This is a genomic window from Glutamicibacter sp. MOO4 (assembly GCF_056934395.1).
On sequence record NZ_CM167800.1, the window covers coordinates 2,754,814 to 2,870,156 of the forward strand.

The window sequence follows — 115,343 nt, forward strand, 5'->3', positions numbered from 1 at the left end:
GATCTGGGTAGCCACAAGGAACCAAATCTTGAATCAGTCGTCACCGTAGACCCGGACCTGATCATCAACGGTCAGCGCTACGCCCAGTATGCAGATAAGTTCAAGGAGTTGGCCCCCGAGGCCACGATCGTTTCGCTAGACCCTCGCGATGGCGAGCCACTGGATGCTGAACTAGAACGCCAGGTCACCACACTGGGCGAGATTTTCGCCAAGCAGGACGAGGCCAAAAAGCTTGTTGACCAGTTCGAAGCAGCCCAAAAGCGCGTCGAGGCTGCCTACAACACCGATGACACCGTCATGGGCCTGGTCGCTTCGGGGGGCGAGCTTGGCTACTCAGCGCCGAAGACCGGACGCACCGTTGGCCCAATGTTTGATTTCCTCGGCCTGACCCCAGCGCTGGAACTTGAAGACTCCTCCACCGACCACGAAGGTGACGACGTCTCGGTTGAGGCCATCGCCAAGTCCAACCCAGACTGGATCATCGTCATGGACCGCGACGCCGCCGTTGCATCCGACGGCCCTGACTACCAGCCAGCCAAGAAGCTGCTGGAAGAATCCGAGGCACTGCAGAACGTGACTGCAGCCAAGGAAGGCCAGGTTCTGGTGATGCCAGCTGACACCTACACCAACGAGGGCATCCAGACCTATACCGAATTCCTCAACGGATTCGCTGATGCTCTCGAAGCCGCCAAGTAACATCCAGACACGTCTCAGCACCTTAGTGGCGAAGCCAGAATTCTGCTTCGCCACTAAAGCTGTTTTTCCACCACACTTCTTCACGGCGGCCACATGACAAGCACAATCACCTCGGGGCGAACCCCACCAAGGGTCTTCACCGGCAAACTAACACTGGGCATCCTCGGTGTTTTACTGCTCCTAGCCTTCTCGCTCTTTACCGGCGTGTACGACATTTTTGGCCAAGACGACGGCGCACAGATGTTCGCCATCACACGCATCCCGCGCACCATCGCCTTAGTTTTGGCTGGAGCCGCGATGGCCATGAGCGGCTTGGTCATGCAGCTACTGACCCAAAACCGGTTTGTTGAACCCACCACCACGGGCACCACCGAATGGGCCGGCCTTGGATTACTCACGATGCTGGTGCTGTTTCCGACCGCAAACCTGCTGGCAAAAATGGGTGTGGCTATCGCCTTCGCCTTTGCCGGAACGATGATCTTTTTCCTCTTCCTCCAACGCGTCTCACTCAAGGCTTCGCTGACGGTGCCAATTGTGGGCATCATGCTCGGTTCGGTTGTCGGGGCGTTCTCAACATTCCTGGCGCTAAGCACCGACAAATTGCAGTCTTTGGGCATCTGGCTGGCCGGTTCATTCACCTCGGTAATCCGCGGCCAATACGAAGTGCTGTGGATCGTTGCTTTCGTGGCCGTAGCGATCTACATCGTGGCCGACCGCTTCACCGTTGCAGGCCTGGGCGAAGAGATCGCAACCAACGTGGGCTTAAACTACCGCCACGTGATGCTCCTTGGTACTGCACTGATCGCAGTAGCAACTGGCGTGGTCACCGTAGTGATTGGCAACCTGCCGTTCTTGGGACTGATCGTGCCAAACATTATCTCCATGGTGCGCGGCGATGACCTGCGCAGCAATTTGCCATGGGTCTGCCTGCTGGGCATCGCGATCACCACCGTGTGTGACCTCATCGGCCGCACCATCATCATGCCCTTCGAAGTTCCGGTGTCCCTGATCCTCGGGGTACTCGGTGCGATCGTATTCATCTTCCTTCTGTTGAGGCAGCGCAAAGTTGGCTAATCTCATTTCTTCCCCTGCACGTGCTGCTCATCATACTGGCCGCTCATCGGGCCCACTACCGACCGTCAAGGTGCGCAAACGCTACTGGCTGACCCTGTGGATCCTTGCTGGGCTGGCAGTATTTTTTGCCGTTGGACTCTTGGCTTGGGATAACCCGATGCCGCTGGAATCCACCGGGTTCTGGGTGATCGCGAAGCTTCGCGCCAGCAACATCTTGACCATGGTGATCGTTGCCCTGTGCCAGTCCATTGCCACCGTCGCTTTCCAAACGGTGACCAACAACCGCATCATCACCCCGTCCATCATGGGTTTTGAAGCCTTATACCGCGTGGTGCAAACCGGGGCGGTCTTTGCCTTGGGCGCCGCCGGAGTCACTTTCTTGACCGGGGTCAGCCAGTTCGTTGTGCAGGTCGCCATCATGGTTGGGCTCTCCGTAGCGTTGTACGGCTGGCTGCTCTCGGGCAAGCTCGGCAATATTCAGATCATGTTGCTCGTAGGCATCATCATCGGCACCGGCTTAGGTTCCATTTCTACCTTCATGCAGCGCCTGCTGACACCGAGCGAATTTGATGTACTCACCGCCCGCCTCTTTGGCTCCATGGCCAACGCGGATATGAGCTATATGCCGGTGGCCATCCCGCTGGTCATTATCGCCGGCGGTTACTTGGTGCTGGCTTCCAAGAAGATGAACATCCTGGCCCTAGGCAAAGAAACCACGATCAATCTAGGGATCAATCATCGCCGCGAGGTGATGAAAACATTGTTCTTTGTTTCCATCTTGATGGCTGTGACCACCGCGTTGGTGGGACCTTTGACCTTCCTTGGATTCCTCGTGGCAACGCTGGCTTATCAATTAGCTGACACCTACGACCACCGCTACATCTACCCCATGTCATTCCTCATCGGCTTTGTGGTTTTGGCCGGCGCCTACTTCATCATGAAAAACCTGTTCTACGCCCAAGGCGTGGTGGGCATCATCATCGAAGCCGTTGGCGGCATTACCTTCTTGATCTTCATCCTGCGAAAGGGACGGCTGTGATTACCCTCAAAGACGTCAGCAAAAAGTACAGCTCCACCGTAGCCATCGGCCCCGTGACGCTCAAGATTCCCACCGGAGGCCTGACTGCACTGGTGGGTCCCAACGGTGCAGGCAAGTCCACCATGCTCACCATGGTCGGACGTCTACTGGGCATTGATGAAGGAACTATCGAGGTCTCGGGCTACGACGTCACTAAAACCAATTCAAAGGATCTGGCCAAGATCGTGTCGATCCTGCGCCAAGAAAATCACTTTGTCACTCGACTGACTGTTCGACAGTTGGTGGGCTTCGGACGATTCCCACATTCCAAGGGCCGGCTGAATCAGGTGGACGAAGAAATCATTTCGCGGTCCATCGACTTCCTGGACCTTGGTGAGCTGGAAGGGCGCTACCTTGATGAGCTCTCCGGCGGCCAGCGTCAGCGCGCCTACGTTGCCATGGTTCTGGCCCAGGACACCGATACTGTTTTGCTTGATGAACCACTGAATAACTTGGACATGAAGCATTCGGTAGTCATGATGCAGCACCTCAAACGTGCTGCGGCAGAACTGAACCGCACCATCGTTATCGTGCTGCACGACATCAACTTCGCCGGGCACTACGCCGACTACATTTGCGCCATGAAACACGGCAAGGTCGTAGAGTTCGGCACCCCGGAGCAGATCATGCAAGATGAAATCCTCACCGAAGTTTTTGAAACCCCGGTGAACGTGATCCCTGGTCCCAACGGGCCGCTGGCGGTGTACTACTAAACGATGGGTGTGCGCGCCTAGCCCTTCAGCGACGCTCCACCGCAGATGGTCAGGACCTGACCGGTGATGGATTTGCCGTGCTCCCCGCCCAGAAACAGCACAAGTGCTGCAACATCGGCAGGGTCAACGAGTGCACCCAGCGGAGGGGTGACCGGTGGGACTCCAGCACGGCGTGGATCAACCATCATCGGGGTGTTGGTTGGCCCCGGTGCAACCACATTGCAGGTGATTCCGCGGGGTGCCAGCTCCATGGCCCAACTTCGCGATAGCCCCACGAGCGCAGATTTGGTGGCAGCATATTGGCTCTTTCCAGCCACCCCGCTCATGGTGCGACTGCCAATGAGGATAATGCGCGAGCCATCATCCATTTTTGGTCCCAGGGCATTAACCAGCACCATCGGCGCCTGCACATGAACGGCGTGCATGCCGGCTAGGTCCTCGGCTTTGAGCTCCCCCAGCGCTCCGGTAGCCATAAAACCAGCAGCGTGGACCAAAAGGTCTGGGGCTTCCAACTCCCCCGCTGCTTCTTCAACTTGGGCCAGATCTCCCAAGTCGGTACCACGCCAACTAAATCGATCATTGGTAATGCCCGGGGCCCGACGGCTAAGACCGGTGACTTCATAACCGGCATCGAGCAAGGCGACGGCAATAGCTTCACCAATGCCGGAGCTGACGCCGGTGACCAGTGCGCTAGGCATCGTCGCCTGCTTGCGTAGCACTCACCCATGATGGGTCGATGCGCACGTACTTAATGGCTTGACGGAAATAGGTGTAAGCCAGGTGCAATGATCCGTCCTGTCCTTCATGGATGGAAGGGTAGGAGAATTCTCGATTCAGTCCTTCACGAGAGTTATTGGAAAGGCAGTAGCCGTCGCCTACCTCAAGGTTTCGGCGTGCTGGCCAACTGCGACCATTATCTGAAGAGATCGCCACCGTCAGTGGTGCGCGCGGCGTGCCCCAGAAAGCTTTTCGCACCCCGGCCTCTTGGGTAGGCACCGGTTCAAAGACCACCGGTCCATCCACGCTGGAATCCAATCCCTCGTCATCGATTTCGTCGTAGAGCGACAAGCGACGTTCGGTCTGTTCATCGGCTTGCGAGTGGTTGTAGATCAATGCCAATCGTCCATCGTTCATGGCGACAAACTGAATTGAGGAATTGTTATTTGGCAATTCGGTAGCTTCTGGCACACTCCAAGTCAGTCCGCCGTCCGCGGAACGTGACGCGTAAATCCAATCAGCCCAGCGGCTGCGATACAGCGCCAGCAGGCTCCCGTCGGCGAGCGCCGCAACGTTCATGTGAACGGCGCCGGTGGATCCTTCAATAATCTGTTCGCTCCAGGTGACCCCGCCATCGGTGGAGACCATCAGTGCGGAGTCGTCAAAGTCCCCTACCCATTTTTGCCCCGGTACGGTGGCGCATCGGAAGACCGGGACAAAGAGTCGCCCGTCGACCTGTACCGGTGGTTGGCGGACAAAAACTCCGCCGTGCTCGGTTGCGGCAAACAAGGTCTCCGGTTCACCCCACGTGCGTCCGTGATCATTGGAGATGCGCCGACGTACCTCGGAGGTGTCCTGGTTGCCCGCGTGCTGAGCTGTATAAAGCAACCACAGCTGATCCTCGTGACGGTAAAGAATCGGGTTCTGTTCGGAGCGGGTCGAGTCAAAGGACAGCTGCTGTGCCGCAGACCAATTTTTTGCCCATTGCCCGTCGGGTTGGCGCGCCAGGGTGGAGAAGTAAATGCTGATATCCGCCACCCCTTCCTGGGTACCGCCGAACCAAACGCAGCCTAGATCCCCGTTGCCCAGGGTCATCACGTTAGCTGCGTGGGATTGCACGGTGGGCGCAGGCAGGTACGCGTAGGCCAGCGACTCATCCTCGTGGATCTGACCGTTGGGGGTAATGGTGGAAAATTCAGTCAACGACATTCTCTGTTTCCTTGCTATCTGGGGTTGGCTAGGAGCGGGCCTGCTGCAGGTGCGCCGCAGCCGTTGCTTCCAGATGGGTCAAATCCGAGGCCACGGTGGCGAAGGTGTATCCCTCGCCCAGGCGCTGCTGGGCCAATTCGCCGTTGGCGTTGTGGATACCCGCAGCGATGCCGGCTTTCTGCGCTGCAGCACTGACGCGGGTGAGGGCTGCTTCGAATTCATCCTTGATTGCAGGGTCCCCGGGGAATGCGGCACCGATAGCCAAAGCTAGGTCGCTAGGCCCAACGTAGAGTCCGTCCAAGCCTTCGACGGCCGCGATTTCTTCCACATTTTCCAGGCCGCCAGGGGTCTCGATCATGGCGAAGACCATGGTGGCGGCGTCGGCTTCTGCCGGTACCGGTCCCACTCGTAAGGCGGAGCGCATTGGTCCGTAGGAGCGAATACCGTGAGGTGGGTACTTGGCATATTTAACAGCGTTAGCAGCATCTTGCGCGTCGTTGACCAGTGGCACGATCACCGCGACAGCACCGGCGTCCAGTGCCTTACCGATGGCGGTAGCGTTATTGGCTTCTACTCGTACTACCCCGGCAGCCTGATGTGATGCGTCGATAGCCATCAGCCCGGTGAGCATACCGTTGTAGCCGAGGAGGCCATGCTGCGCGTCCAGGGCAACGTAGTCGTAGCCCAGGCGTGCGATTCGCTCGGTGGATACCGGAGAATCAAGCACTACCCAGTAACCGACAGCTGGTTCACGGTCTTGGATCTTACGAGCAAATTCGGTGGCAACAGTTGAAGTCATGATGTTTTTCTCTTTCTATTTAGCGGTTGTAGGCAGGCATCGGGCCGTGCAGCGACGCGGTGGCATCGGCTGCGGCCTCGGCCAGAGTCTGGTCCAAAGGGCCGTTGGCGATAGCGGCGATGTTTGATTCCAGCTGACTCGCTTTGGAACCGCCGAGCAACAGTGCATCAACGCCTTGGTGGTAGGCCAACCAGCGCAGAGAGAGTTCTATCAGGCTGATGCCCGCATCCTTAGCAAGCGTGTTCAAGGCTTCGATGCCCTTGAACAAATCCTCATCCCAATATCGTTCGGTGTACATACTGGCTAAACGGGAAGTGCCAAAGCGGCCATTCTCCGGTTGTTCCGCGAAGCTATGCAGCCCGGTGAGCAGGCCCCCACCGAGCGGATTGTAGACCATGCTCTGCACGCCCTTGGCTTGTGCGAAGGGCAGGTATTCGGTCTCGATGCGACGTGCCACCAAGTTGTATAGCTGCTGGGCTACCACCGGTTGCGGAGCACCGACGGCCTGGGCCACATGACTGGCCTCTGAGATCTGCCAGGCGGCAAAGTTTGAGACACCGAGTGAAAGGATTTTCCCTTCCTCATGCAGCTTCGCAACCTCGCTCAGGGTATCTTCTAGCGGGCAGGCGTAGTCCGGCTGGTGAAGATAGAACAAGTCCAGTCGGTCGGTCTTCAACCGCTGCAATGATGCCTCAACACTGCGTCGTAGTGCCGCCGGCGAGAGCGGCGAATCACTGCCAGCATCGGCATGCGGCATTCCAGCTTTGGACGCTAAGAACACCGAGTCCCGTTTGCCCACCAGCAGTGTCGCCAGCAATTCTTCGGTAGCGCCACCCACATAGGCATTGGCGGTATCGATGTGAGTGATTCCTGCGTCGAGGGCCACGTTCAGGATCTCGGAGCTGGCTTGAGCGTCCGCGGTATCCCCGAAGGTCATGGTTCCCAGAACCAGCTGGGCTGGCGTGTTCTTGAGCATTATCTTTGCTTCCTTGCTTGTTTCTTTGTCTTAGCTGGTCAGCCCGGCCAGGATGTGGCGTGGCTTCACACCCTCCATCTGGCTTGGATCCAAGGCTGCGCGGCGCAACTTTCGGGTGTACTGTTCGGCCGGTGAGGTCAACACCTGCTCGGTGGTACCCAACTCGACCAGTTTGCCGCGTTGCATGACCATTACCTGCTGGCTGATTTCTTGAACTACACCTAGATTGTGTGAAATAAAGACGTAGGAAATTCCGGTATCCGCCTGAATTTCGGCCAGTAGCTTGAGCACCTGAGCCTGCACCGATACGTCCAACGCACTGGTCGCCTCATCACAAACCAGAAGTTCTGGTTTGGAGGCCAGCGCCCGAGCGATACCGATGCGTTGCCGCTGTCCGCCGGAGAACTCATTGGCCCGCTTATCTAACGCCGTCTTAGGCAGACCGACTCTGTCCAACAACCGCAGAGCTTCATCACGCCGCTGCGCGGGGGTGCCCTCCTTGTGGATTCGCAGCGGTTCGGTGATGATCTGCTCAGCACTCTGGCTTGGATCAAGCGACCCATAAGGATCTTGGAAAACCATCTGGAACTTGCGCCGCAAGGGGCGCAACTGCTTTTCGTTCAAGGCCACCAGATCGGTTCCGTCAAGCAGGATCTGTCCCTTGGCTGGCTTGATCAAGCGCATGATGGACTTGGCGATAGTCGACTTACCGCAGCCCGATTCGCCAACCACAGCTAGGGTCGTGCCGCGCTGAAGGTCGAAGGAAACATCATCCACTGCGCGGAATATTCCGTTGCGGGTGTTGTATTCAACGCTCAGGTTTTTCACCGATAGGAATGGTGTCTGCTGGTTCATGATGCTCCCTCGGATGCCATCGGTGTTTCGTCCCATGCTCCCAGCCGAGGAACGGCCGCGAGCAGCTTGCGGGTGTAATCCTGCACTGGTGCATCAACGATTTGAGCGGCGGGGCCGGACTCAATGAATTTCCCTGATTTCATCACGTGGGTCTGATCAGAAACCAGTCGAGCAACACCAATATCATGGGTGATCATCAGAATCGAAATGCCACGTCGTTGCTGCAAATCCAGCAACAGGTCAAGGATTCCCGCCTGAACAGTGACGTCCAGGGCGCTAGTTGGTTCATCAGCGACCAAGAGCTCTGGTTCACTGGCCAACGCGATGGCGATAAGCACTCGTTGCAGCATGCCACCGGAAAGCTGGTGCGGGAACTTTTTTAATTGCTCTTCAACCAGCGGGATACGTACCTGCTCTAGGAGCTCAACAGCTTTGTTGTGCACCTCATTTTTGTTCTTGATTCGCCCAGCAACTTTGATCGCTTCACGTAGCTGTGAACCGATGGTGGCCACGGGGTTCAACGCGGTCATCGGGTCCTGCGGAATCAACGCGAGTCCGCGCCCACGGAACTTGGCGATCGCCTTGGTATTTGCCAGTACGTCTTCGCCCTTGATCCGCACTTGACCAGAAAGTGCAGCCAGGCCTTTGGGCAGCAATTGCAGAAGGCCCATCGCGGTGGTTGATTTACCGGAACCAGATTCTCCAATGATGGTGACGGTTTCGCCGTGACCGATACGGAAGCTGACGTCGCTGACCGCCTTGAAGATTCCGTTATCGGTCATGAGTTCAACGCTGAAGTTTGATACTTCGAGAATCGCTGTATTTTGTTCACTCATCACTTACTTTCCTTTCGGGAAGTCAGGCGCAGGTTACCGTCACGAAGTGCGTCACCTAGCAAGTTCACGCCAACCACAAGGACGACAATGAACAGACCTGGCAGGGTGACCATCCACCATGAAGTCGTGATGTAGTCCTGTCCATCAGAAATCAGTCGGCCCCAAGTGGAGAAGGGACGCTGCGGACCAGCACCAAGGAAGGACAGTGCGCTTTCGAGCAGAACTGCCTGTGCCAGCAAAAGCAGGATGACCAAACTGGCCTGCTTGAAAACATTGGGGATCACGTGTTTGGCAAGGATCTGCAGTTTAGGAAGACCCAAAGTTTTGGCGGCATCAACATATGGTTTTTCGCGTTCCACCAAAACCAGCGAACGGGTCAACCTGGCAACCTCGGGCCACTGCGCAATGGCGATAACGCCGGTGATCACGGGAATTGACGGTCCAAAGAGTGCCACAACCAGAAGCAACATCATCAATAGCGGCAGCGAGAGCTGAGCTTCAAGCACACGGGAGATGATCACGTCAGCCCACTTGCCGTAGAACCCTGCAATGGATCCAAGGATCACGCCGATGGCACCGGAAACCACCACCGCCAGGACACCAATGGTCAACGAGGTCTGGCCACCGAATAGCACTCGGGAGAGTAAGTCGCGTCCGAGCTGGTCAGTGCCAAACAGGTGCCCATCAACAAACGGTGCCAGTCGTCGCGCGCCCAGGTCCTGCATATTCGGATCTGCGATGGGCAACAGGTTGGCCAGCACAATCGGAATGAAGACCAACAGGGTCAGGATCGTTCCCAACCAGAGTTTGATTCGAGTTGCGCGGGTCCGGCGAGCGGCAGCCGACTTCTTTAGTAGCTGCTTGGTCACTGCCGAACAACGTACCGGATCCGGAGCTTGGGTGGGGTTTTGGATTGTTGTGCTCATACCGATGTTGCCTTTCCGAGGCGGACCCGAGGGTCCAGCAGTGGGTAGGCCAAGTCGATCAGCAGCTGAACAGCTACCGCCAGCAATGCGGTGATCAGCACGGTGGCCTGAATTAGGGGGTAATCGCGAGTTTCCAGTGCGCGCACAATCAGCGAACCCACACCGGGCCAGCCGAAGACCACTTCGACCACCACAACACCGTTGAGCATGGCCGCAAAGCGTGTGCCCAGCGCCGTGAACACGGGGATTCCGGCGTTGCCCAAGGCATAGCGCCAGGTGAGAACTCGTTCGCTCACACCGCGTGAGCGAGCGATGCTCAGATACGGTGCATTAAAGTTCGTAGCCATTTCTCGCTTGACCATGCGTGAGACTAACGCAATCTGCAAGATCGCCACTGTGATGGTGGGTAGGACCAGCCCTCCCCAGGTGGTGAAACCGGAGGCCGGGAACAGCGGGATGATGACCGAGAATCCGGTCAGCAACATGATGCCCGTCCAGAAGTCGGGCATGGACTGTCCGGCGATGGTCAGTACGTTCACGCCCAGTTCCGCGTCGGTGTCAGCACGGCGTGCCATCCACATGCCCAATGGGATTGCCACCAAGGCAGCCAGTAAGATCGAGCTGGTGGCCAGGGTCAGCGTGTAGGGAAGGCGGTCCATAACTACCTGTACCGCAGGAGCCTGGAATGAGTAGGACTGCCCCAAATGTCCGGTGAAGAGTTGGCCAATGAAGATCACGTACTGCTGCAATAACGGCTTATCAAGACCGAATTGCTCGCGTACAGCAGCGAGCTGTTCGTTGGTTGCCAGCGGGCCGGCAAAGGAAGCGGCCGGATCGCCCGGCGCCATGCGGATCAGCAGGAAAACTACCGAAACGGTCAAGAATACCGTGAGTAGTCCCTGTCCGATGCGCTTGGGAAGATAGGTCAGCACGGGTCAGCTCTCCAATCCCACACGGGCCAGCGGGTAGGCGTTGGCGGCGGATAGTTCCAGGTTTTGCACGCGATCGCGGCGGGCAAGAATTGATTTGGGGGTGAAAGCCCAGGCGCAGGGCCAGGTATCCCAGACTGCTTGCTGAGCAACTTTGAGGTACTCGGTGCGCTTGGCTTCGTCTACTTCCGAGGCTGCACGGGCAATCTTGCGTGCGACATCATTATTGACGTAACCCTGATAGGTATCGCGGGTCTTTTCCTTTTCCGCGGTTCCGGCATACATGCCTTGCAGCATAGTGATCGCCAAACCCGTGGGGCTGGAGAAACCATTACCCAGCAGATCCCAATCGCCCTCTTTGCCTTGACGCCATTGGAGGATGTTTCCGCCAGGCTCAAATTGCTGAAGTTCGGTTTTTACTCCGATATCACCAAACATTTGCACTAGGGCTTCCATGATGGCGGTATCTGAGGGGAACTCGCCGGTCTCCCAAATGATCTTGAGTTTCAGATCTTTGACGCCCAACTTGGTCAGTAGGGATTTGGCCTTGTCGGGGTCGTAAACGTAGTCCCCCGTCTTGGCGTATCCGGACAGGCTAGTGGGGGTGACTCCGCTGGCTTGTTCAACGGTGTCGATCAGCACATCGTGCACCAGCGCCTTGCCGTCAATGGCGAAAGACAATGCTTCGCGCACCTTAGGATCAGAGAGCGGATAAGATTTTGGCTTGCGGAAGTTGTAGAAAATCTGGTTCAGGCGAAGTGATGAGGCGCTTTCAATCGTGACGCCGGGAAGCCCCTGCAGCTGCTCCATGGAGTTAGGTGAAATCGAGTCGATGACATCAACTTCACCACTGCGCAGGGCAATGACTCGCGAGGATTCTTCTGGCAAGAACCGTACGTTGACTTGCCGCACCGGTGCCGGTTCGCCCCAGTACTTTTCATTGCGCACCAAGGTGTAGGTTCCAGCTCCGCGATCAAAAGACTTAACGGTGTAAGGACCGGTTCCAACGCCAGTCTGCAATTCTTCAGCTTTGTTATCTTCGCCGGGAGAGATCAAGATCAGTGCCATCAATGCATCCAAGATGGGAATCGGTCCCTTGGAGTCCAGGTGGAAATTCCGCTCATCCACCTCAGTGACCGTAGGGAATTCCGGGAAGAAGCTTGCGACAAAAGATCCCTGAACCTTGGCGTACATTTCAAGCGCGGTAGCCACATCTTTGGGCTTCACTGCTCGGCCGTCCGAGTAGACGATTCCCTTGCGCAGCTTTACAGTCCATCGCGTCGGTGAGGTCATCACCATCGATTCAGCCAACATCGGGATAGGCGCAATGTCTGGACCGATGGCGGTGAGGCCTTCACGAACTGAACGCTGGACCGTCACTGCCGCATCAAACTGGTTCAGCTTGTTATCCAGTGAAACCAAGGAACGGTTCAACGCCAAGGTCAATGTATCTTTGCCGGGCAGCCCTGTGGGTCCTGCGCAAGAGGTGGCGCTGGCGCCCACTGCTGCAAAAAGTCCGGCGGCTCCAGCCAGCCGCAATAGCTGGCGTCGCGACATCTCAGGTGCTGAGATTCGTGCGGTCATCTTCGACCTCCCAATCGACGTTCTGGAGCGCTTCACCCATAGTTATTAGGGCCATTCACTCACTGTGATGTGTGTCTCTGAAATACCTTGCCACGCTTGCGCGAAATGCGCAATAGGCATAGCGCATTTCGCGCAACTGTGTCATGATTACTCCAGAAGTACACGGATACCTGAAACGATTCCGACAATGAACCAAGGAGGTGACAAGCACCCAAATGACCAAGAACGAAAAAGAATTCCTGATTCTCGCCGACGATTTTTCCGGAGCCTGCGAAGTGTCCTTGCCTTGGAGCGAACGCGGGATCCCGACTCAGATTTCTCTGGACAACAGTGAGGAATCTACGCTCACGCACTGCCGCGCAAGAGTCGTGGACACCAATAGCCGCTATCTGGAACCAACCGTCGCTTATGAAAAGCTTGCTGCCATTTCCAAGGGGCAGACAGCCGATACCCTCATCTTCAAGAAGATCGATTCGCTATGGCGAGGCAACCTCAACGCAGAGCTCGCCGCTTTGGCTGCAAACGGCTACCAACTGGTGATAGCCGGCGCACTGCCTCATTTGAACCGTGCCGTTGTTGATGGAAAGCCACTGATCAACGCAGAACTCCTGGGGTCCACCGATGCATGGCAAGTCGAAGCGGGGCAGGCTCCAGAATCAGTCGCAGATCTCCTGAACGATTTGGACACCGTCAACCTAGCTCGGCCCACACTTGCTAGCACTGAGGCCGACTTTCAGCATCAGTTGACTGAGGCAATCCACGCAAAACAGACGATCATCGTTGATTGCAGCAGCGACGCGGACCTCTTATCGGTCGCCGAAACATGGCTGAACCTACGCGCAGCGGATCCCGAGCGCTTTGGGCGAAGCATTCTTGTTGGTACCGGAGCACTCAATGCGGCTTTGGCCAGCAAGTTCGGTGAACCTGCAGAAGGTTCCACCTCAGAAACTCCACGGAACGCTGAACAATCCGGTGGGCCCACGCGCCACATCCTTGGTGTCATTGGATCCGCTTCCGGACCATCTGGCGAGCAGCTTCGTCGTGCAACCCAAGCAGGGATTCGAAGTGTCGAGTCTATTCGGGAGCTAGGTAAGACCAGTCCTGGGCATCCGACGCTACTGCACGCCACACGTGCCGCTTCAAATCCGGCGGACGTACTGCAGACCCTGCGCGCGCAAGCAGGTGAATTCCTCGCTTCGAATCCAGATGCGGACCTATTCCTCACTGGTGGCGAAACCGCCCGAGCCATTCTGGACGATCTTGGCATTTCCAGCCTGACACCAAAGAAGCAGTTGGAGCCTGGAGTTGTCATTTGCCAAGCCTCAGACGGACGGCTCATCGGCACCAAACCCGGATCCTTCGGTAGTCCCGAAATACTCATCAATGCCCTAACCACCCTGCGCACAATGCGCAATACTTCTTCTCAGGAGCCTGAACTCATGAGCACTACTTCCCTAGATACTCGCCCAATCATCGCCGTCACCATGGGTGACGGATCAGGCGTCGGCCCCGAAGTGACCGTCGGCGCTCTGCTTGATGCCAATGCTTACAAGATCAGCCGCCCAGTAGTTATCGGCGACTGCTACCGCTTGGAACTTGGCGCCAAGGCGTTGGGTCTTACCGCGAATATTGTCGAAATCACTGCGGTCTCCGAAGCTCAATTCGTTCCCGGGCGAATCAACGTTATTGATCCCCACCTACTTTCCAAAGACCTTGCTTGGGGCGAAATTTCTGCCGAAGCAGGCAACGGCGCCTACCACTACATCCGCATCGCATGTGAGCTGGCCATGGCTGGTGATGTTCAAGGCATCTGCACCGCTCCACTAAATAAGGCTGCGCTGCACAAGGCCGGACACATCTACCCGGGCCACACCGAATTACTTGCGCACTTCATGGGCGTGGAAGAAGTCTCGATGATGCTTTCCACTCCCAAGGTCAAAGTCATTCACGTGACAACTCATATCGGCCTCATCGATGCGATCAGCAAGATTGAGCCAGGTCTGGTGGAGCGCACTGTCCGTCGTGGGCACGAAGCACTGGTGCGCGCAGGCAACCCCACCCCTAAAATCGGTGTCTGTGCGATCAACCCGCACGCTGGCGAAAACGGTCTGTTTGGTTACGGCGAAGAAGAAGAGAAGATCATCCCTGCGCTCGAAATCCTGCAAGCCGACGGGATTAACGCCATCGGCCCACTGCCCGCAGATACCGCATTCTTCTTGGCCGGACGAGGCGACTACGACCTCATCGTGGCCATGTACCACGACCAGGGCCATGGCCCGGTCAAGGTTCTTGGCATCGAAGCCGGCGTGAACATCACCGTCGGGTTGCCCGTGATCCGCACCTCCGTTGACCACGGCACTGCCTTCGACATTGCCGGCAAGGGCATCGTTGAGGTGGGAAGCATGATTGAAGCATTGCAGCAGTCAGTGAATCTGGCTTCGGTTCCGGTCAAGTAAGCGAGCAACACTAATGCCGATACACTCGGCGTAGTAGCTTCACCAAAGCAGAAAGAGAAAGGGTCCCATGTCAACCAGTGCCAAGGTACGCCAAGGGCAAATTCTCGAACTGGCCAATACCAGCGGGTTGGCCAGCGTCGAGGAACTCTCCGAACGATTTGGTGTTACCGCTTCGACAATTCGCCGCGATTTATCACGGCTTACTGGTGAAGGGAAAATTGCGCGCACCTACGGCGGCGCGATGCCTTTGACTGCGCCGGTGATTGAATCCACTTTCCGGCAACGGAACATGGAAAACGCTGCGGTAAAAGTTGCCATCGGCCGTAAGGCGCGGACCTTTGTAGCCGAAGGTCAAACGATCCTGCTCGATTCAGGATCAACTGTCGCTTCGCTAGCGCATGAACTGTGCGACGCTAACGAACTGACCGTGGCTACCACCTCACTAGTGGTGGTCGAAGAGCTGACCGAAGCCGAACACATACACGTGGAGTGCATCGGTGGCACACTAAGGCATCGAAGCGCTGCCTTTGTGGGCCCACTGGCCGAATACTGTCTGGAACGAATGAGCTTTGATTCCGTTTTCCTCGGGGCAGACGCAGTGACCCCCGATGCCATCTGCGAAGCCGACCTGGTGCAGACCCGGCTCAAGGAGAAGATGGCCTCACGGGCACAACAGGTCTTTGTCTTAGCCGATAGCTCCAAGCTCAACCAGCACCCATTTCACGCCTGGGCCAAATTGCCTGAGGGGTGGACGCTGATCACCGACAAACAAGCAACGGCAAATCAGCTCGCTCCGTTCAAGAAGGCCAAGGTCAACGTCGTCATCGCCGGTTAGTACCCAAGCATCCAGATAGACCCACCGCCGCTGGCGCCACGAAATTCGTGGCGCCAGCGACGTCTTTAATAGCGCTTTGCGCACTTCAATAGCAAGCGGTGACCACGTACACCGAGTCTTAGAGGACCTCGTCTCAACACCGTTTAAATTCTTTTCACAGATTTCGCGTCCAATCTGTAAGCAACACTTCAATCATTTTCATTTTTGGTTCAACCGCTGAAATCTTGTGACTCAGCAAGCCAATCTACCTCGATTATCGGCTCAGAATCCTCAGAATCCCTACCTCACATAAGCGCCATTCAAGCTAATTAAGCATTGCTACATCCCCTTGAATCTTATGTACGTAGACTTCAAATGTGATCCAGATTATGTTCGTTTAATAGCCGGATGACGCTTTTTCCGGACCGAGTGACCGGGAGCAAAGCGGGCACAACGAGACGTAGGAATGACGATGAACATACAAGCCGAATGGATGCGCGGAGGCACCAGCAAGTGCTGGGTCTTCGAATCCGATCATGTGGAGCAGACCGGGATCAGCCTTGATCTGTTGCTCCCAAAGATCTTCGGAAGCCCAGATTCACGACAGATCGACGGTGTCGGCGGAGCCACCTCCACCACCAGCAAAGCCATCATCCTTAGCCCTTCTACCGATGCAGACGTTGATGTTGAATACACCTTCGCTCAGGTCGGTATCGAAGAGGCCACCGTGGACTGGGGCAGCAACTGCGGTAACTGCTCTGCAGTGGTTGGACTTTATGCCATTGAGCAGGGATGGGTTACCCCCGAAGGCGACGTCACCCGAGTTATCACCCGCAATACCAACACCGGGCAGATCATCATTCAGCGGCTAGACACCCCCAACGGCGCCCTGCCAATCGTGCCCCAAGCTCAGATGCCTGGCGTCGCTACTCCCGGCTACAAAGTCGGACTTGGTTTCCGCGATCCAGCAGGCAAGACCACCGGCAGCCTGCTACCAACCGGCAACTCGACCGACACCTTAGATATTGAAGGCCGAAGCTGGAGGGTTTCCATGGTGGACGCTGGAGCACCCGTAGTGGTTGTCCGCGCAGAAGATTTGAGCCTAGATATCAATGACTACGAATCGTGGATGAGCGCCGTTGAACTACAGCTTCCCATCCTTGATAAGGTACGTCGCGAAGGTGCGGTACGCATGGGGCTGGCCACAATACCCGAGCAGGCCGCTCGTGCCATTCCAAAGCTAGCCATCGCTGCAGCCCCACAGGTAGAATCCGGCAGTGATATCAACGTCATGATGCTCTCCATGGGAAAGCCGCATCCCGCCTTAGCTATCACCGGAAGTATTGCACTGACCATCGGTGCCCGCACACCCGGCACGGTTTTGCACAGTATTACCGGGGATCCAACCGGCGCCACACTGAGGCTGCGAACTCCTGCGGGAATCATCGAAACCTGGAGTGAAGAGCGAGAAGGCTCATTGCTCGTCGGAGCAGATCGTACCGCCCGCTCTATCGCCAGTAGCACTATCCACCTCCCCGAGTCCCTCGGCAGCGTTGCCGGGACCGACCTAGCAAGCGCCAGTCGCTAAGGAGAGAGACCATGACTAAAACTGAGCTCGACGTTGCGCCAGTGACTGATCGCAATGACGTTGATTTTCACACCGTTGACCCACGCCGCCAAAAGCGTCGCACCCGTCGTAATATCCTGATTGTTGCCGCCGTAGCCGCCGTGGTTGTACTTATTGCACTACTGGTTGGCCCTTCAATGGCTAACTCCGCGGCGCCGGCCGACCCACAGAGCAGCCTAACTTTTGAACAGATCGTCCCACTGGTAGTCCTCGTGCTGATGTTCATCATCGCCACCAAGTGGCCGGTGAATATCGGCGTGATGGGTCTGGTTGCTTCCTTTGGCATCGGCTACTTCATGCTCGGCATGGATGACAAAGAAATCTTGGCGGATTTCCCAGCCAGCATTGTGCTGACCATTATCGGCGTCACCTACTTCTTCTCCATGGCTCAGCACAACGGGACCATTGATGTCATCGTGCAAAATTGTGTGCGCCTGGTCCGTGGCAAAACCATGCTGCTTCCATGGGTATTCTTCTTGGTTGCCGCCGCGCTAACTTCGTTGGGAACCTTCTCCCCGGCAGCCGTGGCGCTGCTGGCCCCAGCTGCGATTGGCTTCGCCTACGAATCGCGCATCCACCCGCTGCTCATGGGCGCCTTCATTATCAACGGTGCGCACGCAGGCGGATTCTCGCCACTGTCGGTTTCCGGTGTTCTGGTCCACGACATCGCCATGGAAAATGGTTTCCCGGTCTCTGCCAACGCACTATTTGTCGCCAGCTTTGCCATCAACCTGATTCTTTCGATTCTCACCGTGATCGTCTTCGCTGCGCTGGGTAAGTTGCGTTCCGGTGAAGGTGTGGCACATACGGATGTTGAAGAGTCACGCAGCACCCGTCCGCACGGACAGCAGATCTACACGCTGGTACTCATTGCTGTGATGCTCTTCTGCGCTTTGGTTTTGCGTCTACCGATCGGCTTTGTCGCACTGAGTGCAGGTCTGCTCTTGGCCTTGCTGAACATCAAGGATCAGCACAAGTTTGTCGCCGGGATTTCCTGGTCCACCGTTCTTTTGGTGGCCGGCATGATCACCTACGTCTCGCTGCTGACGCACATCGGTGTGATTGATACCTTGGCCCATATGGCTTTGGCTTTGGGTGCACCAATCCTCATCGCCTTGGTGCTGTGCTACGTCATCGGTATTGGTTCAGCCTTTGCCTCATCCACCGCACTGCTGGCCGCTTTCATCCCGCTGGCTGGACCACTGTTGTCGGTGAGCTCGTTGAGTGTTTCGGGCACCGTGGCTGCCATCGCCATCTCGGCCACCGTGGTTGATGTTTCCCCGTTCTCCACCGCTGGCGCGCTGGTAGTGGCCAACGTGAAGGAACAAGACCGTCAGCGCACCTACAAGCAGTTGATGATGTACGCAGGTGCTGTGGTCCTTATCGCTCCGGCATTGGCTTGGGCCCTGCTGGTACCAACCGGCATCATGTAGACCTAGACTTCAACAATTGAAAATGGCAGTGGACGGGATCCAACAGGATCCCGTCCACTGCCATTACGCTAAGTAGCTAAGCGTACTCAGACCGTCTGTAGCACCATGCTTAGCGGCGCTTGCCGGTGATGAAGCCCCAAACGATCAATACGATCAGGGAACCACCGATAGCTAGCAGCCAAGTCGAAAGCGACCAGAACTGGCTTACCCCGACACCAAAAATTGCGGAGCCGATCCAACCGCCGAGCAGTGCACCAACTACACCAAGAACCAACGTAGCGATCCAGCCGCCACCCTGGTTTCCTGGCTTGATGGCCTTTGCGATGGCGCCGGCAATGAGTCCAAGGATGATCCAACCAATAATGCCCATTTTTTGTTACTCCCCATGTGTTTTTGGCACGACAAACGTGCCGCTAGTGATTTACTACTTATTACCCGGAGACCGGCTCAGATGAGCACGGCTTTATCCGAATCCTGTTTTTCTGGTTTCTGGAAACTGAAGGAAACGTGCTTGTGTGCAAAGGGCACACCCAGCACCATTTCAAGGTCAGGGATGACCCGGCCGTTAACCAGCTCTATTCCTCGATTCGCCGGTGCATCGGCGCGCAAGGTGAATCGCGCATAGAGTACGGGCTGCGTGGCGCTGCCACCGATTTGAATATTCGCATCCACAATTTCTGGTTGCGTTTGAGCGGCGGATTCCACAGCCCTAGCTATTACCGAAGTTTCGATCTCGCTGACTCCCTCGTTGCGCGATTCATATCTAAATTCATGTGCCGCCGGGCGGCGTGGAATGGCGGTGATGATCACGGCCAGTGAAAGCACAATGCCCACGATCCCTACCGCCAATCCCAGTGGCAGTAAGTACTGCTGGTCTATCGGCAAACTGTTACCACGCTGCGCTTGACCAAGATCTTGACCGGCGGGAAAACCAAGCAATACTGCTGCCAGGCCCAAGCCGCCAAGGACCAGCAAGATAAGTCCGAGGATCGCCAGGATGATTCGCTGACGCACTACATGTGTTGTCCACATTCTTAGTTCCCTCCTCGCTGCTGGACCGAGACTTTGACCTTGGGCGCCTGTTGCAATGGCAGGCCATCGATCACACTTTGCGCCCGAGCTTGCACGTTCTGCCGAACGCGGTCTACCGAGTGCGCCGGAGTCTGAACACTGACGTGCACCCAGGCCGGCGTGGTCTGTACGCTGGCCCGAGTTACCGAGTCGGTTCGTTCAACCGCGGACCCCACCAAGGTGGCGATGCCCCGGCAAGACATTGCTTGTTCCGATTCGGCGTCCGGATTATCGGTGTCCAACAGGATGCTTTGGCGGCGTCCGGGGATCAGTGCACAAAGCAGCAGTACGAGGCCGAGCACCGCAAGAACGGCCATGACGCTAACTGCCAGGCTGTCATTGAGGCGAACACCGCGGAGCGTATTCAGATCCTGTTCGGCAGGGCCGGTCCATTGGCCACTAACCAATCGCAGGATGCAGGAAAGCGCGAGGAGAATGCTCACGGCCAACAAGGTGATGAACGTGATCATCAAGGCCAACGTGCGAGCACTGCGCACGTGCCAGAATCTTCTCATCGCAGTCTCCTGTTCCTTGTGTTTTGGTCCGGTGAAGACATCCAGCTCACTCGGATGTCAGTTTGTACATTCTGAACGCCCAGATACTTATAAAGATCCTCGGCGACCATGTCCCGCACGTCTTCGCAGGCTTGTTGAACATTGCTCGGATAGCTCAGCCCTAGGTCCAACTCGATGATGACCGCACTTCCGAGCACCTCAGCTTTGGCCTTGGGACGGCTGTCAAAATCTTTGTACTTGCCCAGCCCCAAGATCCCTCCGGCGGCCGAACCAACCACAGGCACCTTGTAGGCGGCCTGAGCGGCGATTTTTGAATAGACGGCCGTATTCACCGTGGTGCTTCCACGATTTGAGGACAGCTCTGTCATTTGATTCACCGCCGACGTTTATTGAACACTTGCGAAAGATCAACCCTGTCCTGCAAAAGCCATCCGACCGCGGCGCCGATGATGGCGAAGAATGCCACCACCACAAACTGGGTGAACGAACCGAAGGCAATCAACAGCCCGGCTAGAGCTCCAATGATCAAACCCCACTTGACGTGTAACATGTTCTGCTCCTTAAGTGCGGACTGTTATTTCAGGCCGTCGCGGGGCTCGGTGTCGTCGTCATCGTCTTCTGGAAGATGCACGTCGGTGACCTCGACGTTCACCTCGATAACCTCCAGGCCGGTGGCACGCTCAACCTGAGCGATGATGTTGGAACGGATCTCGTTGGAGACCTCAACGATTGAGAAGCCGTAGGAAACCACGATCGATACGTCAATGGCGGTCTGCTACTCACCCTTTTCAACACTCACTCCACCAGCGGCGTTGGCCTGTGCACCTGGGATGCGTTCTGCCAATGAGTTGAAGGTTCGACGTGCCGCATTGCCCATGGCGTAAACGCCAGAAACCTCGCGGGTGGCGATGCTGGCGATCTTCTGAACAACACGATCTTCAATGGTGGTCTTACCCAGTTCGGTGTGAAGTGGACCGCGCAGTTCTTCATTGTTCTGCGCTTCATGCGCGGCATTGGCTTTGGCCTGACGCTCCAGCTCTTCGCCGGTTGGCTTGATGATCGGGCCTTGAGAATCGCGTTGCACCATGATGGTCTCCTCATTCATTGAACGGATATTTTGTGCCTTACGCTCGTACAGACGAGAGCTACACAGAAATCATCACACGTTTTGCGCGTGATATAGATCACATTAGGAGGAGTGCTTGGAACCGACCCGACTGACTCTTCTTGTTGGTCGCTCTATGGAAGGCGATCCCGAGGCTTTCGGCGAGCTGGTCACCGGGATGACTCCCGGGCTACGCCAGTACTGCAAGACATTTTTTAGCAGCTGGCACGATGCCGAGGACGCAGAGCAGGACGCGTGGATTCGCGCTGGGCAGTCTCTGGACTCGCTGCGCGAACGAGCCGCGTTTAAGACCTGGCTCTACCGCTTGGCTCGAAATATTTGCCTGGATCGAATCCGCCAACGAGTCAACGATCAACAACCGCTGGATGGCGAAGTACTCGAACAAACCCCAGCCCCCGAACGAGAATTACCCGAAAATATTGCCGTACAACGTGGAGAAGTTGCCGATGCTTGGGAGATCATTAATTCGTTGCCCTCGGCACTACGCCAGACCTTCGTATTGGTGGCACTCCAGGACATGAGCTACAAGGAAGCCGCCTTGGTAACCAACGTTTCAGAATCAACTGTGCGAGGGCGACTTGCACGGGCACGCAATGCAATCAGTGAGGCGGTGTCATGACTACCCTTCCCTGCGGGCGCTCTACCGAAGACGTCCTACTAAACCTCGATGAGCCAGCCGATCTACACGAGCTGCAGTGCCGATGGTGCCATGCCGAGCGCCAGCGACTCAAAGACCAGAATGGGTTCATCACCCAGCTACTACAAAGCTCCATGCCCGAGCATCAATCCGAGGCTTTCTCGCAAGGCATCTTGGGCAAGATTGCAGGCTTTGTGCCGCGTCAACGCGTATGGGATGTGCAGGATTCTGCGACAGGTCAGCCACAACGAATGTCCTCGTTGGACTTGATCAAAGCGATCAGAGCGGTGTTTGCCAGTTCAACCACGGCTCAGTTGAATTTCACGGAATTCAAGGCCACCGACACTGCGATTCCGCATCTCGCATGGAAAGCTCAATGCCATGTGAGCATGTCGGAGGATAGCTCGGTTCAGGTGATCGAACAGCAGGTACTGGACTACGTTTCTCAAGCGATCAGTCCGCCGATTACCTGGAATGAGTTAGTCGTTGATCTGGTGATCGAGGATCTTCACGGTCACGCTATCGAGTCCATCACGCTGCGCGGAGAAAACTAGTCCGCGCGCACCACGGTGTTGTTCGGTTCTCGGGTGGGGTCATTAACAATGACCTCACCCTAAAGACGGGTGGTTCGCCGATTCAATAGGTAGATCAAATACACGCCACCAAACACGACGGTCACCACACCAACGGGCAGCTGTACCGGAGCAAAAAGACGCTGAGCAAGTAGATCACTACTGGCTAGCAGCAAGGCACCAACAAGGGCGGTGGGTAGTAATTGAAGTCCGTTAGCTCCGGCTAAACGCCGAGCAATCTGCGGGGCCACCAATGCCACAAAGGCAATGGGTCCTGCCAACGAGGTGACGGCGGCAACCAAAAGGACTGCCAGCACCACCAAGAATAATTTGGTGCGCTCCACCCGCATACCAAGGGCCCGGCACAGGTCATCCCCCAACTGCAGCATTTGTAACCGTGATGAACTGGCCAGCAAGGCGATGGAAACGAGCACCAGTAGGATGCTTGTGGGAATCACCGATTGCCAAGTCAGCCCGTTCAGGCTTCCTGCACCCCAGACCGCGGCGGCCATGGCCACGTCGAGTTCGGCCCGCAGCACCATGAAGTGATTAAACGAAGCCAGCACCGAGGAAATGCCGATGCCAACAAGGATGAGTCGAAAGCCAGCGGTTCCATTGCGCCAAGCCAGCGCATAAACCAGAACCGCAGTGAGCAAACCTCCCAGCAACGCTCCAATGCTGGTGGCCACAAAGCCACCACCAAGCACGGTTAATGCCACCAGCGCACCGGTGTAGGCGCCGGTGGAAAAGCCGATAATGTCCGGGGAACCCAGCGGGTTTCTGGTCAGCGACTGGAAAACCGCGCCAGAAAGTGCGAGCGCCGCGCCAAAGAGTAAAGCAGCCACGGCTCGTGGCATTCGCCATTGCCAGATCACCATGTTTTCAATGCCTTCTCCGCCGCCGAAGATCACCCGAAGAACCTGCCAAGGGCTCATCTGATACTCACCTCCGGAGATGGCAAGGACAGTGACCAGCAGGCAGAGCACCACCAAGATCAGTAGCGCACTAGGTGCGCGTAATTTGGAACGCAGGCTCACAGTGCCACCGCCTTTCGTCCGCGGGCGATCATGATCAGCAACGGTGCACCGAGGAACGCTGCGACCACACCGGCTTGCAACTCACCGGGCAGCAGAACACGTCCCAGCATGTCAGCGCAGAGCAAAAGCATCGGCGCTAACAACGCAGTGAAGGCGATAATCCATCCGGTATTTGCCCCGGCCAAGCGACGGGCAGCGTGCGGAGCCATCAAACCAATAAATCCGATAGCGCCTACCGCCGCCGTTGAGGCACCGGCCAGAATGGTAATTGCCAGCAAAACAAACACGCGAGTGCGTCCAACATTGGTCCCTAAAGACCGCGCGCTGTCTTCACCCAAGGCCAAAGAATCAAGGGATCTGGCAGAGCTGGCCGCGAGCACTAGTCCCACGACAAGGCAACCAGCCAGGGTGAGAATAATCGAAGGATCACGGCCCTGCAGCGAACCGATAGTCCACGCTCGCAGCTGATCAAAAGCTTGAGGCTTGACCAAGGATAGGGCCGTTCCGACACCAGTGAGCACCGCACCGATAGCTACGCCGGAGAGCACCAGTCGGACCGGATCGCTGGACCCAGGCCGAGGCATTCCCACCACATAAACTACGGCCGTGGTCAGCAGTGCTCCGATAAAGGCAAAAAATACGTATCCGCTGAAGCTTTGGATTCCCAAGAATCCGACGGAAATCACGATGGCCAGCGATGCTCCTGCGTTCACGCCCAGAATTCCGGGCTCGGCCAAAGGATTTCGTGTCAGACTTTGCGCCAGGACGCCAGAGACCCCGAGGCCCAATCCGGCCAACAAGGCCAGAACCGCGCGCGGTAATCGCGACTCAACCACAATGCTTCGTTCCACTGTGGGGTCGGAATCAAGCAGAGCGTGAATGACGCTTCCCAAAGGCAACGAACGAGATCCAATGGCCAACGACGCCACAACCAAGAGCAGCAATATCGCCGCGAGCGCACAGAGTAGGACCACTTGTCGACTCATGCTGTTGGTGCTGGGCACAGGGTTGGTGGGCCTGGTGAGATTAGCGCTAATGACCGGCGCCCTTCGTCAGATGTACTGCAGGGAACGAGATTACTTTACCGTGCGCAAGCAAAGTTGAGCGTCATAACCTTTGGGTAGGCTTAGTAAAATAAGGTATATTTGTGATGTGAATTTATCGAAGATGGGCACCGCATGGCGCCGCACCCTAATCTCAGCCACCGCCGTAGCGCTGGTTGGCCTGACCGCCGGCTGTGGCGCGTCCACCACTACCGACACCAACTCGGGCAATAAAGATGTTGCGATTGGCGGCGCACATTTCACCACCGCGGATGAGGAGACTGCAAAGTTCGGCTCCGACGCCGAAGCTGGCCAGTTCCCTCGCACCATCACCCACGCCAACGGCACCACCACCTTGGACTCAAAGCCAAAGCGCGTTGTGGTTCTTGATACCGGTGAACTCGATGAAGTGATCTCCCTGGGCATCACCCCGGTAGGCATTCCGTCCACCGAAGGTTCCAGCCCAATCCCGAGCTACCTTGCCGACAAGGTTAAGGACGCCAAGACCGTTGGCACCATCCAGGAACTCAACCTCGAATCCATCGCAGCATTAAAGCCAGACCTGATTCTAGGTTCGCAGCTGCGCGCGGATAAGCTCTACACTCAGCTCAACGAGATCGCACCAACCGTCTTCTCCATTCGTCCAGGTTTCCCTTGGAAGGAAAACTTCCTGCTAGCCGGTGAGGCACTGGGCGAAGAGACCCAGGCTGTGGACGTACTGAATAAGTACCAGGACAAGGCGTCCGCCCTAGGCAACGACGTCAAGGGTGATCCAGAGATCTCCTTGCTGCGCTTCATGCCAGAAAAGATTCGTCTCTACGCCAACAAGTCACTGATTGGTGTGATCCTCAAGGATGCTGGCCTGAAGCGTCCAGAGAACCAAAGTATCGAAGACCTAGCGGCTGAAATTTCTGCTGAAAATCTCACCGAAGCAGACTCGGATTGGATCTTCTACACTTCCTACGGAACCCCTGAAGCCACCGGCGAAAAGGCCGCGATTGTAGGTCCACTATGGAAGAAGCTCAAGGCTGTTCAGAACAATCAAGCTGTGCGCGTGAATGACGACGTTTGGTTCCTAGGCCTAGGCCCAACCGGCGCATCCCAGGTCCTTGATGATCTGCGCACCAACCTGGTGAAGTAACTATTCCTCACCCCGTCTCAACGCACTGCAACCGCGAAGCTTTTGCTCAGCCCGAGCATAGAAAGCTTGGGTAACGTAGTAACTACCTCATTGAAGGTGCGAGTGATGATCGTTGAAATCCCCGTCGGCTTAGCCGACGGGGATTTCACTTTAACGCCTTACCTTGTGTTCCAGGCCGAGATCTCTCTCAGCTTTCCAGCCAACTCACTTCGCCGGTCTGCAGATCATAAACTGCGCTAACCACGCGGGTCCGCTTCTCTTGCACTGCCTTGCGAATAATGGCCGAACGTTCCACCAGCTGCTGCGCAACGGCTATCGCATTAGCCTTGACCACCGTGTTCACTGCGTCAGCGCTTGATCCCGAAACATTTTCCTTGCGGGCCACTGGCGCAATTTGCTCCGCAAAGTCATCCATTTCTCCGGGCAGTTCAGGGTTATCGGCATTCTTTTCCATGGCTTGAAGAGTTCCGGTCACCGCGCCACAGGCCGTATGTCCGAGAATCACCAACAGGGGAACCGAGTAAGGTTCGGAGACGGCAAACTCCATGCTGCCCACCAAGGTGTCATCAAGGACTGCGCCTGCGGTTCTGGTGACAAAGAGGTCACCGATTCCTTGATCAAAAAGCAGCTCCGGGGTAACGCGCGAGTCGACGCACCCGTGGATCAGGGCGAAAGGGCTTTGATGCTCGGCCTGCTCGTCGCGCCGTTCTTCATCTTGGTTGGGGTGCTGAAGCTCGTTCGAAAGATAGCGCTGATTGCCAGCTTTCAGCGCCTTGAGTACCTCGTTCGGTGTCTTGGGTGCTTCAGCATGAGCGACAGGAGCGGTTTCGGTAGCCTCTGGTGTCGAGCAGGCACTCAGAGAGGCCAGTGCGATCAGTCCGGTGGCGCCAGCTAAGAGCTTTCGCCGGCTAGTTACATGGGCAGTGACGACGGTGTCAGTGGGTTGTGGCATAGTGCTTTCCGGTCGTAATTCGTGGGCACCTGAATGTCATTAACTCAGATTTCAATGTAAATACCATCATGAAGCCTACCGTTATGCATTTGATTCATAAACGATTTTCCAAATATTTCGCGCTTGTCAGAACCGCCTCAGAATCAGCCTCTTGAGCTAAAAGTGATTGACACCACACCGGTTCTCGGATTGGATAGACACTGTCAATCGATTGATTGGGAACACAAGGTGGTGTCCATGGAACTGGGTCAAATCCAGCAGGCTGCAGTCTCCTGTTTTGCGCAGCGCGGATTCGCCGCGACCGGTATCCGAGAACTCGGAACAGCCCTGAATCTGAACTCCGCCACCCTCTATCACTATGTCGGTGGCAAAGAAGAACTCCTCGTTGGCATCATCAAAAATTGCCTGACCTCCATGATCGAAGGAGCCGGGCAGACCATCGCCGACAGCACCGATCCAGTACGTCAGCTAGCCCTGCTCGTTGCCTTCCACGTAGGCTTCACCGCCACTAATCCAAAAACCTCCCGCGTCGCAGAACACGAAATGCGCGCGCTGTCCGCCGAGCACGCCAAAGGCATGCAGGCGCTCCGCGATGACTACGAGCAGCTCTTTGCATCCACCCTGGCTACCGGCACAACTCAAGGCCTGTTCAACACCGTGGACCTGGGCATCGCCCGACTAGCCATGATGGAAATGGGCACCGGGGCGTCCCACTGGTATCGCCGCGATGGACGGCTGTCATTGCCCGAAGTGCAACTAAATTTTGTCTCCCTCGCCATGCGAATGCTCGCCGTCACCGACGAATTCCCGTTGGCCATCAAAGAACTCCCTGCCCCGCTGGTTATTGCCAGCGAGCCCGAGCCCAAGGACTGAAAAGTGAAGACGCTTAGTTCCCAACCGGATCCCGCAGCATTTGCGAGCAATACTCAAACCAACGCCGCCCTGCTGGCGGACCTGCATCAACGCCTCGAACGCGCTGGGCGCGGTGGCTCGCAAAAGTCTCGGGAACGCCATGTAGCACGCGGCAAGCTACTGCCCCGCGAGCGTGTGGACCAACTACTCGATGACGGTTCACCGTTTTTGGAAATTGCTCCGCTGGCCGCCGAAGACATGTATGACGGTGCCTGCCCCGGCGCCGGAATGATCGCTGGCGTCGGTTTGGTTCACGGTCGACACGTGCTGATCATTGCCAATGACGCCACCGTCAAGGGTGGCACCTACTTCCCGATGACGGTAAAGAAGCACCTGCGCGCACAAGAGATCGCTTTAGAAAACCGACTGCCTTGCATCTACTTGGTGGACTCCGGCGGCGCATTTTTGCCGATGCAAGATGAGGTCTTCCCGGACCGCGATCACTTCGGCCGAATTTTTTACAACCAAGCGCAGCTTTCCGCCATGAAGATCCCACAGCTGGCCGCGGTCCTCGGATCCTGCACCGCCGGCGGCGCCTACGTTCCGGCGATGAGCGACGAGACGGTCATCGTACGCAACCAAGGCACCATCTTCCTTGGCGGTCCACCACTGGTGAAGGCTGCCATCGGTGAGATTGTCACCGCAGAGGAATTAGGTGGCGGAGACCTGCACGCCAAAACCTCCGGAGTGGTGGACCATCTGGCAGAAAACGATGAGCATGCGCTGATGATCATCCGCGACATCGTTTCCACCCTGCCACCCAACCCCACCCCGGCATGGAACATTGCCGAGCAGGTAACGGAACCACTCTATCCAGGCACCGAACTATCCGGCGTTGTTCCGGTAGACGTCAACGCACCCTATGACGTGCACGAAGTCATCGCCCGAATTGTGGACGGCAGTAAATTCCATGAGTTCAAAGCCGACTACGGCACCACCCTGGTCACCGGATTTGCGCATATCCACGGCCACCAAGTCGGGATCATTGCGAACAACGGGGTACTCTTCTCCGAATCGGCCATGAAGGGTGCCCACTTCATCGAGCTCTGCGACCAGCGCGGCATCCCGCTGATCTTCCTGCAGAATCTCGCCGGGTTTATGGTGGGCCGCGACTATGAGGCGGACGGCATCGCCAAGCATGGAGCCAAGATGGTCACCGCGGTAGCAACCGCCCGGGTCCCCAAGTTGACGGTCATCATCGGTGGATCCTTTGGGGCAGGCAACTATTCGATGTGTGGGCGTGCCTATTCACCACGCTTCTTGTGGATGTGGCCCAATGCGCGCATCTCCGTGATGGGCGGCAACCAAGCCTCCTCGGTGCTGGCCACAGTTAAGCGCGACGGGATCGAAGCCGGTGGTGGCTCCTGGAGCAGCGACGAAGAAGAGGACTTCAAAGCCCCCATCCGTGAGCAATACGAAACTCAAGGAAACCCGTACTACTCCACCGCGCGTTTGTGGGATGACGGAGTCATTGACCCAGCCGATACCCGCCGGGTGCTTGGCCTTGCCTTAGATGTTTGCGCCCGAACCGAATTACCAGAGACCAGCTTCGGTCTCTTCAGGATGTAGGCCCAGGAGATCACCATGAACAACAAACTTTTTGATACGGTCCTGGTCGCCAACCGCGGAGAAATCGCGGTGCGCATTATTCGCACCCTGCGAGCGCTGGGCATCCGTTCCGTTGCGGTCTACTCCGACGCTGATGCTCAAGCATTGCACGTTGCTCAGGCCGATACCGCGGTCCGTCTTGGCGGTGCTCCCGCTAATGAGAGCTACCTGAACATCGACGCGGTCATTGATGCCTGCAAGACCAGTGGGGCCCAAGCGGTGCACCCAGGTTATGGTTTCCTTTCCGAGAATGTGGAATTCGCCCGCGCCTTAGAAGCTGCCGGGATCACCCTCATTGGTCCACCGGTGGACTCCATCAACCTCATGGGTGACAAGATCCGTTCCAAAAACCACGTGCAGTCCCATCAGGTTCCGGTGGTTCCGGGCATTGCAGAACCGGGCTTGAGCGATGAACAGCTCCTGGCGGCGGCCTCCGATGTAGGTTTCCCGCTCTTGATCAAGCCTTCGGCCGGCGGCGGTGGCAAGGGTATGTTCGCTGTGGAATCCGTAGATCAGCTCCCCGAAGCTCTATCCAGCGCTCGGCGCACCGCGCTGAACGCCTTTGGCGATGACACCTTGTTCTTGGAACGCTTGGTGCGCAATCCCCGGCATATCGAGGTACAGATTCTGGCTGATTCGCACGGCAACACCGTGCACCTCGGCGAGCGCGAATGCTCGCTACAGCGCAGACATCAGAAGATCATCGAGGAAGCGCCTGCCCCGCTGTTCGAAAATCTGGAGCACGGCGCACAAATCCGTGAACGCATCGGAGCATCCGCCGTAGCTGCCGCGCAGTCGGTCGGATACGTGGGCGCTGGAACCGTGGAGTTCTTGGTCAGCGACGAAAATCCGGACGAGTTCTTCTTCATGGAAATGAATACCCGTTTGCAGGTGGAGCATCCGGTCACCGAAGAAGTGGTGCGGGTTAACGGAGAAAAACTGGATCTGGTGGATTGGCAGGTGCGCATCGCAGCCGGTCAAACACTGAACTTCACTCAGGAACAGGTATTGCTCGTTGGCCACGCAATCGAGGCACGCCTGTACGCAGAAGACCCATCGGCCGGTTTCCTGCCCTCGGTCGGAACCGTGCTGAAGGTTCGAGAACCGGTCAACGTGCGTGTAGATAGTTCCCTGCGCGAAGGGCTAGAAATCAGTGCCCACTATGATCCGATGCTGGCCAAGTTGATCGCTTGGGGTCAGGATCGAACCGAGGCGTTGACCAAGCTGGACCGCGCTCTGGCGGACACCGTTGTACTGGGCGTACTGACCAACAACGAATATTTGCGCCTGCTGTTGGCCGATGAACAGGTGGCCGCCGGACAGTTGGATACTAATCTCATTGCGCGCAAGATGGATCAGTTCACCTTCCGCACTATCGGTCCCAGCGAATTGGCGCTGGCTGCTCAGCTGGAATATCAGCAAGTACCTACACTGCGCACCCCGTGGGGCGCCCGCGATGGCTGGCGGGCCGGGGTGCACCGCCCGATCATCATGCACTTCGAAGTTGGTGATACTCACGTCCAAACGTCACTGCCGGTTGGAGCCGAGCCCACAAGCATCGAACATGCTTTTGCCCCCGATGGCACCCTGTGGCTCAGCGATCAGGGATGGAGCGCTGCCTTTCGCAAACTGTCACGTGAAGAAGTACTCGAACGCCAGTTGGCCAGCCTGGCCAAAGAATCGGGCACCTACTCCCCCGATGTACAGACTCCAATGCCGGGCACCGTCATCTCTGTGCAAGTCAGCGACGGTCAACAGGTAAGCGCTGGCCAGGTGCTGGCCATTGTGGAAGCGATGAAGATGGAGCACCAGCTGCTGGCTCCGGTTGACGGAATTGTTCACATCTCGGCGCTACAGGCAGGAGATCTGGTCAAGGCCAAACAGGTGATCGCCACCGTGGAACCAATCCTAGAAACTGAACAGGAGCACCGAGCATGAGCCAGCAACGATTTGAACAGCGCGGCCTGTATTTTGATGAACTGGTGCTGGGAGCCAGCTACGTTCACAAGCCCGGTCGCACCCTGAGCGAGGCGGATAACATCGCCTTCACCACCATGACCATGAACAATCAGGGCTTACATCTGGATGCCGCGTGGGCCGCCACCCAACCATTCGGCAGGCCGCTGATTAATTCACTGTTGACGCTGAGCACCATGATTGGTCAATCGGTGGCGCAGCTGACCGAAGGCACCATCATTGGCCAGCTGGGCATCAACGACGTGCGCTTCCCTCACCCGATGTTCCACGGCGATACCCTGTACACCGAAACCGAGATCACCGAATTGCGCCCCTCCAAATCTCGACCCGGCCAAGGCTTAGCCTCGATGACGCATACCGGACGCAACCAGCACGGCGAGATTGTCGCCACCGCCACCCGCACCTGTTTGATGTGGACCCAACAGGCGCACCAAGAATCGTTGAAGGCAGAGTCCGATGACTAGTTTCCAGATGGGTCCGGCTATTCTCTTCTGCCCTGCGGACCGGCCGGAGCGTTTTACCAAGGCCGCGGATCGGGCCGATGCGGTAATCATTGATTTAGAAGATGCTGTAGCCCATGAAAATAAGGACGCAGCCCGCACTGCACTGGTGGAAAGCAGCCTAGATCCGGCGCGCACCATTGTGCGAGTGAACCCCGTAGACACCGAACACTTCGCCCGCGACCTTGAAGCGGTACGGCGTACCAACTACACCACGCTCATGTTGCCCAAGGCGCAGTCGGCCGCGGAACCTGCCCAGCTAGCTGACTACGACGTGGTGGCGCTATGTGAAACCGCGGCCGGCATCGCCAACGTGGCGCAGATTGCGGCAGCCCCGAATGTGGTGGCCCTGATGTGGGGCGCCGAAGATCTGATTGCCTCGCTGGGCGGGACTTCTTCGCGTCATGATGATGGCAGCTATCGCCAGGTGGCCAGCTTTGCCCGTTCCCAGGTGCTCATCCATGCGGTAGCCAACGGAAAAGCTGCCATCGACTCGGTGTATCTGAACATCCCAGACACCGAAGGATTGTTCCTCGAATCCCAGGATGCCAAGGCCTCTGGCTTCTCGGCCAAAGCCTCCATCCATCCCAACCAGATGCAGATTATCCGTCAGGCCTACGCGCCAACGGCTGTCGAAGTGGCGTTGGCCGAACGAGTACTGGCCGAGGCCAAGACCCATCCGGGCGTTTTCTCCTTGGACGGGAAGATGGTGGATGAACCGTTACTGCGTCAGGCTCGGGCTACCCTTGCCAGCGCCGCGAAGCTGGGCTAAGAGTCGCAAGATTAGTCACGAACTAGGCCACAGGTGCGTGCCAGTGTGATGTTTTGTTTATGAACGATCAGCCCGACTCCGCAATAGCTCCGCCTTCCGCCCGGCGTCCCCGAGTACACCGGGCTTGGCTGGTAGCCATCGTCACCACTTTGGCCTTGGTTGCGGCAGCGGCTTTTCGGTCCACCACCGGCGCATTTTTTGAACCTCTTGAAGCAGAGTTCGGCTGGCAGCGTTCTCAACTATCCACAGCAGTAGCCATCAACCTGGTGGTTTACGGCTTGGCCGCACCTTTTGCTGCCACCTTGCTGGAACGCTATTCGATGCGCAAGGTGGCGATGGCAGCTTTGGCCTTGGTGGCCACCGGTGCCGGACTGTCCGTTTTTATCAGCCACTACTGGCAGTTGTGGTTGCTTTGGGGCGTGCTTGTCGGATTGGGAACCGGCGCCATGGCTCTGGTCTTCGGATCCGTAGTCGCCAACCGCTGGTTCAGCAAGCGACGAGGTCTGGTGATGGGGCTGTTCTCTGGCGCCAACGCTGCTGGCCAGCTGATCTTTTTACCTTCCATCGTTGCCATCATTGAAAACGGCTCCTGGCGGATTGCGGCCCTCGTGGTCACCGCCTTTGCCCTACTGATCATTCCGTTTTTACGTTGACCTTTTGCCAACTCCCCAGCCGAGGTCGGGGTACTGCCCTACGGCGCGACCGCACCTGCAGTTCCCGCTGCGAAGCCCGAAGGATCCATGGCCGCGGCGACCTTACGGGTGCTCTTCAGCTCTGCTCGATACCCGGCATTCTGGGTGCTGGCGATGACCTTCTGGATCTGCGGCTGGTCGACTAACGGCCTGGTTCAGACGCACTTCATTCCTGCTGCGCACGATCACGGAATGCCTGCCACCACGGCATCAGGATTGTTGGCACTCATCGGTGTCTTCGACATTCTCGCAACAGTATTTTCGGGCTGGCTCACCGACCGCATACGCCCATGGCTGCTGTTAGCTGTGTACTACCTACTGCGCAGAATGTCGCTACTGTTCTTGCACACCCTGATGGGCCCCACAGTTCAGCCGATAATGTGGATCTTCATCGTCTTCTATGGCCTGGACTGGGTAGCCACGGTTCCGCCTACGGTGGCCTTGTGCCGGCAGTACTTTGGCCCGGTTAAAGCAACTGTCGTTTTTGGTTGGGTGTTCGCTTTCCATATGGTCGGCGCAGGTGCCGGCTCCCTGACTGCAGGCCTATCCCGAGAGACCACCGGAAGTTATCTGGCCGCGTGGATTACCGCTGCAGTGTTGTGTTTTGCAGCTGCTGCCAGCTTGCTGTTGATGCCCCGCATGCGTCAGGCGGTCGAGTCGCCAGTGATTGAACCCGTCCCGTCATAGACGTGCCCTGGCTGTAAATGCTCATCTACCCGGTGCATCGGGAGCGATAGAAACACCCGCACTCGCGCAGGGCTGCATTCCTCGGTGTTTTAGAAAGGTGCAGCCGTACGCACGAGCTGCACTCCGAGGTCAACGGCTCCCCTCATCACGACTTCATTTCCCAGAGTAGAAGCAGTCAGTTGGACACAAGTCAGCGCCGGTTCCTGAGCTAGCTCGCGCTGGGCAATGGAAACTACTGGCCCCACGATTTCTGCCATCGCACCGGAAAGCACCACACGCTCCAACCCGACAAAGCCGGAAATAACAGCGCTGATCCGAGCCAATCGGGCACCGAGGGATTCCAGGATTTCCTGTGCCAGCTGGTCTTCGTTCGCGGCTGCCTGAAATACGTCTTCTGCACGCAAGGACTCTGCGTCCAAAGACGCCAAGCTACTACTGACGCCGGCGGCCAACGCTGATTTTGCTTGCTCCCTAGCCAAATATCCCAAACCGTGAGCATCACCGACCCCGGCAACTTGCGAAAGGAACCGCATTTCACCGGCCAACCCCTTAGCTCCACGGAGCAGGTGGTTGTCGACCACAACCCCAGCACCGATGCGCTCACCAATCATCAATGAGGCAAAAGAACCTTCAGTGCCATGTGCCAGTTCGGCAATCGCCGCTAGGTTCGCGTCGTTCTCAACCCTCAAGAGGTGCGTATATTTGCCGAGCGCGGATTTCCAATCAGGGTTCATATTTGCCCAAAAACCATTGTCGTCATCCGGCGACGTGCCGAAGGCATCAACTGGCGCGGGAACCCCGATCACCATCGCGGCAAGCTTGTCTACGTTGAATTCAGCTAACACGCCTGCGAGTAGCTTCTCGGTAACGTCAGCTCGATGCTGTCCCGAAGACAGTGGATCCACTTTTGCCTCAGCGCGAGTTTGCAGATTTCCTCGCACATCACTGAGAGTGAGGCTGATGCGGTGTTGGCCTGCATCGATTCCAGCAATCAGGCGATGAGTTCGGTTCAATTCATAACGTAGCGCCGGTCGGCCTTTGGAATAAGCTCCAACAGCCCGAGTGTCTTGGGCCTCGATAAGCCAACCAGATTCAACCAGGTCTTTTGCTTGGTTGAGCACTGTCGCACGAGTTAAACCGGTGAGCGAGATGAGCTCACTGGCGGTCACTGCTTCACAGTCCCAAGCAGCATCCAGAACGCGTTGGGTGTTGCGACGACGCATCGCAGTAACGCCTTCTAGGGACTCGGCGCTCGGTGCATCAATATTTCTCGGTGAACTCACATTCAAAGTATAGACGTGACTTTATTTAGATGCTAAATTTACTGAGAAAATAAAGTGACCCACTTCACTTCCCACTGGAGAAACCTATGAATCTTGGATCAAGTGCCTTGTCACGGCCGTTGCGACGACGGTCGTTCATTGCATCGGTAATGGCAACCGGAGCCATGGCCCTGGCCGGTTGCAGCCCCAGCGACCCCCGAGCCACAATTCGGTTCAACCAGTCCAAGCCGGAAGTGATCCCCTACTTTCGTGATCTGTTGGGGCAGTTCAATGCTTCCCAGAAAACTACTACCGCAACCCACGAGGTAACTGCAGGACTCTCTGCAGCATTCGCTCGCAACGATCCACCGGATTTGGGTTGCCTCAACTACAACTTTGAGATGGCAAGATTCCAAGGACGTGGAGCCCTCTCAGATCTCTCTGATTTGCCCCAGCAAAAGACGAATGCGCCATTCATCAAAGAGCTCCTGGCGCTCTATCCCGACTATCCCGGACGGACATCGGTCTTGCCCTACTCAATGATGGGCGCCGCCGTTCTATACAACAAAGACATTTTTGAGAAACATGATCTCGCCATCCCAACTCGCTATTCAGAACTATTAGAACTCTGCGGTGAGCTGACCGACCTAGGCGTTACGCCCATCTACTCCACGTTCAAAGACGCTTGGACCGCTTCTCAGGGATTAGCCGACTATTCCTTGGGCGGGGCTGTCGACATTAACCAGCACTTTGCTGCACTACGAGAAATCGGTTCGGATTTCACCCCTAATGCTGCCGTCACCTTTTCGAAGTCATTCACCGAGCCGCTACTGAAGATGCAAGAACTGGCCAAGTTCTCCAACAAAGACGCAGCCAATCGTGGCTACGGAGATGGCAACCTTGCATTTGCCAATGGCAAAGCAGCCATGTACCTGCAGGGGCCTTGGGCCCTGCCTGAAATCGCCAAAACCAATCCTGATGCCAATATCGGCGCCTTCCCTCTACCGATGACAGAAGACCCCAACGATCTGAAAATCAGGGTCAATCTCGACCTAGCGCTGTGGATCCCGGAACAGTCCGACCACAAAGCCGAAGCACGTGAACTCCTCGCGTTCCTCTGCCAACCCAAAATCCAAGATGCCTATAACGAATCAGCTCTCGGTTTTGGCGTACGTACCGATTCACCGCCGACCAAAGACCCTCGCCTGAAGCAGATGCAGCCGTACATCGATTCCGGGCGTCTCTATCAAGGAGTATCAACGGCGATTCCGCGAACTATTCCCTTCGAAAACTACATGCAGGGCCTGGTGACCGGCGGCAGCGTAGAGCAGACCCTAGCAACCCTCGACGCGGACTGGGCCCGACTAGCCCAACGCAGTTAGCCAGCTCAGGAGAACACCATGGCACTAACTACTCCCACTAAACCCAGCAACGACGCTAAGGTTGCGACTCCCACCCGACCGGTGAAACGGCGTCAATTCGAAGCCACCTACTTAGGCTTCCTCGTTCCAGCGTTGATCTGCTTCACCATCGCCATCACCCTGCCAGCAGCAATGGGCATCTACTTCAGCTTCACCGACTCGGTGGGATTTGGCGACTACAACCTCGTCGGACTGGCAAATTACGCCGCCTTGTTCACTGATCCAGCCATTATCGGCTCCTACAGCTTCACAATCGGGTTCGCTCTAGTCACCGTCATACTCACCAATGCGTTGGCCTTCTTCCTGGCAGTCGGGCTCACCGCACAAATCCGTGCCCGAGTCGCCCTGCGGACAATCTTTGTCATGCCCATGGTCATTTCCGGCATCGTCATTGCCTATGTTTTTAACTTCTTGTTTTCCAATACCTTGCCCGCCGTAGGTGAATACCTTGGCATTGGCTTCCTCAAGGAGTCGTTGCTGTCTAACCCGGACCTCGCCTGGCTATCCATCGTCATCGTTACTGCCTGGCAGGCCGTGCCATCGGCGATGCTCATCTACATAGCAGGTCTAATGGCTATCCCCTATGACTTGTACGAAGCCTCGTCTTTGGATGGTGCCAGTTCTTTCGGGCAGCTCAAGAATGTCACCCTTCCACTGATGACCGGATACATCGGTATCAACATCATTATCGGATTCAAGAATTTCTTGGGAGCCTACGACATTATTGTCGGCCTGACCAACGGTGGTCCCGGAGTGAAAACTAGGTCGATTGCCATGACAATTTTCACCGGTTTTGAACGCGGAGACTACGCCTACCAGATGGCCAATGCGACCGTCTTCTTCATCATTTCGCTGATTATCGCGCTGTTCCAACTGCGCCTGACCAACAAGGGACAAGCAAAATGAGCCTCACCTTGCAGCAACGACTCAACAAACGCTCGCGCACACGTATCGGACGAGAACGCATCAATTGGTGGGCCACCAGCATCTTGGGCATCTGTGCACTGGCCGTCGTGGTTCCACTGTTCGTCACCATCTCAATGGCGTTCAAATCCGCCAAGCAAGCCGTTGACGGGAAAGCCTTCTCGCTGCCAAAGCCTTTCTCAGTTGACGGGTTCACCGCAGCGTGGGACTTAGTAAACTTCCCGCGGGCCTTCACTATCTCGCTGGTGATTACCCTCGTAGCAGTGCTTGGTGCAGTACTTGTGGCGTCCATGGCCTCGTATGCAATCCACCGGAACTGGAATAAGCGCTTCTATCGCTTCAGCTTCTACTACCTATTGGGAGCAATGTTTCTGCCGTTCCCGGTCTTGGCCCTATCGCAGGTCAAGCTCACTGGCATCTTCGGTCTAGATAACCCGGCAGGTGTTGCGATTCTGCATGTCATGTTCGGACTGTCCTTCAACGTCTTGCTATTTACCTCTTTCTTGCGTGGCCTTCCGGGCGAGCTGGAAGAAAGCGCACGCATCGATGGAGCCAGCAACTGGACCACTTACTGGCGGATCATCTTCCCTCTTCTGGCGCCAATGAGCGCCACGGTGGCTATCTTCGCGTTTCTCAGTTCGTGGAACGACTTCATGATGCCTTCGCTGATCATCTCCCAACAGGCAGATCAAACTCTTCCCGTGGTTCAACAACTTTTCCAAACACAGTTCTCGAATAACTACCACGTGTCCTTTGCCTCGTACCTGATGGCCATGGCCCCCAGCGTGGTGGCCTATCTCTTCACCCAACGTTGGGTGATGTCGGGATTGACCCAAGGCGCCGTCAAATCCTAAACCGCACTAACCGCTACACCCAGCCATTCCTAGGCTGCAAACACCATTGAAAGGAAGCATCATGACACTGCAAGACACCACCCCCAACACCAGCATTTCCAAGGACGCTACTTGGTGGCGCCAAGCTGCCGTGTATCAGATCTATCCGCGCAGTTTCGCGGATTCCAACGCCGACGGTCTAGGTGACCTGAAAGGAATCACTTCGCGGGTCAACTATCTCAAGACCCTGGGCATCGATGCCGTTTGGCTTTCGCCGTTCTACCCATCGGCTCTCGCCGATGGCGGGTACGACGTGGCCGACTACCGCAACGTGGACCCACGACTAGGCACCTTGGACGACTTTGACCAGATGACGCAACAGCTTCATCAGGCAGGCATTAAGGTCATCGTTGATATCGTGCCCAACCATTCATCGAATCTCCACGAATGGTTCCAAGCAGCTATTGCTTCGCCCAAGGGCTCAGCTGAGCGAGATCGTTATATCTTCCGTGATGGAGCAGGACCCGATGGCGACTTGCCTCCAGCCGATTGGGAATCCATCTTCGGTGGACCAGCCTGGGAGCCAGTTGGAGATGGCCAGTGGTATCTACACCTCTTTGCCAAGGAACAACCCGACTTCAACTGGGCCAACAACGAGGTTCGAGAGGACTTCCTCAAGACCCTGCGTTTCTGGTCCGATCGTGGCGTGGACGGTTTCCGCGTTGACGTGGCCCACGCACTGACCAAAGACGTAGCGTTGGCGGATCTGCCCAGTAAAGCGGAGCTTGATGCCCACCCATGGGACGGCACCCACCCCATCTGGGATCGTGATGAGGTCCACGAAATCTATGCTCAATGGCGCCAGGTATTCAACGAGTACGACCCTCCCCGGATTGCCGTGGCAGAGGCCTGGACCAACTCCGATCGTCGTCCTGCCTACGCACGTTCAACCGGGCTTGGCCAAGCTTTCAATTTCGATCTGTTGCAGGCAGACTTTGACGCAGCGGCCTTCAAGAAGATCATTTCTTTCAATCTCGACCAAGCGAATATCGCTGGCTCTTCGACCACGTGGGTGTACTCCAATCATGACGTCGTGCGCCATGCCACCCGCTATGGCCTACCTCTTGCCGGTGATCCAGACTCGGCGAAGAAGTGGTTGCTACACGGGGCCGATCCTTCGGTAATGGATGCGGAGCTAGGACTTCGCCGCGCGCGTGCTGCAACACTGCTGGAGTTGGCTCTTCCCGGTTGCGCGTACTTGTATCAGGGTGAAGAACTGGGTTTGCCAGAGGTCACCGAGATCTCTGACGAACAGCGTCAGGACCCTGCCTTCTTTAAGAACAAGGGCGTAGAGGTAGGACGAGACGGTTGCCGCGTGCCAATCCCTTGGGAAGCCGAGGGCCCATCCTTCGGGTTTGGCGAAGTTCAGCCCCATCTGCCGCAGCCGGAGTCCTTCGGCTCACTAAGCGTCGCGGCACAGAATGGCAATCAGGGATCGACTCTGGAGCTCTACCGCGAGGCGCTGCGCCTACGTAGGGAACTACAAAGCGATGAGTCCCTCCAGTGGCTAGATGCAAGCGAAGGTGTGCTCAGTTTTGTCCGACCAAATGGCTGGATCAGCGTCACGAACTTCAGCGCTCAGCCGCAGTCGCTTCCCGAAGGCACCCTTCTGCTTTCCAGTGCACCATTAGATGAAGCTGGCCGGTTGCCGGCAGCAACAACAGCTTGGTTACGCGCCAAATAGTACCCGTTAAAAAAGCAGTTCGGCACCGCAGAAATGTCTCTGCGGTGCCGAACTGTTTGTATGAGAACCCTTAGGCTACAACAACGTCCTTAGCAGGAATGTGCAGCTTCTTGTTGCCGTAGTGAACAGCGAAGAACCAGGCAGCACCGGTCACGATGTGAATAACGGTCAAGGTCACGGCGGTTGCTACATCCGCAGCGGTCATGATCGCGGAAATGCTCGATACAACTGCAATGACCAAGCCGACCCACTGGGCAACCTTGATGATGCCCTTCTTAGCACGACCGATCAAGAACACGATGAATCCAAAGGCCAGCAGTGGGATCCAGGTTGCCTGCAGGATGTTATCAAAACCGATAACCTTCTCAGGGTTAGAGCCAACCTTCATCGAAGCGCCCGAAGCGATACCGATGAAGAAGATGATGACATTGAGGTAGCCTGCGCCCAGTGCGGCGATGACGACCTGAATGAAGTTAAAAGGGCTATTTGGTTGTCCCTGAGCAGTCATGGTGTTCCTCAAAATCGTTGAAAGTCCTCAACAAGTCTAATTTCGCACCCCCGTGCCTGGGCTCTCATTGGTGCGTGAGATCCACGACAGTTAGGGAAGCTATCTTTCTGAGCGAGCACCCGATGCGCCCAAGCCCTGCTCTCAGTGACAACTCCCAGTACATCTTGGTCAAACCGGCGTAAACTGAAATTGGAGTTTACTTCCACTTTTTACCTCGTTAGAGGTTTCCTCCTTCCGGCATCAAGCTCTTGTGCTGTCCTTCAATTTCTAGGACGGCGTTCAGATTAACGCAGCAGTGTTGAACCGGATATCACTCTTTAGCCACCGTGACATGGCATCCACATCAATTCACAAAGCCTGCGACACTCGCAGCAATAAGGGCAAAGCAGTAACGGAGAATCCGTCATGGATAAGCCAATCAGCTGCCCACGGTGTTATCGAAACACGTTGGTAGAAACCGAAACCCGTCGATACATCGATGAGCAACGCCAATTAAAAAGCTGGGACAACGAAGGTGGCCACGACGCTGGCCAGCGTCAAGATTCCCAGATGACAATGCGTGAAGTGGCCTGGACCTGCACCTCGTGCGGATGGAAAAGGTCGCCTACAGCACCCAAGAACCAGTTCTTGGGCCAGAACGACGCATCGAAAAATTCTCACAGAGCACGCAACGACTCCAGACAACAGCAGCGCAAACCACCCACAGCTCGGGCAACCATTCCTAAATGAAGCCCGGCCGCGACGCACAAAATACTGCAGGCCCAGCATCGGCAAAGAATGCTGGGCCTGCAAGATTTTTGACGGTTACTTCGAGGCGCCGATGGCCCACACACGTGGCAATTCAGTGCCGTTGACCGCAAGATCACCGATCAAACGCGCCTTGAACACCCACGGGTTGTGGTTACCTGCGGTGCGCGCATTGCGCCAGTGCCGATCCAGATTCTTCGAAACGCTGGTGGCCGAAGCGGCCAACGCATCAAAGGCATGGGTGATGGCGTTGAGCACCAGCGGGGTGAGCACCACCTGAGCCTGGGCGCTGGCCACTTCGGCAGCATCATTGGCGGCTTCATCTTCTTCCACCGAAATCTGCCCCGACTGCAAAGCCAACGCAGTTTCATAGGCAGACTCAAGAGCCTGCGAAACACGTTCCACCGTTCCCGCCGCGGCAAATGCCACCGCCGAAACCTCACCGATGACCTGCAACAATTGCGGATCCTCCGCGGCCACATTGGCTGCCGCATGGCTGAACGTGCGCTTGCGTGCCTTTAACTCTGCCGCAAAATCACGTTCTGCCGCCTTGGCCGAACCAGCCAGCACCGCCAGCAACACCTGCTGATAAAAAGCAGTCTGGTACTTGAAGCGGGTATCAAAGTCGATCAGATCTTCTTCGGCCACAATCGCATCGGTAAACGTCGAGGTTCCGGTGCCGGTGGTGCGCTGACCAAAACCATCCCAGTCATCGGCCAGCTCAACCCCTGGCTGGTGCCGGTTGACCGCGGCGATCACCCGCTTGCCGGTATCCGTGCGCTCCGCGTAGGTATCCAGCCAGTCAGCGAAGATCGAGCCGGTGGAGTAGTACTTGGTGCCGTTAATCCGGAACCCACCTTCACCGTCCGGGGTGACCTTGGTGATCACGTCCCCGACCTTCACCGTACCGACCTCGGTCCAAGAGTTGCCCACCAGCTCACCATCAACAAAACGGGCCAGCCACTTATCCCGGCCCGCACCAGGAGCAGAGATCAGCCGATCCTCCACAAAGGCGAAGTGCGCCCGCAACGCTTGGGCGATGTTGGAATCAGCGGCAGCCAAATCCACAAAGAGTTCAAAGAGCTCGGGCAGGGTGGCACCTGCTCCGCCATGCGATTCTGGAATACGAACCGCACCAAAACCGGCGGCGGCAAGGTCCGCCACCTGCTGATAGGGCAGCTCACCGGTTCGGTCGCGTTCGGCGGCGCCGGCCGCGATCTGCTCAAAAATCGGTGCGAAGCGCGCCTTGAGAGTCGCGCGCGAATTGCCTGTAGCAAGTGCAGTCATCGTTGGATCCTATCCGTGGTTTAGGTGTAGAGCGAAAGTGGCTGGGATTCTCCGCGCAGGAAGTAGGCACCAACCTCGATCTTTTTGTAGTCCACCGGGTCATGCAACGAGTGGGTGCGCACATTGCGCCAGAACAAATCCAAGCCCACCGAGCTCGCGGCCGACGAGGATCCGGTGACCTCAAAGATGCGGTTGGCAACCTCAATAGCGGTTTCGGTGGACACCACCTTGGCCTCTGCAATCTCTACGGCGAGCGCCGCGCGTTCGGGCTGGGTCACCTCGCCTGCCTTGGAAAGTAGGGCATCAAATTTGCGCCCTAATTTTTCGGTCAACGCCGCCACCGCTGCGGTGCGCGCCTTAAGCTCTCCGATGGTGCGCTGGAAAATCGGATCTTGAGAGTAGGTTTCTGCCTGGGAGAACAGCCAAGCGTTTTTGCGTCCCAAGATGATCCGTTTGCCACGAGCCAGTGCGCCCTCGGCAATGCCTAAGTAGAAGTTCACAAAGGCTAGCTGGATTCCCGGAGTCAGTAGCGTGGACACCGGCTCTGCGGTGACCGGACCGAGGATATCTGAGGCCTGCACCTGTACATTGTGGAACTTCAGCGAGTTTGAGGCGCTCAGTCGTTGACCTAGGTAATCCCAGTCATCAAAAATTTCCAGACCTTCGCGGTCGCGCGGAATCACAAAGGCCAGCACCTCACCGGCGCGTTCACCCTCGGTGATTTCAGCATTCACAACGATGACTTCACCAACGCCGGAACCAGTGGAGAAACGCTTGCCACCGTTCAGGGTGAAGCCATCACCTAGGGGAACCAGCGTCAAGGTGGGATCAATCGGGTTGACCGAGTCGCCCCAGAGCCAGCCGCCCTCAACCGTGCGCTGCCACCACTGGCCTTGAGTTTCTGGGGCCGCGTAGAACGCAATGCCCGACTGGTTGATGTAGTGGTAGGCCAGCAACTGCCCGACCGAACCATCGGCGGCAGCAATAATGCGTACCGCTTCGAAGCCTGTTTCCCAGTGTCCTCCTGCTCCGCCAAACTCGGCAGGAACCAGCAGATCCAGTAGTCCGGCTTCACGCAGCAACTTCACCTCAGCGAATGGTTGCTCGTTTTTGCGGTCGCGTTCCAGTGCATCTACAGCCAGCTGGTCCGCCACATTCTGGGCGACTTTGCGCCAGCGATCAAGCTCGGCTTCATCGGCGGTTCCGATGTAGGGGACGCGTGGTAGTTGCGTACTTAGTACAGTCATCTTCGTTCTCCCTACTTGCTGCGGCGTCACGGAACCAGGTCTGTCAGCCGCTCTGGATGGTTTGTCCCTCCAGTGAAACATCGGCGAACCCACCGCGATAGAGCCCGCGTCACCTGCCGGAATATCGTCATGAAACGTCATGGTCGGGGCCCCAATCAGACCCAAAAACCGTCGCCGCATTTCGGCCTATGACTTCGTGTGAATCGGCGAGTATTTGACTATCCGTGGTGAAAATTTGGTGATGTCTTGGGTTTTGAGAAATATGACAACCGTATAGACTGAATACAAGCACACCGAAGGCAGAGAAATTCCATGGATTCATTCAGCACGCTCAGTTTGATGTTCGGTCTAGCTATCCTCGCGCTCACTGCGAGCATCTTGGCACCACGATCCGCCGATGGGCGACTCAAGCGAAATACCATGGTGGGCATCAGAACCCGCCATACCCTCTCCAGCGATGAAGCGTGGTTAGCTGCTCACCATCACGCTGCACCGATGCTTCGCGTAACGGCCTGGACCGGATGGATCCTCTTGGTCATTGCGGCTGTTTTTAGCCTGCTGAAGATTTTCCCCGCCGCTTTTGTCGTCGCTACTGCCGGCTTTATTGCATGCCTGGCACTTCTGCTCGTCGCGGGCTTCCGGGCCAACAACGTCGCCAAGCAGTACCCAACCGCCTAGAAGTTAAAAACCGCACCGCGCCTTCAACACCAAAGGGCAATGAAGGCGCGGTGCGTACGAAGCACTCGACAGGACCTTAGAGCAGCACGTCTTAAAGCAGCACAGCCCCAAGGATCCATACCGTCACAAAGGCGGCGGTACCCTGAATCGCCGTAGCAATACTGAGGGTCTTGTACGCGGTAATCACCGGAATCCGGCTGAGCTGCGAAACCACCCAGAAGTACGAGTCGTTGGCATGCGAAACTACCATCGCACCAGCGCCTACGGCCAGAACGCTAAGCACCATGCCCAGCTGGGAATCCAGACCCAAAGATGCGAGCATCGGCGCGACCAGCGCGGAAGTGGTCACCATGGAAACCGTGGACGATCCCTGCGCCGACTTCAGCGCCGCCGCAATCAGGAACGGCACCGCCAAGCCCAGACCAAGACCACTGAGAGAATCCGAAAGAATCGTGGTCAGTTTTGACGCGGCCAGCACAGCACCCAATGCTGCACCAGCACCGGTAATCAACAAGATGGGCGCAGCGGTGCGCACCGACTCATGCATCTGCTCATTGAAGTCTGCGAGCTTATTGTCCCCACGCAACAACAAGGTGGCCGAAAGCAGACCGAAGATCAACGCGATCACCGGGGTTCCAATAAATGACAGAAGCTCAACAAGCGTTCCCGCACCCAAGGGTTGCGAAGGTAATTTGGCGATCGACGCCGCACAGATCAGGATCAACGGCACCAGGATCGGCAAGAAGGCCAAAGCCGGGTGCGGCAGCTTGCCGAAGCTAGCGCGCAACTGTTCGTAGTCCAGATCAGCCAGGTCGTTTTCGTCTTCGGAAGGCAGTGGAGCCCAGGTGGACTTGTTAAACCGGCTGGCATAGGCCAGCCCGGCTAGAGCAGAAATTGCTGCCACTGGCAGACCTACCGCGATGATCAATCCGAGGTTATCGGCGATGCCAATACTTGCGGCCGCAGCCAGTGGTCCCGGAGTTGGCGGAACCATGGTGTGCGTCGCGTAAAGACCGGTCATCAGCGCCACCGACGTAGCCAGCGCGGAGACGCCGGTGCGCAGGGTGATGGCCTTGCGCAGCGAGTTGAGCACCACGTAGCCCGAGTCGCAGAAGACCGGAATCGAGACGATATAGCCGATGATCGTCAGCGTCAGATTAGGGAATTTTGTTCCCAACACCTTGATTAGTGCATCCGCCATGGAGATGGCTGCGCCGGATCGTTCCAGGATGATGCCGATCATCGTGCCAAAAAGAATCACCAGGCCGATGTTGCCCATGGTGCTACCAAAAGCGGTGGTGACCGTACTGGCTACTTCAGCCAAGGGGATCTTGTAGGCAAAGGCGGCAAGAATTGCGGCGCCAATCAGTGCAAGGAAGGGGCTGACTTTCCATCGTGCGGTCACCAGCACAATGGCGACCACAAGAATCAACAGAACAATAAGCTCGTACACGGTAGGTTGGCTCCTTTGCCAATATTGATAGTTCGTTGCTCACCAACGCGGCTCAAGCTTTGGTTACGCGATCACACGCAGTCGAAAACATTCGGTGCGACCGTGCTTAAAGAGCAACCATTGTGCCAATACTAGGAACCAGACAAAAAATAACCTATGGGCATGTGCCCAGAATTCATAGGGATCAAGGGGTGAAATGTGTGCGCGAGATCCAAAGATCAGCTCCTCGCTGGGCGCCAACTCGTGCATCTAGTCATTTATCGAGTTGTCCCGCAAACTTGGTTCTAATAAACGCTTTTAGTTTCAGGAGACGTCATGGCGATCAGCGCAAGTGAAGCCCGTAAGACCCTATTCTCCTTAATCGAGCGGGTTAATGCTGATCAAGAAGCTATCGAGATCGTCTCCCGTAAGGGCAACGCGGTGCTCATGCCCGCTGACGAATACGCGGCATGGCAAGAATCCGCGTATCTTTTTCACTCCCCCGGCAAACGCTCGCCGACTACTCGATTCCTATGAGCGAGTTCGCAACGGAGTACGGACCGAGCATGAACTGGACCGTTCTGACCTTGAGGACTAACGCGCCTCATACGAGTCAGGCCCGCTACCACTACTAAGGCGCTTGCCTGCAAGAACTCCGGCTAGAAGATTCGCAATTCATCCAGCGCGATCCGGGCATACACAGCATGCTGCAAACGTAGCGACTCAGCGGCCTGTCGAATCTCAACGCCCGTCACCTGGCCGATCCGTTCCAACCTTTGCACCAGCGTATTGCGGTGAATATGCAAGGATTCTGCTGCCTCGACCATGGAGGATGCGGCGACTACCACCAGCAGGGTTTTGGCCTGCTCTTGGTTCAGCACCTGCGCTTTGAGGGCCAGATACTTCAGGCTCCGTGCGGGCGTGCGCGCCACAGCTACGGCGATATCCTGATTCCAGATTGCCTGATGTCCGTGTTGCGGCAGTAGCCCCGGACGAGCCACCAAAGTACGCAACACTTCGGCCTGCGCCAATAGTTCCCCTGCGTCCGGAGCCTCCGGCCCGACAAGATAGCGATCATTAGCTTTCGGGGCGTCGACTGCCTCACCACCGGCTTTCCGAAGTCGCCAGTGAGCACCAAATAGCCCCACCCATGCGGTGCGTATCCCGTCGAGCGCAGGCTGCTCCAACTCAGGATCCTGTTCGCTGCGCGGTATCCACAGTTCAAGTTGCCATGGTGCGCGCAGCCCGTGTGTTTCTAGGGTTCGCTCGATTACTTCAGCGGCCACGTGTCCGGCGAGTAGAGCCGAAATAATGTCCCTGGCTTCGGCAGCCTTCCGAGCACTGTGCGAATGCTCGCGTTCCTGAGCGAAGAGCAACTGCACGGTTAAGGCAATCAGATCAGCCAGCGGTTCAACCTCATGTGGTGCGCCGGTCACGCCAACCACTCCGCACAACTGATCGTTCAATCGCAGCGGAAGGTTCACTCCCGGTTGGGTTCCAGCGGATTCATCAGCCTGAGTGACCCGAATGATTTCATTGCGACGGATCACCTGAACGCTGCCCTCGTGCAGCGTCCCAACCCGGGACGCATCACTGGAAGCGATGATAATCCCGTGCGCATTCATGATGTTCACATGGCGATTGATAGTTGGGGCAATGGTGTCGACAACCTTTTGCGCTAATGCACTGGCCAGTCGAGGTTGCTCCTTTTCGCTCATGGAATCATCCTAACCGTCCGCGCTCGCTCAAGGCCCGTGGGACCAATCAGGATTCAACCCAAAAACATCGGCACGCTTACTGCTATGAATTACTTCACCTTGCCCGCTCACAGTGCTAGTCTCGCCATAGTCAAGTATCGCGACGAAAGGTTCACCATGAGTTCGGCGATCAGTTACTTAACCGGAGGATTTCTGGTGGCACTACTGGTGACACTGAATATGACTTGGACTCAATACCTGCACGGCATTAGTGGCCCGATCGCCGTGACGCTGAGCTTGGTTGGCTTCCTGAGCTGCCTTTATGTTGCCACTCGGGCGACACCCCAGGCGCACCAGAGCTAATCAGATATAGCCCTGTCATGGCTTCCACCCAGCACGTTGCCGTCACCGGTTCGACCGGTGCGCTCGGCTCACTCCTTGCGCAAAATCTTGCCGACCTAGGCGTTGCACAACGACTCTTGGTCCGCGACCTTTCCCGCGCACCGCAACTTCCAGCAGCAACAGCCAGCACTTTCGACTATGCCAACCGTGATTTATGCAAAGATGCACTAGCTGGCATCGACGTGCTCTTCATGGTCTCCGCTCCGGAGAGTGATCACCGGATGGATCTGCACACCACTTTTATTGATGCGGCCGTAGCCGCCGGGGTGAAGCACATCGTTTATACCTCGTTTACCGCTGCGGCACCCGACGCGGAATTCACCTTGGCCCGCGAACACTACGCCACCGAAGAGTATCTGCGGGCTTCGGGACTGCGCTTCACCTTCTTGCGCGATAGCTTCTACCTAGATTTTTTGCCTGCGTTGGTAGGCGAAGATGGGGTGATCCGTGGGCCGGCCGGGACCGGACACTTCGCCCCGGTGGCCCGAGCCGACGTTGCACGCACCGCGGCAAAAATTCTCGCTTCGGCCTCCGAACATGCCAGCGCCACCTATGAGATGACCGGCCCGCAGTCCTTGAGCATGAGCGACGTCGCCCAGATTCTGCGCGAGGTGCGTGGCCAAGACATCACCTTCTACGACGAATCCATCAAAGAGGCTTACGCTTCGCGTGCCGAGTATGGCGCACCATCTTGGCAGCTGGACGCGTGGGTTAGCACCTATACGGCGATCTCCAGCAACACCATGGCCAAGGTCAGCGACCATATTGAAATCATCACCGGCACAGCGCCCATGTCTTTCGAGGACTATCTGCGCAAGTAGGTCCGCGCCAGACTAAAGGCCGTACGCTGAACCAACCCGAGCGTATCGGCCGAAAGTTCCGCCAGGCTCGCTGGCCCCGGAGCGATGGAATATGCGGCCAAGATGCCGGAGCTTTCCAGTTCATCATCGCTGAGCTGAACGGACCCGGCCACCACGATCACATCGGCATGTTCGCCGGCTGCTTGAAGCACGCCGGAAACTACCTTGCCGTTCAGGGACTGGCTATCCAGCCTGCCTTCACCGGTGAGCACCAGGTCGGCTGAGCCTAAAATTTCATGGGCATTCAGTACCTGTGCGACGAGCTCCCAGCCAGGAGTTAGCTCCACCGTGAAGTAGGAAGCCAAGCAGACCGCCAGCCCGCCGGCCGCACCCATGCCTGGATCCTGACGCAAATTTCGCCCGGTGTCCGCTTCAAGGACATCGGCCAAACGCTCCAGGCCTTGATCCAGCACCTGCACGTCGTTTTTGTCAGCTCCCTTTTGCGGGCCAAAAATCGCAGCCGCGCCCTGTGCACCAAGCAATGGATTGGTCACGTCGCAAGCAATCTGCCAGCGCACTTGGGTGGCTCGTGGATCAAGCCCGGAGGTATCAATCTTCGCCAGCTTGCCCAGCGCACCGCCACCTGCGGGTAATTGCTGCCCCTGTTCATCCAGGAATTTGGCACCCAGCGCACTGAGCAGCCCAGTTCCGCCGTCGGTAGTGGCCGAACCGCCGAGACACAAGATGATTTGTTGTACCCCAAGTTCAAGTGCGTGAGACACCAGCACACCTAGCCCATAGGTGCTTGTTTCAAGCGGCTTTCGTTCCACGTCGCTCACCTGTGGCAAGCCGGCGGCTTCGGCAGCTTCCACCACAGCGATCTTCTGATCTTTGGAAAGCCCAAGTCGCGAGGTGACCGGCCGACCAAGTGCGTCGGTGGTCTCTAGTGTGAGTGCTTCGGTGCCCCAGGTATCGATTAGTGCTTCTAGGGTTCCTTCGCCACCATCAGCAAAAGGAACAGCGTTGATATCAACCTTGCGCTTCAGGCTCTGCGCTCCCTTGGAAAATCCCTGCGCCAATGCAGTGGCCACATCGCCGGCCCGTGCACTGCCTTTAAAGGAATCGGGAACAATCGCTACCTGCAGGGCCTCGTCGGCCTCGGGTGCTGAATTCTGCTGAAGGTTCATGTTTCCCAGCTTAGGTAGCTTGCACGCACGAGACTATGGGCTGGTGACCGTATTTCTAGCCCACCAAACGCATCGGTTATGTGCACGGTGCCCAATCATCGCCAATGCGAAGCTGAGCCAAAGGATCGGCACAGAAAGCGTCGTTAGTGTAGAAATTACCTCATTGAAGGTGCGAGTGATGATCGTAAAAGTTCCCGTTGGATATTGCCCAACGGGAACTTTTCTTTAAGCTCTTTTCCCTAGTCCCGAATACCCGGACCGGATACATGGGCACTGCGCAGTGCATGCTTACTGCATCCACAGAGTGCACCCCTAGAGTAGTAATTACCTCATTGAAGGTGCGAGTGATGACGAAGAACTGGCCCTGTCGGTCTTGCGACAGGGCCACTTCTTTGCCCTTTTTGCGGCGGCGAAACGTCACTCACCGATTCACCTTCTGGTTGCCCGCCGTCTAGCCGGCGGTTTTCTTCAAAACTTCCTCGTAGATAGCATCATCGATCAACCCGTTATCGGCGGCTTCGGCAACCTCCTGCCAAGTTCCGTCCAGGCTCTCCTCGTACTCGCCGTACTCATTCGCCCAAGGGGTCAACTTGTAAGGCCGGTCGACCAGCTGACGCACCACTTCGGCGCGGTCAATAAATCCCGCCGCATACCGCTGGCACACCTCATACGGGCTTGCCGCGTTGAACTCGCCAACCACTGCCGGCACATCCTGGGCACCCTGCAACGCCTCCGCCACTGCAGGCTGAAACATCCCCAGTAACTTCGCTATCTCACGTTGGCTCATGACATCAGCGGCAGCTTTCAAAGTGCGCTTGTAATCCAGCGTGTCAACTTCCAAACGCTGCCGGACGTTCAAGAGCTGAGCTCGCAAATCATCCTGACCCGGACGCTCGATTTCTTGGCTCAAAACAACCTCACCTTATTTCATGTACTTAGCTGCGAGTTGATGTACTTGTTGCTCGAAGGAATACGAACGGCAAGGAAGAGTCCAATGGAACTGGCCCCGCCCAGCGCTACAAGTCCGCCAGCGATTAGTCCCAGCATGACACCGGGCGTCTGATAACCCATGATGTTCAATGCGACGAATGCTGTAGCGACGAGCAAGAAAAATAGAACGAAGCAACCTGCCATCGCCCGCAAAATAGTCGAATCAAACTTTTCGCGTCGCGCTAGTGCAACAGCTCGCAGGCCAAGGATTGCGATAACTTCCCAGCAGGCCATGGCAAAGATTCCCCAAATAATGGACGGCACCACGAGTGCTTGAACTTCCGGGAATGTCGTAGCTACAGTGCGAGCGGTCGTCGGTAGACCCCAAACCTGTAGAAATAAGGCAAGAACCAAAACGGCAATGAGTACGACAGTTAAACGTATTCCTGTACCTCGGCGCATGCTGGTCTCCTAGTTAGGTCACACTGGCGAGAACACTCATTGTAACCATGACAACTCGGGATACTCTGATACCCCTCGTGGGATCCATAGCGACCCAAAGAATCACACCCGAAGACAATGTGCAGTCCATGCTTATTCGACGCACAGAGAGCACCCCTAGAGTAGTAAGTACCTCATTGAAGGTGCGAGTGATGATCGAGAAGCCCCAGCCCTCCGGAGTATTCCGGTGGCTGGGGCTTCAAATTTAAGTAGTAGCCTCGCCCGGTGCGGTAACTTAGATAGGTCCCCACACGATTTATGCCGTGGGACGCCTAAGTGAATGGAGTCCCGGTGAGCACCGCGATCGCACAACTGACCCCGCTGCAACGCCAGTCGGTATGGCGCACCCTAAAATCCCCTCGGTTACTCAAAACCGAACTGCTCGCCGGTCTGGTGGTGTCCTTAGCCCTGATCCCCGAGGTCATCGCATTCACCGTGATCGCCGGGGTCGATCCGCGCGTGGGCATCTTTGCTTCCTTCACCATGTCCATAGTCATCGCCTTCACCGGCGGACGTCCGGCGATGATTTCTGCCGCCGCCGGAGCGGTGGCACTGGTGGTTGCCCCGCTGGTTCGCACCTATGGGGTGGAATATCTCTTTGCCACGGTGGTTCTGGCCGGCGTCATCCAAGTGACACTCGCCTTGTTGGGCGTGGCCAAACTGCTGCGTTTTATCCCCCGACAGGTGATGATCGGCTTTGTTAATGGTCTGGCCATCTCTATTTTCTGGGCACAGATGCCCGAGCTACGTAACGTGCCCTGGCAGGTGTATCCGCTGGTGATTCTCGGGGTGGCCATCGTTTGCTTCTTCCCTAAAATCACCAAGGCGGTGCCAGCTCCCCTGATCGCCATTGTGGTGCTCACCGCGATCACCATCTTCGCGCACGTAGTTGTCCCGACCGTGGGCGACAAGGGCGAGCTACCCGATTCGCTGCCGCTGCTGCATCTTCCTGGGGTGCCGCTGAACGTCGAAACCTTAAAGATCATCGCCCCGTATGCGATTGCCGTGGCCTTTGTTGGCCTGCTCGAATCCTTGCTCACCGCCAAGCTGGTGGACGACATTACCGACACCCCGTCAAGCAAAACCCGCGAGTCTTGGGCACAAGGCACGGCGAACATCATCACCGGATTTTTTGGAGGCATCTGCGGTTGCGCGATGATTGGCCAGACCATGGTGGGAGTTAAAGTTTCCGGCGGACGCACCCGCATCTCTACGGCCTTTGCCGGCATTTTTATGTTGCTGCTGGCGGTGTTGCTCGGAGACGTGGTGGCACAAATTCCGATGGCCGCACTGGTTGCGGTCATGATCGTGGTCTCAGCCACCACCTTTGACTGGCACAGCATCAAACCCAGCACACTGAAGTTGATGCCCAAGAGCGAAACCTTCGTCATGGCCATCACCGTGGTGCTCACCGTCGCCACCCACAATCTGGCTATTGGCGTTGGCGTGGGGACCCTTTGTGCGATGGTGCTCTTTGCCAACCGCGTGGCTCACCTAGTGTCCTTAGAACGAACACTCACCCAAGATAAGGCTGTATACAAGGTCAATGGTGAACTATTCTTCGCCTCTTCCAACGAGCTATACACACAGTTCTGTTATACCGAAGACCCACAAAAGATCGTTATCGATATGACAGAGTCTCACTTGTGGGATGCTTCAACTATTGCCGCAATAGATTCAATCCGCATGAAGTACCGGCGCTACGGCAAGGATGTAGAGATACGTGGCCTGAACGAAGCCAGCCAGAAAATGCAGGACCGGTTGAGCGGTAAGCTCCCTTAGTCCTGCCCTCCGGCGCGTTTCTCAAGTCCAAGGGACCTGTCGCGCTTTGAAATGTACATGTCACGATCGGCGCGCAAGATTAAGGTACTCAAGTTGTCCTCTCTACGCGCCTGCGAGACACCGAAGCTCCACGGGAAAGGGGATTTTTCCTGCAAGCGTTCCATCAGCACCCGCGCTTGGGTACGGGTGGTATTGCGAAATACGAGCACAAATTCGTCACCGCCCAAACGAGCGATTAGGTCACGCTGGCGACTCCCCAGTTCCAAATGCTGTACCAAATCTTTTAATGCCTGGTCCCCTGCCCCGTGGCCGCCCTGATCATTAATACTTTTGAAGTTGTCCATATCCAGCAGGGCCACGGAAACGGGTCTGCCATATCGCAGGCCCGAAACCAGTTCGGCTTCTCCACGTAGTGCAAGTCCGCGCCGATTGTATGCTCCGGTGAGCTCATCCACCTCGGCCTGATAGCGGAACCGGGTCTTCACATAACCACCGATCATGGAGGCGGCCCCGGTCAGAAGTACTAGGCTAACTACGTTCAACATCCCGCTCTGCTCTGTCATTACTGTTGCGTCCCCTAAGAAGTACGCCGCACAGAGTGTGCCCGCTAGCACCGGGTATATGGTCAATCGGACCAATACGGGAGGAAAGAGCCACGCGAGGTACAACGTGATCAACGGGAATTCTTGGAGTCGAAACAAGATCTGCTCGTAGTCACTCAAGAAGCCCACATGGACGACAAAGGCACCGAGTTCAATCAACGCTCCCAGGTAGCCAAGCCACAAGGGAAAACGATCCAACTTGATGTAGACCAGTAAAGTCACGACGATTGCCCCGACGAAACGGAGGTAGCCCAAGTATTCTCGGATCTGCGTCTCGAAATCGTAGGTCAAATTAATCAGGTAAAAGACTATGAAAAAACAGCCAATAAATCCGGTGACAGCAACTTCCGGCCGCCTGATTTTTCGCGCCCTTGGTGGCAAGAGCCCAAACCACCAGTCTTGATCGCGCTGCGCTCGTTGGTTCTTATTTACCCGCATCGCTGCACTCATACTTTCCCGCGGCTTCGTTAGAAACCACGTTTTCTTGTCCACACCGATGTAAGATTTGTTATTGTAGACCCGTTTCCTACGGCGACGAGACAATCCCTCTACTTCGGTGTGATCGGCGGATGATGAAATTTGCATTCCAGCCACTCATTGATCGGCAGCTCAACGCCCTCGTGGGTTTTGAGGCGTTGGCCAGGTTTGACGACGGTCGTTCCCCGGAGACGCATTTCGATGAGGCCCGCAGAGCTGGCAGTCTAGTTGAACTGGAGCTGCAGGCTCTAGAGCAGATCTTGGTAGCTAGTCGGGACATACCTGATGGGCTGATGCTGACGATGAATGCCTCCGGCCCGGCCATTGATGCTTTTTCCAAGCGGCGGCCGGTACTTGATCCTCGGTTGACATGGGGACTAGAACTTCATGAGCTGTCTGCTCCGGAACACTGTGCCAGGGCACGAATTAGCGCAGATGAAATCGGCTGTCTCCTTTTGGTCGACGATGCGGGCATCGGCTTCGCCACCAAGGACCGTATATCTAAGCTCAAACCGCACATTGTAAAGTTGGAACGAACATTGTTCACTCACTACGAGTCCTCGCCAATAGCGCGCAGTCACGTTGACGTTCTGCTCGCAGCAGCCCGAGATGCAGGGGCTAAGACCCTCGTTGAAGGCATCGAAACCACTCGGCATCTAGAACTAGCACAGCAGCTGGAATTTGATTACCTGCAAGGATACTACTTCGGTCACGGGATCCAGGCACCGCAGCTTCCCAGAGTAATGACGGACCTACGCCGGCGACTCGGGGTCAATATTCCGGGTTTCTGAGCGTCGTTCTCGTCCCCGCGAGTTACGAATCCGAATCACTGGCAGCAACTTCGTTAGCCCCAAAATCAAATACAACACGGTATTGATCGCTACGAATGATGCAAGTACCGCAAACCAATCACTGAGTAGAACACTCTCCGGCAGAATGATTCCACGGGGGATTTGGACAACGTAATGGATCATCGGGCATTTTCCTTCCGCTGAGTCCCGGCATGGTCAACGTGCTTCCAGTCTGCACTCTTGGCAAAGGCAATATCTCCCACACCCTTAAGGAAGGCGAGATCCAAGAAAGCGTCGTAGATTAGCTCCGGAATCACCAGCGCAGCGATGATCCTAGCTCTCCTTCCTCCGCGCCAAACGGTCACCACCCGTTCAATGGCAAAGAGCGCTCCGAGGAACATCCAAAAAGGGAACCATACCCATGTGTCCATGGAGAATAACATGATGATCATGAGCGCGAAATAGCTAAATAAAGCGATCACGCCGTATCCGATGCCAATTTGCTGTGCCCAGTACCGTGAGGTCTGCGGAGTGACCCCATACGCACCCAAGTTCTCCAAGGCACCTCGTTGCCAACGAAGCCGTTGGGCCCACAACATTTTCCAAGTTGGCATCAGTTCAGTGACCACCGTGCATCGCTCCGGTGACGTCGTTAGTGCACCGAGTGTTTTCAGTGCAATGGTCAATTCATTATCTTCGGTCAATGCCGCCGTATCGTAGACCTCGCCGTTGGTACCTGGAAGCATGGCCCCACGAGCAGCTGCGATTTCACGCAGGGCGGCGGCACGAAAGACGGATGCTGTTCCTGTCAGCACAAAGACTCGTCCATCACGACGCCCAATTTCGCGCTGGTAACGGGCATATTCATTGCGTTGGAACTGGCCGAGTAGACCATGCCCTTCTTCACCGTGAAAGAGTCCGCCCACGGCCATGAGGGCACGGTCCCAAGTAAGGCAATCCCGAGCTGTTGCCAGGAAATCCTGGCCGATCTGGCTATCGGCATCCATGACCATGACGCAGTCATTGTCGCCCATCTCAGGAAGAAGGGATTGCAGTGCCTGATTTAAGGCTCCGCCCTTCTTATGTCTGTTCTTTACTGTTTCGAAGACTTCAACCCCGTGCTGGGTTGCAACCTGCACCGTTGCGTCGGTGCAGTTGTCAGCTACCACGATGATGCGCGCAGGAATAAAACTCTGCTCGGCCAGGGCCTGCAATGTGTAAGGCAGAGAGGTTTCTTCATTGTGCGCAGGAATGAGCACGGTCACGGTCACTTCACCCGCGTGTACACCTCGGGTACGAGCCATAACGGCTTTGGGCGCCAGCGGGCGGCTTGACTTCTGAATAGGAGTTCGGCGATACCGCCAGGTAACAAAGCGTTCGCCCAATACCACCAGGAGCACCAGAATGACTGCGGCTGCAACAGCAAAAAGTAGAATACCCAAATCAGGTAGCTCAGTGCTGTAAAAAGTTGTCCATATGTGACCGATCCGGACCTGAACCGGATTCCACATGTGCACCGGCTTTCCGGTGGCGCTCAACGCCCACACCAAAAGCAAGGCCGCAACCACAACGATCACAATGACAGCAATACCGACTAAACGACTGAAGTGTTTTTGCAAATGTGCGCCCCGATCACGTGATGAATTTACTGACAACCACTGGCGCCATTGCGTCTCAGATTCATCGCTCTTGGTATTTTTGTCATGGAAAGTTACATTTCCAAAATAGCATGAATAAATTCGTAGGGCACGTTTCTTATGCCTAAGTCCACTACACCTAAAGAAATGCTTTTCTCAATGAATATTCAGGCCTTGCCTTACTAGCGCAGAAACACTTTGGCAGCATCTTCACGCAGCTGATTTTTGCGAATTTTGCCGGTGACCGTGGTGGGGAAATCTTCAACGATCTGCACATAGGCCGGAACTTTAAAGTGTGCCAATTGCCCCGCGCAGTATTCCCGCAGCGCATCAATATCCAGTGGTGTTCGTCCGGCTTTCATACGCAGGCAGGCGCACACTGCCTCGCCATATTTTTCATCGGGTACACCGATAACCTGCACGTCCTCGATATCCGGGTGCTGGTAGAGGAACTCCTCAATTTCGGCCGGGTAGATATTCTCGCCGCCGCGGATGATCATGTCCTTAATTCGGCCCACGATGGTGCAATAGCCGTCCTCGCGCATCACCGCCAGATCGCCGGTATGCATCCAGCCCTCATCGTCGATGGCCGCTTTGGTCTTTTCCTCATCCTGCCAGTAGCCGAGCATCACTGAATAACCTCGGGTGCAGTATTCGCCGGTTTCCCCGCGCTCAAGAGTTTCACCGGTGAGCGGATCGACCACCTTAATTTCCACATGTGGGTGCACCCGGCCGATGGTGGCCGTGCGACGTTCAAAGTCATCATCGCTGCGGGTCTGGCAGGAGACCGGACTGGTTTCGGTCATGCCGTAGGCAATGGATACCGCACTCATCCCCATATCCTCAACGCAGCGGCGCATCACTTCTACCGGGCAGATGGAGCCGGCCATAATTCCGGTGCGCAGCGCGGAGAGATCGTAGTTGGCAAAGTTGGGGTGGTTTTGCATGGCGATGAACATCGTGGGCACCCCGTACAGGCCGGTGCACTTTTCCTCTGCCACCACACGCAGGGTGGTTTCCGCGTCAAAGCCCGGGGCCGGAATGACCATGGTGACACCGCGCGAGGTGCAGCCCAGATTGCCCATCACCATGCCGAAGCAGTGATAAAACGGCACCGGAATGCACAGCCGGTCGTGCTCATCCAGGTTGATCATGCCGGTGACCTGATGGCCGTTATTCAAGATGTTCCGGTGGCTGAGCGTGACACCCTTCGGGTAGCCAGTGGTGCCCGAGGTGTACTGGATATTGATAGGGTCTTCGGGTTTGGTGGCGGCCAGTCGAGCAGCTAATTGTGCGTCCTGGACGCAAGCGCCCTCATCAAGTAGTTGTTGCCAATCGTCGGTATCCAGGTACACCACGCGTTCTAGTCCCGGAGTATCGGCGCGCGTTTGTTCTACGATGGCCCGGTAGTTGCTGGTCTTGAACTCGGTCGCGGCCACCAGCATCCGCAGCCCACTGTGGTTGACCGCGTAGGCGAATTCATGGGTGCGGTAGGCCGGGTTCACGTTCACCAAGATGACGCCAATCTTTGCCGTGGCATATTGGGTGAATACCCATTCGGCGCAGTTTGGTGCCCAGATTCCTACTCGGTCCCCCGGATTGAGTCCCGCGGCGATCATGCCCTTGGCTAGAGAGTTGATTTGATCATCCAGCTGCTGCCAGCTGAAGCGTCGCCCGCTACTAGATTCCACCAACGCCTCGGCATTGCCCAGACGGGCCACCGTGCGCTCAAAATTAGCGCCAATCGTCTCATCTAGTAGCTTCGGTTCGCTCTCGCCCTTGGCATAGGACTTCATCTGGACACCCTTCAACCTGTTCTAAATTGTGTACTGCGTCACATTTTAGACAATAGTCCGGGGCTATCAACCTGCCAACTATCAGCCAGCAGCCTTTTCAAGCAGCGCGCGAATCTTCTCTTCGGTGGCATCATCAAGTGAGGTGATCGTCCAAGCCACTGGGTGCATGTGTACGCCTTCTTCAAACGCCGGGTTCACTACTTCACCAAAACCAAAGACCACATATTCCTTGTCTGGCTTGATGTAGCAGACGTCCTTTCCGTCCTTAACGTAGAACGGCAGGCCCCAGCGAACGATTGGTTCCAGCGATGGAGCGCTCTGGCTAATCAGCTCGTGCAAACGCAGCGCAATCTGGCCATAAGGTGCTGGCGCCGAACCGAGTTTGTTGCGAACTGCCTCATCGCCCTTTTTACCAAAAATCATCGTCGTATCTCCTCTAAAGTCTTACCGAAAAAGCGCGGATCTTGCGCCGTCATCATGTGGCCATACCGTGACTTTTTGGCCACTACCTAACAATCCCATAACCATCGGCCCGAAGGCCATAAAACCGCGCAAATTCAGTCCAAACTGTCGGTGGGCAGCAGGAAAATTTAAGCATGACACATCCATATTTTGAACCCGATGACGATGATGAACATCGCCTACCGCTGGACCCGCCTGCCACACGCAGCGAGTCTCAATCAGACTCCTTCTTCACCGACCACCTAGAGCACCAGATGTTCTACGGACCAATGAAGGAACTAGTTGATGAGCTCTTCAACGCCGGTCCGCTCAACGGCCCTGGTGATGGTCTTGCTCGACTAGAGAAAGTTCAGAAGCTGGACAGCATGCTCTCCGCGGTCAGCGCCGCAATCATGGCCGACAGTGTGGAACAGGTTGCTCAAGCTTTCGCCGAGGACACCGTCACCAAACCCCACTTTGAAACCGAGCAGGAACGACGCGAACGGCTCAGCGCGAACTACTACCGCGTTGATCCAACCAGTGACCAGGTCATCACCTCCAACTTTGTCGCTGAAGCTGCGATCGCGCTTCGAGAAACAACCGAAAAGACTCGCGGGCGCATGTTCACGGCCAAAGGGTTGCGTCACGTTTGCCCAGAAACCCTTCAGGCCTTGGCCGCTGGACAGATCACTGCGGCCGCAGCGCGGGCCATGGTGAAGTATTCGCAGGACCTGACCCAGGAACAGATCAACCTGATGCAGGAGAATCTGTTGCCCATTGCGGCTACCGCTAGTGATGAGACCATCACGCAGCGCATCCGCCGGTTCCATGATCAGGTCCGCCCGGAGTCTGCGGACGCTCGCCACAAGAAAGCCGCGGATGCCAGAAAGGTAAGTAGCTGGGATCTGCAGGATGGGATGTCCGCGTTGAAGCTCGTGGCACCAAGCGTCAATGTGAAGTCCATAGTGAACACGCTCAAGTACGAGGCCACCTTGCATAACGATCCCGAAGACACCCGCACTCAAGCACAGCTAGAAGCAGACATCTTCTGTGATGCGCTGATCAATGGATGGCCCACCACCAATGGCACACCGCTCAAGCCTCGGGTAGTCGTCACGATCCCTGCCCTGCAGATGATTGCCAATCCAGACCGCGCCCTGGCGGACTTGGAAGGGTACGGGCCGATCCCCATGGGTGCGGCATTACAAATTGCCAAGGATGCTCCATCCATCATTCCGATGCTCACCGATCCATTCAGCGGAGCCGTGATGGATGTTGGCCGCAAACGCTACAAGCCCACTCGGGTGCTCAAGGAATTCCTCCGCGCTCGCGACCAGCACTGCTGCTACCCCGGATGCCGACGCACCGCAGATAACTCCGAAGTTGATCACGTCGATGCCTGGGAAACCGGCGGACACACCAACCGTGCCAACACCGAATTACTGTGCAAGCAGCACCAGATGTTCAAGCACGCTTTGGGCTGGAAGGTCATCAACCGCCCCGACGGTTCTAAGTGCTGGCGCACACCGCACGGCCTAAATTCCCTCGTCGTTCCCGGCAGCGTAGACAATGTTCAGCACTTTGAGCACGCCAATGATCGCTGCCCCGAACGCAAGGTCCATTTGACCCCGGCAACGCTACGCGTGCTGGGCCACCCCACCACGGTGAGCGGTGGCGACGTAAGAATCACGATTGACGACCCCAACAATGATCCGCCCGGACAGCATCCGGACGCGGCCTAAGCGTCACACCCCATCGAGGGGTGTGCAGTGACGGAAGTTTTCCGTCATCACGATTGACCCAGATCTCCCATACGACCCGAGAATGCAGAAGTATCAGGAAAGAAAACGGTACTTGCTGCAAATTGTGCTGTGTCCAAAGCCTTCACTCGTTGAGTTCAGTGAGTGCGTCGAGCACGGGTGACGGAAATTTTCCGTCAGTGAACGAGAGCTAGAGGATCCTCCTCAAACAGCTATCGCTGTCCTGACCGGCCAGAGTATCCTGTTGCTACAACCACTGGCACCAACTAGAGCAGGTCACCTCATGAGTGACGAGCAAACTGAAAATTCGACACCGCCCGACAACGCAACGCGCGTGGTGCCGGCCGATGGTCAGCGTAGTTTTATGCATATTCTGATCAACACCGCGATCGCCAACTTCAGCACAAGCTTCCTGTGGTTTGCACTGACGTTCTGGGTTTATCTCGAAACTCAAAACGTGATGGCTACCGGCATTATTGGCGGTGCGTTCATGTTGCTGATTTCCGTGTTCTCCATGGTTTTCGGCACCATCGTGGACAACCACCGCAAGAAGTCCGTGTTTGTATTCTCGGCGATGATCACCGCAGTCACGTTCAGCTTGGCCGGACTAATCTATCTTTGGTTACCTACAAAGGACATCCTGAATGTCGGCGGATGGCAGTTCTGGCTCTTTTGCCTGGTGATCCTCTTTGGGGCCATCGTTGAACAGATGCGTGGCATCGCTCTGTCCACAACGGTCACGCTGCTGATACCCCAAGAACGTCATGCCAACGCCAATGGTCTGGTTGGCACGGTGCAGGGCATCGCGTTTATCATCACCAGCGTTTTTAGTGGTCTTGCCATCGGCTGGTTGGGGATGGGGTGGACGTTGGTCATTTCCATCGTGATGGTGGTGCTGACCATGCTGCACTTGGTGGGGATCTCGATTCCGGAAGAGGAACCTGAAAAGGAAGAAGGCCGCACCAAAACCAGCGATCTGCGTCTCGGATTCACCACGGTGATGGCCATCCCAGGGTTGTTCGCGCTGATTATCTTCTCGATGTTTAACAACTTCATCGGCGGCACATATATGGCGTTGATGGATCCCTACGGGTTGACCATCATGTCCGTCCAGTCGTGGGGATTGACCTTTGGATTAGCTTCCACCGGGTTCATTGTTGGCGGTTTGTTGATTGCCAAATTCGGATTGGGCAAAAACCCGATTCGCACCATGCTCTGGCTGGTAGCAGCGATGGGTCTACTGGGCGCAACATTCACGATTCGCGAATGGACGTGGCTCTACATCGTGGGAATCTGGCTGTACATGATGCTCATTCCAGCCGTTGAAGCCTCGGAACAAACAGTGATACAAAAAGTGGTGATTTTCCGCAGGCAGGGTCGAGTCTTCGGCTTTGCCCAGATGATGGAGGCCGCGGCCGCGCCGATTACCGCATTCCTCATTGCACCGCTGGCGCAGTATTGGATCATCCCGTACATGCGTAGCGACGAGGGAACTACGCAACTGGGGTGGTTGCTCGGCGACGGTCAGGCCCGTGGCATTGCCTTGATCTTCCTTGTCGGAGGGCTGATCATGATCTTGGTGGCATTCTTAGCTATGGGCACCAAGCAGTACCGTAAGCTCTCCACAATTTTCCAAGCAGAAGAGCCCACAACACTTCAGGAGCAAGAACTTGGCAACAACCCAGAAGACCCTTCCCACCGACGTTGATGTCCACGAGTTCATCGCGGCGGCCACCCCGGCAAAGCGTCGGGTAGATGGTGAAGAGCTGGAGCGAATTTTCAGTGAGGTCACCGGCGAGACTCCGGTGATGTGGGGGCCGAGCATTGTCGGCTACGGAACGTACACCTACGTTTCGCCGTCCAACCCAAAAAATACTGGCCTCTGGCCTAAAACCGGGTTCTCTCCACGCAAGGCGCAGCTATCCATTTATGGGCTCAAAGATATGCCCGAAGGCGCCGCACTCCTGGAACAACTGGGTAAATACACCGAAGGTATGGGGTGTGTGTACGTGCGCAAACTAGAGGATATCGACCTTGAGGTGCTTAAAAAACTGATCGCCATCGCCGCTGCACGCCCGGATCAAACTGCGGGCTAAAGCGGGGACGGCGACCGGTGTTATTCGGCTTCTTCGAAGAAGGTTTCCACCTCGGTAATACCGGCGGAGATTACTGGCACCAGGCGTTCGTCGATGCTGTAGTTATCACCATCCTTGGTCAGTAGTCCGTAGTTAGCCAGTGATTCCATGGCAGCCTGGGCTTCGGGCAGAACCGCGTCGTAAATCTTCGGTCCCACATTGCGGCGCAGGCCTTCAAGGTCGCCATCGCGTCCGGTAGAGGCGGTAACCAGCAGGTTGCGCAGCACCAGGTAGTGGGCCTCATCGCGCAGGGTGACGTCGAAGGCGGGGTTCAGGTGGGCCTGGACTGCGCCGACGGCCATCTCGAAGAGCAGCTGAGCGCTGCCGGCTTCAGCACCGTCCACCACCAGGTCGTAGGACTCTTCATCCAAGGTCATGACCGGGCCGTCGTAGGTGACGACGGACAGTCGAGCTGCGCCCCAAACATAGGTGAAGGCCAGCGGTGCTGGCTCACCATTGTCAAAGGTCTCCGGATCCACGCCAACTGCGCGCAGCACACGGGCGCGTGCCGCGGTGGACTCTTCGCTGCTATCGCTCATGTCCACCCCGTCACCCAGGGCCAGCGCGAAGGCTTTAACCTGCTTAAACAGTTCGGTGGCACGCAGCAGTTCGCAGATTTCCGCGTCGCTTTCGGCAAAGCCATCAAGGGTGTCCTCGAGCATTTCGCGCAGGGCCTGGAAGTTCTCTGCTTCACCCTCCCAGAGCTTGTTCTCTTCAACAAAGCTGAGGTAGTCCAGCCAAGCGCTGAAGATTGGTTCCGGCGCCACTGCGTCGTCCAGGGACACCAGGTACTCGGCCAGGGTCTCGCCAAAGAGGTCAACGTCGATGTTGTGCAGGTTGGAACTGTTGGCGCGCTGCGCGTATTCGCCGCCTACGGCTCCAACTACGTTGAGCTGGATGGACGCGGCGGTGGCGGCATCTTCTGGGGAGAAGGCCGGGACCGCGGTGGTGACCCAAGCGGTGTATGGCGCACGCAAGGATTCCAGATACTGCTCTACCTGAATGCGGTAAACGCTACGTCCTCGTGGTGCGGATTTTGCAGGGTTTCCTGCGCCGGAGTTCTTCTTACCTTGACGCTTTTTGCTGCCCATGAGTGATCCTTCGAGTTAGCGATACTGGTCTCGGTCTCAAGACTACGGTGCACCTACGATTTGCGGTAACCCACGCGCCACCATTGACCTGCCTGCGGTAATCGGACATGATGATCAACAGAGAAACTTGGAAGTCCTAGCATTTGCGGTACGAGGGAGAATCCGAATGAAGATCGCCGTTCTAATCAAGGAAGTTCCGGACACCGGAGCGGACCGGGAACTGAACATGTACACCGGGCTTGCGCAGCGTTCCGCCTCCGAGTCGGTGCTTGATGAAATCGGCGAGCGCACCTTGGAAGTGGCGCTCAAGGTATTGGATGCAGACCCCGCTACTCAGATCACCGTGCTGAGCATGGGCCCAGAGTCCATTCAAGCCACGGTGCGCAAATCTCTGGCTATGGGTGCGGCTTCCGCCGTGCAGATCAGCGACGAACAACTTCTTGGCGCGGACCTGGTTCTGACCGCGCAGGTCTTGGCTGCCGCGCTACGTCGAGAGGACTACGATCTGATCCTCACCGGGAACATGTCCACCGACGGTTCGGCCGGAATGCTGCCGGTAATGCTCGCAGAACTGCTCAACCTGCCAGCGGCTACCTCGCTGTCCGCGATATCAATCGCCGAGGGCCAGATCACCGGAACCCGCGAGCTTCAGGGGGCTACCGCGCAGATTAGCGCCAAGCTTCCGGCCATCGCTTCGATCACCGAGGCCTTGCCCGATGCAAGATTCCCCAACTTTAAAGGCATTATGGCCGCCAAGAAAAAGCCGATCGAGGTGCTAACGCTTGCGGACCTCGGCGTTGAAGCGCTGCCTACGGATACGGCTCGGTCCATCATGCTTGCCGTTGAGCAACGACCACCGCGTGAGGCTGGCACGATCATGAATGACGACGGAGCGGCAGCGGCTGCGCTGGTTGAGTACCTGGCCAAGAACAACCTGGTGTGAGCGGAGAAAAAATCATGACAACTTTTGCCCCGGATTCCATTCTGGTGTTCCTCGAAACCACGTCCAACGGTGAGCTGGCCAGCAACTACGCCGAACTACTTGGTGCTGCCAGCAGCATTGGCACACCGGTTGCGCTGGTGGCCGGAACTGAGGAAAAACTTCAGTCCTTCGCCACTCAGGCAGCTCAAGGTGGTGCCGCATCGGTACTGACCGCCAGTACCGGCTCCACCATCCTCAGCGCTCCACTGACCGACGCCTTGCAGAATGGTTATGACCTAGTCCAGCCCCAAGCGGTATTGTTGGGCCACACACTCACCTCGCGTGAGGTCGCAGCCCGTTTTGCGGTACGCAACAAGCTAGCGGTAAGCGTGGACGCGCTGGGTGTACAACGCGATGAGCAAGGCATCATGGCCAGCCACTCAATTTATGGTGGCGCCTATTCAACTTTCAGTGCGCCCACCTTTGGTGCCCCGGTGATCACCCTCCGGGTGGGCAGTAGCGAGCTTCGGGCGCCAAGCCAAGAAGCGAGCATTACCGCCCTTGAGCTGACCGCTAGTCATAGCCCAGAAATCGAAGTGCACGAGATCCAACAAGCTACGAGCAACTCCGCTCGTCCCGAGCTGCGTACCGCCACCCGTGTTGTCTCCGGCGGTCGAGGTCTGGGTAGTGCCGAGCAGTTTGAATTGGTTTACCAGCTGGCCGATGCGCTGGGCGCCGGCGTGGGCGCCTCACGCGCAGCCGTTGATGCTGGCTACATTGAGCACGCAGCCCAGGTGGGTCAGACCGGTGTGGCCGTGGCACCGCAGCTCTACGTTGCCCTCGGCATCTCCGGAGCCATCCAGCATAAGGCTGGGATGCAGACGGCAAAAACCATTGTGGCGATCAACAAAGACAGCGATGCACCAATCTTTGAAATTGCTGACTTTGGCATTGTTGGCGATGTGTTCAAAGTTGTTCCGCAGTTGATCTCCGCGCTGGAAGCACGCAAGGCGCAGTAATCATGAGCCCAACATCCAATACCTTTCGCCAGGGTTTGCCCCGTGTAGCCGGTGGAGATCCTTGGCCGCCGGTTACCGAGGTAGTGCCTCAAGCCGAACCCGTTGCGCCACCAGTAGCGGTTGAAAGCGATGTCACGCCGCAGGCTCCGGCGATTACTTCGGAGGTTATTTCTGATGTGGCTCCTGCGTCGGTAACACCTGCCCAGTCGCTACGCCAAGGATTACCCCGGAGCGTTGATGGACAGCCATGGCCACCGGCACAAACACCGGTTACTACCTCTGCCGCGGCGCCCGCTCAACCAGCACCGGTTGTTGCGGAGCCAGTTGTTGCTGCACCTGCTGAAGCTGAAGTCGAGCCTGACGTCGCTGCTGCAGAAGTTGCACCCGCGAGCGCCACTGCCCTTGCCAGCCCAATTGCAACAGGTGGGGAAAGCGCAACAATCAGACGAGGGCTGCCTCGGGTAGCCGACGGTGAAGCTTGGCCACCAAGTAGTTTCATCGCTTCTGCTCCGTCGTCTACAAGCCAAGCTCCGTCTGAAGAATCGAAGACCGTCGCTGAGGCACCGGCACCAGTTGTAGATACCCCCGCTGCCTCAGTTCAGGAGACCCAATCACAGCCGGAAGTTGTTGCGGCAACTACCGCACCAGCACCAAGCCCAACAGAACAACCAGCCAAGGCGCCGGCAAAGCCAGCTGAAAAAGCACCGGCTGCCGCGCCTTCAAAGCCAACTTCAACACCAGCGAAAACAGAACCAAAACGCCATGGTCCATTGACCACCAAACAATGGGTTTTGGCTTCGATTCTCGGTGCGTTCTGTGCCTTGGGCATGGCCACCGCGGTGGTCCTGGTGGCTCGCGGCATTGCCAGCATCGATGCAGTTGCCGCGTTCATCGATCGCTACCCGGGCGAATACCACCTGCCTGAGTCGGCTCCCGTTGGCGTTCCCGCATGGCTTGCATGGAACCACTTCTTCAACTTCTTCCTGATGGTGCTGATCATCCGTTCAGGAATGCTGGTCCGACACCAGAAAAAGCCGCCAGCCTATTGGTCATCCAAGCGAAGCCCTAAGGTCAGCATCAACTTGTGGTTGCATCAAAGCCTAGATTTGCTGTGGATCATCAACGGTTTGGTCTTTGTCATCATGCTGTTCGCAACAGGACATTGGATGAGAATCATCCCTACGTCTTGGGAAGTTTTCCCGAACGCACTCTCTGCGGCCCTGCAGTATCTGAGCTTGGATTGGCCAACTGAAAATGGTTGGGTCAACTACAACTCGTTGCAGCAGCTGGCCTACTTCGTCACCGTATTCATCGCTGCACCGTTGGCTGCAATCACCGGATTCCGGTTGAGTGCGTTCTGGCCTAAAAACCCAGCACTGAGCAAGCGGTACCCTATCGAGTGGGCACGTGCACTGCACTTCCCCACCATGCTCTATTTTGTCTTGTTCATACTTGTCCATGTGATCTTGGTGTTCTCCACCGGTGCTTTGCGCAATCTGAACCATGTGTACGCTGCGCAAGGTTCAACAGATCCCACTGCGTACGCGGGCAACTGGGCAGGATTGCTCTACTTTGCACTGTCTTTGCTGGTCATCATCGGTGCATGGATTGCCTGCAGGCCGATGGTCCTTGCCTCCATCGCACGGTTCTTCGGAAAGGTCAGTTCTCGCTAACTTTGCCAATTCTTGCCGCTGACGCAAATTACCTCGCGTGCTTCACTCCGCTGCCGGTACGGTCGGTTAATAGAGACTGACGAATCAGAACAGGACGGCACTAATGAGCCACCAGCACAATACCGAAGAACTTGAAGGCGTCGCCTTCTGGGAAAAGCACTACGGGCAATCGGAACGAGTATGGTCCGGCAAGGTTAATAAGGTCATTGAAGATCTGGTAGCTCCATTAACGCCGGGGACCTCATTGGACATTGGCTGCGGAGAAGGCGGCGACGTTTTGTGGCTGGCATCCAATGGCTGGCAGGCCACCGGGCTGGACATCTCCCCGACCGCGATCTCTCGCGCTGTTGAGGAAGCGAAAAAGCATGGAATAGATCCCAGCGCAGCACAGTTTGTGGCTTCGGATCTGGATGCGTGGGATACAAAACAGAGCTTTGATCTGGTGACCCTGAGCTTCTTCCAAGCTCCGTTCCAGTTCCCTCGCGCTCAGTTCTTGCGCAAGGCTGCAAGCTTTGTTGCACCCGGCGGTCACCTGCTGGCCTTATCGCATGCGTCCTTGCCATCCTTCGCGCAGATTCCGGAACATGAGCTGCCCATCTTCCCCAGCCCCGAGCAGGAACTTGAGGCGTTGAACCTGGACCCGGAGCAGTGGAGCATTCACACCGCGGAGCTTCGCGAACGCACCATCACCGCACCCAACGGGGAACCGGCTGTTATGGAAGATTCCGTGGTGTTTGTTCAGCGCAACAGTTAAGCATGAAGCGACCCCCAGCCCACAGGGCTGGGGGTCGCTGATGGAATAGATTCCCACACGGATCTAAACCAGCTTGAGCGCACTATCTGGTCGATAGTGACGCAAATCTACGGAACGGCGAACGACCGTACGCAGGTCTTCGGCCTTGTTGGTACCTTGCGCTGTCACGTTCAGCTGCACCATCACATTGCCTAGGGCAGTGCATTCAACTGGCCCGGCGATCACCGGCACCTGAGCGTGATCAGCGGTGCGCTGGCACAACAATTCGCCTTGAGATCCGCCGCCAACGATGTGGATGTCTGCTAACTCGAATCCGCCTAAGCGTGCGGCTTCTCGCGCTTGGCGGGCAAAACTGGCAGCGAGGGACTCGATGACCACGCGGATCAACTCCGCACGAGATTCCGGTGCACTTCCACCGGCAGCCACAATCGCGTCGTTGATGCGTTCCGGCATCTGCCCTGGAGCGAGAAACATCTTATGTTGCGGATCAATCGACACCCCAGTTACGGGCAGGGTTTCGGCCTCTTTAAGGAGGTCACTCAACTGAGCTTCAGGCTCTGCGGCCAACTTGTCTTGCTGATTCCAATAGCTCACCGACTCACTGAGCAGGAATGTACCGGTAACGTTTTTGAGGAACCGTACCGCCCCGTCCAAACCGAGTTCGTTGGTGAACCCCGCCTCTTGAGCATCTTGGCTCAGCACCGGTTCGCCTAGTTCTACACCGACCAGACCCCATGTGCCACACGAGATGTAGGCCGATTTTTCGCTGGTCAGCGGGGTCGCTGCCACCGCACTTGCGGTGTCATGCGACGCAACCGCCACCACCTTGACCGAATCCGAGACCCCAAATTCTCGGGCCAACTCGGGTAGCAAGGAGCCCACTTCCTGACCCGGTTGAATGATTGGAGCCAGCTTGTTTGCAACCCCGAGGTGTTGCACCAAGTCCTCATCCCAGGTTTCCGTCCGCTGGTTAAGCAGCCCGGTGGTGGAGGCGTTGGTCCATTCACAACGTGCATGGCCGGTCAGTAGCCAGTTGACGTAGTCGGGGACCAACAGCAGTTGATCCGCCTGAGCCAACCGGGAATCGTTGTATTCTGCCTGCAGTTGATACACGGTATTAAACGGAAGATACTGCAGTCCGTTGCGCTCAAATAGTTCAGCGCGACTGAACTTAAGTTCAAGATCAGGCACTGCCTGCTCATTGCGTGGGTCCCGATAGTGGCGCACCTGGCCTAGACGCTGACCTTCTTTGAGCAGTGCATAGTCCACGGCCCAGGAGTCAACGCCAATGCTGGCAATGTCCGGGCGCATCTCGAAGGCCTTTTTCAGGCCAATGCGAATCTGCGCCCACAACTGATCAATGTCCCAGGCCAAAGCCTGGGCTGATGCGCCGTCTTCAAGCTGGTCCAACGACACCGGCCCATTGGCAAAACGGTGACAGAGGGTCAGCTGAACTTTCCCGCCCACCAGTTCACCAATCATGACCCGGCCGCTGGTTGCACCTAAATCAATGGCCGCAACTGGCTTGTGCTTAACGTTTTCACTCATCGCAGGAAGGCTGCTGCAACCCCAGAATCCACTGGAATGTGCAACCCAGTAGTTCGGGTTAATTCGGGTCCGGTCAGTACATATACTGCGTCAGCTATGTTTTCAGGGACAACTTCTCGTTTCAAAATTGTGCGGTTTGCATAGTACTGGCCCAAGTCTTCTTCGGCTACGCCATAGGTTGCAGCACGTTGAGCGCCCCAACCCGAGGAGAAGATTCCTGAACCTCGCACCACACCATCAGGATTGATGCCGTTGACCCTGACTCCATGCTCGCCCAGCTCAACAGCAAGCAAACGAACCTGGTGAGCTTGGTCAGCTTTGGTAGCTGAATAGGCAATATTGTTGGGGCCAGCAAATACGGAATTCTTGGAGGAAATGTAGATGATGTCACCGCCCAGTTTCTGCTCAATCAGCACCTTAGCCGCCGCCTTGGACACCAAGAACGAACCCTTAGCCATCACGTCATGCTGAAGATCCCAGTCTGCTTCCGTGGTTTCTAGCAGGGACTTCGATAGCGAGAGCCCAGCGTTGTTGACCACCAAGTCCAGCCCACCAAAGGCCAGCACTGCGTCGTTGATGGCGGCCTGTACGGCGTTGGCATCTGCAACGTTGGCGGCTACACCCACGGCAACATCGCTGTTGCCCAGTTCGGCGGCTGCGTCCTGCGCCTTGGCCAGATCCAGATCGGCAATCACCACACAGGCACCTTCGGCAGCCAGCCGCTTGGCCACGGCTTTACCAATGCCCGAAGCCGCACCGGTCACCAAGGCAATACGGCCAGCGTGGGACTTTGGCTTGGGCATACGCTGCAGCTTGGCTTCTTCCAACGCCCAGTATTCGATGCGGAACTTCTCCGCGTCAGAAATCGGGGTGTAGGTGGAGAGCGCTTCAGCGCCACGCATCACGTTGATGGCATTCAAGTAGAACTCGCCGGCCACCCGTGCCGTCTGCTTGTTGGCTCCGTAGGAGAACATGCCCACGCCGGGAACTAGGACAATCAAAGGGTCCGCTCCGCGCATGGCCGGGGAGTTTTCATCCTTGTGGTTCTCGTAGTAGCGCTGGTAGTCCTCACGGTATTGCCCGTGCAATTCTTTGAGCCGATCCAGCTGCTCCTCAAGGCTTGCCGATGTCGGCAGGTCTAGAACCATCGGCTTGATCTTGGTGCGCAGGAAATGATCTGGGCAGCTGGTGCCGAGCGCAGCTAACTGTGCCAGCTTTTCTCGGGAGAGGAACTCCAAGACCCGCTCGTCGTCGTTGAAGTGGCCGACCATTGGCTTATCGGTGCTGGCCAAACCGCGAATGGTTGGCGCCAGCTCGGCGGCCCGAGTACGCCGTTCAGATCCGGGCAAGGCTTCAAAACCTGCAACTACCGCACCAAAAGGTTCAGGTGCTCCGTGCTGCTCAATGTAGTCGGCGGCTGTATCGATGATCCACAATGAGTTCGCTTCCGATTCCTCACTGGTGTCTCCCCAAGCAGTGATTCCATGACCGCCGAGGATGCAGCCCACCCCTTGTGGGTTTTGATCCTTGATTCGGGCAATGTCTAGTCCGAGCTGGAAGCCCGGACGACGCCAATCCACCCAGGCCACCTTGTCGCCAAAGATCTTGGCGGTCAGTTCGCGGCCGTCTTTGGCGGTCGCGATGGCGATTCCGGAGTCAGGGTGCAGGTGGTCAACGTGATTGGCGTTAACCAGACCATGCATTGCCGTGTCGATGGATGGTGCCGCGCCACCCTTGCCGTGCAGGCAGTAGTCGAAGGCGGCCACCATTTCATCTTCACGTTCCACCCCGGGGTAAACCTGTACCAGTGAACGCATGCGGTCTAAGCGCAGGGTGGACAGTCCCTGTTCGGTGAGCGTTCCCAAGTCTCCGCCGGAGCCTTTGACCCAGAGCAGTTCAAGATTCTCGCCGGTGACCGGGTCGATGGCACTGCCCTTGGCCGAGGTGTTGCCACCGGCGTAGTTGGTGTTTTTCTTGTCTTGCCCCAGGCGGTTGGAGCGTTCGATGAGCTGCGCAGCGACGCTGGTGCTCGTTGATGTGATGCTTTGAGTCATGATTCTCTCAGTAGTTCGTCTCAGGGATCTGCGTGGTGGTGATCAGGCGGTCTGGTGCTTAGGCGTCGATCTTGTCGGGTGCCACTAGCTTGCCGTAACGAGATACTTCAATTTCTTCGAGGGACTTACCGCGGGTTTCGGGAGCCCAGATGGTTCCAATTAGCAAGGCTGCAGCGAGCAGTCCAAGGATCAGCAGGCCGAGTTTCTCCAGTCCCATGTTGGTCAGCAGCACCGGGAAGACCAGCGAGAGCAGACCGACCAGAACACGAGCCAGCATAAAAAGGACACCTTGGGCGCTGGCACGGTATTTGGTGGCGAAGAGCTCAGCGGTCCACAAACCGTAGAACGCCTGCGCTCCGATACCAGCGGAGATGCCCCAGGCCACTGCGTAGAACAGCAGTGAGAAGGCGCCAGGCGGTACAAAGATCAGCACCGCCCAGGCGGCAATACCTAGCAAGGCGCCGGTGAAGTACAACCACCGCCTCGATACTCGATCCCCGTATTTCATGAAGCCGAAGTACGTGGCGGCAGCGGTGAGCACCCAAACCAATACCTGCAGCAGGTTCTGCTGCGTGGCTGATTCCACGCCGGCAGCTGCGTAGACTCGCGGCTGGAAAATTCCGGCCTGACCGGCCACGGTATTCCATAGTCCATACACACCGATCAGGAAGAACAGGGCGGACCAGTTTTTGCGTTCGGCCAGCAGGCCTCGGATGCCGGAGAAGAAGGATACCTTGGTACCGTTGGCCAGTTCCTGCGCCCGTTGCTCTTTCCACCGAGTAGATTCGGGCAGTCCGCGGCGCACCCACCAGGTCACGGCGGCCACAATAAACAGGTGGAAGAAGATCAGGCGTGAACCGGCCACTCCCAGCGGCTCAACCATGATCGCCAATGCGAAGCCAACGGCCGGACCAAAGGACCAAGCCAACTGCGCGGTGCCCACATGGGCGGCACGAGATTCTTGCGGAGCTTCCTCGGCGATATAGGTCCAGGATGCCGGGACACCAGCACCCACAGCAATGCCCATAAGGACCACGCCGATGATGAGCAGGGCAGTGTTGAAGGTGAAAGTGATCAGCAGCGCGCCGAGCATAAAGACCATCAGGTCGTAGGTGTAGATGAACTTACGACCCAAGCGGTCACAGAGCGGTCCACCAATCATCGCGCCAAGGGCCGCGCCGAAGGCATTGGCCGAGACTGCCGCGATCACGCCAACGAGTGAGTCTTCAAATCCGAAGGCGTTCTGCCACAAGCTCAGGCTGGTGGCGAGCGCGATGATGGCGCCAGCTTCGATGTAGTTGCTCATCGCCACCGCGATGGTGGCTTTCCATCCGGAGATGCCGCGCTTCGTTGCTACGGTACCCATTTAGGCTCCCCATCCTGCTTGTACTCCGCCGGTACGTTCGGCTTCGATACGTGTTTGGTAGTCCGATTCGCGGAAGGCCTGCATCGGATCGGTTGGTAGGCCACGCTCGGCCCGCCAGGCTTCAAGCTGGGAGCGGACGTCGGTGTAAAAAGCGTTCATGAAGATCTCGTTGGCGACCAATACATCCCCGGAGATCTGGGCTTCGGTTAATGCAACGCGGTCGATCAGTAGCGCGCGGGCGGTCATTTCCTGAACGTTGAGTACACTGCGAATTTGGCCTTGGATTTTGTTCTCCACATTGTGGCACTGGTCCAGCATGAAGGAAATGGTGCTTGTTTCTTCCAACCCGCCGCCGCGGATCACCTCAGCCATGATGCGGAAGAGCTGGTAAGGATCTGCGGCGCCGACGATCAGGTCATCATCGGCGTAGAAGCGTGAGTTGAAGTCGAAGGAGCCGAGTTTGCCCAGACGCAGTAGCTGCATCACGATGAACTCGATGTTGGTGCCCGGGGCATGGTGTCCGGTGTCTAGGCACACCATGGCGCGCTCGCCTAGGGCAGCCACCTGAGCATAGGAGGTACCCCAGTCAGGGACATCGGTGTGGTAAAAAGCTGGTTCGAAGAATTTGTATTCCAAGACCAGTCGTTGCTCGCCGTGTAGCCGTGCATAAATTTCAGCCAGCGAGTCGGACAACCGATCCTGGCGCCCGCGCATGTCGGCTTGTCCTGGATAGTTGGAGCCTTCGGCAAGCCAGATTTTTAGGTCTTGGCTACCGGTGGAGTCCATAACATCGATGCATTCAAGGTGATGGTCAATGGCCTTGCGTCGGATCTTTGGATCCTCGTGGGTCAGTGCACCGAACTTGTAGTCATCATCCTGGAAGGTATTGGAGTTGATGGTTCCTAGGCGGACGCCGAGGTTTTCGGCATGGGCACGCAGTTCGCCGAAGTCCTCAACTTTGTCCCATGGAATGTGCAATGCCACCGATGGAGCTAGGCCGGTCAGCCGATGAACTTCGGCAGCGTCGGCGATCTTCTCAAAAGGATCCCGTGGAGTGCCGGCAGTGGAGTACACCTTGAAGCGAGTGCCGGAATTTCCATAGGCCCATGAAGGGACTTCGATGGCTAGACGGTTCAGGGTTTGCAGGTTTTCGGGACTCAACGTTGTGCCCATTGACCTCTCCATTTCTAAAGCTTTGTACTAGTCCGTGGTTGCTGGAAATTGCGCCAGCTGATCTTCCAGGTTGAATACTTCGGTGAGCCGTTGGGCCCCTTGGTCTGCGCGGCCGTCGAGACTGACAAAAAATTCTGACATTTGCGCTTCCCACTTCCCGGTGCGCGGATCGGCGTCTAAGGCTGCTTGGGCTGCCTGGTCGTCGTCGGTTTCGTAATAACCAATCAACAGCCCGTCTTCTCGAAGGAAGAGCGAGTAGTTGCGACGTCCCGCGTCCTTGATGGCTGTCAGCATCTCTGGCCACACTTGTTGATGGTGTTCGATGTACTGGTCCATGAGCTTCGGGACGACTTGTAGCTGGAAGCAGACTCGCACTCGTTTTCCCTTCGGTTACCAACGTCGTTGTAAGTGGATTCGAGTGAGTCTCATTTTTATGAAAATGAATCGTTTCAATCACTCGATTTATTGAGTGTAAGCTACTTCACTGAGTTAGATCAAGCCGGAATCGATCACTCAATGAAATATTTTTGAAACCTTTCAAAATGAGGTTGTGTAAGCCTGCAAACGGGCCACTCGGGATATACTCGCAAGAAGACCATCATCAAAAAGAACAGGAATCCTCTGTGGCCGTCAGCGTTAAGGAAGTCGCCGCCGAAGCAGGAGTTTCCGTGGGCACGGTATCCAATGTGCTCAACCGACCTCAGGTCGTTTCCGAACGCACGGTCGACAAGGTTGCCGCAGCAATCGAGAAGCTTGGCTTTGTCCGCAACGATGCGGCACGACAACTGCGGGCCGGGCACAGTCGAAATTTTGGACTTGTCGTTCTTGACGCGCGCAACCCGTTTTTCATGGACGTCACCCAGGGCGCACAACGCCGAGCTCTAGACAATGGCTACACCGTATTGATGGGCTCCAGCGACAGCTCGCTAACCACCGAAGGCCAGCTACTGGATCTCTTCGAAGAGCAACGAGTGGCCGGCGTACTCATTTCCCCCATGCATAGCGACTTGAGTCGCCTCTGGAAAATTCGCGAATCCGGCACCCCGGTAGTTTTGGTAGACCGTGGAAGTGGGGACCGCAGCTTCTCCTCGGTTTCAGTTAATGACGTTGAAGGTGGCCGCATCGCGGTACAGCACCTGGTGGATCTTGGCCGTAAGCGCATCGCGTTTGTCGGCGGACCACAAAGCATCGAACAGGTCCAACATCGCCTCGAAGGTGCGCAGTCGATCATTGCCGGCACCGCCGACGCTGTACTGCAGTACCTGCCAACTGCGCAGCTAACTGTCCTTGAAGGCCGAGCTGTGGGCGAACGCATTCTCGCCATGGAACCAGAGCAGCGTCCTGACGGTATCTTCGCCGCCAATGACTTGTTGGCCCTAGGGATTTTGCAGGCCCTGGTGATGTCCGGTTCACTCTCGGTCCCGGAAGATATCGCACTGGTGGGCTATGACAACATTGCCTTTGCTGAATCAGCGGTAGTCCCGATCACCACGGTGAGGCAGCCGGCCGAAGAAATTGGTCGCACCGCAGTTGATGTCCTGTTGCGTGAAGCCGAAGCGGGCGAGGATGCAGTTCGCGAACAGTTCGTTTTCACACCCAAACTGGTGATTCGCGAGTCGACTGTGGGAGCAGATAACGCAAGCTGATCACTTGCTTATGAATCCCTGAAAACACCACGTCTCGGGATGCATTCATCACCCAAAACTTGTTAGGCTGGCACTACAGCCTACGAAAGGGATGGAATTATGACTGCAAATAATCCGGACGCCTTCTTGAACAAGAATGAAGCCGAACTGCCAGATACCGTTTCCGACCCTGCGCTGAACGACGAGGTCGGTCAAGACTGGACCGACGAGGGTGGCGCAACGCCGTCCGGCGCGGCGATCGACGGTACCGAGAGCTAAGCAAAACTAAGAACCTTTTCTCCACGACGGGATGCACTCAGCGAGTGCATCCCGTCGTTTGTTCACCGTCTAATCACTGTGCGATCACGCTTTAGCGCCCATGTTAGCGTTGAATCCATGACCAAGAATCTGGATATCAGCAGTATCTCCCTCGCTCAGGTATCAGCTGTTATCGCAGTTGTCGACTACGGATCCTTCACCGCAGCGGCTGACATTCTTGGAATTTCTCAACCCTCACTGTCGCGCCGGATCCAGGCGCTAGAGCACAGTTTGGGTGTGCCAATTTTCCGTGCGGTCGGGCGCACTATGCACCTGACAGATACGGGGCGCAGCATCCTCCCGGCCGGCCGGCGCATCCTCGATGAGCTCTCTTCCATCAACGCATTGGGTGCTTCCACTCGGGAGTTGACTACCGGTTCGCTCAAGGTGGCCGGACTGCCGTCCTTGATTGGCAGTGTCCTGCCTGAGTTCCTCGGCCCATTTCATCAACAGCATCCGGGAATCCACATCGAGATCCTCAGCGCCGAAGACCATGAGCAACTCATCGAGGTGGTCCGACTGGGTAGCGCGGACCTTGCTCTGGGAGTCAGCCACAGTGTCCCGGCGGATCTGCACTCGCAGTTGCTCCGCCACCAAGAATTCACCGCCATAGTTTCAGCTGACCTTCCAGAGAATGTGACGGTTGATGCGCAGCTGCTGAATAGCCTCACCCTTGTCAGCCTGCCGCAGGGCACTTCCATTCGGAAGATTACCGATGAGGTCTACCGCGGGTTTGGATGCACCCCGCCCAGGGTTATTACCACCACTCAGCGCGATGCTTTAGTGCAGCTAAGCATTGCCACCGGTGCCATCACCATGGTTCCAAGCATCATGGCTAAGTCCGCCGAGGTTTATGGTGGGCGTCAGCTTGCTCTGCCACAGGGTGCCGGACGCAGCATCGGGGCGATCTATCGTCGAGGATCGTTCCAGAACCCCGCGCTCACCGAATTCCTTCGTTTCTTGTAAGCCTCCCTTCTGCGTGCTACTCACGTGATGAAGTAAGGGAATCACTGCCCTTTATAGCCTGAACGCATAGGTGGTTGTGGACAAGGTATTGGAACGCACCGGTAGTTCTGTGGTCCGCTGGAATTTGATCTAATCAGCTGAAGGCGCCTAGGAGAAAACGATGACCAAGTTTCGCATACAACTGCGCCACCGGCGCATCACGGTCCTGGTCATCGCAGCCTTGGTACTTTCTTTGCTGGTCGCGGCCGGTGGTCTCTGGTTCAAACTTCAAGGGAACATCTCCACTGCAGCTATGCGTGGTTCGGAGTCCTCACCTGACGACTCGCGTAAAGATCTGAACATTCTCCTGTTGGGATCCGATACCCGCGAAATGGAGCGCTCAGGTTTTGGTCATGCCTCAGGAGCACGCAGTGATTCGATGGTTCTGGTGCATATTGCCGCCGGCAATAAGCGCATTGACGCAGTGCAGATCCCTCGCGATACCCTGGTTGACATGCCTGCCTGCGCAGACACGGGTGCCGGAGAATTTGCTGGCGGGCTCGCGATGATGAACTCTGCGCTGAACTATGGTCCGGCCTGTTCGGTGGCTGCTGTTGAATCATTAACCTCAGTGCATTTGGATCACTTTATTGAGATCAACTTTGAGGGATTCATGTCCATCGTTGATGCCCTCGGTGGAGTCAACGTCTGTTTACCGGCAGCGATGAAGGATTCCAAAGCGAACTTGGACCTACCGGCCGGGGAGCAAACGGTCAATGGCAGCGATGCCCTGGCCTTGGCACGTACCCGTCACGCTGTGGGCGACGGCAGTGATATTGCACGTCTTGGCCATCAACAGATGGTGATGTCGGCAATCGTTCAACAGGCCACCAGCAAGGAAACACTGGCCCGCCCGGATCGGTTGTACTCATTCTTGGATGCGGCAACATCCTCGTTGACGGTCGACCCGGGACTTAGTTCCCTGACCGACCTGACCTCATTGGCAGTGCGAGCCCAAGCGGTCCCAACGGATCAAATCACTTTCCTGACCATGCCTTGGCAGCCAGCACCACAGAACAAAAATCGAGTGATTCCCTCCGCCGGTGCGCAGAGCCTCTTTGCGAGTTTGCAGGAGGATTCCCCGGTAGTCACCGAAACTCAAGACACCACACACGATGCACCGGTGCAGATCTTCAACGCCGCCCAGGTTCCTGGTCTTGCCGCCGAGTACTCCGCCAAGGCTACAAAGCAGGGGTTTAACGTGACTTCGGTGACCAACGCGAGTGCAGTGGCCGACAAATCCACACTGTTGGCCACTGATACCGATGAGGCCCAACAGACAGCAAAAGCCCTGGCCAAGGCACTAAACCTGAACATCAAGCCAACTACTGCTGATGTTGATGGGGTTCAGTTAAACCTCGGCCAGGACTATCAAAGCTTGGATCAACCGGAAAAGTCACCGGTGAAAACCACTAACCGCAAGGCTAGCCAGAGCCTTTGCGGCTAAGCGTTACGGATTAGAACTCCAGATCCAGATTCTCGTTGATTTCCTCGATACTAAATACGGCAGGGTCAAAATCTTCACCCGGCTCCATTGCAGCATCTTCGGGAATCACGTCTTGCATCATGGTCAAGGGCACTTCGTCTTTCAGCTCTTGAACCATTTCGGACCAGTTCAATGGTCCACCGCTGTCTTCCAACGGACCCATTCGGCGCCCGCCGATACACCGCGGCAGCTGACCGTCATCGGACTTAAGCACGTCCTCCACTTCAATGCCGATCCGCCAATCATCACCAAAGTCGTAGGTGTAGCTTAGGCGGTCTTTAGGCTTTTTGAAGAGCTTGGAGAGTAGTACCGTCGACTCGTCGTGGTCACTTTCCATATAGGAGTTCTGCGGACCATAGCTGATCTTATAGTTCCGCCCGTAGAACTGGTGCAGGTGAGAGTCGGACCAGTCGAAGCTGATCTGGATGATGTCGTGTAGGTCCCCGAGGTTCAGGTCAGCCGGAACCAGCACGCGACGCCAGATCGGTGGTTTTACATCGCGCAGGGAGAGCTTAAGCTGCAGCACTTTACCGGTGTACGGTTCGGTCCGCCTTTCTCGCTTAGGCTCTTGCTCATCATCAGGCGAGAATCCAAAGGGATCAACCACCGCTTGGCTTGCAGGTTCTTCTTCCTGCTCTTCGTTATCCAGATCGGTCAGTGCGAGGCGAACAATTCCCGGAATATCGTAGGTGCTTCCTTCGCTCACCAAGCCAAGAGCCCGAAGCAGTTCCATGCGCTGATGCGCACCTGCCCAAGCAGCTTCCGAGAACATCTCGTCACGGGCGGCTGCCACCGAATGCGCTTCTGCATCAATGGCTTCCAGCAGCCAAAGGTTTGCTAGACCCCAGGACTCAAGAGATTCCTCGTCTTCTTGTTCCGGCTGAGCCAGAAGCAAATCAAGGATGGCCTTGAGGTAGGTGTAATTGCTCTCGAAGGAGGTCGCCTCGTCCGGAGCTATGAGGTCGTGCGAGGTTGAGCCCAGCTCCGGTAGCGCAGCAGATTTGGTGTCCAGTGCCTCGGCGAATTCGAGGGCAGAAAGCAAGACCGCAACAACGTAGTGACGACTTGTTGAATCAAGGTCCTTCGGGAATAGCCCGCGTACCGCGTGCGCGGCTTGGGACATGTATTCAGGGCCCGGTCCCGCAGCCCAATATTCGTGACCGGTGGTGGTGGCCCAGGTAAGGAGCTCCCGACCCATTTTGGAGACCGACATTTGGGCAATTTCAGCCACTGCAGCCTCTGCAGTTTCCGGAACATCCAACGGCTTTTTTGCATTGTCATCGTCGAAGGGGTCATCGGCATCAATTGCTGCCAGCAACCATTCGAGGCTGGCTGCATCTCCAGCCCACAGGTCACTGTCGAGCAAGAAGTCCAAGTAGACGGTCCACGCAGTGAAGACTAGATCGCGCAATTCTCCGGAGTCACCATCCGGGTCTTCGGCCTCTTCAAATTCGATGGTCGCAGTCAACACGGTGAATAGCTGTGGCGGATCAAAGTCGGTGACGCTGCGTAGTTCGATCGCCTCAGCGTAGGAGCTCAAAGTTTCGGTCACGACGGCCAGAACCATAGGCGCCAGTTCGTTATCCCCATGTCGTGCTTCAAGCCACTGGGTGAACTGAACGGCCAGCGCATCTAATCCGCGCTTTACCTTTGCGCGCTCTATGGAGATGACGTCTCCTTGCAGTCGCGCCGGGTGCCCCTGCTTGGGCTTCTGCTTCTTCTTTTTCTTGGCCACTGAGCTGTTATCCAATCGTTGCTTTGCTTATTTTCAAGGCTACGTGTCATTCCTAGCAGATAGCCAACATTTGAGCTGCGCGGGACCTCAGGCGTGCCAGACTGCGCTGGGCCGTTGGTAGGGTGAAATCATGATTGATACTGCCGCTTTGCATTCAGATCTGTCCCGCCTGGGTCGCGAAACCGCGACGATGTCCGCCACGGTGCAGACCTTGTCCGCTGAAGAACTAGCCGCCGCGTCCCTTTGTGAAGGATGGAGTCGAGCACAGGTCATCGCGCACCTCGCCTCCAATGGTCGCACCCTGGTCAAGCTCATTGATTGGGTCACCAGCGGAGAACCGCAGCAGCTTTACGCTTCTCAGGAAGCCCGCATTGCAGAGATTGACCAGTTGGCCGCGTTGCCACGCGAAGAACTGTTGGCTGCCTTTGATGAATCCGCTACCTACTTTGCCCAGCAGTCCGAACGCCTTAGCGGCGAGCTAGCTGTCCAGGAAGTGGACTTGCACGGCAAGGTCATCCCTGCCACCGCGCTGGTTGCCTTGCGGATTTGTGAAATTGTCATCCACCATCATGATCTTGATACCGCATGGACCATTGGGCAAGCCGAACCGGAGTCCCTTGAAGACGCAGTGGAAGCCGCCGTGCGCACCATGCGCGTTAAGAATGCTCCAGGCATGACGCTGCTCAGCGAAGAAGGTGACCAGTGGGTGATCGGTGATGGCTCGTTGACCGTGCGTGCCGACCGTGCAGCCTTAGTTGACTGGTTGGCCCGTGGAAATGCAGGCGACATTAAGGCTGACGGACCGATCCCCCAACTGCCTACTTGGTAAACATTCGGTCATCAATCTAAGAAGAAAGAACCAGCAGTGATCCCCGTTATTGTGCTCACCGGATATCTCGGCGCGGGCAAAACCAGTCTGCTCAACGGATTACTCACCCGGCCCGGTACCCGCGTTGGCGTGATCATCAACGATATCGGCAAGATCAACGTTGATACCGGGCTCATTACTGGACAGATTGATGCCGCCGAATCAATCGCTGGCGGCTGCGTCTGTTGCTTGCCCGATAGCGGTGGCCTTGATGAACTGCTGGAAAAGTTGGCTGCGCCAAAGCTCCGGTTGGACGCGATCTTCGTTGAAGCCAGCGGTGCCGCTGACCCGATCAATGTGGATCGCTTGTTGCGTTACGGCAATGCTCCGGGGGTGCGCCCGGGCGGCATTATTGATGTCATTGATGCGGTGCAGCACGAACATACGGTGGACACTGCTGCTATGGCTCCTGCCCGCTTTAGCGCTGCCAGCCTCGTGGTGGTCAACAAGCTAGATATGATCCTGGAAGACTCCCGTGAGGAGACCTTCAAGCGGATCAGCGATAGGGTCCGGGAGGCTAACCCGCAGGTAACCGTCGTTCCGGCCAGCCACGCGGCGATTGATCCCGAACTAGTCTTTGATATCGCGCTGAACGAGGACCCGGCGGATGAGCTTCCTTTGGCTGCCGCCTCGCGAGCTGAACATCACCACGTTCATGCCCCGCATGCTCACGCGGTCACGGTGCCTTGTGGTGAAGCCGCAGATCCGGGTGCAGTATTGGACTTGCTGGAGAATCCCCCGGCCGCAGCGTACCGGCTCAAGGGCCATGTGAAGATCCGAACCGAGAACGGAACCCAGCGCTACCTGGTTAATATGGTCGGTTGGCAACCACACCTTCAGTTGGCGACGCCAGGGTCTGACCCTGCCGATGATGCGCTCGTGGCAGTGGGTGTGGACTTGAACGAACAAGCGGTGGGTGAAGTCTTACGTGCTGCGCTGCAGCCGGCCATGTCCGTGCCAACCCCGCAAGATCTCACGCGTCTAGCGCGTCGCTTGATACTGAGTTCACGGATTGCAGACACTGATAATGAACAGTCCGACGATGACGATTCTGTAAGTAGCTGAGAAGCGATGTGTAAGTAATGCCCATCCGGACAATTTCAGAATCCACGTGTTTATTGGGATCCAGGCGGGTTGGTTGTAATTGTTGGTAGTTAAAATCAAGGCCGACACCTGCCCAATATGGGTAGGTGCCGGCCAGTGAATTCGGTCGGTAGATCCGCTTACAACGCGATCTGACGGTTCTGATCTTTGTAGAGCAGGTAACGGAAGTTATCCGGTCCGCCGGCATAACAAGCCTGCGGGCAGAAGGCACGTAGCGACATATAGTCTCCGGCTTCAACCTCAACCCAGTCACCGTTCAGGCGATAAACACCCTTGCCTTCCAGCACGTACAGGCCGTGCTCCATCACGTGAGTTTCGGCGAACGGGATGGAGGCACCGGGCTCAAAGGTCACGATGTTCACGCCAAAATCGAAAGCCACATCATTCGGATCCAGCATGCGAGTGGTGCGCCATTTGCCGTCGGTACCCGGCATTTCGCCAGGTTCAACGTCGCGTTCGTTGCCCACTACCGCAGCTGGGGCGTTCACGCCGGCCAATGGTTCATAACGCTTGCGCAGCCAGTGGAAGCTGGTGAGTTCTGCGCCATCGTTCCGTGCGGACCAAGTACTGCCAGCTGGCAGGTAGGCATAACCGCCGTCTTCCAGCACGTGCTCGGTGCCCTCAATAACCAGGGTCAGCGCACCGGTGAGCACAAAGATGAACCCCTGAACCTCGGCCTGAGGTTCTGGCTTGCTGGCCCCACCGCCGGGCGATACTTCCACGATGGACTGAGCGAACGTCGTCGCTCCTCCAGCCACGGGACGGTTTAATACCCAAGCGCGAGTATTGGTCCACTCGGGGAAAACGCTGGTGACGATGTCGCGCAGCACGCCCTTGGGAATGACCGTGTAGGCCTCGGTGACGATGGCTCGGTCGGTGAGCAGATCGCTTTGTGGCGGGTGACCGCCGAAATTCGCGTAATAGGACGAGGAGTTCTGAACAGCTGGAACAGTCATGATGTGATCCTTAGGCGTGAGTGCGATTCAGCGCGATAGCTTCGAGTTCGGACAGGGAAATCTGGGCCAGCTCAGAAACTTCCTCGGCGCTTACCGCGCCGCAGGTAACCCCGCGGTGGATGTAGCGGGCCAAGGCGCGAGCGGTGGCAGGTTCATCCATAATGGTGGAGCTGATCTGATGAACATAGTTGCGCAGCCGGGTTCCGGCCGCTTGCAAACCTTCGCGGAAGAACGCAAAGGTGGCTAGATAGCGGGTAGGGAGTTGGTTTTCGTGCAGGTCCCAACCCTGATAGATACCGCGGGCCAGATGGCGGGAAACCAACCGTGCGTGTAGAGCCCATGCCTCGGCCATATTCTCTGGGTCACCGGCCGGGATGATGTTAGTTGAGCCGTCGGAAAGCTCCACACCGGTGCCAGCTACGGCCACCTGCATCACGTCCTTGGCGTAGTCAGCCACCGGGTGTTCCATGGACTGGTAACCGGCGGCCACACCCATGGACGCCGAATAGTCGTAGGTTCCGTAGTGCAGTGAGGAGACTCGACCTTGCCCTGCATGGATCAGCTGGGCCACCGGGTGGGTTCCGTCGGCGGCGATGATCACCTGCGGGGTTTCCACCTGGACTTCAAAGCGGATCCGGCCTGCCTCAAGGCCGTGGGTCTGCTCTAGCTTTTGTGCCAGCAGCACCATGGCCTTGACCTGGTCTACGGTGGTGACCTTGGGTAGGGTCAGACGTAGTCCGGCTGGTAGCTCCGCGTGGGAAAGCAGCTGCGTAATGAATAGACCCAGGGTGCGAATGCCACGTGCTCTGGTTGGTGCTTCGAAGCATTTAAAGCGGATGCCAATGAACGATGGTGCCTTACCGGCGGCGACGGCCGCAGCGAGTCGATCGGCTGCGGCCAGTACGTCCGCGTCCTCCTGAGCATCGCTGCGATTGCCGTAGCCGTCTTCAAAGTCAATGCGCAAATCTTCGATGGGTTCACTGGCTAGCTTTTGTGCCACCAACTGGGCAAGTCGCTGCGGTTCAGCCAGGTTCAGCTTGGCAGCCAGCTCAGCCAATCCGGCTTCACCGCCGGTAGCTGCCAGAGCGTTAGCTCCCCAAGCAACCGGCAGTTCAGCAGTGTATATATCTCCGGGGACATATACAGTGTGGACCGGCTGGCGGGCCCCGGAATCACCCGGGTAGGCATTGTCCAGTAGCTGATCGGTGGCGGCCAATTGTGTTTCTACGCTGGCCAGCGTGGACTCATCGAAGGGGTTGATCATGACTTGCTCACGTACTCCTTTTCCAACAGTTCGTAGGCTCCGGTGGTGAGGAAGTCTGCGAAGTCCTCATCCTTGCCGCTGGTCAACGTTGCGATCAACCCGGCAGCCGGCTCATAGTAGGTCTTGAAGTGCTCTTCATTATTAACTTCACCGCGCAGGCGTTCTACTTCTTCGCCAAGAATGGTTGATACCAATTGCGCGGTGATGGTGTTGCCGGTGTCGGCGGCCACCACTTCGTTGCGGATCTGCTGCCAGATCTGTGAACGCGAGATTTCAGCGGTAGCGGCATCTTCCATCAGGTTATGGATGGCCACCGCACCGTTACCCGAGAGCCACACGGCCACGTAGTTCACGGCCACGTAGAGGTTGGCGCGCACGCCGGCTTCGGTGACGTCCCCTGGGGCGCTGGCGATGTCCAGTAGCTGAGCGGCGGTAACTTCTACCTCTGGGCGCTGGCGGTCGATCTGGTTTGGCTTATCCCCGAGCTTGGCATCGAAGATTTCCTTGCAGATATCCACCAGGTCAGGGTGGGCAACCCAGGAGCCGTCAAAACCGTCGTTTACTTCGCGGGACTTGTCATCGCGGACCTTCTCGAAAGCTGCGGCGGTAACTTCTGGTTCGCGACGGTTCGGAATGAATGCGGCCATGCCACCCATGGCGAAGGCACCACGCTTGTGGCAGGTCTTGACCAACAGTTCGGTGTAGGCGCGCATCATGGGTGCGGTCATCGAAACGGCCGAACGGTCCGGCATGATAAACGCTTCGCCGGCTTCGCGGAAGGTCTTGATGATGGAGAACAGGTAATCCCAACGACCAGCGTTCAGACCCGAAGCGTGCTCACGCAGTTCATAGAGGAATTCTTCCATTTGGAAAGCGGCTGGAATGGTTTCGATGAGCATCGTGGCGCGCACGGTGCCGTGGGCGATGCCCAGTTCCGCTTGGGCGAAGGTGAAGATCTCGTTCCATAGGCGAGCCTCGAGGTAGTGCTCCATCTTTGGCAGGTAGTAGAACGGTCCCTGCCCGGATTCGGCCAGCACCTTGGCGTTGTGGAAGAAATGCAGCCCGAAGTCCACCAGTGCACCGACGGCTGGTTCGCCGTTGATCAGCACATTGTTTTCTGGCAGGTGCCAGCCGCGTGGGCGGACTACTACAACGGCGCGTGGTGCGTCGGTGCGCAGTGCATAGGACTTACCGGACTTGGAATCGGTGAAGGCCAGGGTGCCGCGGGCGGCAGCCGAAAGGTTGGAGATGGCATCAACCACGTTGAACCAGCTCGGGGTCGAGGCATCTTCAAGGTCGGCAAGCCAAACCTTGGCGCCGGAGTTCAGCGCGTTGATGGCCATCTTGGCTGGGGAGGCTGGGCCTGTGATTTCTACCCGGCGGTCACGCAATGCTTCGGGGGCTTCGGCGACCTTCCAGTCACCGGTGCGCACCGACTCGGTCTGTGGATCGAAGTCGATGGCTCTCGCGTCGGAGAATTCCTGGCGGCGTACCGAACGGGCGGCCAGTAGTTCGTTGCGGGTTCCGGCGAACTTCTCATGCAATTTCTGGATAAAAGCGAGGGCATCATCGGAGAGGATCTGCCCGGCATCTGCTACGTCGGGGATGCTGGTGATTGAAATACTCATGAGTTGTTCCTTAACCTCTTGTGCTCTGTAGTACTGCTCTGTTCCGTGCGCGGGTGCTTTGACGTGCACCTTGATTTTCCACTGCAACCTGTTGCGCCGGTGGGTGTTCGGCGCACCATCAACGATCACAGCTCTTCAAAAGATTTCCGTATAGTGGATACTATTATCCTCAAAATGAAAACGCAAGAGAGTATTGTGGTCTCCGGCACGGTTTTTTGATGGCAAAATATCGGATCGTGGAAGAAAACCGAGTTTCTAGGCTATTGTTGGGACGAGGATTTCGCATCGTAGAACTTACGGACCACAATCTTCCAAAATCAGTGCCTTAACCAAAGGAGTAAAAATGACGCAGGCTTCCAGCAAGTCCACCACCGGCGGAGTGCAGTCCGTTGAACGCGCATTTGAACTTCTGGAGGTCATCGCGCGGGCTGGTGGAGAAGCGGCGCTAAGTGAACTTGCTGCTGACACTCCCCTGCCGTTGCCTACCATTCACCGGTTATTGCGCACTTTGGTCGGGGTTGGATACGTTCGCCAGCTGCCTAACCGCCGCTACTCTTTGGGTCCACGCCTGATCCGTCTTGGCGAAGTCGCCAATCGACAGCTTGGGGCGCTGGCATCCCCAATGCTTAAGGAATTAGTGGCCAAACTCGGCGAATCGGCAAATATCGCTGTCCTGGACGGCGACATGGTCACCTACATCGCCCAGGTGCAGTCGGCTCATTCGATGCGCATGATCACTGAAGTTGGCCGCCGCGCGATGCTGCACAACTCCGGCGTGGGCAAGGCCGTACTCTCGGTCCTCGATGACGAACGGGTGCAGCGCCTCGTTTCTCAGGCGGGTATGCCACCGAAGACCGCGAATACCATCACCACCTTGGGCAAGCTGTTCACCGACGTTGAGGCTACGCGCGAACGCGGCTACGCGATTGATGAAGAAGAGCAAGAGCTCGGTGTGCGTTGCATTGCCGTTCCGGTGCCTGGAGCCCCAACTCCCATGGCCATTTCGGTCTCCGGACCGGTCACCCGCGTCGACGAAGCCTTTATGCAGACCGCAATACCCGTACTACAGGCCGCCGCCAAGGAACTTGGTGTGCAGCTGGTTGCTGCCGCCGACTAGCCTTTCGGCTCTTCAGCCTTCGGCGGCAGAACGCTCATCAAGACCAGAGGCACTAACACGATGCCAGCGATGATGGTCAGTACCGAGAAGGAACTGATCGCCATCAAGGGCCCAGCGGCAAAAGCAGCTGAGGCGCCAGAGAGGTTCGACAGCGCATCAACGCCGCCCTGGACCGATGCGCGATCTTGTTTCTTAATGACCCGCACAAATAAGGCTGAGCCGGAAACGTTAATGAAGGACCAGCCCACGCCGAGCAAAATCAGGCTGGTCATGATCCACCCCATGTTCTGTGGGTGAGCTCCGCCGGCTAAGAACGAGCCTGCAAAGATCACCAAGCCAGTTGCGATGGAGAAGCGATATCCCCACCGGTCGGCCACGTACCCCACCACGGGTGCCAGCACATACATGCCCAGAATATGCAGCGAGATGGTCAACCCGACCAGAGACACCGATCCGCCGTGATGAGTCAGGTGAATCGGTGTCATCGTCATGATGGCCACCATCACCACCTGCGCGCTGAGGATCGCCACCACCGCATAACGGGCTCGCTTATTGATGCGAAGCTCCGCAACAAATCGTTGAATGCCCCCGCGCTGCCGTACAGGTACCGCCGCCTCGACGTCACGTTCGAGTTGCTGGGCCAGAAGTAATGGGTCGGAGCACATCAAGGTGAACACCAGTACCCCGGCTAATACCATCGCCACCCCGGCGATAAGGAACGCTCCAGCGTATACATGTAGGCCTGTCGCAGCACGGATTTGTTGGGCAGGAATGCCAAGGTTTGGGCCAAGTACGGTCCCGATGGTTCCCACCCAAACGATGAGTGAGAGGCTGCGGCCCTTACGCTCATCGGTGGCTAAGTCGGTGGCAGCAAATCGTGCCTGCAGGCTAACGGCAGAGCCAGCGCCGATCAACAGCAGTCCGACAAAAAGCGGGATCACCAAGCGAAATTGAGCTGCGGGCACCAAAAGTAGGGCACCGACCGCTGCCAGCCACCAACCAGAGCTCAACGCGATTCGACGTCCGTAGCGCGCGGCTAGATTGCCTAGCGGAAGACCGAGCAAGGCGGCGCCCAAGGTGCTTGTGGTGCGGGCAAGACCTGCCCAGGCCTGACTGGAAGTAACTTCCTCGGCCAGTAAAATACCGATGGACGGGGCCACACCCACGCCAATGGTTCCAAAGACTTGAGAGACAGCAAGGACCCACAGCGTTCTTTGCTGGACCTTGCTACGCGTCAGCTCATTCATAGTCTTTGTCTCGCATACCTAGCTACTGCGCGAACTGAGTTTCGTAAAGCTGCGTGTAACGCCCACCTAAGGCCAGCAATTCGGAATGGGTTCCGCGTTCGATAATTTGGCCGCCTTCCACCACGAGAATCTGATCAGCTGAGCGAATCGTTGACAGACGGTGGGCAATGATCAGAGCGGTACGGTTTTCCAAGGCCTCAGCCAAGGCAGCTTGCACCGCAGCTTCATTGGAGGAATCCAGCGCAGCAGTTGCCTCGTCCAGAATTACTACCTGCGGGGCAGCCAAAAGCAAACGGGCAATGGTCATGCGCTGTCGTTCGCCACCGGAAAGTCGGTAACCGCGCTCGCCCACCACAGTTTCTAATCCATCAGGCAGCGACTGGATCACTGGCAAAAGTCGGGCGCGTTCCAAGGCTTCCCAGATTTCTGCGTCGGTGGTTTCCGGGCGCGCCAGCGTCAGGTTAGCACGAATGGTTTCGTGGAACAGGTGCCCATCCTGAGTCACCATAGATACTGACTTGCGTAGTGAGTCCAGCTTAAGTCGGCGAATATCCTGCCCAGCAAGTTGAACGCTGCCCGAATCCACGTCGTAGAGGCGGGCTAACAGCGAGGCGACGGTGGATTTACCGGCACCGGATGAGCCGACCAGCGCAAAGGTCTGACCGGCAGGGATCTCAAAGTTGATGTCGTGCAAAACTTCCTCGCCGCCGCGCGTATCAAGCACTGCAACCTCTTCAAGCGAGGCCAACGAGACTTTGTCCGCGCTCGGGTAAGAGAATCGCACGTGATCAAACTTCACTGGAACCGGGGCGCCTATTTCTAGACGGTGAGCATCTGGAGCATCGGTAATCAGTGGTTCAAGGTCTAACACCTCAAAGACGCGGTCAAAGCTCACCAGTGCACTGGTAATTTCCACCCGTGCGTTAGCCAAGGCGGTAAGCGGGGTGTACAGCCTGGTCAGCAACATACCGAGGGTCACCACATCACCTGCGGCCAAGTCACCGCGAACCGCATACATACCGCCCAAGCCGTACACCAGGGCCAATGCAAGTGCGGCAACCAGGGTCAGCGCGGTGACAAAGTAGAACTGACGCATGGTCATCTTTACGCCAATGTCGCGGACGCGCCCGGCATGCTGCGCGAACACCTTCGACTCATCTTTGGGACTGCCAAAAAGCTTGATCAGTGTGGCGCCCGGAGCGGAGAAGCGTTCGGTCATCTGGTTGCCCATGCTCGCGTTGAGCTCTGCGGATTCGCGGCGCAGCAATGCCACTGACTTACCAAAGCGACGAGCAGGCAGCAGGAACACTGGCAAGAGAATCAGCGCAATGAGCGTGACCTGCCACGAGGTGGTAAACATGACGGCTGCGGTCAGGATCAGTGCAACGGTGTTTGAGACCAGGCCTGAGAGCGTTCCGGCAAAAGCGGATTGTGCACCAATCACGTCGTTGTTCAAACGGCTAACCAATGCGCCGGTACGGGTGCGAGCAAAAAACGCTACTGGCATTTTTTGTACGTGATCAAAGACCGCGGTGCGCAAGTCGTAGATGATGCCTTCGCCTAGGCGTGAGGAGAACCAACGAACAATGACTGAGGTAATCGCGTCTAAAACCGCGATTACCGCCATGATGATGGCCAGATTGGCAATGTTTCGCACTGGCGACTGCGCGACAATCGCATCGACTACTCGGCCAGCTAACACTGGCGTCACCACTGCCAGAACTGCGGCGATGACGGAGAAGAACACAAAAATCAGCAGACGGGTCTTGTACGAGGCAGCAAATTTCAGCACTCGCTTTGGCGTTGTGGAGGCGTAGGCCTTGCCTTTGTCGCCGGAAAGTTTCCACAGCGAATGCCAAGCGGCAGTTTCCATGCTCATGAATATTTGCTCGCAATTCTGCTCAAGGTGTCAGCGATTTCCGCCTTACTTAGTTTCCCAGCAAGGCACCTGCAACTTCTAGCTAGGCTCAGCTTATCTAGTCAACCGGCTCAGTGAGGCGATTAAAAAATGACGGCACCAACGGAAGAGATGACAAACCGGCCACTGACCGCCGGAAATTGAAACTTTGAATGACGCACCTTTGGATTAATCACCCCACTTACACATGCTGGTTCTCGTATTTTCTCTTATCACTGCTATTTTTCTCCCTTTCAGACAGCAGGACTGGATGCGAAAAAGACAAGGTCGCGCTTCCACTACTAAAGACATAAAAGCACTTGTGAGACCGCGATATTTTCCACGATCCAGAATCAATTTATTCCGCATTGCGAAAGTTCTGTTTTTTATTGCGGAAGTAAGTGGGCTGGCTTACAGTTGACAACACCCAAGCCACAGGCACATATCTCGGAGCGAAAATTCCTCGGGAGCAGCCATGAAAATCAAGTCCGCAGACGCTTTTAAGGGCGCCGAATTACCGCGCAAAAGACCCTTCTACACCTCCTTGTTCTTCCAGCTTGGAGTCGCCATTGTCGCCGGAGTATTGATCGGGCATTCCCTGCCAAGCATCGGATCTCAGCTACGCCCGTTGGGCGACGGGTTCATCTCATTGATCAAGATGATCATCGCTCCACTGATATTCCTCGTCATCGTGACAGGAATTTCGGCAGTAGGAGACGTCGAAGCAGTCGGGCGTCTAGGCGTCAAAGCATTGCTCTACTTCACCTGCGCAACACTATTCGCTCTAGTCTTTGGGCTACTGGTCGGAAACCTCATCCAGTCCGGTGCCGGGATGAACATCGACCCATCTACGTTGGACGCGGGTGCTGTCGAAGCGAAGACCGGCGAAGCAAAAGCGCCTCAGAATTCATTTTAGGAATCATCCCGGTCAGCGTCTTTGGCGCTTTCTCGGATAACAACCTGCTTCAGGTTCTGTTCTTCTCAGTCTTCTTTGGAGCAGCCATTGTCGTAGTGGGCAAGGAACGCTGCGCTCCACTACTAGGCATTTTCGATAATGTTCTCGAACTGATTTTTTAAGATCATGGGCTAGGTTATGCGCGTCGCTCCATTAGGCGCGTTTGGCGCAATGGGCTTCATCATTGGCCAGTACGGAATTGAAACACTCGGCACCTACGCAAAGCTGATCTTGGCCTGTTATGCCGCGGCCTTGCTGTTCATTGGCGTTCTATTCATCGTCGCCTGGGCGTTTGCTCGCGTTCCATTGTGGCAGTTCATCAAATACACCCGAGAAGAGTTCTTACTGGCCTTGGGTACTGCCTCAACCGAATCGGTCATGCCACGAATCATGACCAAGCTGACCAATGCAGGTTGCTCAAGGGCTACCACCGGCCTAGTAGTTCCCACCGGTTACTCGTTCAACCTCGGCGGGGCAGCCATCTACTTGTCGATCGCCTTGCTCTTCCTCGCCCAAGCATTTGGACATGCGTTGAGCTTCGGCCAACAGCTAGCGGCGTTGGGGGTCCTGCTCCTTACCTCCAAGGGCATGGCAGGCGTTCCAGGTTCATCGTTCTTGGCATTATCCGCGACCGCAGCCGCGCTGGGAATCTTCCCGGTTGCCGGAGTGGCATTGCTGTTAGGTGCAGATCGCATCATGGATTCCATGCGCGTAGTAGTCAACCTACTGGGCAACTGCGTGGCAACCTCCGTGGTTGCCAAATGGGAAGGACAGTTTGATCGCGAAGCCATGAAACGGGCTTTTGCTGGAGAAGTCACTGAAAAAATGAAGCTGAACTGCCAGTGGGTGAGAACGAGCCTGTCACCAATACTCCCAAATGCTCACAGTGCGGATCGGAAAGCACACATGCGGTGGGAGCACTCCGTGGATCCCACCATTCAATCCCACAGCACTAAGACAATAACCAAAGCGCAACAATAATTCAGATCAACCCGGTGTTCGGCCAGAACAAATTGGAGTTATCCAGTGTGTTCTGGCCGCTCGGCGTTTAACGTGCCTGAGGCGTTTAGCGCGAGTTTCGGGCCTCAGAAGTCCACTTGTTGTCAATCATGGACGCGAAGTCAAAAGCTTCATCCAGAATTTCGCGCAACGACTGCTTAGGCGACTCGATCCACCTAACCAACGCGTGATCATAAAGGGTCAGCGCGAGTAAGGCAGAGGTTTCGGCTAGCCGCGGGTTAGCGCAGAAAACTGAAAGCGCTTGGGCCAGAGCAACCTGCTGTTCCCTGCGAGATTCTTGCCAACTAGCGCGAAGTGCTGGGGTACTCCAAACGAGCTCAATGCGAGAACGCATAACCGTCGGGTCCTGCTCCGCTGCAACCACCGTTGGCTCGAAGCTTCGACGCAACAGTTCCAGCAAACTCTCGCTTGGATTCGAGGACATGGATTCAAGCATCTGCGAAAAATGCATATTCATGGACAGCAATGCGGTCACCACAGCGTCCTCTTTAGAAGAGAAATATCTAAAGAACGTTGCCCGCGAAATCCCGACAGCCTGGGCGGCCTGCTGCGCTGTGACGTTTTCTAATCCGCGTTCGGCAAAGACGGTATACACCTGCTGTGCAAGCTCGGTTTTCATCTTCTCGCGCACCCGATCACGCACCACGCTACCCATAACAATAATTTTACTCTGAGCTAACCACTCGCGCTTGAGACTCTGTCTCTTTTTACTGATCAGATAGCGATTATGGCAGGTGTGTCGCGTGATCGAGAGTTCATGATACTCAACAAATCCCTAATGTTGATGCCTCGGGCACGAAGCTTCGATAGGCTCAAGAACAGACATCAATTCTCGACGAAGGACTGACATGGGACAAACCAACAGCATTGGCACCATCGAACTGGGCCAGGGACTAGAAGTCACTGGGCAGGGCTTTGGTTGCATGTCCCTGAGCAGCGCTTACGGCTCGGCAGATGACACCGAATCACTGCGCACGCTCAACCACGTCATCGACTCTGGCGTGACCTTCTTGGACACCGCGAACATCTACGGTGCAGGACACAATGAGACCTTGCTGTCTCAGGTTCTCAAGACCGGTCGTGATGAGGTCACCCTGGCAAGCAAGGCTGGAATCGTACGCCCGAAGAACCCGGGTGACCCACGGGTTAGTGGTGATCCAGCATTCATCACGAAGTGCTTTGATGAGAGCCTGCAGCGTTTGGGCGTGGATCATATCGACCTGTACTACTACCACCGGGTGGACCCACTGATCCCCATCGAAGAAACGATGGGCGCATACAAGGAATTAGTTGAGGCAGGAAAAATCAGCCACATTGGCCTCTCTGAAGTAACAGCTAACGAATTACGTCGCGCTCATGCGGTTCATCCGATTACCGCAATCCAGATGGAGTACTCGATTTTCAGTCGCGATATTGAGCGTTGGCTCCTGCCCGCGGCCAGCGAACTCGGTGTTGGGTTGGTCAGCTACGCCTCCTTGGGCCGAGGTTACTTCACCGGCGAGGTGGACTCATTAGCTGGGTTGGAGGCCAATGACGTGCGCCGGAATTTCCCACGATTTGAAGATGCACGAATGGAACACAACCTTCCATTGCGCACCGTCATTGAACAGGTTGCACAGCGTGAGGCAATCACCACCGCACAAGTCAGCCTGGCCTGGGTGTACGAACAGGCGCGCAGCCAAAACGTTGCCCTCTCCCCTATCCCAGGCACTCGCTACGCACACCACTTTGACGACAATCTGGAATCGATGAATGTGAAACTTTCAGCGGAATCGATGGCAGCACTGGATACCTTGGCAGCTCGGGTCGACGGCGAGCGCCAGTCGGACATCATGTCGGTATCCAAGGGTCGCGAAGAGGCACAGCTGATCAATGGAGGCAACGACTAATGAAAATTGCCCTCGCTCAAGTACTGAGCACCGCAAATCCACAACGCAATCTGGTGATCATTCGAGACCAGGCAAAAAAGGCCAAAGCTGCCGGGGCTTCATTGGTGATTTTCCCCGAAGCCATGCAAGTGGCTTTTGGTAATGATCTGGCCGCGACTGCTGAAGCCATCGATGGCCCATGGCCTGCTTTGGTTCGCCAGCAAGCACGCGAAATCGGGATCACCATCATCGCAGGAATGTTCACACCCGGAGAATCCGGCAGGGTTCGCAATACCCTCTTGGTTGCAGGCGACGAGGTAGATACGCACTACGACAAGATCCACCTCTACGACGCTTTTGGCTACGCCGAGTCTGACTCGGTCACCCCAGGAACTACCCCCGTGCAGTTCACCCATGAGGGTCAGAGCATCGGTATTGCTACCTGCTACGACCTTCGGTTCCCCCAGTTGTTCATCCATCATGCCAATGCAGGGGCCATAGTGAACATCGTCTGTGCTTCATGGGGACAAGGTGAAGGCAAGGTTGAGCAGTGGACCACTCTAGCCAAGGCCCGCGCTTTGGATTCGACCACTTTTGTTGTGGCCGTTGACCAGGCTGATCCGGTAAGCGTCGGTGAGAAACTCTCGGGCACCGCACCGCTTGGCGTGGGGCATTCAGTGGTCGTCGATCCGCTGGGCCGTGTCATTGCGCAGGCTGGAGCCCAGCCCGAATTGCTCGTGGTGGATCTAGAGCTGTCGTTGGTTAGACAGGCGCGTGAACAATTGCCGGTGTTGGCCAACACCGTAGCGCTGTAGCTGCTCGTCGACTTAGCAGCATTACCTTATCTTGTTAACTCGTGACTTTCTCTTGAGCTGAAGCGTCGCTCGATTTTGGGGGCCGCAGTTCGCTGATCAGTGAGCCAATGACAATGAATAGCGCGCCAAGAATGGCAATGGGAGGCAGCCTGTCTCCGGCAATGCGTCCAATAATCGCAGCCCATACGGGTTCACCAGCGTAGATGATGGTGGCTCTTGTTGGAGAAACGGATTTCTGAGCCCAATTCATTGCGAGTTGAATCATGCAGCTAGCCAAGCCCAAGGCAACGGAAGCTATGACCCACACCCACGAGAATTCAGGGATCTGCTCGCCAACGATAGGCACGGTGAGGAATCCAAGCAGACCTGCCACAAGCAGTTGCACCACGGTAACTCGGCCCAGATGCACCTTCCCGGCGAACCAGCCGATGAGGATGATCTCGCCTGCAATTGGCAAGGTACTGATAATGGTTACGATTTCCCCTGAGCCGAAGGTGAAGCCGACACTTCCGGGATCTGCCAGAAGAATCAGTCCGAAGAAGGCGAGCGCCACACCAATCCAGGTGAGCAACCCTGGCCTCTTGCGGAAAACGACCCACTGTAGCAACGGCACCAACGGAACGTAGAGCGCGGAGATAAAAGCTGACGTGCTGCTATTAAGCGTCTGTAGACCGGCAGTTTGCAGACCGTAGCCGAAGAAGATCATCACTCCGATAGCTACGCCTGCCCCGATTTCCTTTAGCGTTAGCCCCTTAAGGACGCGGGCAAATAGCAAGGCACTGATAAGACCCGCAGTAATAAATCGCATTCCAACGAAGAACCACGGACCGGTGTACTGGACCGCTACGTGGATGATCAGAAAAGTAGCGCCCCATACGCACGTAGCGAGCATGAGTGCCGCTTCCTGACGGGAGAGTAAACGCCGCCGCGACCTAGTGTGCAACATAATGCACAACTATATGGTGAATAATAGTGCACATGCAAACTGATGAGAGTTCCGAGGTACTCGCACACGTGAGTAGAAATGTCCGCCGCCTTCGACTGGATGCCGGACTCAGTCAGGCAGCACTCGCAGATGCGTCGGGAGTAAGCCGACGTACCGTTATCAAGCTTGAAGCGGGCGAAGCGAACATTAGCCTCACCGGGCTCGACCGTCTGGCAGAATCCTTGGGCGTGACATTTGTCGACTTGGTCGCGGAGCCCTCGGCTCCGCGCTCCTCAATCAACGAAGTTGTGTGGAGAGGACAGCATCCTGGAAGCGTGGCGACACTGATGGCCTCCGTTCCAGCCAATAAGGAAGCGCAGCTTCTGAGCTGGTGCCTGGAACCTGCAGAGCGTTATGTCGGTGAGCCGGACCCCGCAGGTTGGTCGGAAATGATTTTAGTTCTCGAAGGAGAACTGCTGATCGAAACTACAGAAGAAACTGTTCTGCGCAGTGCTGGTGAGCATTACGCGTTTGCCACGTCCCAAGATTTCTCGTACATCAATAAGAGCCAGCAAGTGACGCGTTTTGCCCGGATAGTTGTGAGTTAATTTTCCTAAACAGCTATCAACACAGCTCCGCTCTTCCGCAAAGAGCAAGAGGCCACTAGGGTGATTATCAGTCACCCGACCACTTGCCGATGGAGCTTTCGTGTCCCTAGTACTGCCCAAGTCAACTCTGCTGGATCCTTCAACGGCGCCAGCGTTGAATTGGGGAATTTTGGGCCCCGGGTGGATTGCTGAGCAATTCGCCATCTCGCTGAATACTTTGACCAAGAGCCGTATCGCCGCTGTTGGTTCACGCAGTCTAGAACGCTCCGCTAAATTCGCCCGGACCCACGGGGACGATGATACTCGCGCCTACGATTCCTATGATCAGGTACTTAGCGACCCAACCGTGGATGTGCTCTACATAGCGGTCCCCCATAGTGGCCACGCAGAACTCGCGCTGAAAGCAATTGCCGCCGGAAAACATGTTCTCGTGGAAAAGCCGATGACTCTGAACGCTGAGCAAACCCGGCAAGTAATCACCGCTGCCAGATCGACCGGGGTGTTTGTTATGGAAGCTATGTGGTCGCGTCTTTTGCCCATTGGCAACGTGATCGCGCAGGTACTTCAGTCCCGTCTTCTTGGCGACGTTCTGGCGGTAAACGCGGACTTCGGCGCAAAGTTTGCTGTAGACCCTACGTCACGGATCTATGATCCTGCGCTGGGTGGCGGCGCCCTGCTAGACGTCGGCATCTACCCCATCGCTTTCAGTGCCATGGTTTCCCCGGCCAAAGAATTACTGCATGCCTCCGGTCGAATGACCGAGACCGGGGTAGATGCGACATTTACGGCGGTACTGGCCAATCAGAATGGCTCCACGACGAGCGTGTTCAGCAGCATTGAAACGGATTCACCGCAGGCTGCCTGGATTGCAGGTACAGAAGCGACCTTAGAGGTAGAGCGCCCCATTTTTGCTGGATCGCGACTCGTGCTGCGCCATCACGATGGCAGCATTGCGGACAGCCAAAAATTTAGTGAGCATTCTGCTGCGACAGGTCTGGGTTGGGAAGCTGCCCACGTTGCCCGGTGCATCGGCGAAGGCCTACTTGAATCTCCCGTGATGCCACTCGATGAGTCCTTGGCCATTGCACAGACCATGGACCAAATCGCCGGTGAACTTCGCAAGAGGAACTAATACACCGGAAGATGCAGTCAACGCGGATCCGTAAATGCTAAGTTGGGCACCAATGAAAAGACTGAGTACTCACCAGAGGTCCTTACTGGGGCTCTACCTGGCCCTCGTGAACTGAGCATCAGGCTTGCCAATACTCCTAGGCTTTTTCACTCCGCTCTGGATCGCGCACTACGGCACCCCTAGACCCGGAATCCTTCCGTGGTCACCACTATTGACCATTATTTTTGTTTTGCTCGTGCTGGCCCTCGGCGAAATCAGCGATCGAATCGTGCTGAGAGTCTTCAACACAGCGCACAAACTCCCCGTGCACATCCTGCAGGCGCTCATGACCTTTATCGTCATGCTCGCCTGCTACCGCTTGGTCATGACCACCTATGAGGCTGCATTCATTGCAGCTTTGACTGCGGTGTTGGGGTACTTGCTTCTAGCTCCGCTGATTAATCACCTGTATAAGAAAGCTCCGAAGGATTAGTGAACTGGCTCCGCCGAGTGCGGGGCACATGCTTAGCCACGTTGTCCATGAGGATCTGTGGCCAGGCGTTGACTTCGTCGCGGGTGCTCGCCACTTGCAACGTAGCTTGGGGCAATGCATACAACAATGCCTGCGCGGTAGCCACCGGATGGGACGGATCCTCAGTCCACGCAAGAATATGTGTGGGAACGGTGACGCGCGCCAGATCTGCGAGCTGAGGCAGATCGCTGGCAGCAGCACCTCTAAAAATCGTGGGCAACAATTCCAGTGAATTATCCGGCACAGTCACCGGATTACCGATAGTGGCCGGTGGGACTGGCATATCAATGTCGGCCTGGATAAAAGCATCCCAACCTTCAGCTTCTAGCAGCTCAGCGTTGTGTATATAGGCAAGGGACTTTGCTTTGCGCGATTCCCAGGCAGTAGGTGGAAGCAATAGAGTCAGCCCGCAAAAGCGTTCAGGTTCCTTAATTGCGGCGTACAGCAAGGTGGCGCAACCCATTGATGGCCCAACACCGTACACTTTTTCATTCGGAAAATACTCGTGCAACAAGGCCAGCAAGTCATCGGCGAGGTTCTTCCACTCGTAGTCCTCAACCACCTTGCGGCCACTGGACTGACCGTGCCCGCGGGCATCGTAACGAAGCAGTCTCGTCCCACTCAGGCCACGACCCAGATCCATATTTAGTACCCGGTCGCGTGCCCGACTGGAGGTTAATCCATGCAGCTGAACTACCGGATGACCACCCTCATCGCTCAGTTCTACGTCAAGGTCAGCCCCGGTAACACTAAATTTCGCCATATTCCGAGTTCGCTTCCGCCATAGTCAGTCTTGGGTAATAGGATAACGCCATGAGACTGACGAACGTTGCACAGTTACGGCTGCCCTTTGGAAAGTTGCATGGATACGACGTTTCGATCCAGCGCACCGGAGCCGCACTCCCAATTTCTTTTGACCAGCGCCGGCACGTGTCGGCCGGAGAACGTCCGGGATCGTGGATGGCCATCAGTTTCAGGCTGCCCACCAAAGTTGAACTTGATGAGCTAGCTACAGCTTGGTTAGAGGTCATTAACCGCCACGGAACACTGCGCTCTGCATTCAGCCGTGATGCGAACGGTGAGCTGCTGTTGCAGGAAATCAATGTGACACCCGGAGCCTGGGTGCAGCACCCGGTAGCCAGCGGTCAGTCGATGAACGACGCGCTGCGCGATGTGTTTGATCAAGCCTGCTCCCCTTTTAACGCACCATCACATCGCCTGTGCCTCCTAGAGACCGCCTTGGAGTCAACAATCGTCATTGCTTCGGATCATTCACACGTAGACATGTGGTCAATGCTGGTCATCGTGCGTGACTTGCTACGGGCGCTAGGCCTGTCCGATGACGAAGTTGATCCTCAGCTACTACCCGCAGCCAGCTTCACCGAGCACACCCGTGCCATGGTCGAAAGGCCACGAGCCCCACAAGAGGTTCACCAACGCTGGGCGCAGGTGCTGGAAGCTAGCGGATCGGTCATGCCTTGCTTCCCGCTGCCGTTGGGTGAACCAGTACCGCATGCGGAGCGGGTAGAGGTCCGTGATGTGCTCAATGTGGATGACAGTGCTGCCTTTGCAGCCCAAGCCAAGGAAGATTCTGTTTCCACTTTGACCGCGGTGATCTCTGCGATGACCTCGGTGACGTTGGACTTCGCCGATGCTCCGCTGCGCGCGGTCTTCCCCGTGCACAGTCGCTACGATCACCAATGGGATGATTCTGTTGGCTGGTTTATCACCAACTCGGTCATTGAATCCGCAGATCCAGCACCGCTGGCGTGCGCTGCCGCGGTTAAAGAGGCGGTCCGGCTCGGCTCGTGGCCATTGGAAGACATCCTCGAACCCTGGGGAGGGATGCCAGAAGAGCCGGGCATGTTCGCCATCTCCTGGTTGGATCTGCGCCGGCTGCCGGTGCGCGTGGACTCTATCGGCCTTGAAGCCCAGTACATTGGTGCCACCATCCGCACCGACGGGGTCATGCTGTGGTTCATTTTGGATGACGCCGGACTGCACTTACGGTGCCGTTACCCAGATACCCCCGAGGGCCGTGAGCACGTTGGTGGCTGGCTGGATGCGCTGATCCTTAAGCTTCGTGCGCAGGCGCGCGCCTCAGTGGGTGGCTTGCTTCGCCTCGGCGAGCGCCGTTACCGTGTGCAACGTGCCGAACGCTCCGATGTACCAGCCATTGTTGCATTGCTTTCGGATGATGAGTTGGGTGCTTCGCGCGAAGGTGACGAGCTAGTGACCTACGAGCGGGCTTTTGACAAGATCAGCCGCGACTCCACCAACTATCTTGCGGTGGTGCGTGATGAGCAGGACGGCGTGATCGGCACGATGCAGCTATCGATCATTCCTGGGCTTTCGCGCAAGGGCACCACACGTTTGCAGATCGAAGGCGTGCGTGTGGCCGCCAGTGAAAGGTCTCAAGGTGTGGGCCGGGCAATGCTCGAATGGGCGCATGCCCATGGCCGGGCCCGAGGTGCCCGACTTGCTCAGCTGACCACCGATTCCTCAAGGCTCAAGGCGCACCAGTTTTATGCACGCTTGGGCTACGAAAAGAGCCATGTGGGTCTAAAACTGGAACTCTAAGCTGCACCCGAGGGCGCGGCGGCCCTATGCTCGTCCCGCGCCCTCGTCAGCAACCACGGTGAAGATATTCGGTTGCACATAACCAGCCTGCTCAAAGGCGGTCAACACCGCTTGGCTGACCGACTGAACCTGATCCCGCTTGATCAAGGCAATAGCGCTGCCACCAAAACCACCACCGGTCATCCGCGCACCAATGGCGCCGGCACCTATGGCCGCTTCTACCGCCGCATCCAGCTCTTCACTGGAGATTTCATAGTCGTCTCGCATTGATACGTGGGACTGATACAGCAGCTGCCCTACAGCAGCCAGATCTGCCTCGTTTAAGACCTTCACCGTATCGAGCACCCGCTGGTTTTCGGTGACAATATGCTTTGCCCGGCGCCTGATGACCGGATCGTCAATGGCAACAAGGTCATCCACCCTAGCCACATCGCGAAGCGCGTCAACGCCCAAAACTTCACAGGCCTGTTCGCAGCTTTGCCGACGTGCCGCATACCCACCGTCAACATGCGAATGCTCCACGCGCGTATCCATGACCAAGATGACCGCGTCTTCCTGCGCCAATGGCAACGGTACATTTTGGGCATCCATGGAACGGCAATCCAAGAACAACGCGTGCTGCGCCTGTGACATCAACGAGGCACTTTGATCCATGATGCCTGTCGGTGCACCAACAAACTCATTTTCTGCCCGCTGGGTCAGCAGGGCCATCTGGGTATGTGAAAGCCCCAAGGCATAGAGATCGTTGAGGGCAACGATAGTTCCGACTTCCATCGCATGAGAAGAGGACAGGCCAGAACCCACAGGCACATCCGAGTCCACCAACAGTTCAAACCCGGACAGCTCAACGCCCTGGATCTGGTTCAGCGCCCACACCACGGCCGCCGGATAGGCCGCCCAGCCGGGCACAGCCCGAGGCACCAGCTCATCGACGGTAATTGAGGTGACGGGAAGTGTTTCACCGCCCCCGTACGTGGATGCGAAGTCCAAACTCTGACTTTCCGGTTCCAGTTGGGACTTTCGACGGATGGCCACGAGCGCGTTTTTGTCGATGGCGAAGGGCAGAACATAACCCATGTTGTAGTCGGTGTGCTCACCGATCAGGTTCACCCGTCCTGGTGCACGCCAGATGCCTTCGGGGTGATGCCCAAAGGTCTTGGTGAACTTCTCACGCAGGGCGGCTACGCGTGCAGCGTGATCTTTGCTTCCGCTAATGCTCACAGGGTGACCTCACGCAATCTTGCGGCCGTCGTTTCGGCTGGAATGTCATTGATAAATGCGCCCATGGCCGCTTCTGAACCGGCCAGGAACTTCAGTTTGTCCACGTCTCTGCGTGGGCTGGTTAGCTGCAAGTGCAACCGGGAGGCTGCGCGTTCCTTGGGAGCTAGCGGAGCCTGATGCCAGGCGGCGATGTACGGAGTTGGGGTGTCATACAGAGCATCAAAACGACGTAAAAGATCGCGATACATGATCGCTAATTCGTCTTTTTCTTCCTCGTTTAGTGCCGCAAAATCCGGGACGTGACGGTGTGGAACTAAGTGCGCTTCCAACGGCCAGCGTGCAGCATAAGGAACAAACACAGAGAAATGCTCACCTTGCACCACCATGCGCGTGCCTTCGGCCTGCTCAAATTCCAGGATGTCACCCATTAGCGTTCGGCCGGTGGTTTCTAGGTGCTTGACGGCTTGATCTGCCATCTTGCGGGCCGTGGGAGTTAGGTACGGGTAGGCATAGATCTGACCGTGCGGGTGGTGGAGGGTCACGCCGATATCTTGCCCGCGGTTCTCAAAGGGGAACACCTGGGCAATGCCTTCCATCGCCGAAAGCTCTTTGGTGCGTTGCGCCCAAGCTTGAACCACCGTGCGTGCACGCTCGTCATTTAACGATGCGAAAGATCCTGCGTGATCAGGAGTGAAAACCACAACTTCACAGCGTCCGTAGGCCGGTTGCGGCACTTGTTCGGTCGGCACTTCTGGAATTTGGCCAAGCGCAGGGCCCAAGGAGGGGAAGCGGTTTTCAAAGACCACTACGTCAAAATCTTCGGCCGGGATTTCGCTCTGGCGTCCATCAACGCTCGGGCACAATGGGCACTGGTCTTTGGGTGGCAGGTAGGTGCGTGACTGGCGGTGAGCCGCCACCGCGACCCAGTCGCCGGTCAAACGGTCATAGCGCAGTTCCCCGGGCTCACCACGCGGATCTAAGGCTCGGGCGTCATGCACCGATTCGGGCACGGCGCTCGAGGCATCGGCAAGGAAGATCGCTTGACGTCCGTCAGCTAGGTGATGAACTCGGTGGGTTGCTACATGTGCTGCGTTGCCCTGCGGCATGGAAATTTCTCCAGATAATTCTTGAATGTGGTGCTGTTGGTTATCGGGCGGCACTTAGCCGGCCTTTACTGGACCGATCAGCCAACTAGCTTGGTGTGTGGCCGCTGGTTGAAGGCGGACGACGTCTTCACCGGAGTTAAATGCACCGGGTGGGCAAGTCATGGGTTCAATGGCAAGCCCGGTGCGATCCAGCTGCGGATCATCACGATCCGCGGTGTGCACCTGAACCCAGGGGCAGGTTGCATCCCAGATAATCTGCGAACCCACACCATGGGCATCGGTGAGAATCGCCCGAGTCTGCCTCTGGCCATCAAATTCCAGCGACGTATAGGCATGGTCGATGAAGGTGGTCCCCAGTGTCTTAGGTGCACGGAAATCTAGTTCGGTGTCGGCCACGTTGACGACCTCTGTGGGCAGCAGGCGCTGGCCTTGGGTCAGCTGTACCTGTTGGGCCGGCAGGCTCAGTGTCCACTGGTTCACCCGTTCGCCGGGGGCCACCAGGTAGGCGTGCGAACCCCAACCAAAGGGGGCCGCGGGTTCGCCGAGGTTGGTGGCGGTAGCCGTGGCGCGTAGGCCTTCGGCTTCCAGCTCGTAGCTGATGACCAGCTCTATGTGGAAGGGGTAGCCTTCGCTCGGGGTGATGACTGTGTGCAGTTCTGCGCTCTGCTCACTGTGGTCGGTGAGGCTGAAGTTGGTGTCGGCCACCAACCCGTGCAGGGCATGCCCGCGCTCGGGTTCGGTGATCGGTAACTGGTATTCGGTCCCCTCCCAGCGGTAGCTTCCATCGGTGACCCGGTTAGGCCAGGGGGCGAGGATGGCGCCGGAAAATGCGGGGCGAGGTAACTGTGGGTCAAAAGCCCGGACCAGTGGTTGGCCTTGAAATTCGAGGCTAACCAAGGTGGCGCCAACGGCGGCCAGTTGGGCACTAAAGCCGTGAGCCACAAGGTTCACTACCTGACCATTAAAGTCGGTCACTTGAGGTTCGTTCGTGCGGTGCATGATTCCTCTTTCTGGGCTAGTCCGGGACAACGTCGTGACACACGCTGGGCCCCTCCACACCGATGCGGAAGGGCCCAACGAGCACTTACTTGGTCTGCGTGGCTTAGCTACCTGCGCCAGCGCGACGCTTGTTGTAGATATCGAAGGCTACTGCCAGCAGCAGCACGATACCCTTGACGATCTGCTGGCTGGAAGCACCAACACCCATCAGCTGCATACCGTTGGACAGTACCGCCATGACCAGGCCACCAACGATGGCACCGGTAACTCGGCCTACACCACCGGTGGTTGATGCTCCACCGATGAAGCAGGCGGCGATGGCGTCCAGCTCAAACATGTTGCCAGCGCCAGGCTGTGCACCGTTGGAACGCGATGAGAAGACCACGCCAGCCACACCGGCGAGCAGACCCATGTTGATGAAGATCCATAGGTTGATCTTCTTGACGTTCACACCCGAAAGCTTAGCTGCCGAAAGGTTGCCACCGATGGCGTAGACGTGACGACCAAAGACGGTGCGTGTGGTCAGTACGTTGTAGCCCAGGATCAGAATGGCCAAGATGATCAGCACAATTGGCATGCCACGGCTGGTGGCGATCTGCCAGAAGAACCAGAGGATGATGATGGCGGTGATCGCGTTTTTGCCCAAGAACATGGCCATGGACTCAACACTCTGGCCGTACTTCATCCGGCCCTGACGGTTGCGCCACTGCGAGTAGACCAGACCGGCCACGGCAATGACGCCGATCACCAAGGTGAAGGTATCAAAACCGTAGCCGCCGAGCAGTCCGTTCAGGAAGCCACCGGCGATCTGTCCGTACTCCCCAGGGAATGGCGAGAGCGAAACGTTATTAAGCACTTCGTAGGTCAAGCCGCGGAAGAGCAACATGCCTGCCAGGGTCACAATGAAGGCCGGGATGCCCACATAGGCCACCCAGAATCCTTGCCACAGACCACAGATGGCGCCCACGGCGATGCCGGCAAGCATGCCAACCCACCAAGGCATATCGTGCTTGATGATCAGTACCGCGGAGACCGCGCCGGTCAGTGCCACCAGTGAGCCCACTGACAAGTCGATGTGCCCGGCGACAATCACGATGATCATGCCCAAGGCCAGGATCAGCACGTAGGAGTACTGCAGGACAATGTTGGTGATGTTCGTTGGGCTCAGTAGCAGCCCGTTGGTCAGAATGCTGAAGAGCACCACGATGAGCACGAAGGCAATGTAAATGCCCGAGGTGCGCAGGTTCTTGGTGAAGATATCCTTCAACTCGGTTGTGAGTGTCATCGGGTGCTTTCCTTCTCGATGGTCATGAGTTCCATGAGGCGTTCCTGGGTGGCTTCGGCTGCCGGTAGCTGCCCGGTCATTCGTCCGTAGGCCAGAGTGTAGATACGGTCGCAGATGCCCAGTAGTTCGGGCAGTTCGGAGGAGATCACCAGAACTGCCTTACCAGCGGCAGCCAGCTCGTTGATGATGGTGTAAATCTCGTATTTGGCGCCAACGTCGATACCGCGGGTGGGTTCGTCGAGGATCAGTAGCTCTGGTGCGGTGTGCAACCACTTGCCCAGCACCACTTTCTGCTGGTTACCGCCCGAAAGGTTTCCGACCTTGGCCATCACGTTGGGGGTTTTGATCCGCATGGACTGGCGGTAATGCTCGGCGATCTGAATTTCCTTGTTGCCGTTCACAAAGCCGTTGGAGGAGATCTTTCCCAGACCAGCGGCGGTGGTGTTAACGCGGATATCTTCGATCAGGTTCAGCCCGAACTTCTTGCGGTCCTCAGAGACGTAGGCGATGCCCGCCTTGATGGCCTTGCCTACCGTAGAGGTGTCCACCGGCTTGCCGCCCATCAGCACACTGCCGCTGATATTGCGGCCGTAGCTGTGGCCAAAAACGCTCATCGCCAGCTCGGTTCGTCCGGCACCCATCAGTCCTGCGATGCCCACGATTTCGCCGGCACGCACGTTCAGTGAGGCGTTGTCCACCACGGTGCGCTCTTGCTGCACCGGGTGCTGTACCGACCAGTCACGGACTTCAAAGACCACTTCGCCGATCTTCGGTTCGCGCTCTGGGTAGCGTGAGGACAGTTCGCGTCCCACCATGCCGCGGATAATGCGGTTCTGGTTAGACGCCGGGTCGGCCATGTCCAAGGCTTCAATGGACTGGCCATCACGGATGATCGTGGTGGTATTGGCAATGTCTTCGATTTCGCCCAGCTTGTGCGAAATGATGATCGAGGTGATGCCCTGATCGCGCAGTCCGCGCAAAAGGTTCAACAGGTGCTCGGAATCATCGTCGTTCAGTGCAGCCGTTGGCTCGTCCAAGATCAGCAGCTTCACGTTTTTGCTCAGCGCCTTGGCGATTTCTACCAGCTGCTGCTTGCCAACGCCCAGCTGACCTACCTGGGTGATTGGCAGTTCATCCAGGCCCACCCGCTTGAGCAGATCGGCGGCTCGGTGATTGGTTTCGTTCCAGTCGATGAAGCCACCGCGGGAGGTTTCATTGCCGAGGAAAATATTCTCTGCCACCGACAGGTAAGGCACGAGCGCCAGTTCCTGGTGGATAATCACGATGCCCTTGGCTTCGGAATCCTTGATGCTCGCGGCTTTGAGCTCATCGCCTTCAAAAATGATCTGGCCCTCGTAGCTACCGTGCGGGTAAACCCCGGACAGTACCTTCATGAGGGTGGATTTGCCGGCGCCGTTTTCGCCGCAGATGGCGTGAATCTCGCCGGTGCGGACCGAGAGGTTGACGCCGTCTAGCGCCTTGACCCCGGGGAAAGTCTTGGTGATCTCCTGCATTTGCAGGATGGTGGTGTCCATAGTGCAGACGTCCTTGGTGTGTGCTGTGAGCACCCTGCCCGTTGCTGGCCGCAACACCTAAGGTGTTGCGGCCAGCGCGGGGCGTGGGAGACTACTTGCTGCGGCCGGCCTTAACTTCTTCTGCCGTGTAGTACTTGGAGTCAACGAGCAAGGACTTGATGTTGTCCTTAACCACGATGTCCGAATCCAGCAGGAAGGATGGAACGACCTTCTTGCCGTTGTCGTAGCTCTTGGTGTCGTTGGCCTGTGGTTCGTTGCCCGAACCGTAAGCCTTGACGGCCTCTACTGCCTGGGTAGCCAGCTTGCGGGTGTCCTTGAAGATGGTGGCGTACTGAACGCCGTCTTCAATGAGCTTTACCGAAGCGATTTCTGCGTCCTGGCCACTGATGATTGGCAGGCCGCCCTTGATGGACTTGCCGTAACCAGCGTTGGACAGTGCAGTGATGATACCGCGCGAGATGCCATCAAACGGTGAGAGCACACCGTCGATCTTGGTCTTGCCACCGGCGTAGTGAGCGGTGATCAAGTCCTCCATGCGCGACTGAGCCTCTTCCTGGCTCCAACGCAAGGTGGCTGCCTGCTGGATGTCGGTCTGACCGGACTTAACCACTAGGGTCTTGTCATCCAGGTATGGCTTGAGCGTATCCATTGCACCCTTCCAGAAGAAGTGTGCGTTGTTGTCATCGATGGAACCGGCGAAGAGCTCGATGTTCATCGGGCCCTTCTTGTCGGTCTTCTTGCCGTCCTTGTCCAACAGGCCTAGGCCGGTGAGCAGCGAGGTTGCCTGCTGTACACCCACCTTGTAGTTATCGAAGGTGACGTAGAAGTCAACGTTTTCGGTGCCGTTAATCAAACGGTCGTAGGAGATGATCGGGATATTCGCATCCGCTGCTGCCTGCAGCTGGGTGGACAGTGCGGTGCCATCAATCGAGGCCACCACCAAGATGTCGTCACCCTTGGTGATCATCTGGTCGATCTGCTGCTGCTGGGTGGGAATGTCATCGTTTGCGAACTGCAGGTCTACTTCGTAGCCCGCTGCTTCCAGCTGTGACTTGACGGCCTTGCCGTCAGCGATCCAGCGTTCGGAAGTTTCGGTTGGCATTGCTACGCCGACCTTCATGTCCTCAGGTGCTTTGGTTTCTTCGCCTCCACCTGCTCCTGCGCCTCCACCTGCACCGCTACCGCCGCAAGCTGCCAGCGAACCGATCAGTGCGAGGGAACCAATGGTCGCCGCAGCTTTGCGGGTCCAGTTATTCCATGCCATCTTTTCCTCCTTGAAAATGTGCCACACTCTGCGAGTGAGACGGGGCTCACACCATGTTAGCGCTAACATAGCGGGTTAGGCCAGCCCTAATTGAAAATAAATTAAGAATCCTTACTCATTGCGTTTTTCAGGCTCACAGAATGGGCCTGAAAGGCACAAAAAACCCTGAAAAATCAGCTAAGGACTAGAAACCCTGGGCCAGACGGTAGTAGCTCTGATTAACTCGAATCTGCGCAGCGAAGTTTCGTCGTGTGGTTTCTTCGTCAATGACCAGCAGTTCAGTTCCTGCGATTTCCGCAAAAATTTCAAAAGCTTCGATGCCGGCAGCGGTGGACATCACCGTATGGTGCGCTCCACCGGCAGCCAACCACGACTCTGCCGACACGTTGAAGTTTGGTCGTGGGCTCCATACCGCACGGGCTACCGGCAGGTGCGGCAGATCAGCCGGCGGGGTCACTACATCCACCACGTTGGCGGTGAGGCGGAAACGCTCTCGCATATCTGCCATGGAGACCACCACGGCCCCCTGGGTGGCATCTGCACTGAACACCATGCGGACCGGATCTTCGCGGCCACCAATGCCCAGCGGGTGGATTTCCACACGTGGCTTGCTGGTGGTCAGCGACGGGCAAACCTCGAGCATGTGAGCACCGAGGATCAATTCTTTACCCTCGGTTAGATCGTAGGTGTAGTCCTCCATGAGCGAGGCACCACCGGGCAGGCCTTCGCCCATCACCTTGGCGGCACGGACCAGAACCGCGGTCTTCCAGTCGCCCTCGGCGCCAAAGCCGTAGCCCTTGCCCATCAGTCGCTGCACTGCCAGACCCGGTAGCTGCTTCAGTCCACCGAGATCCTCAAAGTTGGTAGTGAACGCCATGGCATTGGCTTCGCCGAGGAATTTTTCCAGTGCGATTTCCTGACGTGCTGCGTAGCGCAGCGATTCGTGGCGATCCCCTCCGGCACGAAGTTCTTCAACGACGTCGTACTCGCGTTCGTACTCGGCCACCAGTGCATCAATCTCGGAATCAGCCACAGCCTCAACGGCCTGAACTAGGTCGTTGACGGCCCAGGTGTTCACCGAAACACCAAAGCGAATTTCAGCCTCGGTCTTATCCCCTTCGGTGACCGCAACGTTGCGCATGTTATCGCCAAAGCGGACTAGATTCAGGTTCTGCACGGCATTAAAGCCGGCTGCGCCGCGAACCCAGGTGCCCACGCGGCGGGCAACTGCAGGGTTGGATACGTGACCCACCACAGTGGTTCGCGCTGCACCCAACCGGGTAGCCAAGTAGGCGTATTCACGGTCGCCGTGCGCCGCCTGGTTCAGGTTCATGAAATCAAAGTCAATGGAATCCCAAGGCAGTTCAACATTGGCCTGGGTGTGCAGGTGCAGCAATGGCTTCTGCAAAGCCTTAAGCCCATTGATCCACATCTTGGCCGGGCTGAAGGTGTGCATCCAGGTGATGACACCAAGCACCTTGTCATCCGAATTGGCCTCCAACATGGCACGACGGATCGATTCGGAATCCTTAAGGACCGGCTTCCAGACAATCTTTGCCGGAACCTCGCTGGAAGCATCTAACCCGCGGGCCACCTCGGTGGACTGCTCGGCCACCTGGCGCAGGGTTTCCTCACCGTAGAGGTCCTGACTTCCAGTGAAGAACCAGATTTCTTTGTTGTTATATGCCTTAGTCATGATGTCCTTACTGTCCGTATACGTTCTGGTAGCGCTCATAGAGCGAGTCAATTTGTGCGGGATCAATGGGCTGCGGATCCCCAAGTTGTTGCGCAATATGCACGGTGCGAGCCACTTCTTCACACATCACTGCTGCCTTGACGGCAGCCCGGGCATCTTTGCCAATGGTGAAGGGTCCATGGCTGGCCATCAGTACCGCCGGACTACGTGATTCGCGCAGCGTGGAGACAATGCCTCGGCCGATGGAGTCATCCCCGATGATCGCAAACGGTCCCACGGGAATGGGCCCACCAAACTCGTCAGCCATCATGGTTAGCACGCAAGGAATCTCTTCTCCGCGGGCCGCCCACGCGGTGGCATAGGTGGAGTGGGTGTGCACCACACCGCCGACTTCAGGCATGTGCTCGTAGGTGTAGGCGTGCGCTGCGGTGTCCGAAGACGGCGCGTGTTTACCCTCAAGAAGCTGACCGTCCAGGGTGCAGACCACCATAGATTCAGCGGTCAGGTCATCGTAGGCAACACCGGACGGCTTGATGACAAATAGGTCCTGGCTGCCGTCGCTCACTTCTGGATGACGTACCCGTTGGGAGACGTTTCCCGCGGTCCACACCACCAGCTCATAACGCGGGAGTTCGGCGTGCAGATCTGCAACAACCTGACGTACCCGTTGCACTTCATCGCGCATAGATTGCGGGTAGCGTTCCAAGGAAAGTTGTTGATTCATTGATTACTCATTTCGTCCAAAAACTAAGGCAAAAATTAGATGACGGTGATGGCGGTTCGTTGAATTTCCAGACCAGCTTCATAGGTATTCAGATAGCTAGCGAAGCCAGCTTGATCCGCTTCCTGCGGTTCAGCCAGGGACAACCGCGCATCAGCAAAGACCTCGGAATCCAAGAATTCCGGCAAGGTTAAATCCACTCCGTCTAGCACTCGGCGACGGTAAGCCGCGAGCACCGCAATGCCCCACGCTCCCCCGTGGCCGGCACTCTCGCCGACAAGTACCGGGGTGTTGATCGCTGCGGCCAACAGTCGTTGGGCCACACCTTGGGTGCGGAAGATGCCACCGTGGGCAAACATCTGTTTGACCTCAACTCCTTCGGCGGCCAAAACGCGCATTCCAAGACTGAGGGTGGCAAACATTGAGTAGACCTGAACACGCATGAGGTTGGCCAGATTCAGAGTTGAATCCGGTGTGCGCAGAATCGCTGGGCGGCCTTCGGCCAAGTTCGCCACCGGTTCACCGGAAAGGTTGTTGTAGGCCAAAAGTCCGCCGCCATCTGCGTCTCCGTCGAGGGCTGAACCCAAGAGGGTTTCGAAGACCGTGTTCTCATCGGCCTTGTGTCCTAAGGCTTGGGCGAACTGTCCGAAAACTTGGGCCCAGGCAGCAAATTCGCTGGCCCCGTTGTTGCAGTGGACCATGGCCACTGAGCTTCCGTCCGGGGTGGCGACTACATCGATTTCGTGGTGCACTTCGGTCAATGGAGCATCAAGAACCACCATGGCAAAAATGGAGGTGCCGGCCGAGATGTTGCCGGTGCGCACTGCCACGGAATTGGTGGCGACCATGCCTGTTCCGGCGTCCCCTTCCGGAGCACACAATGCGGTTCCTGGCTTGAGCTGTCCGGTGGGATCAAGTAGTAATGCCCCAGCGTCGGTGAGTGTTCCAGCGTCGCCGCCGGCCGGCAAGACCTGAGGCAAGAGGCCAAGAAGTGAACCGGTGGCACCTTGCTGTTGCGCTAGTGCGTCGAAGCTGGCCAGCATGCTGGCGTCGTAGCTACCGGTAGCTGAGTCGATGGGGAACATTCCTGCTGCATCGCCCACGCCAAGGACAAATTTTCCGGTCAATTTCTCGTGAACGAACCCGGCCAAAGTGTTCAGGCGAGCTACCTGTGGGACATGTTCTTCGTGGTCAAGCAGTGCTTGGAAGTAGTGGGCTACGGACCAGCGCTGCGGGATGTTGAAGTGCAGTTCTTCGCTGAGCTTGGCGGCAGCCTCGGCGGTCGAGGTGTTGCGCCAGGTGCGGAAGTCGACAAGCAATTCGCCTTCGGAATCAAAGGCTAGGTAGCCATGCATCATGGCAGAAATTCCGATGGATCCAAGCTGAGTTGGACGTACCCCGTGACGCGCTTGAGCATCGATGAGTACCTGTGCCATGCAATCTTGAAGTCCGGCAATGATCGCTTCGCGGGAGTAAGTCCAGTTTTTGTTTTGGTACTGGTTTTCCCACGCATGACTGCCGCTGGCTAGCTGCTGGTGATCAGGACCAATCAGACTGGCTTTGATATTCGTTGAACCAAACTCGATGCCCAGCACGGCCTGACCGTTGGTGATGATCTCTCGGGCCGTTGACCCGTTGAGCTGTGTTGCCATGAATTCTCCGTTCGCACAGCTCGTTGAGCAGCGCCATTGCCATCGTCCGCTGCTCGATGCGGGAAAAACAGCGTCGAGCAGAACAGAACCTCGATGCAATGTTAGCGCTAACAATTTGTGATGCGCAACACCGGATTTCAAAATACTGGCAACTAGAAGACGATTACTGAGACTTTGGAGGCGCCGTACTTGCGCGAATGACCAGCGTTGGAGCGATCACTTTTGGCGTTTTATCGGCGGTGACACCTTCGAGCAATTCCGTGAGTGCTGCATGACCGACATCCCTAAAAGGCTGACGAACAGTGGTCAACGATGGGATGAGGAAATTGGAAATCTGCAGATCATCAAAGCCAATCACCGAGACGTCGGTTGGCACCTCTAATCCAGCTTCCCAGAAGGCGCGCAAGATGCCAGTTGCCAGGTAATCATTGGCGGCAAAGACTGCGGTCACTTCCCCGGCGCGCACCGAATCAACCAGTCTTTTGCCCGTCTCGTAACCGCTAGGTGCCAACCATGATTCGGCGGGCACTTCGATGACTGGCGCCTTGGCTTCCAGCATTTTTTCTTGCCAGCCGATTTGGCGTTCAGTGGCGTCAAACCAGCCAGTTGGCCCAGAAACATGGGCGATTTTGCGGTGCCCCAAAGCCAAGAGGTGTCCGGTAGCCAGTCGCGCACCTTCACGCTGGTCAACATAGACGTAATGGGCCGGATCTGATTCGGGCACAGTGGTGCGAGCTGCGACAACCACCACCGGAATTTTGAGCGCCGCGTCGTCCAAGGCGTCAATCACCTTTTCGAACGGCGCAACCATCACCACGCCATCCACGCCTTGGTCAACCAAGTGATTCAAAGCTTCAGTCGAGCTGTGAGCGTCATAGCGATCCAAGGCGGTCACGGTCACGAAGTAGCCTTGCGCGCGGGCAGCAGCTTCGATGGCCAACACGGTGGATTGCGGTCCGAAAAACTCACTACCAATGGTCAAAATGCCAATGGTGCTGGAGTGCGATGTTGCAAGTGCGCGGGCAGCTCGATTGCGACGATATCCAAGTTGACGGATTGCTTCCATCACCTGATCACGCGTTCCAGCTCTGACATTTGGGTGGTCGTTGAGCACGCGCGAGACAGTCTGGTGCGACACCCCTGCCAGGGCCGCCACATCCGCCATTGACGGGGGCCTGTTACTTGGGTGCCCTTCACCGGGCTGAGCAATGTTCACAACGGTCATTATTGCAAAGACCAGCGCTTTGGCTACTGTCGCGCAGGGTAAACCTGACCTCTAAAACCCACCACAAGCGCATATGCCTCGTTAGGCATATGTCTATTTACGCGCCAATATCCGCGAGATTGCGGGTATTTTCCCTGACTTAGCTGAACTCTACGGCTGGATAGAAGTCTTGCTTCACGGGACGCATTAATAAGACCAGATCTGCGCATCCGGCCGTATTGGCACCTTACCGGGCCTGATAAATCGCTCCGTTGGAGACATCTTCTTCGAGTGCTTCGAGGGTGCGTCCACGAGTTTCTGGAACCTGGGTAGCCACGAACCACAACGCCAGTGCGCCAACACCTGCAAAGATAAAGAAGGAGCCAGTGATCCCAACACCGGATACCAACGACGGGAAAAAGAGCGTCAACACACCATTGGTGCCCCACCCAAAGAACACCGAGATACCGATGCCTAAACCACGCATGTGCAACGGGAAGATTTCAGCTAGCCAAACCCACACGGCAACGCTCAGAAAAGTTTGCATTGAGGCCACAAAAGCTACGACCAGAATCAAAATGACAATTGGGCGTAGCGCGTTTCCCACGGGCAGCAACATGCTGGCGAAGGCTACTAACAAGTGGCACGTGGTGGTCAAGGACAGACCAATAATGAAGGTCTTGCGGCGATCAAGACGGTCCATATTGCGCAGGGCAATCACGCCACCAATCACAGCAACAACGCCAAAAGCAATATTGGCCAAGACCGCCTGTTGCGCGGTCATGCCCGCTTCTTCCAGCACTCGTGTTCCGTAGTACATGATCGAGTTAATGCCGGTGAGCTGCTGCATCGTTGCAACGCCGATACCAACACAAACAATGCGCATCAACCATTTGTTGGTCAACACCGCCTTGATACCTACGGGCTTATTTTTCAGATGTTCCCTTTCGGCTACGATCTGAATTTCTTGCACCTCGGCGAGCGCTCGATCAGGTGAACGAACGGTATTAAGCACACCGAGCGCCTTGTCGTAGTGCCCCTTCTCGACTAGCCATCGAGGAGATTCTGGCATGCGCAACATTCCGAAGAACAGAACCAGGGCTGGCAACGCACAGATAGAGAACATGATGCGCCAGACACCGTCCATGCTTCCACCAAGCCAGGTGCCCAAAATAGCGTTTATCACGAAGGCAGCCAGCTGACCAGCAACGATAGCTAGCTCGTTACGACCGGTAATGGAACCACGAATCTCGTAGGGAGCCAGTTCTGCCAGGTAAACAGGCACCACGGTGGATGCGCCACCCACGGCCAGGCCAAGCATGATGCGTCCGGCGACCAGAATGCTGAACCCCGCTAGAGAGAAGGTTCCTGATTCTGGGCCCGCAGGAGAGAAGACCACAAAAAGGGTTCC

General features: G+C 56.7%; 100 protein-coding genes and 4 pseudogenes (2 of these 104 only partly in view). 47 read left to right on the top strand and 57 right to left on the bottom strand.

What is annotated here, in order from left to right:
• The 4 genes from AC1Z3F_RS12875 to AC1Z3F_RS12890 all read left to right on the top strand — a co-directional run.
• Positions 1 to 696: the 3' portion of a siderophore ABC transporter substrate-binding protein gene (locus tag AC1Z3F_RS12875; protein ID WP_483565939.1), read on the top strand. Its footprint begins 291 nt before the window's first position; the window shows 696 of its 987 coding nt (coding positions 292–987); its start codon lies off the left edge, out of view; it ends in the stop codon at positions 694 to 696.
• 93 nt (positions 697 to 789) lie between these two features.
• On the top strand, positions 790 to 1,770 hold the full coding sequence (locus AC1Z3F_RS12880) for an ABC transporter permease (RefSeq protein ID WP_483565940.1): 981 nt from the start codon (positions 790 to 792) through the stop codon (positions 1,768 to 1,770).
• Positions 1,763 to 2,809, top strand: a complete 1,047-nt coding sequence (locus tag AC1Z3F_RS12885) for an iron chelate uptake ABC transporter family permease subunit (RefSeq protein ID WP_483565941.1) — start codon at positions 1,763 to 1,765, stop codon at positions 2,807 to 2,809. Before AC1Z3F_RS12880 ends, AC1Z3F_RS12885 begins: the two co-directional genes overlap by 8 nt.
• Positions 2,806 to 3,561 carry an iron ABC transporter ATP-binding protein gene (locus AC1Z3F_RS12890; protein ID WP_262199080.1) on the top strand — a complete coding sequence of 252 codons (756 nt, stop codon included), beginning with the start codon at positions 2,806 to 2,808 and terminating at the stop codon, positions 3,559 to 3,561. The genes AC1Z3F_RS12885 and AC1Z3F_RS12890 overlap by 4 nt, the downstream gene beginning before the upstream one ends.
• A gap of 17 nt (positions 3,562 to 3,578) precedes the next feature.
• Here the strand turns inward: AC1Z3F_RS12890 and AC1Z3F_RS12895 are convergent, their stop codons facing one another.
• From AC1Z3F_RS12895 to AC1Z3F_RS12935, 9 genes are read right to left on the bottom strand one after another with little or no spacing between them, the layout of a single operon-like run.
• Positions 3,579 to 4,259, bottom strand: a complete 681-nt coding sequence (locus tag AC1Z3F_RS12895) for an SDR family NAD(P)-dependent oxidoreductase (protein ID WP_483565942.1) — start codon at positions 4,257 to 4,259, stop codon at positions 3,579 to 3,581.
• Positions 4,252 to 5,487, bottom strand: a complete 1,236-nt coding sequence (locus tag AC1Z3F_RS12900) for a sialidase family protein (protein ID WP_483565943.1) — start codon at positions 5,485 to 5,487, stop codon at positions 4,252 to 4,254. Before AC1Z3F_RS12900 ends, AC1Z3F_RS12895 begins: the two co-directional genes overlap by 8 nt.
• A gap of 28 nt (positions 5,488 to 5,515) precedes the next feature.
• Positions 5,516 to 6,286 carry an HpcH/HpaI aldolase family protein gene (locus tag AC1Z3F_RS12905; protein ID WP_483565944.1) on the bottom strand — a complete coding sequence of 257 codons (771 nt, stop codon included), beginning with the start codon at positions 6,284 to 6,286 and terminating at the stop codon, positions 5,516 to 5,518.
• A 19-nt stretch (positions 6,287 to 6,305) separates the two neighbouring features.
• On the bottom strand, positions 6,306 to 7,262 hold the full coding sequence (locus tag AC1Z3F_RS12910; protein ID WP_483565945.1) for an aldo/keto reductase: 957 nt from the start codon (positions 7,260 to 7,262) through the stop codon (positions 6,306 to 6,308).
• Between the two features lie 30 nt (positions 7,263 to 7,292).
• Entirely contained in the window at positions 7,293 to 8,117 is an 825-nt protein-coding gene (locus AC1Z3F_RS12915; protein ID WP_483565946.1) for an ATP-binding cassette domain-containing protein, read from the bottom strand.
• Positions 8,114 to 8,953: an ABC transporter ATP-binding protein gene (locus AC1Z3F_RS12920; protein WP_483565947.1), complete on the bottom strand. Its 840-nt coding sequence runs from the start codon at positions 8,951 to 8,953 to the stop codon at positions 8,114 to 8,116. Before AC1Z3F_RS12920 ends, AC1Z3F_RS12915 begins: the two co-directional genes overlap by 4 nt.
• Complete coding sequence (locus AC1Z3F_RS12925) at positions 8,953 to 9,879, bottom strand: ABC transporter permease (protein WP_483565948.1); 927 nt, start codon at positions 9,877 to 9,879, stop codon at positions 8,953 to 8,955. Before AC1Z3F_RS12925 ends, AC1Z3F_RS12920 begins: the two co-directional genes overlap by 1 nt.
• Positions 9,876 to 10,811: an ABC transporter permease gene (locus AC1Z3F_RS12930; protein WP_483565949.1), complete on the bottom strand. Its 936-nt coding sequence runs from the start codon at positions 10,809 to 10,811 to the stop codon at positions 9,876 to 9,878. The genes AC1Z3F_RS12925 and AC1Z3F_RS12930 overlap by 4 nt, the downstream gene beginning before the upstream one ends.
• 3 nt (positions 10,812 to 10,814) lie before the next feature.
• Complete coding sequence (locus AC1Z3F_RS12935; protein WP_483565950.1) at positions 10,815 to 12,392, bottom strand: ABC transporter substrate-binding protein; 1,578 nt, start codon at positions 12,390 to 12,392, stop codon at positions 10,815 to 10,817.
• Positions 12,393 to 12,607: 215 nt separating this feature from the next.
• Between AC1Z3F_RS12935 and pdxA the strand changes: the two genes are divergently transcribed.
• The 4 genes from pdxA (at position 12,608) to AC1Z3F_RS12955 (ending at position 18,722) form a co-directional block, all read left to right on the top strand.
• The gene (pdxA, locus tag AC1Z3F_RS12940; RefSeq protein ID WP_483565951.1) at positions 12,608 to 14,848 is read left to right on the top strand and encodes a 4-hydroxythreonine-4-phosphate dehydrogenase PdxA; all 2,241 of its coding nucleotides are present in this window, start codon (positions 12,608 to 12,610) and stop codon (positions 14,846 to 14,848) included.
• A gap of 67 nt (positions 14,849 to 14,915) precedes the next feature.
• Positions 14,916 to 15,683 carry a DeoR/GlpR family DNA-binding transcription regulator gene (locus AC1Z3F_RS12945; protein ID WP_483565952.1) on the top strand — a complete coding sequence of 256 codons (768 nt, stop codon included), beginning with the start codon at positions 14,916 to 14,918 and terminating at the stop codon, positions 15,681 to 15,683.
• 451 nt (positions 15,684 to 16,134) lie between these two features.
• Positions 16,135 to 17,250: a PrpF domain-containing protein gene (locus AC1Z3F_RS12950; protein ID WP_483565953.1), complete on the top strand. Its 1,116-nt coding sequence runs from the start codon at positions 16,135 to 16,137 to the stop codon at positions 17,248 to 17,250.
• Positions 17,251 to 17,261: 11 nt separating this feature from the next.
• On the top strand, positions 17,262 to 18,722 hold the full coding sequence (locus AC1Z3F_RS12955; protein ID WP_483565954.1) for an SLC13 family permease: 1,461 nt from the start codon (positions 17,262 to 17,264) through the stop codon (positions 18,720 to 18,722).
• Between the two features lie 109 nt (positions 18,723 to 18,831).
• Here AC1Z3F_RS12955 and AC1Z3F_RS12960 read toward each other — a convergent pair whose 3' ends face one another.
• The 6 genes and pseudogenes from AC1Z3F_RS12960 to AC1Z3F_RS12985 all read right to left on the bottom strand — a co-directional run bounded on the left by AC1Z3F_RS12960 (position 18,832) and on the right by AC1Z3F_RS12985 (position 21,413).
• Positions 18,832 to 19,092 (bottom strand): GlsB/YeaQ/YmgE family stress response membrane protein, encoded by a 261-nt coding sequence (locus tag AC1Z3F_RS12960; RefSeq protein ID WP_262199077.1) that lies wholly within the window; start codon positions 19,090 to 19,092, stop codon positions 18,832 to 18,834.
• A gap of 77 nt (positions 19,093 to 19,169) precedes the next feature.
• Entirely contained in the window at positions 19,170 to 19,754 is a 585-nt protein-coding gene (locus AC1Z3F_RS12965) for a hypothetical protein (RefSeq protein ID WP_483565955.1), read from the bottom strand.
• Positions 19,755 to 19,756: 2 nt separating this feature from the next.
• The gene (locus AC1Z3F_RS12970) at positions 19,757 to 20,308 is read right to left on the bottom strand and encodes a DUF6286 domain-containing protein (protein WP_483565956.1); all 552 of its coding nucleotides are present in this window, start codon (positions 20,306 to 20,308) and stop codon (positions 19,757 to 19,759) included.
• Positions 20,305 to 20,685, bottom strand: coding sequence for an Asp23/Gls24 family envelope stress response protein (locus tag AC1Z3F_RS12975; RefSeq protein WP_483565957.1), 381 nt, complete (start codon positions 20,683 to 20,685; stop codon positions 20,305 to 20,307). Before AC1Z3F_RS12975 ends, AC1Z3F_RS12970 begins: the two co-directional genes overlap by 4 nt.
• Entirely contained in the window at positions 20,682 to 20,858 is a 177-nt protein-coding gene (locus AC1Z3F_RS12980; protein ID WP_165477316.1) for a hypothetical protein, read from the bottom strand. The genes AC1Z3F_RS12975 and AC1Z3F_RS12980 overlap by 4 nt, the downstream gene beginning before the upstream one ends.
• Before the next feature lie 24 nt (positions 20,859 to 20,882).
• Positions 20,883 to 21,413: pseudogene (locus AC1Z3F_RS12985) on the bottom strand (Asp23/Gls24 family envelope stress response protein).
• A 97-nt stretch (positions 21,414 to 21,510) separates the two neighbouring features.
• Here AC1Z3F_RS12985 and AC1Z3F_RS12990 point away from each other — a divergent pair.
• Both AC1Z3F_RS12990 and AC1Z3F_RS12995 read left to right on the top strand, forming a co-directional pair.
• Positions 21,511 to 22,053, top strand: coding sequence for an RNA polymerase sigma factor (locus AC1Z3F_RS12990; RefSeq protein WP_483565958.1), 543 nt, complete (start codon positions 21,511 to 21,513; stop codon positions 22,051 to 22,053).
• Positions 22,050 to 22,625: a hypothetical protein gene (locus AC1Z3F_RS12995; protein ID WP_483565959.1), complete on the top strand. Its 576-nt coding sequence runs from the start codon at positions 22,050 to 22,052 to the stop codon at positions 22,623 to 22,625. The genes AC1Z3F_RS12990 and AC1Z3F_RS12995 overlap by 4 nt, the downstream gene beginning before the upstream one ends.
• A 59-nt stretch (positions 22,626 to 22,684) precedes the next feature.
• On the opposite strand, the gene AC1Z3F_RS13000 is transcribed toward AC1Z3F_RS12995, so the two are convergent.
• Together AC1Z3F_RS13000 and AC1Z3F_RS13005 are read right to left on the bottom strand one after the other, a co-directional pair.
• Positions 22,685 to 23,680, bottom strand: a complete 996-nt coding sequence (locus tag AC1Z3F_RS13000; protein WP_483565960.1) for a FecCD family ABC transporter permease — start codon at positions 23,678 to 23,680, stop codon at positions 22,685 to 22,687.
• Positions 23,677 to 24,666, bottom strand: a complete 990-nt coding sequence (locus tag AC1Z3F_RS13005; RefSeq protein ID WP_483565961.1) for an iron chelate uptake ABC transporter family permease subunit — start codon at positions 24,664 to 24,666, stop codon at positions 23,677 to 23,679. The genes AC1Z3F_RS13000 and AC1Z3F_RS13005 overlap by 4 nt, the downstream gene beginning before the upstream one ends.
• 166 nt (positions 24,667 to 24,832) lie before the next feature.
• Here AC1Z3F_RS13005 and AC1Z3F_RS13010 point away from each other — a divergent pair, with 166 nt between their 5' ends.
• Positions 24,833 to 25,864 (top strand): ABC transporter substrate-binding protein, encoded by a 1,032-nt coding sequence (locus AC1Z3F_RS13010; RefSeq protein ID WP_483565962.1) that lies wholly within the window; start codon positions 24,833 to 24,835, stop codon positions 25,862 to 25,864.
• 187 nt (positions 25,865 to 26,051) lie between these two features.
• Here AC1Z3F_RS13010 and AC1Z3F_RS13015 read toward each other — a convergent pair whose 3' ends face one another.
• Positions 26,052 to 26,816 carry a carbonic anhydrase gene (locus tag AC1Z3F_RS13015; RefSeq protein ID WP_483565963.1) on the bottom strand — a complete coding sequence of 255 codons (765 nt, stop codon included), beginning with the start codon at positions 26,814 to 26,816 and terminating at the stop codon, positions 26,052 to 26,054.
• A gap of 237 nt (positions 26,817 to 27,053) precedes the next feature.
• On the opposite strand from AC1Z3F_RS13015, the gene AC1Z3F_RS13020 reads away from it, so the two are divergent.
• The 6 genes and pseudogenes from AC1Z3F_RS13020 to AC1Z3F_RS13045 all read left to right on the top strand — a co-directional run bounded on the left by AC1Z3F_RS13020 (position 27,054) and on the right by AC1Z3F_RS13045 (position 33,964).
• Entirely contained in the window at positions 27,054 to 27,689 is a 636-nt protein-coding gene (locus AC1Z3F_RS13020; protein ID WP_483565964.1) for a TetR/AcrR family transcriptional regulator, read from the top strand.
• Between the two features lie 3 nt (positions 27,690 to 27,692).
• Positions 27,693 to 29,297 carry a carboxyl transferase domain-containing protein gene (locus tag AC1Z3F_RS13025; protein ID WP_483565965.1) on the top strand — a complete coding sequence of 535 codons (1,605 nt, stop codon included), beginning with the start codon at positions 27,693 to 27,695 and terminating at the stop codon, positions 29,295 to 29,297.
• A 15-nt stretch (positions 29,298 to 29,312) separates the two neighbouring features.
• Positions 29,313 to 31,274, top strand: coding sequence for an acetyl/propionyl/methylcrotonyl-CoA carboxylase subunit alpha (locus AC1Z3F_RS13030; protein ID WP_483565966.1), 1,962 nt, complete (start codon positions 29,313 to 29,315; stop codon positions 31,272 to 31,274).
• Positions 31,271 to 31,777, top strand: coding sequence for a MaoC family dehydratase (locus tag AC1Z3F_RS13035; RefSeq protein ID WP_131089469.1), 507 nt, complete (start codon positions 31,271 to 31,273; stop codon positions 31,775 to 31,777). The genes AC1Z3F_RS13030 and AC1Z3F_RS13035 overlap by 4 nt, the downstream gene beginning before the upstream one ends.
• Positions 31,770 to 32,585 carry an HpcH/HpaI aldolase/citrate lyase family protein gene (locus AC1Z3F_RS13040; protein WP_483565967.1) on the top strand — a complete coding sequence of 272 codons (816 nt, stop codon included), beginning with the start codon at positions 31,770 to 31,772 and terminating at the stop codon, positions 32,583 to 32,585. The genes AC1Z3F_RS13035 and AC1Z3F_RS13040 overlap by 8 nt, the downstream gene beginning before the upstream one ends.
• A 59-nt stretch (positions 32,586 to 32,644) precedes the next feature.
• Positions 32,645 to 33,964: pseudogene (locus AC1Z3F_RS13045) on the top strand (MFS transporter).
• An 89-nt stretch (positions 33,965 to 34,053) separates the two neighbouring features.
• On the opposite strand, the gene AC1Z3F_RS13050 reads toward AC1Z3F_RS13045, so the two are convergent.
• On the bottom strand, positions 34,054 to 35,247 hold the full coding sequence (locus tag AC1Z3F_RS13050; protein WP_262199063.1) for an ROK family transcriptional regulator: 1,194 nt from the start codon (positions 35,245 to 35,247) through the stop codon (positions 34,054 to 34,056).
• A 149-nt stretch (positions 35,248 to 35,396) separates the two neighbouring features.
• Here AC1Z3F_RS13050 and AC1Z3F_RS13055 point away from each other — a divergent pair, with 149 nt between their 5' ends.
• The 4 genes from AC1Z3F_RS13055 (at position 35,397) to AC1Z3F_RS13070 (ending at position 40,148) form a co-directional block, all read left to right on the top strand.
• Entirely contained in the window at positions 35,397 to 36,608 is a 1,212-nt protein-coding gene (locus AC1Z3F_RS13055; protein WP_483565968.1) for an ABC transporter substrate-binding protein, read from the top strand.
• Between the two features lie 18 nt (positions 36,609 to 36,626).
• Complete coding sequence (locus AC1Z3F_RS13060) at positions 36,627 to 37,553, top strand: carbohydrate ABC transporter permease (protein WP_483565969.1); 927 nt, start codon at positions 36,627 to 36,629, stop codon at positions 37,551 to 37,553.
• Entirely contained in the window at positions 37,550 to 38,425 is an 876-nt protein-coding gene (locus AC1Z3F_RS13065) for a carbohydrate ABC transporter permease (RefSeq protein WP_483565970.1), read from the top strand. The genes AC1Z3F_RS13060 and AC1Z3F_RS13065 overlap by 4 nt, the downstream gene beginning before the upstream one ends.
• A 61-nt stretch (positions 38,426 to 38,486) precedes the next feature.
• Positions 38,487 to 40,148, top strand: a complete 1,662-nt coding sequence (locus tag AC1Z3F_RS13070) for a glycoside hydrolase family 13 protein (RefSeq protein WP_483565971.1) — start codon at positions 38,487 to 38,489, stop codon at positions 40,146 to 40,148.
• 70 nt (positions 40,149 to 40,218) lie between these two features.
• Here AC1Z3F_RS13070 and AC1Z3F_RS13075 read toward each other — a convergent pair whose 3' ends face one another.
• The 3 genes from AC1Z3F_RS13075 to AC1Z3F_RS13085 all read right to left on the bottom strand — a co-directional run bounded on the left by AC1Z3F_RS13075 (position 40,219) and on the right by AC1Z3F_RS13085 (position 43,937).
• Complete coding sequence (locus tag AC1Z3F_RS13075) at positions 40,219 to 40,656, bottom strand: DUF6069 family protein (protein ID WP_131089482.1); 438 nt, start codon at positions 40,654 to 40,656, stop codon at positions 40,219 to 40,221.
• 804 nt (positions 40,657 to 41,460) lie between these two features.
• Positions 41,461 to 42,690 (bottom strand): acyl-CoA dehydrogenase family protein, encoded by a 1,230-nt coding sequence (locus AC1Z3F_RS13080; protein ID WP_131089485.1) that lies wholly within the window; start codon positions 42,688 to 42,690, stop codon positions 41,461 to 41,463.
• A gap of 20 nt (positions 42,691 to 42,710) precedes the next feature.
• Positions 42,711 to 43,937: an acyl-CoA dehydrogenase family protein gene (locus AC1Z3F_RS13085; RefSeq protein WP_483565972.1), complete on the bottom strand. Its 1,227-nt coding sequence runs from the start codon at positions 43,935 to 43,937 to the stop codon at positions 42,711 to 42,713.
• A gap of 312 nt (positions 43,938 to 44,249) precedes the next feature.
• On the opposite strand from AC1Z3F_RS13085, the gene AC1Z3F_RS13090 reads away from it, so the two are divergent.
• Positions 44,250 to 44,615 carry an SdpI family protein gene (locus tag AC1Z3F_RS13090; RefSeq protein ID WP_131089489.1) on the top strand — a complete coding sequence of 122 codons (366 nt, stop codon included), beginning with the start codon at positions 44,250 to 44,252 and terminating at the stop codon, positions 44,613 to 44,615.
• Positions 44,616 to 44,706: 91 nt separating this feature from the next.
• Here AC1Z3F_RS13090 and AC1Z3F_RS13095 read toward each other — a convergent pair whose 3' ends face one another.
• Positions 44,707 to 46,068 carry a GntP family permease gene (locus AC1Z3F_RS13095; RefSeq protein ID WP_483565973.1) on the bottom strand — a complete coding sequence of 454 codons (1,362 nt, stop codon included), beginning with the start codon at positions 46,066 to 46,068 and terminating at the stop codon, positions 44,707 to 44,709.
• A gap of 315 nt (positions 46,069 to 46,383) precedes the next feature.
• Between AC1Z3F_RS13095 and AC1Z3F_RS13100 the strand changes: the two are divergent.
• A pseudogene (locus AC1Z3F_RS13100) lies at positions 46,384 to 46,645 on the top strand (type II toxin-antitoxin system Phd/YefM family antitoxin).
• A 61-nt stretch (positions 46,646 to 46,706) separates the two neighbouring features.
• On the opposite strand, the gene AC1Z3F_RS13105 reads toward AC1Z3F_RS13100, so the two are convergent.
• On the bottom strand, positions 46,707 to 47,765 hold the full coding sequence (locus AC1Z3F_RS13105) for a sugar diacid recognition domain-containing protein (RefSeq protein WP_483565974.1): 1,059 nt from the start codon (positions 47,763 to 47,765) through the stop codon (positions 46,707 to 46,709).
• Positions 47,766 to 48,124: 359 nt separating this feature from the next.
• Here AC1Z3F_RS13105 and AC1Z3F_RS13110 point away from each other — a divergent pair, with 359 nt between their 5' ends.
• Positions 48,125 to 48,967: an SDR family oxidoreductase gene (locus AC1Z3F_RS13110; protein WP_483565975.1), complete on the top strand. Its 843-nt coding sequence runs from the start codon at positions 48,125 to 48,127 to the stop codon at positions 48,965 to 48,967.
• On the opposite strand, the gene AC1Z3F_RS13115 is transcribed toward AC1Z3F_RS13110, so the two are convergent.
• The 3 genes from AC1Z3F_RS13115 to AC1Z3F_RS13125 form a co-directional block, all read right to left on the bottom strand.
• Positions 48,952 to 50,133, bottom strand: coding sequence for a glycerate kinase (locus AC1Z3F_RS13115; RefSeq protein WP_483565976.1), 1,182 nt, complete (start codon positions 50,131 to 50,133; stop codon positions 48,952 to 48,954). The two genes, AC1Z3F_RS13110 and AC1Z3F_RS13115, sit on opposite strands and share 16 nt — an antisense overlap.
• A gap of 451 nt (positions 50,134 to 50,584) precedes the next feature.
• Positions 50,585 to 51,043 carry a hypothetical protein gene (locus AC1Z3F_RS13120; protein WP_483565977.1) on the bottom strand — a complete coding sequence of 153 codons (459 nt, stop codon included), beginning with the start codon at positions 51,041 to 51,043 and terminating at the stop codon, positions 50,585 to 50,587.
• Between the two features lie 17 nt (positions 51,044 to 51,060).
• On the bottom strand, positions 51,061 to 51,525 hold the full coding sequence (locus tag AC1Z3F_RS13125; RefSeq protein ID WP_483565978.1) for a DUF2975 domain-containing protein: 465 nt from the start codon (positions 51,523 to 51,525) through the stop codon (positions 51,061 to 51,063).
• Positions 51,526 to 51,855: 330 nt separating this feature from the next.
• On the opposite strand from AC1Z3F_RS13125, the gene AC1Z3F_RS13130 reads away from it, so the two are divergent.
• Positions 51,856 to 53,346: a SulP family inorganic anion transporter gene (locus tag AC1Z3F_RS13130; protein WP_483565979.1), complete on the top strand. Its 1,491-nt coding sequence runs from the start codon at positions 51,856 to 51,858 to the stop codon at positions 53,344 to 53,346.
• Here AC1Z3F_RS13130 and AC1Z3F_RS13135 read toward each other — a convergent pair.
• Complete coding sequence (locus AC1Z3F_RS13135; RefSeq protein ID WP_483565980.1) at positions 53,343 to 54,533, bottom strand: GGDEF domain-containing protein; 1,191 nt, start codon at positions 54,531 to 54,533, stop codon at positions 53,343 to 53,345. The two genes, AC1Z3F_RS13130 and AC1Z3F_RS13135, sit on opposite strands and share 4 nt — an antisense overlap.
• Here AC1Z3F_RS13135 and AC1Z3F_RS13140 point away from each other — a divergent pair.
• Positions 54,518 to 55,216 (top strand): EAL domain-containing protein, encoded by a 699-nt coding sequence (locus AC1Z3F_RS13140; RefSeq protein ID WP_483565981.1) that lies wholly within the window; start codon positions 54,518 to 54,520, stop codon positions 55,214 to 55,216. The genes AC1Z3F_RS13135 and AC1Z3F_RS13140 overlap by 16 nt on opposite strands.
• 179 nt (positions 55,217 to 55,395) lie before the next feature.
• On the opposite strand, the gene AC1Z3F_RS13145 is transcribed toward AC1Z3F_RS13140, so the two are convergent.
• The 3 genes from AC1Z3F_RS13145 to AC1Z3F_RS13155 all read right to left on the bottom strand — a co-directional run bounded on the left by AC1Z3F_RS13145 (position 55,396) and on the right by AC1Z3F_RS13155 (position 59,072).
• The gene (locus AC1Z3F_RS13145) at positions 55,396 to 56,793 is read right to left on the bottom strand and encodes a glycosyltransferase family 2 protein (RefSeq protein WP_483565982.1); all 1,398 of its coding nucleotides are present in this window, start codon (positions 56,791 to 56,793) and stop codon (positions 55,396 to 55,398) included.
• Positions 56,794 to 57,035: 242 nt separating this feature from the next.
• Entirely contained in the window at positions 57,036 to 58,649 is a 1,614-nt protein-coding gene (locus tag AC1Z3F_RS13150) for an AMP-binding protein (RefSeq protein ID WP_483565983.1), read from the bottom strand.
• An 81-nt stretch (positions 58,650 to 58,730) separates the two neighbouring features.
• The gene (locus AC1Z3F_RS13155; protein ID WP_483565984.1) at positions 58,731 to 59,072 is read right to left on the bottom strand and encodes a DUF1801 domain-containing protein; all 342 of its coding nucleotides are present in this window, start codon (positions 59,070 to 59,072) and stop codon (positions 58,731 to 58,733) included.
• A 173-nt stretch (positions 59,073 to 59,245) separates the two neighbouring features.
• Here AC1Z3F_RS13155 and AC1Z3F_RS13160 point away from each other — a divergent pair, with 173 nt between their 5' ends.
• From AC1Z3F_RS13160 to AC1Z3F_RS13170, 3 genes are all read left to right on the top strand, one after another.
• The gene (locus AC1Z3F_RS13160; RefSeq protein ID WP_483565985.1) at positions 59,246 to 60,832 is read left to right on the top strand and encodes an HNH endonuclease; all 1,587 of its coding nucleotides are present in this window, start codon (positions 59,246 to 59,248) and stop codon (positions 60,830 to 60,832) included.
• A 301-nt stretch (positions 60,833 to 61,133) separates the two neighbouring features.
• The gene (locus tag AC1Z3F_RS13165) at positions 61,134 to 62,558 is read left to right on the top strand and encodes an MFS transporter (protein WP_483565986.1); all 1,425 of its coding nucleotides are present in this window, start codon (positions 61,134 to 61,136) and stop codon (positions 62,556 to 62,558) included.
• Entirely contained in the window at positions 62,521 to 62,946 is a 426-nt protein-coding gene (locus AC1Z3F_RS13170; protein WP_483565987.1) for a DUF1801 domain-containing protein, read from the top strand. The genes AC1Z3F_RS13165 and AC1Z3F_RS13170 overlap by 38 nt, the downstream gene beginning before the upstream one ends.
• A gap of 20 nt (positions 62,947 to 62,966) precedes the next feature.
• On the opposite strand, the gene AC1Z3F_RS13175 is transcribed toward AC1Z3F_RS13170, so the two are convergent.
• Entirely contained in the window at positions 62,967 to 64,076 is a 1,110-nt protein-coding gene (locus AC1Z3F_RS13175) for a hypothetical protein (RefSeq protein WP_483565988.1), read from the bottom strand.
• Between the two features lie 166 nt (positions 64,077 to 64,242).
• On the opposite strand from AC1Z3F_RS13175, the gene AC1Z3F_RS13180 reads away from it, so the two are divergent.
• From AC1Z3F_RS13180 to AC1Z3F_RS13195, 4 genes are all read left to right on the top strand, one after another.
• Positions 64,243 to 65,019, top strand: a complete 777-nt coding sequence (locus AC1Z3F_RS13180; RefSeq protein WP_483565989.1) for an electron transfer flavoprotein subunit beta/FixA family protein — start codon at positions 64,243 to 64,245, stop codon at positions 65,017 to 65,019.
• Positions 65,020 to 65,033: 14 nt separating this feature from the next.
• Positions 65,034 to 66,017 carry an electron transfer flavoprotein subunit alpha/FixB family protein gene (locus tag AC1Z3F_RS13185; RefSeq protein WP_483565990.1) on the top strand — a complete coding sequence of 328 codons (984 nt, stop codon included), beginning with the start codon at positions 65,034 to 65,036 and terminating at the stop codon, positions 66,015 to 66,017.
• Between the two features lie 2 nt (positions 66,018 to 66,019).
• Positions 66,020 to 67,690 (top strand): cytochrome b/b6 domain-containing protein, encoded by a 1,671-nt coding sequence (locus tag AC1Z3F_RS13190; protein WP_483565991.1) that lies wholly within the window; start codon positions 66,020 to 66,022, stop codon positions 67,688 to 67,690.
• A gap of 103 nt (positions 67,691 to 67,793) precedes the next feature.
• On the top strand, positions 67,794 to 68,444 hold the full coding sequence (locus tag AC1Z3F_RS13195; RefSeq protein WP_483565992.1) for a class I SAM-dependent methyltransferase: 651 nt from the start codon (positions 67,794 to 67,796) through the stop codon (positions 68,442 to 68,444).
• A 63-nt stretch (positions 68,445 to 68,507) separates the two neighbouring features.
• On the opposite strand, the gene AC1Z3F_RS13200 is transcribed toward AC1Z3F_RS13195, so the two are convergent.
• Genes AC1Z3F_RS13200 through AC1Z3F_RS13220 form a run of 5 tightly spaced genes read right to left on the bottom strand, consistent with a single transcriptional unit; the run spans position 68,508 to position 74,960 of the window.
• Positions 68,508 to 69,992 carry a rhamnulokinase gene (locus tag AC1Z3F_RS13200; RefSeq protein WP_483565993.1) on the bottom strand — a complete coding sequence of 495 codons (1,485 nt, stop codon included), beginning with the start codon at positions 69,990 to 69,992 and terminating at the stop codon, positions 68,508 to 68,510.
• Complete coding sequence (locus AC1Z3F_RS13205) at positions 69,989 to 72,046, bottom strand: bifunctional aldolase/short-chain dehydrogenase (RefSeq protein ID WP_483565994.1); 2,058 nt, start codon at positions 72,044 to 72,046, stop codon at positions 69,989 to 69,991. Before AC1Z3F_RS13205 ends, AC1Z3F_RS13200 begins: the two co-directional genes overlap by 4 nt.
• A gap of 58 nt (positions 72,047 to 72,104) precedes the next feature.
• Positions 72,105 to 73,412: an MFS transporter gene (locus AC1Z3F_RS13210; protein WP_483565995.1), complete on the bottom strand. Its 1,308-nt coding sequence runs from the start codon at positions 73,410 to 73,412 to the stop codon at positions 72,105 to 72,107.
• Positions 73,413 to 74,585 carry an L-rhamnose isomerase gene (gene rhaI / locus AC1Z3F_RS13215; RefSeq protein WP_483565996.1) on the bottom strand — a complete coding sequence of 391 codons (1,173 nt, stop codon included), beginning with the start codon at positions 74,583 to 74,585 and terminating at the stop codon, positions 73,413 to 73,415.
• 27 nt (positions 74,586 to 74,612) lie between these two features.
• Positions 74,613 to 74,960, bottom strand: a complete 348-nt coding sequence (locus AC1Z3F_RS13220; protein ID WP_483565997.1) for an L-rhamnose mutarotase — start codon at positions 74,958 to 74,960, stop codon at positions 74,613 to 74,615.
• A gap of 248 nt (positions 74,961 to 75,208) precedes the next feature.
• On the opposite strand from AC1Z3F_RS13220, the gene AC1Z3F_RS13225 reads away from it, so the two are divergent.
• The 4 genes from AC1Z3F_RS13225 (at position 75,209) to AC1Z3F_RS13240 (ending at position 78,980) form a co-directional block, all read left to right on the top strand.
• Positions 75,209 to 76,231, top strand: coding sequence for a LacI family DNA-binding transcriptional regulator (locus AC1Z3F_RS13225; RefSeq protein WP_483565998.1), 1,023 nt, complete (start codon positions 75,209 to 75,211; stop codon positions 76,229 to 76,231).
• A 99-nt stretch (positions 76,232 to 76,330) separates the two neighbouring features.
• Entirely contained in the window at positions 76,331 to 76,489 is a 159-nt protein-coding gene (locus AC1Z3F_RS13230) for a hypothetical protein (protein ID WP_165477320.1), read from the top strand.
• A gap of 117 nt (positions 76,490 to 76,606) precedes the next feature.
• Positions 76,607 to 77,494: a LysR family transcriptional regulator gene (locus tag AC1Z3F_RS13235; protein WP_483565999.1), complete on the top strand. Its 888-nt coding sequence runs from the start codon at positions 76,607 to 76,609 to the stop codon at positions 77,492 to 77,494.
• A 160-nt stretch (positions 77,495 to 77,654) separates the two neighbouring features.
• Positions 77,655 to 78,980: an LCP family protein gene (locus AC1Z3F_RS13240; protein ID WP_483566000.1), complete on the top strand. Its 1,326-nt coding sequence runs from the start codon at positions 77,655 to 77,657 to the stop codon at positions 78,978 to 78,980.
• A gap of 10 nt (positions 78,981 to 78,990) precedes the next feature.
• Here AC1Z3F_RS13240 and AC1Z3F_RS13245 read toward each other — a convergent pair whose 3' ends face one another.
• Positions 78,991 to 80,769 carry a plasmid pRiA4b ORF-3 family protein gene (locus tag AC1Z3F_RS13245; protein WP_483566001.1) on the bottom strand — a complete coding sequence of 593 codons (1,779 nt, stop codon included), beginning with the start codon at positions 80,767 to 80,769 and terminating at the stop codon, positions 78,991 to 78,993.
• Positions 80,770 to 80,884: 115 nt separating this feature from the next.
• On the opposite strand from AC1Z3F_RS13245, the gene AC1Z3F_RS13250 reads away from it, so the two are divergent.
• Both AC1Z3F_RS13250 and AC1Z3F_RS13255 read left to right on the top strand, forming a co-directional pair.
• The gene (locus AC1Z3F_RS13250; protein ID WP_483566002.1) at positions 80,885 to 81,583 is read left to right on the top strand and encodes a maleylpyruvate isomerase family mycothiol-dependent enzyme; all 699 of its coding nucleotides are present in this window, start codon (positions 80,885 to 80,887) and stop codon (positions 81,581 to 81,583) included.
• A gap of 36 nt (positions 81,584 to 81,619) precedes the next feature.
• Positions 81,620 to 82,687: a CobW family GTP-binding protein gene (locus tag AC1Z3F_RS13255; RefSeq protein WP_483566003.1), complete on the top strand. Its 1,068-nt coding sequence runs from the start codon at positions 81,620 to 81,622 to the stop codon at positions 82,685 to 82,687.
• Positions 82,688 to 82,845: 158 nt separating this feature from the next.
• Here AC1Z3F_RS13255 and AC1Z3F_RS13260 read toward each other — a convergent pair whose 3' ends face one another.
• From AC1Z3F_RS13260 to aceB, 3 genes are read right to left on the bottom strand one after another with little or no spacing between them, the layout of a single operon-like run.
• Positions 82,846 to 83,682, bottom strand: a complete 837-nt coding sequence (locus AC1Z3F_RS13260) for a bifunctional allantoicase/(S)-ureidoglycine aminohydrolase (protein WP_483566004.1) — start codon at positions 83,680 to 83,682, stop codon at positions 82,846 to 82,848.
• A 10-nt stretch (positions 83,683 to 83,692) separates the two neighbouring features.
• Positions 83,693 to 84,946 carry a DUF6986 family protein gene (locus AC1Z3F_RS13265; RefSeq protein WP_483566005.1) on the bottom strand — a complete coding sequence of 418 codons (1,254 nt, stop codon included), beginning with the start codon at positions 84,944 to 84,946 and terminating at the stop codon, positions 83,693 to 83,695.
• Positions 84,943 to 86,574: a malate synthase A gene (gene aceB / locus AC1Z3F_RS13270; protein WP_483566006.1), complete on the bottom strand. Its 1,632-nt coding sequence runs from the start codon at positions 86,572 to 86,574 to the stop codon at positions 84,943 to 84,945. The genes AC1Z3F_RS13265 and aceB overlap by 4 nt, the downstream gene beginning before the upstream one ends.
• Positions 86,575 to 86,917: 343 nt before the next feature.
• Here aceB and AC1Z3F_RS13275 point away from each other — a divergent pair, with 343 nt between their 5' ends.
• On the top strand, positions 86,918 to 87,691 hold the full coding sequence (locus tag AC1Z3F_RS13275; RefSeq protein ID WP_131089524.1) for an IclR family transcriptional regulator: 774 nt from the start codon (positions 86,918 to 86,920) through the stop codon (positions 87,689 to 87,691).
• Here the strand turns inward: AC1Z3F_RS13275 and AC1Z3F_RS13280 are convergent.
• Positions 87,688 to 88,938 carry an MFS transporter gene (locus tag AC1Z3F_RS13280; protein WP_483566007.1) on the bottom strand — a complete coding sequence of 417 codons (1,251 nt, stop codon included), beginning with the start codon at positions 88,936 to 88,938 and terminating at the stop codon, positions 87,688 to 87,690. The genes AC1Z3F_RS13275 and AC1Z3F_RS13280 overlap by 4 nt on opposite strands.
• 22 nt (positions 88,939 to 88,960) lie before the next feature.
• Entirely contained in the window at positions 88,961 to 90,817 is a 1,857-nt protein-coding gene (locus AC1Z3F_RS13285; RefSeq protein WP_483566008.1) for an ABC transporter ATP-binding protein, read from the bottom strand.
• A gap of 493 nt (positions 90,818 to 91,310) precedes the next feature.
• Here AC1Z3F_RS13285 and AC1Z3F_RS13290 point away from each other — a divergent pair.
• Positions 91,311 to 92,771: pseudogene (locus AC1Z3F_RS13290) on the top strand (cation:dicarboxylate symporter family transporter).
• 85 nt (positions 92,772 to 92,856) lie between these two features.
• On the opposite strand, the gene AC1Z3F_RS13295 reads toward AC1Z3F_RS13290, so the two are convergent.
• Complete coding sequence (locus tag AC1Z3F_RS13295; RefSeq protein ID WP_483566009.1) at positions 92,857 to 93,465, bottom strand: TetR family transcriptional regulator; 609 nt, start codon at positions 93,463 to 93,465, stop codon at positions 92,857 to 92,859.
• Between the two features lie 193 nt (positions 93,466 to 93,658).
• On the opposite strand from AC1Z3F_RS13295, the gene AC1Z3F_RS13300 reads away from it, so the two are divergent.
• A complete protein-coding gene (locus AC1Z3F_RS13300; protein WP_483566010.1) occupies positions 93,659 to 94,699 on the top strand; it encodes an aldo/keto reductase in 1,041 nt (346 codons plus the stop codon).
• A complete protein-coding gene (locus AC1Z3F_RS13305; protein ID WP_483566011.1) occupies positions 94,699 to 95,493 on the top strand; it encodes a carbon-nitrogen hydrolase family protein in 795 nt (264 codons plus the stop codon). The genes AC1Z3F_RS13300 and AC1Z3F_RS13305 overlap by 1 nt, the downstream gene beginning before the upstream one ends.
• A gap of 34 nt (positions 95,494 to 95,527) precedes the next feature.
• On the opposite strand, the gene AC1Z3F_RS13310 is transcribed toward AC1Z3F_RS13305, so the two are convergent.
• Complete coding sequence (locus AC1Z3F_RS13310; RefSeq protein WP_483566012.1) at positions 95,528 to 96,385, bottom strand: DMT family transporter; 858 nt, start codon at positions 96,383 to 96,385, stop codon at positions 95,528 to 95,530.
• A 122-nt stretch (positions 96,386 to 96,507) separates the two neighbouring features.
• Here AC1Z3F_RS13310 and AC1Z3F_RS13315 point away from each other — a divergent pair, with 122 nt between their 5' ends.
• The 3 genes from AC1Z3F_RS13315 to AC1Z3F_RS13325 all read left to right on the top strand — a co-directional run bounded on the left by AC1Z3F_RS13315 (position 96,508) and on the right by AC1Z3F_RS13325 (position 98,630).
• A complete protein-coding gene (locus tag AC1Z3F_RS13315) occupies positions 96,508 to 97,026 on the top strand; it encodes a helix-turn-helix domain-containing protein (RefSeq protein WP_483566013.1) in 519 nt (172 codons plus the stop codon).
• Between the two features lie 100 nt (positions 97,027 to 97,126).
• Positions 97,127 to 98,158 (top strand): Gfo/Idh/MocA family protein, encoded by a 1,032-nt coding sequence (locus tag AC1Z3F_RS13320; protein ID WP_483566014.1) that lies wholly within the window; start codon positions 97,127 to 97,129, stop codon positions 98,156 to 98,158.
• 124 nt (positions 98,159 to 98,282) lie between these two features.
• Positions 98,283 to 98,630 carry a hypothetical protein gene (locus AC1Z3F_RS13325; protein WP_262199020.1) on the top strand — a complete coding sequence of 116 codons (348 nt, stop codon included), beginning with the start codon at positions 98,283 to 98,285 and terminating at the stop codon, positions 98,628 to 98,630.
• On the opposite strand, the gene AC1Z3F_RS13330 is transcribed toward AC1Z3F_RS13325, so the two are convergent.
• Positions 98,596 to 99,432 carry an alpha/beta fold hydrolase gene (locus tag AC1Z3F_RS13330; protein ID WP_483566015.1) on the bottom strand — a complete coding sequence of 279 codons (837 nt, stop codon included), beginning with the start codon at positions 99,430 to 99,432 and terminating at the stop codon, positions 98,596 to 98,598. The genes AC1Z3F_RS13325 and AC1Z3F_RS13330 overlap by 35 nt on opposite strands.
• Positions 99,433 to 99,482: 50 nt before the next feature.
• Here AC1Z3F_RS13330 and AC1Z3F_RS13335 point away from each other — a divergent pair, with 50 nt between their 5' ends.
• Positions 99,483 to 101,249 (top strand): GNAT family N-acetyltransferase, encoded by a 1,767-nt coding sequence (locus tag AC1Z3F_RS13335; RefSeq protein WP_483566016.1) that lies wholly within the window; start codon positions 99,483 to 99,485, stop codon positions 101,247 to 101,249.
• A 24-nt stretch (positions 101,250 to 101,273) separates the two neighbouring features.
• On the opposite strand, the gene galK is transcribed toward AC1Z3F_RS13335, so the two are convergent.
• The 11 genes from galK to AC1Z3F_RS13390 form a co-directional block, all read right to left on the bottom strand.
• Positions 101,274 to 102,470 (bottom strand): galactokinase, encoded by a 1,197-nt coding sequence (gene galK / locus AC1Z3F_RS13340; protein WP_483566017.1) that lies wholly within the window; start codon positions 102,468 to 102,470, stop codon positions 101,274 to 101,276.
• Entirely contained in the window at positions 102,467 to 103,576 is a 1,110-nt protein-coding gene (gene galT, locus AC1Z3F_RS13345) for a galactose-1-phosphate uridylyltransferase (protein ID WP_483566966.1), read from the bottom strand. The genes galK and galT overlap by 4 nt, the downstream gene beginning before the upstream one ends.
• A gap of 54 nt (positions 103,577 to 103,630) precedes the next feature.
• Positions 103,631 to 104,575, bottom strand: a complete 945-nt coding sequence (locus AC1Z3F_RS13350; protein ID WP_483566018.1) for an aldose 1-epimerase family protein — start codon at positions 104,573 to 104,575, stop codon at positions 103,631 to 103,633.
• A gap of 103 nt (positions 104,576 to 104,678) precedes the next feature.
• A complete protein-coding gene (gene mmsB / locus AC1Z3F_RS13355) occupies positions 104,679 to 105,860 on the bottom strand; it encodes a multiple monosaccharide ABC transporter permease (protein WP_131089539.1) in 1,182 nt (393 codons plus the stop codon).
• Positions 105,857 to 107,395 carry a multiple monosaccharide ABC transporter ATP-binding protein gene (gene mmsA / locus AC1Z3F_RS13360; protein WP_483566019.1) on the bottom strand — a complete coding sequence of 513 codons (1,539 nt, stop codon included), beginning with the start codon at positions 107,393 to 107,395 and terminating at the stop codon, positions 105,857 to 105,859. Before mmsA ends, mmsB begins: the two co-directional genes overlap by 4 nt.
• A 91-nt stretch (positions 107,396 to 107,486) precedes the next feature.
• Entirely contained in the window at positions 107,487 to 108,659 is a 1,173-nt protein-coding gene (gene chvE, locus AC1Z3F_RS13365; RefSeq protein ID WP_131089541.1) for a multiple monosaccharide ABC transporter substrate-binding protein, read from the bottom strand.
• A gap of 184 nt (positions 108,660 to 108,843) precedes the next feature.
• Positions 108,844 to 110,355 carry an L-arabinose isomerase gene (gene araA, locus AC1Z3F_RS13370; protein ID WP_483566020.1) on the bottom strand — a complete coding sequence of 504 codons (1,512 nt, stop codon included), beginning with the start codon at positions 110,353 to 110,355 and terminating at the stop codon, positions 108,844 to 108,846.
• Between the two features lie 7 nt (positions 110,356 to 110,362).
• Positions 110,363 to 111,040 (bottom strand): L-ribulose-5-phosphate 4-epimerase, encoded by a 678-nt coding sequence (locus AC1Z3F_RS13375; protein ID WP_483566967.1) that lies wholly within the window; start codon positions 111,038 to 111,040, stop codon positions 110,363 to 110,365.
• Between the two features lie 74 nt (positions 111,041 to 111,114).
• Positions 111,115 to 112,728 (bottom strand): xylulokinase, encoded by a 1,614-nt coding sequence (locus tag AC1Z3F_RS13380; RefSeq protein ID WP_483566021.1) that lies wholly within the window; start codon positions 112,726 to 112,728, stop codon positions 111,115 to 111,117.
• Between the two features lie 163 nt (positions 112,729 to 112,891).
• Positions 112,892 to 113,953, bottom strand: a complete 1,062-nt coding sequence (locus tag AC1Z3F_RS13385; protein ID WP_483566022.1) for a LacI family DNA-binding transcriptional regulator — start codon at positions 113,951 to 113,953, stop codon at positions 112,892 to 112,894.
• Positions 113,954 to 114,179: 226 nt separating this feature from the next.
• Positions 114,180 to 115,343 carry the 3' portion of a sugar porter family MFS transporter gene (locus AC1Z3F_RS13390; RefSeq protein WP_483566023.1) on the bottom strand. The gene runs 312 nt beyond the window's last position, so the window shows 1,164 of its 1,476 coding nt (coding positions 313–1,476); the start codon falls outside the window, past its right edge; the stop codon is at positions 114,180 to 114,182.

Coding starts and splice junctions, on each gene's coding strand:
- AC1Z3F_RS12945 (WP_483565952.1), top strand. CDS start 14,916: ATGTCAACCAGTGCCAAGGTACGCCAAGGGCAAATTCTCGAACTGGCC.
- AC1Z3F_RS13300 (WP_483566010.1), top strand. CDS start 93,659: ATGGGACAAACCAACAGCATTGGCACCATCGAACTGGGCCAGGGACTA.
- AC1Z3F_RS12970 (WP_483565956.1), bottom strand. CDS start 20,308: ATGAGAAGATTCTGGCACGTGCGCAGTGCTCGCACGTTGGCCTTGATG.
- AC1Z3F_RS13160 (WP_483565985.1), top strand. CDS start 59,246: ATGACACATCCATATTTTGAACCCGATGACGATGATGAACATCGCCTA.
- AC1Z3F_RS13310 (WP_483566012.1), bottom strand. CDS start 96,385: ATGCTCGCTACGTGCGTATGGGGCGCTACTTTTCTGATCATCCACGTA.
- araA (WP_483566020.1), bottom strand. CDS start 110,355: ATGACTAAGGCATATAACAACAAAGAAATCTGGTTCTTCACTGGAAGT.
- AC1Z3F_RS13075 (WP_131089482.1), bottom strand. CDS start 40,656: ATGACTGCTCAGGGACAACCAAATAGCCCTTTTAACTTCATTCAGGTC.
- AC1Z3F_RS13135 (WP_483565980.1), bottom strand. CDS start 54,533: ATGCAAATTTCATCATCCGCCGATCACACCGAAGTAGAGGGATTGTCT.
- AC1Z3F_RS13125 (WP_483565978.1), bottom strand. CDS start 51,525: ATGCGCCGAGGTACAGGAATACGTTTAACTGTCGTACTCATTGCCGTT.
- AC1Z3F_RS13180 (WP_483565989.1), top strand. CDS start 64,243: ATGAAGATCGCCGTTCTAATCAAGGAAGTTCCGGACACCGGAGCGGAC.
- AC1Z3F_RS12995 (WP_483565959.1), top strand. CDS start 22,050: ATGACTACCCTTCCCTGCGGGCGCTCTACCGAAGACGTCCTACTAAAC.
- AC1Z3F_RS13070 (WP_483565971.1), top strand. CDS start 38,487: ATGACACTGCAAGACACCACCCCCAACACCAGCATTTCCAAGGACGCT.
- AC1Z3F_RS13110 (WP_483565975.1), top strand. CDS start 48,125: ATGGCTTCCACCCAGCACGTTGCCGTCACCGGTTCGACCGGTGCGCTC.
- AC1Z3F_RS13380 (WP_483566021.1), bottom strand. CDS start 112,728: ATGGCAACACAGCTCAACGGGTCAACGGCCCGAGAGATCATCACCAAC.
- AC1Z3F_RS13030 (WP_483565966.1), top strand. CDS start 29,313: ATGAACAACAAACTTTTTGATACGGTCCTGGTCGCCAACCGCGGAGAA.
- chvE (WP_131089541.1), bottom strand. CDS start 108,659: ATGGCATGGAATAACTGGACCCGCAAAGCTGCGGCGACCATTGGTTCC.
- AC1Z3F_RS13060 (WP_483565969.1), top strand. CDS start 36,627: ATGGCACTAACTACTCCCACTAAACCCAGCAACGACGCTAAGGTTGCG.
- rhaI (WP_483565996.1), bottom strand. CDS start 74,585: ATGGGCACAACGTTGAGTCCCGAAAACCTGCAAACCCTGAACCGTCTA.
- AC1Z3F_RS13275 (WP_131089524.1), top strand. CDS start 86,918: ATGACGCAGGCTTCCAGCAAGTCCACCACCGGCGGAGTGCAGTCCGTT.
- AC1Z3F_RS12895 (WP_483565942.1), bottom strand. CDS start 4,259: ATGCCTAGCGCACTGGTCACCGGCGTCAGCTCCGGCATTGGTGAAGCT.
- AC1Z3F_RS13080 (WP_131089485.1), bottom strand. CDS start 42,690: ATGACTGCACTTGCTACAGGCAATTCGCGCGCGACTCTCAAGGCGCGC.
- mmsA (WP_483566019.1), bottom strand. CDS start 107,395: ATGGACACCACCATCCTGCAAATGCAGGAGATCACCAAGACTTTCCCC.
- AC1Z3F_RS12905 (WP_483565944.1), bottom strand. CDS start 6,286: ATGACTTCAACTGTTGCCACCGAATTTGCTCGTAAGATCCAAGACCGT.
- AC1Z3F_RS12965 (WP_483565955.1), bottom strand. CDS start 19,754: ATGTGGACAACACATGTAGTGCGTCAGCGAATCATCCTGGCGATCCTC.
- AC1Z3F_RS13260 (WP_483566004.1), bottom strand. CDS start 83,682: ATGACTGTTCCAGCTGTTCAGAACTCCTCGTCCTATTACGCGAATTTC.
- AC1Z3F_RS13105 (WP_483565974.1), bottom strand. CDS start 47,765: ATGAGCGAAAAGGAGCAACCTCGACTGGCCAGTGCATTAGCGCAAAAG.
- AC1Z3F_RS13285 (WP_483566008.1), bottom strand. CDS start 90,817: ATGAGCATGGAAACTGCCGCTTGGCATTCGCTGTGGAAACTTTCCGGC.
- AC1Z3F_RS13230 (WP_165477320.1), top strand. CDS start 76,331: ATGACTGCAAATAATCCGGACGCCTTCTTGAACAAGAATGAAGCCGAA.
- AC1Z3F_RS13090 (WP_131089489.1), top strand. CDS start 44,250: ATGGATTCATTCAGCACGCTCAGTTTGATGTTCGGTCTAGCTATCCTC.
- AC1Z3F_RS13015 (WP_483565963.1), bottom strand. CDS start 26,816: ATGCCACAACCCACTGACACCGTCGTCACTGCCCATGTAACTAGCCGG.
- AC1Z3F_RS13085 (WP_483565972.1), bottom strand. CDS start 43,937: ATGACTGTACTAAGTACGCAACTACCACGCGTCCCCTACATCGGAACC.
- AC1Z3F_RS13005 (WP_483565961.1), bottom strand. CDS start 24,666: ATGAGTCGACAAGTGGTCCTACTCTGTGCGCTCGCGGCGATATTGCTG.
- AC1Z3F_RS13240 (WP_483566000.1), top strand. CDS start 77,655: ATGACCAAGTTTCGCATACAACTGCGCCACCGGCGCATCACGGTCCTG.
- AC1Z3F_RS13295 (WP_483566009.1), bottom strand. CDS start 93,465: ATGGGTAGCGTGGTGCGTGATCGGGTGCGCGAGAAGATGAAAACCGAG.
- pdxA (WP_483565951.1), top strand. CDS start 12,608: ATGACCAAGAACGAAAAAGAATTCCTGATTCTCGCCGACGATTTTTCC.
- AC1Z3F_RS12880 (WP_483565940.1), top strand. CDS start 790: ATGACAAGCACAATCACCTCGGGGCGAACCCCACCAAGGGTCTTCACC.
- AC1Z3F_RS13200 (WP_483565993.1), bottom strand. CDS start 69,992: ATGAGTGAAAACGTTAAGCACAAGCCAGTTGCGGCCATTGATTTAGGT.
- AC1Z3F_RS13350 (WP_483566018.1), bottom strand. CDS start 104,575: ATGCACCGCACGAACGAACCTCAAGTGACCGACTTTAATGGTCAGGTA.
- AC1Z3F_RS13150 (WP_483565983.1), bottom strand. CDS start 58,649: ATGAAGTCCTATGCCAAGGGCGAGAGCGAACCGAAGCTACTAGATGAG.
- AC1Z3F_RS12915 (WP_483565946.1), bottom strand. CDS start 8,117: ATGAACCAGCAGACACCATTCCTATCGGTGAAAAACCTGAGCGTTGAA.
- mmsB (WP_131089539.1), bottom strand. CDS start 105,860: ATGACACTCACAACCGAGTTGAAGGATATCTTCACCAAGAACCTGCGC.
- AC1Z3F_RS13165 (WP_483565986.1), top strand. CDS start 61,134: ATGAGTGACGAGCAAACTGAAAATTCGACACCGCCCGACAACGCAACG.
- aceB (WP_483566006.1), bottom strand. CDS start 86,574: ATGAGTATTTCAATCACCAGCATCCCCGACGTAGCAGATGCCGGGCAG.
- AC1Z3F_RS13210 (WP_483565995.1), bottom strand. CDS start 73,412: ATGGGTACCGTAGCAACGAAGCGCGGCATCTCCGGATGGAAAGCCACC.
- AC1Z3F_RS12980 (WP_165477316.1), bottom strand. CDS start 20,858: ATGTTACACGTCAAGTGGGGTTTGATCATTGGAGCTCTAGCCGGGCTG.
- AC1Z3F_RS12950 (WP_483565953.1), top strand. CDS start 16,135: ATGAACATACAAGCCGAATGGATGCGCGGAGGCACCAGCAAGTGCTGG.
- AC1Z3F_RS13265 (WP_483566005.1), bottom strand. CDS start 84,946: ATGATCAACCCCTTCGATGAGTCCACGCTGGCCAGCGTAGAAACACAA.
- AC1Z3F_RS13065 (WP_483565970.1), top strand. CDS start 37,550: ATGAGCCTCACCTTGCAGCAACGACTCAACAAACGCTCGCGCACACGT.
- AC1Z3F_RS13190 (WP_483565991.1), top strand. CDS start 66,020: ATGAGCCCAACATCCAATACCTTTCGCCAGGGTTTGCCCCGTGTAGCC.
- AC1Z3F_RS12900 (WP_483565943.1), bottom strand. CDS start 5,487: ATGTCGTTGACTGAATTTTCCACCATTACCCCCAACGGTCAGATCCAC.
- AC1Z3F_RS13375 (WP_483566967.1), bottom strand. CDS start 111,040: ATGCGCGATGAAGTGCAACGGGTACGTCAGGTTGTTGCAGATCTGCAC.
- galT (WP_483566966.1), bottom strand. CDS start 103,576: ATGCCGCAGGGCAACGCAGCACATGTAGCAACCCACCGAGTTCATCAC.
- AC1Z3F_RS12925 (WP_483565948.1), bottom strand. CDS start 9,879: ATGAGCACAACAATCCAAAACCCCACCCAAGCTCCGGATCCGGTACGT.
- AC1Z3F_RS13335 (WP_483566016.1), top strand. CDS start 99,483: ATGAGACTGACGAACGTTGCACAGTTACGGCTGCCCTTTGGAAAGTTG.
- AC1Z3F_RS12960 (WP_262199077.1), bottom strand. CDS start 19,092: ATGGGCATTATTGGTTGGATCATCCTTGGACTCATTGCCGGCGCCATC.
- AC1Z3F_RS13280 (WP_483566007.1), bottom strand. CDS start 88,938: ATGAATGAGCTGACGCGTAGCAAGGTCCAGCAAAGAACGCTGTGGGTC.
- AC1Z3F_RS12935 (WP_483565950.1), bottom strand. CDS start 12,392: ATGACCGCACGAATCTCAGCACCTGAGATGTCGCGACGCCAGCTATTG.
- AC1Z3F_RS13115 (WP_483565976.1), bottom strand. CDS start 50,133: ATGAACCTTCAGCAGAATTCAGCACCCGAGGCCGACGAGGCCCTGCAG.
- AC1Z3F_RS13235 (WP_483565999.1), top strand. CDS start 76,607: ATGACCAAGAATCTGGATATCAGCAGTATCTCCCTCGCTCAGGTATCA.
- AC1Z3F_RS13020 (WP_483565964.1), top strand. CDS start 27,054: ATGGAACTGGGTCAAATCCAGCAGGCTGCAGTCTCCTGTTTTGCGCAG.
- AC1Z3F_RS13330 (WP_483566015.1), bottom strand. CDS start 99,432: ATGGCGAAATTTAGTGTTACCGGGGCTGACCTTGACGTAGAACTGAGC.
- AC1Z3F_RS13175 (WP_483565988.1), bottom strand. CDS start 64,076: ATGGGCAGCAAAAAGCGTCAAGGTAAGAAGAACTCCGGCGCAGGAAAC.
- AC1Z3F_RS13155 (WP_483565984.1), bottom strand. CDS start 59,072: ATGATTTTTGGTAAAAAGGGCGATGAGGCAGTTCGCAACAAACTCGGT.
- AC1Z3F_RS13205 (WP_483565994.1), bottom strand. CDS start 72,046: ATGACTCAAAGCATCACATCAACGAGCACCAGCGTCGCTGCGCAGCTC.
- AC1Z3F_RS13140 (WP_483565981.1), top strand. CDS start 54,518: ATGATGAAATTTGCATTCCAGCCACTCATTGATCGGCAGCTCAACGCC.
- AC1Z3F_RS13035 (WP_131089469.1), top strand. CDS start 31,271: ATGAGCCAGCAACGATTTGAACAGCGCGGCCTGTATTTTGATGAACTG.
- AC1Z3F_RS13040 (WP_483565967.1), top strand. CDS start 31,770: ATGACTAGTTTCCAGATGGGTCCGGCTATTCTCTTCTGCCCTGCGGAC.
- AC1Z3F_RS13055 (WP_483565968.1), top strand. CDS start 35,397: ATGGCAACCGGAGCCATGGCCCTGGCCGGTTGCAGCCCCAGCGACCCC.
- AC1Z3F_RS12955 (WP_483565954.1), top strand. CDS start 17,262: ATGACTAAAACTGAGCTCGACGTTGCGCCAGTGACTGATCGCAATGAC.
- AC1Z3F_RS13250 (WP_483566002.1), top strand. CDS start 80,885: ATGATTGATACTGCCGCTTTGCATTCAGATCTGTCCCGCCTGGGTCGC.
- AC1Z3F_RS13385 (WP_483566022.1), bottom strand. CDS start 113,953: ATGACCGTTGTGAACATTGCTCAGCCCGGTGAAGGGCACCCAAGTAAC.
- AC1Z3F_RS13305 (WP_483566011.1), top strand. CDS start 94,699: ATGAAAATTGCCCTCGCTCAAGTACTGAGCACCGCAAATCCACAACGC.
- AC1Z3F_RS13185 (WP_483565990.1), top strand. CDS start 65,034: ATGACAACTTTTGCCCCGGATTCCATTCTGGTGTTCCTCGAAACCACG.
- AC1Z3F_RS12910 (WP_483565945.1), bottom strand. CDS start 7,262: ATGCTCAAGAACACGCCAGCCCAGCTGGTTCTGGGAACCATGACCTTC.
- AC1Z3F_RS13195 (WP_483565992.1), top strand. CDS start 67,794: ATGAGCCACCAGCACAATACCGAAGAACTTGAAGGCGTCGCCTTCTGG.
- AC1Z3F_RS12920 (WP_483565947.1), bottom strand. CDS start 8,953: ATGAGTGAACAAAATACAGCGATTCTCGAAGTATCAAACTTCAGCGTT.